At 68.8% G+C, this 113,801-nt stretch carries 102 protein-coding genes and 4 tRNA genes (2 of these 106 cut by a window edge); 35 read left to right on the top strand and 71 right to left on the bottom strand.

Going from position 1 to position 113,801, the window contains the following annotated elements:
* From nagZ to KOD61_RS04965, 5 genes are all read right to left on the bottom strand, one after another.
* Positions 1-689, bottom strand: the 5' portion of a protein-coding gene (nagZ, locus tag KOD61_RS04985; RefSeq protein WP_215219938.1) for a beta-N-acetylhexosaminidase. 307 nt of this gene lie to the left of the window's left edge; 689 of the gene's 996 nt are visible here — the first part of the coding sequence; the start codon lies at positions 687-689; its stop codon lies off the left edge, out of view.
* 85 nt (positions 690-774) lie between these two features.
* A complete protein-coding gene (locus KOD61_RS04980; protein WP_215219937.1) occupies positions 775-1,296 on the bottom strand; it encodes a CYTH domain-containing protein in 522 nt (173 codons plus the stop codon).
* Between the two features lies 1 nt (position 1,297).
* The gene (gene rlmD, locus KOD61_RS04975) at positions 1,298-2,653 is read right to left on the bottom strand and encodes a 23S rRNA (uracil(1939)-C(5))-methyltransferase RlmD (protein ID WP_407074569.1); all 1,356 of its coding nucleotides are present in this window, start codon (positions 2,651-2,653) and stop codon (positions 1,298-1,300) included.
* Positions 2,654-2,734: 81 nt separating this feature from the next.
* Positions 2,735-3,352, bottom strand: a complete 618-nt coding sequence (locus KOD61_RS04970; RefSeq protein ID WP_215219935.1) for a DUF1318 domain-containing protein — start codon at positions 3,350-3,352, stop codon at positions 2,735-2,737.
* Positions 3,353-3,384: 32 nt separating this feature from the next.
* On the bottom strand, positions 3,385-5,403 hold the full coding sequence (locus tag KOD61_RS04965) for a YdbH domain-containing protein (RefSeq protein ID WP_215219934.1): 2,019 nt from the start codon (positions 5,401-5,403) through the stop codon (positions 3,385-3,387).
* Between the two features lie 111 nt (positions 5,404-5,514).
* Between KOD61_RS04965 and KOD61_RS04960 the strand changes: the two genes are divergently transcribed.
* Entirely contained in the window at positions 5,515-6,219 is a 705-nt protein-coding gene (locus KOD61_RS04960; protein WP_215219933.1) for a response regulator, read from the top strand.
* Positions 6,220-6,223: 4 nt separating this feature from the next.
* On the opposite strand, the gene recO is transcribed toward KOD61_RS04960, so the two are convergent.
* The 9 genes from recO to rpoE form a co-directional block, all read right to left on the bottom strand.
* Entirely contained in the window at positions 6,224-6,973 is a 750-nt protein-coding gene (gene recO, locus KOD61_RS04955) for a DNA repair protein RecO (protein ID WP_215219932.1), read from the bottom strand.
* A 15-nt stretch (positions 6,974-6,988) separates the two neighbouring features.
* Positions 6,989-7,894, bottom strand: a complete 906-nt coding sequence (era, locus tag KOD61_RS04950; protein ID WP_215219931.1) for a GTPase Era — start codon at positions 7,892-7,894, stop codon at positions 6,989-6,991.
* A 20-nt stretch (positions 7,895-7,914) separates the two neighbouring features.
* Entirely contained in the window at positions 7,915-8,574 is a 660-nt protein-coding gene (rnc, locus tag KOD61_RS04945; RefSeq protein ID WP_215219930.1) for a ribonuclease III, read from the bottom strand.
* A 3-nt stretch (positions 8,575-8,577) separates the two neighbouring features.
* Complete coding sequence (locus KOD61_RS04940) at positions 8,578-8,952, bottom strand: DUF4845 domain-containing protein (RefSeq protein ID WP_215219929.1); 375 nt, start codon at positions 8,950-8,952, stop codon at positions 8,578-8,580.
* Positions 8,953-9,005: 53 nt separating this feature from the next.
* The gene (gene lepB, locus KOD61_RS04935) at positions 9,006-9,791 is read right to left on the bottom strand and encodes a signal peptidase I (RefSeq protein ID WP_215219928.1); all 786 of its coding nucleotides are present in this window, start codon (positions 9,789-9,791) and stop codon (positions 9,006-9,008) included.
* Positions 9,792-9,801: 10 nt separating this feature from the next.
* On the bottom strand, positions 9,802-11,595 hold the full coding sequence (gene lepA / locus KOD61_RS04930) for a translation elongation factor 4 (RefSeq protein WP_215219927.1): 1,794 nt from the start codon (positions 11,593-11,595) through the stop codon (positions 9,802-9,804).
* 107 nt (positions 11,596-11,702) lie between these two features.
* Complete coding sequence (locus KOD61_RS04925; RefSeq protein ID WP_215219926.1) at positions 11,703-13,202, bottom strand: Do family serine endopeptidase; 1,500 nt, start codon at positions 13,200-13,202, stop codon at positions 11,703-11,705.
* An 85-nt stretch (positions 13,203-13,287) separates the two neighbouring features.
* Complete coding sequence (locus KOD61_RS04920) at positions 13,288-14,211, bottom strand: RseA family anti-sigma factor (protein WP_215219925.1); 924 nt, start codon at positions 14,209-14,211, stop codon at positions 13,288-13,290.
* An 11-nt stretch (positions 14,212-14,222) separates the two neighbouring features.
* Positions 14,223-14,843, bottom strand: a complete 621-nt coding sequence (rpoE, locus tag KOD61_RS04915; protein WP_215219924.1) for an RNA polymerase sigma factor RpoE — start codon at positions 14,841-14,843, stop codon at positions 14,223-14,225.
* 225 nt (positions 14,844-15,068) lie between these two features.
* Between rpoE and KOD61_RS04910 the strand changes: the two genes are divergently transcribed.
* Entirely contained in the window at positions 15,069-17,138 is a 2,070-nt protein-coding gene (locus KOD61_RS04910) for a 3-hydroxyacyl-CoA dehydrogenase NAD-binding domain-containing protein (protein ID WP_215219923.1), read from the top strand.
* A 53-nt stretch (positions 17,139-17,191) separates the two neighbouring features.
* Here KOD61_RS04910 and KOD61_RS04905 read toward each other — a convergent pair whose 3' ends face one another.
* From KOD61_RS04905 to KOD61_RS04845, 13 genes are all read right to left on the bottom strand, one after another.
* The gene (locus KOD61_RS04905; protein WP_215219922.1) at positions 17,192-17,545 is read right to left on the bottom strand and encodes a PilZ domain-containing protein; all 354 of its coding nucleotides are present in this window, start codon (positions 17,543-17,545) and stop codon (positions 17,192-17,194) included.
* Positions 17,542-18,591, bottom strand: coding sequence for a DNA polymerase III subunit delta' (locus tag KOD61_RS04900; protein ID WP_215219921.1), 1,050 nt, complete (start codon positions 18,589-18,591; stop codon positions 17,542-17,544). The genes KOD61_RS04905 and KOD61_RS04900 overlap by 4 nt, the downstream gene beginning before the upstream one ends.
* Entirely contained in the window at positions 18,588-19,238 is a 651-nt protein-coding gene (gene tmk, locus KOD61_RS04895) for a dTMP kinase (RefSeq protein WP_407074568.1), read from the bottom strand. The genes KOD61_RS04900 and tmk overlap by 4 nt, the downstream gene beginning before the upstream one ends.
* Complete coding sequence (gene mltG / locus KOD61_RS04890) at positions 19,235-20,287, bottom strand: endolytic transglycosylase MltG (RefSeq protein WP_251370665.1); 1,053 nt, start codon at positions 20,285-20,287, stop codon at positions 19,235-19,237. Before mltG ends, tmk begins: the two co-directional genes overlap by 4 nt.
* Positions 20,284-21,144 carry an aminodeoxychorismate lyase gene (gene pabC, locus KOD61_RS04885; RefSeq protein WP_215219920.1) on the bottom strand — a complete coding sequence of 287 codons (861 nt, stop codon included), beginning with the start codon at positions 21,142-21,144 and terminating at the stop codon, positions 20,284-20,286. Before pabC ends, mltG begins: the two co-directional genes overlap by 4 nt.
* Before the next feature lie 3 nt (positions 21,145-21,147).
* On the bottom strand, positions 21,148-22,518 hold the full coding sequence (locus KOD61_RS04880; RefSeq protein WP_215219919.1) for an aminodeoxychorismate synthase component I: 1,371 nt from the start codon (positions 22,516-22,518) through the stop codon (positions 21,148-21,150).
* Positions 22,519-22,619: 101 nt separating this feature from the next.
* Entirely contained in the window at positions 22,620-23,873 is a 1,254-nt protein-coding gene (gene fabF / locus KOD61_RS04875; protein WP_215219918.1) for a beta-ketoacyl-ACP synthase II, read from the bottom strand.
* A gap of 193 nt (positions 23,874-24,066) precedes the next feature.
* Positions 24,067-24,306 carry an acyl carrier protein gene (gene acpP / locus KOD61_RS04870; protein ID WP_036111977.1) on the bottom strand — a complete coding sequence of 80 codons (240 nt, stop codon included), beginning with the start codon at positions 24,304-24,306 and terminating at the stop codon, positions 24,067-24,069.
* 125 nt (positions 24,307-24,431) lie between these two features.
* Positions 24,432-25,178, bottom strand: coding sequence for a 3-oxoacyl-ACP reductase FabG (fabG, locus tag KOD61_RS04865; RefSeq protein WP_215219917.1), 747 nt, complete (start codon positions 25,176-25,178; stop codon positions 24,432-24,434).
* 102 nt (positions 25,179-25,280) lie between these two features.
* Positions 25,281-26,165: an ACP S-malonyltransferase gene (gene fabD, locus KOD61_RS04860; RefSeq protein ID WP_251370692.1), complete on the bottom strand. Its 885-nt coding sequence runs from the start codon at positions 26,163-26,165 to the stop codon at positions 25,281-25,283.
* 236 nt (positions 26,166-26,401) lie between these two features.
* Positions 26,402-27,382 carry a beta-ketoacyl-ACP synthase III gene (locus KOD61_RS04855; protein WP_215219915.1) on the bottom strand — a complete coding sequence of 327 codons (981 nt, stop codon included), beginning with the start codon at positions 27,380-27,382 and terminating at the stop codon, positions 26,402-26,404.
* A 168-nt stretch (positions 27,383-27,550) separates the two neighbouring features.
* Positions 27,551-27,745: a 50S ribosomal protein L32 gene (gene rpmF, locus KOD61_RS04850; protein WP_215219914.1), complete on the bottom strand. Its 195-nt coding sequence runs from the start codon at positions 27,743-27,745 to the stop codon at positions 27,551-27,553.
* Between the two features lie 51 nt (positions 27,746-27,796).
* A complete protein-coding gene (locus tag KOD61_RS04845; RefSeq protein ID WP_215219913.1) occupies positions 27,797-28,333 on the bottom strand; it encodes a YceD family protein in 537 nt (178 codons plus the stop codon).
* 174 nt (positions 28,334-28,507) lie between these two features.
* Here KOD61_RS04845 and KOD61_RS04840 point away from each other — a divergent pair, with 174 nt between their 5' ends.
* Both KOD61_RS04840 and KOD61_RS04835 read left to right on the top strand, forming a co-directional pair.
* Positions 28,508-28,879, top strand: a complete 372-nt coding sequence (locus KOD61_RS04840; protein WP_215219912.1) for a hypothetical protein — start codon at positions 28,508-28,510, stop codon at positions 28,877-28,879.
* Complete coding sequence (locus tag KOD61_RS04835) at positions 28,879-29,451, top strand: Maf family protein (RefSeq protein ID WP_215219911.1); 573 nt, start codon at positions 28,879-28,881, stop codon at positions 29,449-29,451. The genes KOD61_RS04840 and KOD61_RS04835 overlap by 1 nt, the downstream gene beginning before the upstream one ends.
* Before the next feature lie 24 nt (positions 29,452-29,475).
* Here the strand turns inward: KOD61_RS04835 and KOD61_RS04830 are convergent, their stop codons facing one another.
* Positions 29,476-31,377: an ArnT family glycosyltransferase gene (locus tag KOD61_RS04830; RefSeq protein ID WP_215219910.1), complete on the bottom strand. Its 1,902-nt coding sequence runs from the start codon at positions 31,375-31,377 to the stop codon at positions 29,476-29,478.
* A gap of 123 nt (positions 31,378-31,500) precedes the next feature.
* Here KOD61_RS04830 and KOD61_RS04825 point away from each other — a divergent pair, with 123 nt between their 5' ends.
* Genes KOD61_RS04825 through KOD61_RS04810 form a run of 4 tightly spaced genes read left to right on the top strand, consistent with a single transcriptional unit; the run spans position 31,501 to position 35,933 of the window.
* Positions 31,501-32,466 carry an AAA family ATPase gene (locus tag KOD61_RS04825; RefSeq protein WP_215219909.1) on the top strand — a complete coding sequence of 322 codons (966 nt, stop codon included), beginning with the start codon at positions 31,501-31,503 and terminating at the stop codon, positions 32,464-32,466.
* 2 nt (positions 32,467-32,468) lie between these two features.
* A complete protein-coding gene (locus tag KOD61_RS04820; RefSeq protein ID WP_215219908.1) occupies positions 32,469-33,434 on the top strand; it encodes a DUF58 domain-containing protein in 966 nt (321 codons plus the stop codon).
* Positions 33,427-35,385 carry a transglutaminase family protein gene (locus tag KOD61_RS04815; protein WP_215219907.1) on the top strand — a complete coding sequence of 653 codons (1,959 nt, stop codon included), beginning with the start codon at positions 33,427-33,429 and terminating at the stop codon, positions 35,383-35,385. The genes KOD61_RS04820 and KOD61_RS04815 overlap by 8 nt, the downstream gene beginning before the upstream one ends.
* Positions 35,386-35,420: 35 nt before the next feature.
* Positions 35,421-35,933 carry a Slp family lipoprotein gene (locus KOD61_RS04810; protein WP_251370663.1) on the top strand — a complete coding sequence of 171 codons (513 nt, stop codon included), beginning with the start codon at positions 35,421-35,423 and terminating at the stop codon, positions 35,931-35,933.
* A 64-nt stretch (positions 35,934-35,997) separates the two neighbouring features.
* On the opposite strand, the gene leuS is transcribed toward KOD61_RS04810, so the two are convergent.
* Positions 35,998-38,763 (bottom strand): leucine--tRNA ligase, encoded by a 2,766-nt coding sequence (leuS, locus tag KOD61_RS04805; protein WP_215219906.1) that lies wholly within the window; start codon positions 38,761-38,763, stop codon positions 35,998-36,000.
* A 199-nt stretch (positions 38,764-38,962) separates the two neighbouring features.
* Between leuS and KOD61_RS04800 the strand changes: the two genes are divergently transcribed.
* The 8 genes from KOD61_RS04800 to KOD61_RS04765 all read left to right on the top strand — a co-directional run bounded on the left by KOD61_RS04800 (position 38,963) and on the right by KOD61_RS04765 (position 48,670).
* Positions 38,963-40,291, top strand: coding sequence for a metal-dependent hydrolase family protein (locus tag KOD61_RS04800; RefSeq protein WP_215219905.1), 1,329 nt, complete (start codon positions 38,963-38,965; stop codon positions 40,289-40,291).
* Positions 40,292-40,375: 84 nt separating this feature from the next.
* On the top strand, positions 40,376-41,242 hold the full coding sequence (gene trxA, locus KOD61_RS04795; RefSeq protein ID WP_215219904.1) for a thioredoxin: 867 nt from the start codon (positions 40,376-40,378) through the stop codon (positions 41,240-41,242).
* Positions 41,243-41,324: 82 nt separating this feature from the next.
* Positions 41,325-41,789, top strand: coding sequence for a DUF4442 domain-containing protein (locus KOD61_RS04790; RefSeq protein WP_215219903.1), 465 nt, complete (start codon positions 41,325-41,327; stop codon positions 41,787-41,789).
* A gap of 132 nt (positions 41,790-41,921) precedes the next feature.
* Complete coding sequence (locus KOD61_RS04785; RefSeq protein ID WP_215219902.1) at positions 41,922-43,934, top strand: bifunctional serine/threonine-protein kinase/formylglycine-generating enzyme family protein; 2,013 nt, start codon at positions 41,922-41,924, stop codon at positions 43,932-43,934.
* 22 nt (positions 43,935-43,956) lie between these two features.
* Positions 43,957-44,628: a DUF502 domain-containing protein gene (locus KOD61_RS04780; RefSeq protein WP_215219901.1), complete on the top strand. Its 672-nt coding sequence runs from the start codon at positions 43,957-43,959 to the stop codon at positions 44,626-44,628.
* Positions 44,629-44,813: 185 nt separating this feature from the next.
* Entirely contained in the window at positions 44,814-46,634 is a 1,821-nt protein-coding gene (locus tag KOD61_RS04775; RefSeq protein ID WP_251370662.1) for a DUF885 domain-containing protein, read from the top strand.
* A gap of 144 nt (positions 46,635-46,778) precedes the next feature.
* The gene (locus tag KOD61_RS04770) at positions 46,779-48,293 is read left to right on the top strand and encodes an acetyl-CoA hydrolase/transferase family protein (protein WP_215219899.1); all 1,515 of its coding nucleotides are present in this window, start codon (positions 46,779-46,781) and stop codon (positions 48,291-48,293) included.
* Positions 48,294-48,313: 20 nt separating this feature from the next.
* Positions 48,314-48,670: a beta-lactamase hydrolase domain-containing protein gene (locus KOD61_RS04765; protein WP_251370661.1), complete on the top strand. Its 357-nt coding sequence runs from the start codon at positions 48,314-48,316 to the stop codon at positions 48,668-48,670.
* A gap of 72 nt (positions 48,671-48,742) precedes the next feature.
* Here KOD61_RS04765 and KOD61_RS04760 read toward each other — a convergent pair whose 3' ends face one another.
* The 3 genes from KOD61_RS04760 to KOD61_RS04750 all read right to left on the bottom strand — a co-directional run bounded on the left by KOD61_RS04760 (position 48,743) and on the right by KOD61_RS04750 (position 54,949).
* Positions 48,743-50,089 carry a DEAD/DEAH box helicase gene (locus tag KOD61_RS04760; RefSeq protein ID WP_215219898.1) on the bottom strand — a complete coding sequence of 449 codons (1,347 nt, stop codon included), beginning with the start codon at positions 50,087-50,089 and terminating at the stop codon, positions 48,743-48,745.
* A gap of 327 nt (positions 50,090-50,416) precedes the next feature.
* The gene (locus KOD61_RS04755) at positions 50,417-54,025 is read right to left on the bottom strand and encodes an ABC transporter permease/M1 family aminopeptidase (RefSeq protein WP_215219897.1); all 3,609 of its coding nucleotides are present in this window, start codon (positions 54,023-54,025) and stop codon (positions 50,417-50,419) included.
* A 12-nt stretch (positions 54,026-54,037) separates the two neighbouring features.
* A complete protein-coding gene (locus tag KOD61_RS04750; RefSeq protein ID WP_215219896.1) occupies positions 54,038-54,949 on the bottom strand; it encodes an ABC transporter ATP-binding protein in 912 nt (303 codons plus the stop codon).
* Between the two features lie 266 nt (positions 54,950-55,215).
* Between KOD61_RS04750 and KOD61_RS04745 the strand changes: the two genes are divergently transcribed.
* Positions 55,216-57,300 (top strand): M13 family metallopeptidase, encoded by a 2,085-nt coding sequence (locus KOD61_RS04745; protein WP_215220292.1) that lies wholly within the window; start codon positions 55,216-55,218, stop codon positions 57,298-57,300.
* A 123-nt stretch (positions 57,301-57,423) separates the two neighbouring features.
* Here the strand turns inward: KOD61_RS04745 and KOD61_RS04740 are convergent, their stop codons facing one another.
* Complete coding sequence (locus KOD61_RS04740) at positions 57,424-58,080, bottom strand: rhomboid family intramembrane serine protease (protein WP_215219895.1); 657 nt, start codon at positions 58,078-58,080, stop codon at positions 57,424-57,426.
* A gap of 66 nt (positions 58,081-58,146) precedes the next feature.
* The gene (locus tag KOD61_RS04735; protein ID WP_251370660.1) at positions 58,147-58,479 is read right to left on the bottom strand and encodes an MGMT family protein; all 333 of its coding nucleotides are present in this window, start codon (positions 58,477-58,479) and stop codon (positions 58,147-58,149) included.
* 40 nt (positions 58,480-58,519) lie between these two features.
* Between KOD61_RS04735 and KOD61_RS04730 the strand changes: the two genes are divergently transcribed.
* Positions 58,520-58,930 carry a hypothetical protein gene (locus KOD61_RS04730; protein WP_215219894.1) on the top strand — a complete coding sequence of 137 codons (411 nt, stop codon included), beginning with the start codon at positions 58,520-58,522 and terminating at the stop codon, positions 58,928-58,930.
* A gap of 34 nt (positions 58,931-58,964) precedes the next feature.
* On the opposite strand, the gene KOD61_RS04725 is transcribed toward KOD61_RS04730, so the two are convergent.
* Together KOD61_RS04725 and KOD61_RS04720 are read right to left on the bottom strand one after the other, a co-directional pair.
* Positions 58,965-60,092 (bottom strand): inorganic phosphate transporter, encoded by a 1,128-nt coding sequence (locus KOD61_RS04725; RefSeq protein ID WP_215219893.1) that lies wholly within the window; start codon positions 60,090-60,092, stop codon positions 58,965-58,967.
* Between the two features lie 9 nt (positions 60,093-60,101).
* Positions 60,102-60,728 carry a DUF47 domain-containing protein gene (locus tag KOD61_RS04720; protein WP_215219892.1) on the bottom strand — a complete coding sequence of 209 codons (627 nt, stop codon included), beginning with the start codon at positions 60,726-60,728 and terminating at the stop codon, positions 60,102-60,104.
* Positions 60,729-61,015: 287 nt separating this feature from the next.
* Here KOD61_RS04720 and KOD61_RS04715 point away from each other — a divergent pair, with 287 nt between their 5' ends.
* Both KOD61_RS04715 and KOD61_RS04710 read left to right on the top strand, forming a co-directional pair.
* The gene (locus tag KOD61_RS04715; protein WP_215219891.1) at positions 61,016-62,362 is read left to right on the top strand and encodes a hemolysin family protein; all 1,347 of its coding nucleotides are present in this window, start codon (positions 61,016-61,018) and stop codon (positions 62,360-62,362) included.
* Positions 62,346-62,987 carry an exopolysaccharide biosynthesis protein gene (locus KOD61_RS04710; RefSeq protein ID WP_215219890.1) on the top strand — a complete coding sequence of 214 codons (642 nt, stop codon included), beginning with the start codon at positions 62,346-62,348 and terminating at the stop codon, positions 62,985-62,987. The genes KOD61_RS04715 and KOD61_RS04710 overlap by 17 nt, the downstream gene beginning before the upstream one ends.
* 20 nt (positions 62,988-63,007) lie before the next feature.
* On the opposite strand, the gene KOD61_RS04705 is transcribed toward KOD61_RS04710, so the two are convergent.
* The 3 genes from KOD61_RS04705 to KOD61_RS04695 form a co-directional block, all read right to left on the bottom strand.
* The gene (locus KOD61_RS04705) at positions 63,008-65,227 is read right to left on the bottom strand and encodes a putative bifunctional diguanylate cyclase/phosphodiesterase (protein WP_215219889.1); all 2,220 of its coding nucleotides are present in this window, start codon (positions 65,225-65,227) and stop codon (positions 63,008-63,010) included.
* A complete protein-coding gene (locus tag KOD61_RS04700; protein ID WP_215219888.1) occupies positions 65,224-66,141 on the bottom strand; it encodes a phosphate/phosphite/phosphonate ABC transporter substrate-binding protein in 918 nt (305 codons plus the stop codon). The genes KOD61_RS04705 and KOD61_RS04700 overlap by 4 nt, the downstream gene beginning before the upstream one ends.
* 88 nt (positions 66,142-66,229) lie before the next feature.
* Positions 66,230-67,033: an RNA methyltransferase gene (locus tag KOD61_RS04695; protein ID WP_215219887.1), complete on the bottom strand. Its 804-nt coding sequence runs from the start codon at positions 67,031-67,033 to the stop codon at positions 66,230-66,232.
* A 105-nt stretch (positions 67,034-67,138) separates the two neighbouring features.
* Between KOD61_RS04695 and KOD61_RS04690 the strand changes: the two genes are divergently transcribed.
* Positions 67,139-67,966 carry an inositol monophosphatase family protein gene (locus KOD61_RS04690; RefSeq protein ID WP_215219886.1) on the top strand — a complete coding sequence of 276 codons (828 nt, stop codon included), beginning with the start codon at positions 67,139-67,141 and terminating at the stop codon, positions 67,964-67,966.
* A gap of 75 nt (positions 67,967-68,041) precedes the next feature.
* Here the strand turns inward: KOD61_RS04690 and secF are convergent, their stop codons facing one another.
* The 5 genes from secF to queA form a co-directional block, all read right to left on the bottom strand.
* Positions 68,042-69,010 (bottom strand): protein translocase subunit SecF, encoded by a 969-nt coding sequence (gene secF / locus KOD61_RS04685; RefSeq protein ID WP_215219885.1) that lies wholly within the window; start codon positions 69,008-69,010, stop codon positions 68,042-68,044.
* A gap of 12 nt (positions 69,011-69,022) precedes the next feature.
* Positions 69,023-70,888 (bottom strand): protein translocase subunit SecD, encoded by a 1,866-nt coding sequence (gene secD, locus KOD61_RS04680; RefSeq protein WP_215219884.1) that lies wholly within the window; start codon positions 70,886-70,888, stop codon positions 69,023-69,025.
* 56 nt (positions 70,889-70,944) lie between these two features.
* Complete coding sequence (yajC, locus tag KOD61_RS04675) at positions 70,945-71,280, bottom strand: preprotein translocase subunit YajC (RefSeq protein WP_215219883.1); 336 nt, start codon at positions 71,278-71,280, stop codon at positions 70,945-70,947.
* An 83-nt stretch (positions 71,281-71,363) separates the two neighbouring features.
* Entirely contained in the window at positions 71,364-72,482 is a 1,119-nt protein-coding gene (gene tgt / locus KOD61_RS04670; RefSeq protein WP_215219882.1) for a tRNA guanosine(34) transglycosylase Tgt, read from the bottom strand.
* Positions 72,479-73,531 (bottom strand): tRNA preQ1(34) S-adenosylmethionine ribosyltransferase-isomerase QueA, encoded by a 1,053-nt coding sequence (queA, locus tag KOD61_RS04665; protein ID WP_215219881.1) that lies wholly within the window; start codon positions 73,529-73,531, stop codon positions 72,479-72,481. The genes tgt and queA overlap by 4 nt, the downstream gene beginning before the upstream one ends.
* A gap of 211 nt (positions 73,532-73,742) precedes the next feature.
* Between queA and KOD61_RS04660 the strand changes: the two genes are divergently transcribed.
* Both KOD61_RS04660 and KOD61_RS04655 read left to right on the top strand, forming a co-directional pair.
* Positions 73,743-75,269, top strand: a complete 1,527-nt coding sequence (locus KOD61_RS04660; RefSeq protein ID WP_215219880.1) for an aminotransferase class III-fold pyridoxal phosphate-dependent enzyme — start codon at positions 73,743-73,745, stop codon at positions 75,267-75,269.
* A gap of 174 nt (positions 75,270-75,443) precedes the next feature.
* Entirely contained in the window at positions 75,444-76,943 is a 1,500-nt protein-coding gene (locus tag KOD61_RS04655) for a catalase (RefSeq protein WP_215219879.1), read from the top strand.
* Positions 76,944-76,990: 47 nt separating this feature from the next.
* Here the strand turns inward: KOD61_RS04655 and KOD61_RS04650 are convergent, their stop codons facing one another.
* From KOD61_RS04650 to rsmD, 7 genes are all read right to left on the bottom strand, one after another.
* Positions 76,991-77,728: a TMEM43 family protein gene (locus KOD61_RS04650; protein ID WP_215219878.1), complete on the bottom strand. Its 738-nt coding sequence runs from the start codon at positions 77,726-77,728 to the stop codon at positions 76,991-76,993.
* A complete protein-coding gene (locus KOD61_RS04645) occupies positions 77,725-78,615 on the bottom strand; it encodes an MBL fold metallo-hydrolase (RefSeq protein WP_215219877.1) in 891 nt (296 codons plus the stop codon). Before KOD61_RS04645 ends, KOD61_RS04650 begins: the two co-directional genes overlap by 4 nt.
* Before the next feature lie 84 nt (positions 78,616-78,699).
* A complete protein-coding gene (gene ggt / locus KOD61_RS04640) occupies positions 78,700-80,436 on the bottom strand; it encodes a gamma-glutamyltransferase (protein WP_215219876.1) in 1,737 nt (578 codons plus the stop codon).
* 16 nt (positions 80,437-80,452) lie between these two features.
* Positions 80,453-80,704: a YfhL family 4Fe-4S dicluster ferredoxin gene (locus tag KOD61_RS04635; protein WP_215219875.1), complete on the bottom strand. Its 252-nt coding sequence runs from the start codon at positions 80,702-80,704 to the stop codon at positions 80,453-80,455.
* 57 nt (positions 80,705-80,761) lie between these two features.
* Entirely contained in the window at positions 80,762-81,265 is a 504-nt protein-coding gene (locus KOD61_RS04630) for a hypothetical protein (RefSeq protein WP_215219874.1), read from the bottom strand.
* A gap of 86 nt (positions 81,266-81,351) precedes the next feature.
* Positions 81,352-81,855 carry a pantetheine-phosphate adenylyltransferase gene (gene coaD / locus KOD61_RS04625; protein ID WP_215219873.1) on the bottom strand — a complete coding sequence of 168 codons (504 nt, stop codon included), beginning with the start codon at positions 81,853-81,855 and terminating at the stop codon, positions 81,352-81,354.
* Positions 81,852-82,529, bottom strand: coding sequence for a 16S rRNA (guanine(966)-N(2))-methyltransferase RsmD (rsmD, locus tag KOD61_RS04620; RefSeq protein ID WP_215219872.1), 678 nt, complete (start codon positions 82,527-82,529; stop codon positions 81,852-81,854). The genes coaD and rsmD overlap by 4 nt, the downstream gene beginning before the upstream one ends.
* Before the next feature lie 67 nt (positions 82,530-82,596).
* On the opposite strand from rsmD, the gene ftsY reads away from it, so the two are divergent.
* The 4 genes from ftsY to KOD61_RS04600 all read left to right on the top strand — a co-directional run bounded on the left by ftsY (position 82,597) and on the right by KOD61_RS04600 (position 86,615).
* Positions 82,597-83,928: a signal recognition particle-docking protein FtsY gene (gene ftsY, locus KOD61_RS04615; protein WP_215219871.1), complete on the top strand. Its 1,332-nt coding sequence runs from the start codon at positions 82,597-82,599 to the stop codon at positions 83,926-83,928.
* A 90-nt stretch (positions 83,929-84,018) separates the two neighbouring features.
* Positions 84,019-85,212: an AsmA family protein gene (locus KOD61_RS04610; RefSeq protein WP_215219870.1), complete on the top strand. Its 1,194-nt coding sequence runs from the start codon at positions 84,019-84,021 to the stop codon at positions 85,210-85,212.
* Positions 85,205-86,317, top strand: coding sequence for an A/G-specific adenine glycosylase (gene mutY, locus KOD61_RS04605; protein ID WP_215219869.1), 1,113 nt, complete (start codon positions 85,205-85,207; stop codon positions 86,315-86,317). The genes KOD61_RS04610 and mutY overlap by 8 nt, the downstream gene beginning before the upstream one ends.
* A gap of 25 nt (positions 86,318-86,342) precedes the next feature.
* Positions 86,343-86,615 (top strand): oxidative damage protection protein, encoded by a 273-nt coding sequence (locus KOD61_RS04600; protein WP_215219868.1) that lies wholly within the window; start codon positions 86,343-86,345, stop codon positions 86,613-86,615.
* Here KOD61_RS04600 and KOD61_RS04595 read toward each other — a convergent pair.
* Positions 86,594-87,064 (bottom strand): DUF6491 family protein, encoded by a 471-nt coding sequence (locus KOD61_RS04595; RefSeq protein ID WP_215219867.1) that lies wholly within the window; start codon positions 87,062-87,064, stop codon positions 86,594-86,596. The genes KOD61_RS04600 and KOD61_RS04595 overlap by 22 nt on opposite strands.
* Positions 87,065-87,224: 160 nt before the next feature.
* On the opposite strand from KOD61_RS04595, the gene KOD61_RS04590 reads away from it, so the two are divergent.
* From KOD61_RS04590 to dxs, 6 genes are all read left to right on the top strand, one after another.
* A tRNA-Phe gene (locus KOD61_RS04590) sits at positions 87,225-87,300 on the top strand.
* Between the two features lie 129 nt (positions 87,301-87,429).
* Positions 87,430-87,915 (top strand): hypothetical protein, encoded by a 486-nt coding sequence (locus tag KOD61_RS04585; protein ID WP_215219866.1) that lies wholly within the window; start codon positions 87,430-87,432, stop codon positions 87,913-87,915.
* Positions 87,916-87,991: 76 nt separating this feature from the next.
* Positions 87,992-89,782, top strand: a complete 1,791-nt coding sequence (locus KOD61_RS04580; protein WP_215219865.1) for an acyl-CoA dehydrogenase C-terminal domain-containing protein — start codon at positions 87,992-87,994, stop codon at positions 89,780-89,782.
* A gap of 118 nt (positions 89,783-89,900) precedes the next feature.
* Positions 89,901-90,524, top strand: coding sequence for an HNH endonuclease (locus KOD61_RS04575; protein ID WP_251370690.1), 624 nt, complete (start codon positions 89,901-89,903; stop codon positions 90,522-90,524).
* Between the two features lie 120 nt (positions 90,525-90,644).
* The gene (locus tag KOD61_RS04570; RefSeq protein WP_215219864.1) at positions 90,645-91,718 is read left to right on the top strand and encodes a hypothetical protein; all 1,074 of its coding nucleotides are present in this window, start codon (positions 90,645-90,647) and stop codon (positions 91,716-91,718) included.
* A gap of 85 nt (positions 91,719-91,803) precedes the next feature.
* Positions 91,804-93,720 carry a 1-deoxy-D-xylulose-5-phosphate synthase gene (dxs, locus tag KOD61_RS04565; protein ID WP_215219863.1) on the top strand — a complete coding sequence of 639 codons (1,917 nt, stop codon included), beginning with the start codon at positions 91,804-91,806 and terminating at the stop codon, positions 93,718-93,720.
* 72 nt (positions 93,721-93,792) lie between these two features.
* On the opposite strand, the gene KOD61_RS04560 is transcribed toward dxs, so the two are convergent.
* From KOD61_RS04560 to uvrB, 11 genes are all read right to left on the bottom strand, one after another.
* A tRNA-Pro gene (locus KOD61_RS04560) sits at positions 93,793-93,869 on the bottom strand.
* Positions 93,870-93,940: 71 nt separating this feature from the next.
* Positions 93,941-94,297 (bottom strand): MerR family transcriptional regulator, encoded by a 357-nt coding sequence (locus tag KOD61_RS04555; RefSeq protein WP_215219862.1) that lies wholly within the window; start codon positions 94,295-94,297, stop codon positions 93,941-93,943.
* Positions 94,290-94,595 carry an integration host factor subunit alpha gene (locus tag KOD61_RS04550; protein ID WP_215219861.1) on the bottom strand — a complete coding sequence of 102 codons (306 nt, stop codon included), beginning with the start codon at positions 94,593-94,595 and terminating at the stop codon, positions 94,290-94,292. The genes KOD61_RS04555 and KOD61_RS04550 overlap by 8 nt, the downstream gene beginning before the upstream one ends.
* 30 nt (positions 94,596-94,625) lie before the next feature.
* Positions 94,626-97,016 carry a phenylalanine--tRNA ligase subunit beta gene (gene pheT / locus KOD61_RS04545; RefSeq protein WP_215219860.1) on the bottom strand — a complete coding sequence of 797 codons (2,391 nt, stop codon included), beginning with the start codon at positions 97,014-97,016 and terminating at the stop codon, positions 94,626-94,628.
* Positions 97,017-97,040: 24 nt separating this feature from the next.
* Positions 97,041-98,051: a phenylalanine--tRNA ligase subunit alpha gene (pheS, locus tag KOD61_RS04540; RefSeq protein ID WP_215219859.1), complete on the bottom strand. Its 1,011-nt coding sequence runs from the start codon at positions 98,049-98,051 to the stop codon at positions 97,041-97,043.
* A 220-nt stretch (positions 98,052-98,271) separates the two neighbouring features.
* The gene (gene rplT, locus KOD61_RS04535) at positions 98,272-98,631 is read right to left on the bottom strand and encodes a 50S ribosomal protein L20 (protein WP_215219858.1); all 360 of its coding nucleotides are present in this window, start codon (positions 98,629-98,631) and stop codon (positions 98,272-98,274) included.
* A 13-nt stretch (positions 98,632-98,644) separates the two neighbouring features.
* Entirely contained in the window at positions 98,645-98,842 is a 198-nt protein-coding gene (gene rpmI / locus KOD61_RS04530) for a 50S ribosomal protein L35 (RefSeq protein WP_036207173.1), read from the bottom strand.
* Between the two features lie 247 nt (positions 98,843-99,089).
* Positions 99,090-99,614, bottom strand: a complete 525-nt coding sequence (gene infC / locus KOD61_RS04525) for a translation initiation factor IF-3 (protein WP_251370689.1) — start codon at positions 99,612-99,614, stop codon at positions 99,090-99,092.
* Positions 99,615-99,680: 66 nt separating this feature from the next.
* The gene (gene thrS, locus KOD61_RS04520; protein ID WP_215219857.1) at positions 99,681-101,582 is read right to left on the bottom strand and encodes a threonine--tRNA ligase; all 1,902 of its coding nucleotides are present in this window, start codon (positions 101,580-101,582) and stop codon (positions 99,681-99,683) included.
* Between the two features lie 294 nt (positions 101,583-101,876).
* Positions 101,877-101,951: transfer RNA gene (locus KOD61_RS04515), tRNA-Val, on the bottom strand.
* 83 nt (positions 101,952-102,034) lie between these two features.
* Positions 102,035-104,110, bottom strand: a complete 2,076-nt coding sequence (gene uvrB / locus KOD61_RS04510) for an excinuclease ABC subunit UvrB (protein ID WP_215219856.1) — start codon at positions 104,108-104,110, stop codon at positions 102,035-102,037.
* A gap of 154 nt (positions 104,111-104,264) precedes the next feature.
* On the opposite strand from uvrB, the gene KOD61_RS04505 reads away from it, so the two are divergent.
* A complete protein-coding gene (locus tag KOD61_RS04505) occupies positions 104,265-104,813 on the top strand; it encodes a GspH/FimT family pseudopilin (protein WP_215220288.1) in 549 nt (182 codons plus the stop codon).
* A 49-nt stretch (positions 104,814-104,862) separates the two neighbouring features.
* Here KOD61_RS04505 and KOD61_RS04500 read toward each other — a convergent pair.
* The 7 genes from KOD61_RS04500 to KOD61_RS04470 form a co-directional block, all read right to left on the bottom strand.
* A tRNA-Asn gene (locus tag KOD61_RS04500) sits at positions 104,863-104,939 on the bottom strand.
* A gap of 53 nt (positions 104,940-104,992) precedes the next feature.
* The gene (locus tag KOD61_RS04495) at positions 104,993-105,421 is read right to left on the bottom strand and encodes a type IV pilin protein (protein ID WP_215219855.1); all 429 of its coding nucleotides are present in this window, start codon (positions 105,419-105,421) and stop codon (positions 104,993-104,995) included.
* Between the two features lie 5 nt (positions 105,422-105,426).
* Positions 105,427-108,771 (bottom strand): pilus assembly protein, encoded by a 3,345-nt coding sequence (locus tag KOD61_RS04490; protein ID WP_251370659.1) that lies wholly within the window; start codon positions 108,769-108,771, stop codon positions 105,427-105,429.
* Positions 108,772-108,782: 11 nt separating this feature from the next.
* Complete coding sequence (locus KOD61_RS04485; RefSeq protein ID WP_215219854.1) at positions 108,783-109,322, bottom strand: pilus assembly PilX family protein; 540 nt, start codon at positions 109,320-109,322, stop codon at positions 108,783-108,785.
* Positions 109,319-110,293 carry a PilW family protein gene (locus tag KOD61_RS04480; RefSeq protein WP_215219853.1) on the bottom strand — a complete coding sequence of 325 codons (975 nt, stop codon included), beginning with the start codon at positions 110,291-110,293 and terminating at the stop codon, positions 109,319-109,321. The genes KOD61_RS04485 and KOD61_RS04480 overlap by 4 nt, the downstream gene beginning before the upstream one ends.
* Positions 110,290-110,790: a type IV pilus modification protein PilV gene (gene pilV, locus KOD61_RS04475; protein ID WP_215219852.1), complete on the bottom strand. Its 501-nt coding sequence runs from the start codon at positions 110,788-110,790 to the stop codon at positions 110,290-110,292. Before pilV ends, KOD61_RS04480 begins: the two co-directional genes overlap by 4 nt.
* On the bottom strand, positions 110,787-111,344 hold the full coding sequence (locus KOD61_RS04470) for a GspH/FimT family pseudopilin (protein ID WP_215219851.1): 558 nt from the start codon (positions 111,342-111,344) through the stop codon (positions 110,787-110,789). The genes pilV and KOD61_RS04470 overlap by 4 nt, the downstream gene beginning before the upstream one ends.
* 139 nt (positions 111,345-111,483) lie before the next feature.
* On the opposite strand from KOD61_RS04470, the gene KOD61_RS04465 reads away from it, so the two are divergent.
* Positions 111,484-112,503, top strand: coding sequence for a sensor histidine kinase (locus tag KOD61_RS04465; protein ID WP_215219850.1), 1,020 nt, complete (start codon positions 111,484-111,486; stop codon positions 112,501-112,503).
* Between the two features lie 13 nt (positions 112,504-112,516).
* On the opposite strand, the gene ppnN is transcribed toward KOD61_RS04465, so the two are convergent.
* Positions 112,517-113,801 carry the 3' portion of a nucleotide 5'-monophosphate nucleosidase PpnN gene (ppnN, locus tag KOD61_RS04460; protein ID WP_215219849.1) on the bottom strand. 98 nt of this gene lie beyond the right edge of the window, so the window shows 1,285 of its 1,383 coding nt (coding positions 99-1,383); its start codon lies beyond the right edge, outside the window — the gene reads right to left on this strand; its stop codon occupies positions 112,517-112,519.

Here is a 113,801-nt window from a genome sequence, read left to right as displayed (position 1 = left end):
ATCCAGCGCTTCGAGTAGCCGGCCGGTTCGGGGGCGACTTCGGGATACACCACGTGCGCCATCATCACCGCGTCGGCGTTCGCCTCGATGCCGGCGACGAACGGGACCAGGTCGAGCGCGCGGATCTCATCCAGCGGGCGCGGGTCGACCGCGTCGTCGAAATGAGTGTCCTCGAGCACCGAGCCGTGGCCCGGGAAGTGCTTGAGCGTCGCGGCCATGCCGGCCGCGTGCATGCCGCGGACGTAGGCGCGGGTGAACTCGGCCACCACCTGCGGGTCCTCCGAGAACGCGCGGTCGCCGATCGCACGGTTGCCGCGGCCCAGGTCGACTACCGGCGCGAAGCTCAGGTCGACGCCGCTGGCGCGGATCTCGCTGGCCATCAGCCAGGCGTGCTGTTCGCCGAGCTCGAGCGCCTTCGCGGGGTCCTGTGCGTAATGCCGCCCGAAACCCTCCAGTGGCGGGAGCGCGCTGTACCCCTCGCGGAAGCGCTGGACACGGCCGCCCTCCTGGTCGACGCAGACCAGTTGCGGTCGCGGCGCGGCTTCCCGTATCGCCTGCGACAACTCGGCGACCTGTGCCTTCGAGGCGAAATTTCGGGTGAACAGGATCACGCCGGCGCAGGCGTCGTGCTGCAGCCAGTCGCGCTCCTGCGCGGTGAGTTCGGTGCCGGCGACGCCGATCACGAGCATGGGGGACTCCCGGGTGTGGACGCGCGAAAACGGACGGGCATTGTCGCGCAGATGGTGCTCGGGTGTTGTGGTCGGCGGGTACCGGCTAGCGGTGCTGCTCGGCCGCCGTCCACCGGGCGTAGGGCCGGGTCGCCAGCGCGAGGTTGTAGTAGCGCGGCTCGTCCGTGACCTCCCGGCCCAACCAGGCCGGTCGCGAGAACGGCTCGTCGGCCCGGCAGAGTTCGATCTCGGCGACCACCAGCCCCGCGTTGTCGCCGAGGAACTCGTCCACCTCCCACAGGTGGCCGTCGTGGTGCACGTAGTGCCGTCGCTTGTCCACCAGTCCACCCACGGACAGGGCCAGCAGCGCGCGGGCGTCGTCGACCGGGATCGCGTAGTCGAACTCCTGCCGGGTGTGGCCGAGCTCGCGTGACTTGAGGTTGAGGAAGGCGGCATCCCCGGCGATCCGTACCCGCACCGAGGCCTTCATCGCCCCCGCACTGCCGTCCGGCAGGTTCAACGCGGCCAGATCGTTGAGGTAGCCCTGCGCCATCGGCACCACCTTGTGCGCGGCGGCGCGCCACGCGTCACCGACGACCAGGAACTTGCGTTCGATCTCGATGGCCATGTCAGCGCGGCTCGAACATCGCGATCGATTCCACGTGCGCGGTGTGCGGGAACATGTCCATCACGCCGGCGGCCTTGAGCTTCCAGCCCTTCTCGTTGACCAGGTAGCCGGCGTCGCGCGCCAGCGATGCCGGGTGGCAGCTCACGTAGACGATGCGCGTGAACTGCTTGAGCGGCAGCTGCGTCAACACGAAATCGGCGCCCGAACGCGGCGGATCGAGCAGCAGGCGGTCGAACCCCTCGCGCATCCACGGCTGGTCGCTGAGGTCCTTGCCGAGGTCGGCCGCATGGAACTGCACGTTGCCGATGCCGTTGTGGGCGGAGTTCGCGCGGGCGCGCGCCACCAGCCCCGCTTCGCCCTCCACGCCCACCACCTCGCGCACCGAGCGCGCCAGCGGCAGCGTGAAGTTGCCCAGGCCGCAGAACAGGTCGAGCACGCGGTCGTCCGGGGCGGCATCGAGCAGGTCGAGCGCGAGTCGGATCATCCGCCCGTTGAGGCCGGCGTTGACCTGGATGAAGTCCAGCGGCTTGAACAGGAACTCGATGCCCCAGTCCGGCAGGGTGAAGGCCAGGCGCGGCGCCTCCGGCCACAGCGGATGGACACTGTCGACCCCGCCGGGCTGCAGGAAGATCGCAAACCCGTGCTCCTGCCCGAACGCGACCAGCGCGGAGCGGTCGTCGTCCGACAGCGGCGCCAGGTGCCGGATGGTCAGGGCCACACCGCTGAACTGCGCGTCGGGGTCGCCGGCGATGAACTCGATCTGCGGGATCTCGCGCCGCGCCTGCAAGCCGTCGACCAGCCGGCCAAGCGCCTCGACCTTGGTGCCGATCTGCGGGATGACGGTGTGGCAGACCGCGATGTCGGCGACGAACCGCGGGTCGGACTCGCGGAACCCGACCAGGGTCTTGTCCTTCTTCTCGACCCGGCGGACCGAGAACCGGCCCTTGCGCCGGTAGCCCCAGGCCGCGTCGACCAGCGGCGGCAGCACCGTGCCGGGTTTGACGTGGCCGATGCGCTCGAGGTTCTCCAGCAGCACGCGCTGCTTGGCCAGGATCTGCTGGCCTTCGTCGTAATGCTGGAGGGCGCAGCCACCGCAGGTACCGAAGTGCCCGCAACGCGGGTCGACGCGCTCGGGCGCGGCGTGCAGCACCTCGACCGTGCGGGCCTCGTCGTAGCTGCGGTGGCGTGCGGTCTGCACCGCCATCACCCGCTCGCCGGGCAACGCGCCGGCGACGAAGACGGCCTTGCCGGCCTCCCCCGGGACCGTCGAGGGACGGCGGGCCACGCCCCGCCCGTCGTGGGTCAGGTCGGTGACTTCGGCTTCAAACGGGGTCTTGTCGATGCGGGCCACGGGCACTGCTGGGTTGCGGGGGGCGCGTATTGTCGCAGAGCCCGCTGCCGCGGGTCGCCGGAACGGGTCCGGCGACCATGTCGCGTGCTACTTCTGCTTCCAGCTGCCGCCGCTCTGGTACCACCAGCCGCTGCGGGCACTGGCCACCCACTGCCGAGCGAAGACCTCGCGGATCTGGCCTTCCCACTCCGGATGGCCGTTGGCGACGGCGACTTCGCGGTAGACCGCCTTGCGGTCGCGGTTGTCGTCGGCCACGGCCTGCTGGATCTTCACCCGGTCCTTGAGCGGCAACTTGGACGCGTCGCGCACGACGATCGTGCCGTCGCCGGCAAAGCCGAGCGCGCCGGCGTCGAAGCCCGCGCGCAGGGTCGAATCGAACCGGGCGGCCATCCGCGACTGGATCGCCTGGATCGCCGGGGTGCGGATGCTGATGTCGGGCGACTGCGCGTGCGCGCTGCCGATGCCCATCAGCGCGTATACGTCGACGCGGGAGGCCAACTGCCGCAGTGACACCGGCTCGAGGAAGGCACTCGGCCCGCCGTTGTCATCCTCGACCGGCGTGGACGGTTGCGGCTCCTCGCCGATGACCTTCTCGACGAACTGCCGCGCGGCTTCCTTCGCCTCCGCCGCCGGGAAATAGACGTTGATCGTGACGCAGGCCGTGACCATCACGGCGGCGACCGGAATACCCATCCAACGGCGCATGCGATTCTCCTGTTGCGATTCTGAAGGTGCCGTCACTCGACCACCGGCTTGACGTCGCCGGTGCCGACCGCCGCAAGCCGCTCGACCAGCGTCGGCCAGTCGACCCGGCGGTTGTAGCCGACCACGGTCAGCCGTGGCAGGCCCGAGCCCTGGACGATAATAAAGCCCTCGCCCACTGAACCCAGTCCGTCCATCGTGCACACCTCGTCGACCAGGGTGCAGCCGATGCCGATGCGCGAGTACCCGAAATCGTCGAAGAACCCGATCAGCTGCGCCTGCAGGCTGCCGACGAACGAGCTGTTGCCGACGCTGGTCAGGTCCTGCACGGCGCGCTGGCTGATGCGCTGGCGTACGCCGGGATGGCGATCGGTGCGCAGCCGGGCGTTGAACGCCACCGGTCGCCAGTCCACCAGGCGCAGGTCGGCGATCCGCCCGTCGAGCTTGCCGCTGATGCTGCCGAAATCGAACGCGCCGGTAAGCGCCATCAGGTCGATGTCCTCGAAACCGACGTCCGCCGACAGCGTGGGCAGTACGCCGAATGGCCGCTCCATCGACAGCTGGCCGACCGAGACCTCCCCTCCGAACAGCTGCATCGACAGGCCACCATCGAACTCGACCCGCTCGTCCGCATAGCGCGCCTCGGGAATGGTGCCGCTGAGTTCGCCGGTGAAGGCTGGCCAACCGAGCGCGGCGGACAGTTCGGCCACATCCAGGCCGTCGAGCGCGAGGCCGAACCGCAGGTCGGTCGCCTGCGTCCCTGACGGCGGACGCAGGTCCATATGGCTGATGCGCAGCGTGCCACCCAGCAAGTGGACCTCGACCGGTGAAGCCAGCGCCAGCCTGCCCTGCGCGCTGCGGAACGGCAGGTGCGCCGCCCCGAACGCCAGGCCGTGCATCGCGCCACCGTCCCATCGCAGGACGCTGTCGACCGGCGAGGTGGCGGAGAACCGGACATCACCATCCACGCCGCGGAAGGCGAACCGTCCGCGCGCGTCCTCGAAGCTGGACTGGTGCAGTGCCAGGTGCGCCTGCTGCAGCGCGCCGCCGGCCAGTTGCACGTGCGCATCGGCCGCGCCCTGCAGTGCAAGGTCGGCAAGCCCGGCGACACCCAGCCAGCCGCTGAGGTAGCCGTCGGCGAGCGCGGCGAGTGCCGGGCTGTGCAGACGCACGTCAAGCGCGCGCAGTGTCGCGTCCACGCCGAGCGCCGCGCTTCCTTCCGCCTTCAGGATCCCGGGGTCATGCCACGCGATGGCCGGCAACTGCCAGCCCTGTTGGCCTTGGACCGCCTCGATCCTCACGTCCACCGACCGCTCCTGCAGCGACACGTAGGTGGTGCCCAGCAGCAATTCGCCGCCCAGCAGCTGGCCGTCCACGGTGAACCGGTCCCGCTCGTCCAGGGCAGCGTCGATCGCGAGCCGCGCACCGAGGTTCTCGCCGGCGATGCGCCCGTCGGGCGTGTCGAAGCCGGCCGCACGGATCGCCACCGGGCCGGAGATGCGCAGGGGCTCGCCTGTCGGCGCGGACACCGCCAGCGCCGCGTCCGCGCGGCCACCGGTGATGCGTCCGCTGCTCCATGCCTGGGCCAGCAGTGCCTTTGTCCACGCCAGTGGGATGTCGACGAGGTTGATCCGGGTGAGGTCGGGCGTTGCCGCGTCCCGGTGCAGCTCGACCCGGCTACGATCGCGCGACAACGCTGCTTCGACCCCACCCGCCTCGAAGGCCACCGCCAGCCGCATCGGCGCCCCGCCACCGTGCACGAGGCCGTCGCAGCGCCAGTCGTTCCCGTCGCGCTGCAACGGGCATTGCCAGTCAAGTTGGTGGAAGTCGTAACCCAGTGACGGCGACTGCACGCGTTCGGCGCGCAAACGCAGCTGACCGTGATCCGCACCCTTCGCCCACGCAAGGTCGACCCGCACGCCGTGCATGGTGGCCACCGCGGAGTCGACCCGTTCGATGTGCGCCGTCGCCGAGCGCGCTGCCGCCGCGGCGGGCCACGACAGCCCCACCAGGCAGGCGCATGCGATCAGCAGCGGTAGTATCGGCCGGAACATCGCGGCAGCATACCGAGGGCCGCAACCACCGCCGATGAAGCGCCGGCCGCCGCCGGACACATTGTCCAAACCGCCGTTGCCACACGAGGGACCGTCGTGAACGACGCCGCCATGCCCCGCGTCCTGCTGGTCGAGGACGACCCGACCTCCCGCGCCTTCCTGGCCGCCGCGATCAAGGCACTCCCCGCCCGTGTCGACGAGGTCGACAACGTGGCCGCGGCGGTCGCCCGCGCCACCGCGACCCGTCACGACCTCTGGCTGGTCGACGCCCACCTTCCCGACGGCACCGGGCATGCGGTGTTGCGCGCACTTCGTGGTCTCCACCCGGATACGGTTGCACTTGCGCACACCGCGTCATCCCAACCCGACGTGGCGGCGTCGTTGCGCGCCGCGGGGTTTGCGGACGTACTGGTCAAGCCGTTGTCAGCGACGACGCTGCAATCCGCCGTCCGCGCTCGCCTTGAGGTGCGACCCGGAGACGTGCCCAAACGCCCGCTCTGGGACGACGCCACTGCGGCCACCGCATTGAACGGCAACACCGCCCACGTGCAGGCGCTGCGCACTCTTTTCGCGGATGACCTGAAGCAGTTGCGCGAGCGGGTACGGAACGCTGCCGCGCGCGAGGACCACCCCGGGATCGAAAGCGAACTGCACAAGTTGCTGGCCAGCTGCGGGTTCGTCGGCGCAGTGCGGCTCGGCGACGCGGCCGCCGCGCTGCGGCGGGCGCCGGGCGACGCCGAACAGCTTGCAGCGTTCGAGCGAATCGCCGACGAGACCGCCGCGGCGTTCGCGTGGAGAACCCCGGCGTCCCGGTGACCTACTAGTCCGGTGTATCAAATGGCTTGGCCCGCCCCCCGGCCGGCAACCCACCCAGCATCTCCCACGATTTCAGGCCACGCGGGCCGAGATGGTGGGCGAGCACGCCCCGCATCACCCGCCGGAGGCCGGGCAGGTCGTCATTGGCCGGGATCCGGTCGGCCGCCAGGTCCAGCAGTCCGCGGCCGGTGGCCGCGCCACTGCGATCGGCCTGGCCGCGATCGCTGAGCAACCGGCGCGGGCCGTGTTCGGGATCGACCCGGTAACGCGCCGCAGGGTCGAGCGGCTCGCCATCACCGTCGCGGGTCCAGTCGAAGCCGAAACCCAGGGCGTCGAGCAGGTCGCGCTCGAACCGGCGCAGCGTCCAGCCCAGCGGTTCGCCGGAACGCAGGCGCTCCCGGGTCATCGCATAGGCGCCGAACAGCTGCGGCTGTGCTTCACCGCGCGGGGTGAGGCGCAGCGTGAGCTCGCTCAGGTAGAACCCGCTCAGCATCGCGTCGCCGACCAGCCTCGGCGCCGCATCGGTGGCTTCGGCCGACCGCAACTGTGCCAGCTCACCGGTCTGCACCGCATCCAGTCGGATTGATTGCAACGGTTGCAACGCTGCCCGCAGCGGGTGCCGCTTCGGGCCTTTCACCCCGCGTGCGATGAGCCCGAGACGCCCGTGGTTGAGGCTGAGGACCTCCACCAGCAGGCTGGTCTCACGCCAAGGCCGCGCATGCAGTACGAAGGCGGGCTCGGCGGTGATGCGCATCGCCTGCGGCCGGGGTCAGTCGTGGTAGCCGAACGCCCGCAGCGCGGCCTCGTCGTCCGACCAGCCTTCGCGTACGCGCACCCAGGTTTCAAGGAACACCTTGGCGCCAAACAACTGTTCCATCTGCTGGCGCGCCCGCGCGCCGATCTCACGCAAGCGCTCGCCGCCCTTGCCGATGACGATCGCCTTCTGGCCGTCACGCTCGACCCAGATCACCGCGCCGATGCGCAGCAGCGCGCCGTCCACCACGAAGCGCTCGATCTCGACCGTGGTGGCGTACGGCAGCTCTTCGCCGAGCTGCCGCATCAGTTGCTCGCGCACCAGCTCACCGGCCAGGAACCGCTGGCTCTTGTCGGTGATCTCGTCCTCCGCGTAGAGCGGTGGCTGCTCGGGCAACATCGCGAGCACGTCCTTGACCAGCGGCTCGAGCCCCTTGCGCTTGAGCGCGGAGATCGGATGCACGGCAGCGAACTCGCGGCCTTCACTGATCTGCGCGAGGTACGGCAGCAGCGCGGTCTTGTCCTTGAGCCGGTCGACCTGGTTGACCACCAGCACCACCGGCACCTTGGCCTGGTGCAGGGCCTGGTAGGCAAAGGCGTCGGCCTCGTCCCACTGGCCGGCGCGCACGACCAGCAAGGCCACGTCGACGCCCTCCAGCGCGCCACGGGCGGCACGGTTCATCCAGCGATGCATGGCGGTCGCGGTCGACTTGCCCTGGTCGCGATGCAGCCCGGGGGTGTCGACCAGCAGGATCTGGCCCTGCTCGAAGGTCGCGATGCCCAGCAGGCGATGGCGGGTGGTCTGCGGCCGTGGCGAGACGATGCTGACCTTGGCGCCGACCAGCGCGTTGGTCAGGGTGGACTTGCCGACGTTGGGCCGGCCGATGACGGCGACGTGGCCGCTGCGGTGGGGGGTATCCATCGGGGGATTGTAATGCCCGGTCAGGCCGCTTCGAGTGCGGACAGCGCAGCTTCGGCGGCGGCCTGTTCGGCGCCCCGGCGGGAACCACCCTCGCCTTCGGTCACCAGTGCCGGCTGGACCAGGGTGCAGCTGACCCGGAAGGTCTTGGCGTGGTCCTCGCCCGACTCGGCCACCAGCTGGTACACCGGCAGCGGCTTCTGGCGACCCTGCAGCCATTCCTGCAGGCGGGTCTTGGCGTCCTTGCCGACCTTGTGCGGCGGCGGCAGGGCGTCCATCGCCGCCTCGAACCACGGCATCACAACGGTCCGGCAGGCCTCGAAACCCGCGTCGAGGTAGACCGCGGCCACCACCGCTTCGAGCGCGTCGGCCAGGATCGAGTCACGCCGATGGCCACCGGACTTCATTTCCCCGGGACCGAGCGTCAGCAACGCCCCGAGGTCAAGCTGGCGGGCGATCGGCGCCAGTGCCGACTCGCGCACCAGCTCGGCGCGCGCGCGGGTCAGGGCTCCTTCGTCGGCCCGGGGCCAGCGCGCGTACAGCGCCTCGGCGACGAACAGGTTGACCAGTGCGTCACCGAGGAATTCCAGCCGCTCGTTGTGCGGTGCCCCCGCGCTCCGGTGTGTCAGCGCCTGCGCCAGCAGCTCGGGCCTGACGAAGGGGTGGGAGATCCGCAGCGTCACCGGTCACCTAGCGCCGCGGCGCAACTCCTGCTCGGTGTTGAACTTGCCGACCACGTCCAGGTTGGCGATCAGCGGCTTGCGCACTTCGTAGTCCACCGTCATCAGGTAGCCGGCGTCCTTGCGGGCGATCTTCACGTTCGCGGGCTTCACGTTCTCGGCGTAGCTGATGTACAGGCGGCGGAAGAACAGGTCCTGGATCTGGGCCGGGGACTTCTGGGTGATTTCCGGCTCCTCCGACAGCCCCGCAAGCGCCTGCTTGACCGCGTAGTACTCCGAATACATCGGGATGACCTTCATCCCGGTGTAGATGAACACGCCGGCCACCGCCAGCACGATGATGAACCCGATAAGGGTCATGCCACCTTGGGTACGCTTCATCCGGTCTTCCCCTGAGTTCGATTCCCGCTGCGGATGATGCCGCAAACGGGGTGTTACTGGATGCTCTCGCCGATCCGGGAGAAATCGACCCCACCGTCGAGATGCATCCAGATCAGGAACGCCTTGCCGCGCAGGTTCTGCTCCGGCAGGAAGCCCCAGTATCGGCTGTCCTCGCTGTTGTCGCGGTTGTCACCCATCACGAAATAGTGACCGGCCGGGACGACCCACTCGCCCTGCCCCGGGTCGAGGAACGGCAGCGAGCTGCGCTCGAGCACGCGGTGCGGGCGGCCGGGCAGCTGCTCGACCAGTTCTTCGGCACCGGTCATCTCGATGCCGCTGTCGATCCCCTGGTAGGTCCCGAGCGACTCGTACCCCACCGGCACGCCGTTGACGTGAACCTGGTTGTCAAAATAGGCGACCCGGTCGCCGGGCAGGCCGATCACGCGCTTGATCCAGTCCTGGTCGGGATGGTGCGGCGGACGGAAGACGACGACGTCGCCGCGCGCGGGCGCGCCGATGTCGACGAACTTGTCGTTGGTGATCGGCATGCGCAGGCCGTAGGCGAACTTGTTGACCAGGATGAAGTCGCCGGTCAGCAGGGTCGGCATCATCGAATTGGACGGAATGCGGAACGGTTCGGCGATGAAGCTGCGCAGGACCAGCACTACCAGCAGGACGGGGAAGAACGCCTTGGAATAGTCGACGTACCACGGTTCGCCGTCATCATCGAGCAGCCCCTGGCTGGCGGTGCGGCGCTTGGCCAGCACCAGCCTGTCGAGCAGCCAGACCACCCCGGTGACGAGGGTGAGCACCACCAGGGCGATTTCAAACCAGCGCATGCGGCTTCCTTTACTTGTTGTCGACCTGCAGGACCGCGAGGAAGGCTTCCTGCGGGATCTCGACGCTTCCGACCTGCTTCATCCGCTTCTTGCCGGCCTTCTGCTTTTCGAGCAGCTTCTTCTTGCGCGAAATGTCGCCACCGTAGCACTTGGCCAACACGTTCTTGCGCATCGCCTTGACCGTGGAGCGGGCGATGATCTGCGAGCCGATCGCGGCCTGGATGGCGACGTCGAACATCTGCCGCGGGATCAGCTCGCGCATCTTCTCGGCGATCTCGCGGCCACGCCGGTCGGCGTGCGCGCGGTGGGTGATCATGCTGAGCGCATCCACCTTGTCGCCGTTGATCAAGGTGTCCACCCGCACGAACGGCCCTTCCTGGAAGCGCAGGAACTGGTAGTCGAGCGAGGCGTAGCCGCGGCTGACCGACTTGAGCCGGTCGAAGAAGTCCATTACCACCTCGGCCATCGGCAGCTCGTAGCTGATCTGCACCTGCTGGCCCATGTACGTGATGCCGATCTGGTTGCCGCGCTTCTCCTCGCAGAGGGTGATCACGTTGCCCACGTAATCGGGCGGCGTGAGGATGTTGGCGCGGATGATCGGCTCGCGGATCTCCTCGATCAGGTTGCTCTGCGGCAGCTTGGCGGGGTTGTCCAGCGCCACCACGCTGCCGTCGGTCTTCAGGACCTCGTACACCACGGTCGGCGCGGTGCTGATCAGGTTGAGGTCGTACTCACGCTCCAGCCGCTCCTGCACGATCTCCATGTGGAGCATGCCCAGGAAGCCGCAGCGGAAACCGAAGCCCATCGCCTCCGAGCTTTCCGGCTCGAACCGCAACGCGGCATCGTTGAGGCGCAGCTTCTCCAGCGCTTCGCGCAGGTCGGGGTAGTCCTCGGCATCGACCGGGAAGAGGCCGGCGAACACGCGCGGCTGCATCTCCTGGAAGCCGGGCAGCGGCTTGGCCGCCGGGTCGCCGGCAAGGGTCAGCGTGTCGCCGACCGGCGCGCCGTGGACATCCTTGATGCTGGCGTTGATCCAGCCCACCTCGCCCGCGCCGAGCTTGGCCAGCTCCTTGCGCTTGGGGGTGAACACACCGACGTTGTCGACCTGGTGGGTGCGGCCGGTGGACATCACCAGGATCTTGTCGCCGGGCTTGATCTCGCCCTGCATGACGCGCACCAGGCTGACCACGCCCAGGTAGTTGTCGAACCAGGAGTCGATGATCAGCGCCTGCAGCTTGTCGGTGTCACGCGGCTGCGGCGGCGGGATGCGGGTGACGATGGCCTCCAGCACCTCTTCGATGTTCAGGCCGGTCTTGGCGCTGACGGCCACCGCGTCGCTCGCGTCGATGCCGATCACGGCTTCGATCTCGGCCTTGGCCCGCTCGATGTCGGCGGTTGGCAGGTCGATCTTGTTGAGCACCGGTACCACTTCCAGCCCCTGCTCCACCGCGGTGTAGCAGTTGGCGACCGACTGCGCCTCCACGCCCTGGGCGGCGTCGACCACCAGCAGCGCGCCTTCGCAGGCGGCCAGCGAACGGCTCACCTCGTAACTGAAGTCGACGTGGCCGGGGGTATCGATGAAGTTGAGGAAGTACGTCTTCCCGTCGCGCGCGGTGTAGGGCACCGAGACGGACTGCGACTTGATGGTGATGCCGCGCTCGCGCTCGATCGGGTTGGAGTCGAGCACCTGGGCTTCCATCTCGCGCGTCGTCAGGCCACCGCACAAATGGATGATGCGGTCAGCCAGGGTCGACTTGCCGTGGTCGACGTGGGCGATGATGGAGAAATTGCGGATCTGCTGCATGCGGGCTACGGCGGGCTCGGGCCGGGAAAGTTAACGCGCGATTATCGCATACCGGCGCACCGGTCCCGGGCGTGCGGCACCGGCCGTCGAGACCTCGCCGGCGCCGTTCAGCCCGCCGGTGCGGTCACCGCCACGAACTGGGTGGTGCCGCCGCGCGATACCAGCAGCATCACCGTTTCCCCGTCCTTCACCCCGGCCAGCGCCCGGTTGAAGTCGGCGGCACTGGCGACGCTGTCGCGACCGACCTGCAGCACCACGTCGCCGGGGCGTAGGCCGCTCTCGCGCGTCACCCGCGGATCGACCTGCTCCAGCAGCACGCCTTCGCGCGCCTCGATGCCGAGCCGCTGGCGGGTCGCGGTATCCAGGTCGCGCGCGGTGATGCCAAGCGCGTTGGTACCCGCGGGCGCGGTCGCAGCACCGCCGCTGCCGCCCTGGGCGCCGCGTGCCGCCGTGCCGCCCTGTGCACTCTCGGCACCCACCACCAAGTCCAACGACACCTCCTTGCCGTCCCGCAGGACTTGCACGGTCGCCTTGCTGCCGGGCGCCACCGCGCCGACGATCGGCGGCAGGTCGCTGGCGTCGTTGATGCGGGTGCCGTTGAACGCGCGGATCACGTCCATGCGGCGGATGCCGGCCTTCTCGGCGGCGCTGCCGGGCTGCACGTTGGAGACGATCGCACCACGGCTGTCCGACAGCCCCATCGCACGCGCCATGTCCGGGCTGACCGGCTGGATGTTGACGCCGAGCATGCCCCGGCGCACCTCGCCGGTCTCCTTGATCTGCTCGACCGCGTTCATCGCCAGGTCGATCGGGATCGCGAAGCTGACGCCCATGTAGCCGCCGGAATTGCTGAAGATCTGCGAATTGATGCCGACCACCTCGCCGGAGGTGTTGAGCAGCGGCCCGCCGGAGTTGCCGCGGTTGATCGCGACGTCGGTCTGGATGAAGGGGACGTACTGCTGCCCGGCATACGGGTTGGAGCGGCCGACCGCGCTGACGATGCCGGCGGTCACCGAGTGGTCCAGCCCGAACGGCGAGCCGATCGCCACCACCCACTGGCCGGGCTGGAGGCCGCTGGACTGGCCGGCGCGCAGCCAGCGCAGGTTGTCGGCGTCGATCTTCAGCAGCGCGACGTCGTACTGCTCGTCGCTGCCCACGACCTCGGCGCTGAACTCGCGACGGTCAGACGTCGTCACCGTGACCTTGTCCGCACCGCTGATGACGTGGTGGTTGGTCAGGACGTAGCCGTCGTCGGAAATGATGAACCCGCTGCCCAGCGACGTACCACCGCCACCCGGGCCGTCGGGCATGCCCGGCATCGGCATGCCGAACTGCCGGAAGAACTCCTCGAAGCCGGGTGGCATCTGCGAGCGCGGATTGCGCTGGGCGGGTGCTATCTCGGCGCTGATGTTGACCACCGCCGGGCCGACGCGCTCGACCAGGCGGGTGAAGTCCGGCAGCCCGGTCACGATCGGGGCCGCGGTCGGCGGGGTCACCGCCTGCGAGGCTGCCGCGGCGACGGTCGGTGACTGCTGCGCCGTGCAGGCGGCCGGCAGCGCGGCGGCGAGGACGCCCAGCAGGGCAATGGAGCGGATCGGTCGGTTCATGGAATCGGCCTCATTGATGGCTAGTGAACTTCATGCCTGCGCCGGAAGGACGGCGCCAGCGAGCGGATCGTCGACCCGGGCGGGGTCAGTTGCGCGGCCAGTCGGTGGCGGCGTCGCCGGCCACCAGGCCAGGGTCGAGCCGCTCGGGTTCGAACGGATAGAACGAGGGCGACGGTGCGTCGTCATCACCGAAACTGGCGGTGAAGGCGCCACCGCGGGGGTAATCGGGCAGCGCCGCCCGCGGCCACGGCCGGGTCTGGATTTCGCCCTGCGGCAGGAACGGCCGGAGTGCGTCGGTCGTGGACTCGACTGGCTCCATCGACGCGACGGTCAGCGGCGCATCGACCGTGCCCGGCATATCGGACCGGGACTGTGAGGCGACCGCTGCGGCGGCGGCGCTGGAGCGTACCCGCCGCTCGGCGGCGGCGCGGCGTGGCGTCTCGGCCGCCGCCACCGCGGCGCCGGCCAGTGCAATCGAGGCGGGAACCGATGGCGTGGACGGACGGGTCGGCAATCCCCGCTCCGTGCCCTGCTCCGCTGCGTCATTGCCGGACGCAAGCATCGGGGAAGCAGCGGAATCCTGCGTCCCGATGGCGGCTGCGTTGTCGACTGCCGCCGGCGTGACTGTCGCGACACCGGCATCGGGCGACGGCACGGTCGACGGACGAGGCACAAGCAGCGCGGCCAGCGCGACGGAAGCCGCCAGCGCCGCGCCGCCGATCCACCGGCGCCGGTACCCGGCCTGGGCGCTCCTGCCACCCGCCACGGCCCCCACCGGGGATACCTGCAGCGCACCCGCGACCCGGTCGGCGAAACCGGCCGGCGCCATCGCGTCGGCCCGGCCGCGCAACACGTCGCCAGCGAGCTGCCAGCGACCACAGGCCTCGCGCCACTCGTGGTCGTGCTCCAGGCGCTTCAACGCGAACCGCGCGGCATCGTCACGCAGCTCACCGTCGAACAGCGCACTGAGCGATTCGCGGCCGTTGTCGTGATGCGGATGGTTGGACATCAAGGGCTCCGTTACCGGGTGTTGTCCCCGGGCTGGTTGGCTTCGCCTTCCAGCAGGGGACGCAATTCGTTGTCGATGGCCTCGCGTGCCCGGAAGATCCGGGAGCGCACGGTGCCGATCGGGCAGGCCATCCGTTGCGCGATCTCCTCGTAGCTCAGCCCCTCGGCTTCGCGCATGGTGATCGCCTCGCGCAGCTCCTCGGGCAGCCCTTCGACCACGCGCATCACCGTTTGTTCCACCTGGTGGCGCATGAGTTCCCGCTCGGGGGTGTCGTTGTCTCGCAGCCGCGTGGCCGTGTCGAACTGTTCGGCGTCGCCGACTTCGATGTCGTCGGTCGGCGGGCGGCGGTTCTGCGCAACAAGATGGTTCTTGGCGGTGTTCACGGCGATCCGGTGCAGCCACGTATAGAACTGGGCGTCGCCGCGGAAGTTCGGCAGCGCCCGGTAGGCGCGCACGAAGGTGTCCTGGGCCACGTCCTGGCATTCGCTCCAGTCAGCCACGTAGCGACCGATCAACCCGATGATGCGGTGCTGGTACTTGCGTACCAGTGCATCGAACGCGGTGCTGTCGCCTCGCTGCGCACGCCTGACCAGTGCTTCGTCCAACTCCTGGTCCAACCTGTTATCGGCCATTTCGCGCGCCGGCACTCCTGTCAGCTCGGCCACGGCCGAACAATGGGACAACCCTGTCGGGGAAAAGTTCACGCTGCAAGGATTGGGGCGCCGGCCACTGCCCGCAACCGCCAGGGGTCACGCCGCCGCGGGGGCGTGGAAGGCGTTGGCGTCACGCCATTTGACGCCTGTCTAACAACCTCGGGATGATAGCGGCTTGACCCATACCTGAACGGATGGTGCCGCATGGCCTCCCCCGACACCGCCCTGCCGACCCTCGACGGCCTTCGATTGACCCACTGGCGCGCCCAGGCCCGTCCCGACGGCGTCATGGTGGTCGCACTGGACCGCGCGGGCGAATCCGTCAACGCACTGTCGCAGGACGTGCTGATCGAACTCGACAGCGTGCTCGAGCGCCTGGCGATCGACCCGCCCAAGGGCGTCGTGTTCTGCTCGGCGAAGGACAGCGGCTTCATCGCCGGGGCAGACATCAAGGAATTCCAGGGCTTCGACGCCACCGGCAATGTCGGTGGCGCGCTGCAGCGGGGGCAGCAGGTGTTCCAGCGCCTGGCCGAGCTGCCCTGCCCCACGGTCGCCGCGATCCACGGGTTCTGCATGGGCGGCGGCACCGAGCTGGCGCTGGCCTGCGACTATCGCGTCGCCAGCAAGGACGGCTCGACCCGTATCGGCCTGCCGGAAGTGAAGCTGGGCATCTATCCGGGTTGGGGCGGCAGCGTCCGCCTGCCGCGCCTGGTCGGCGCCCCCGCGGCGCTCGACATGATGCTGACCGGCCGCACGCTGTCGGCGAATGCCGCGCGTGCAAACGGGCTGGTCGACAAAGTGGTCGACAAGGCGGTGCTGGTCGACAGCGCAGCGGCGCTCGCGCTCAAGGGGCGGCAGCGCCCGTTCAAGCAGCGCTTCATGGGTTGGGCGACCAACACCTGGCTGGCGCGGCAGGTGATCGCGCCGATGACGCTCAAGCAGGTGTCGCGCAAGGCCCGCAAGGAGCACTACCCGGCGCCATACGCGCTCATCAACACGTGGAAGAACACCGGCGGTGGCACCGCACGCAAGCTGGCCGCCGAACGCAAGTCGGTTGCCAGGCTGGCGTCGACCCCGACCGCGCGCAACCTGATCCGGGTTTTCTTCCTGCAGGAGCGCCTCAAGGACACTGCCGGGCGTGACCACGGCATCAGCCGCGTGCATGTCATCGGTGCGGGTGTGATGGGCGGTGACATCGCCGCGTGGTCGGCCTACAAGGGCTTCGAAGTAACGCTCAACGACCGTGAGCAGCGCTTCATTGACACCGCGATGAACCGCGCCGGTGAGTTGTTCGCGAAGAAGGTGAAGGACGAGGGCAAGCGCCCGGCGGTCGCGGCGCGGCTGAAGAGCGACCTGGCCGGCGAAGGCGCGGCGAGCGCGGACCTGGTGATCGAGGCGATCATCGAGCGCGCCGACGCCAAGCGCGACCTGTACGCGAGCGTCGAGCCGCGGATGAAGCCCGATGCGCTGCTGACGAGCAACACCTCGTCGATCCCACTGACCGAGCTGCGCGAAGGCGTGCAGCGTCCTGGCCAGTTTGCCGGCCTGCACTACTTCAACCCGGTGGCGCTGATGCCGCTGGTGGAAATCGTCCGCCACGACGCCATGAGCGCCGACACCGAGGCGCGACTGGCGGCGTTCTGCAAGGCGATCGGCAAGTTGCCGGTGCCGGTCGCCGGCACCCCGGGGTTCCTGGTCAACCGGGTGCTGTTCCCGTACATGCTCGAAGCGGTGACCGCCCATTCCGAGGGCGTCCCCGGCAAGGCGATCGACCAGGCAGCGGTGAAGTTCGGCATGCCGATGGGCCCGATCGAACTGGTCGACACCGTCGGCCTGGATGTCGCCGCCGGCGTGGGCGCCGAACTGTCGCCCTTCCTCGGACTGCCGGTACCTGCGGCGCTGGCTGGCGGCGCCGAGCCCGGCAAGCGCGGCAAGAAGGACGGCCAGGGTCTTTACAAGTGGGAAGACGGCAAGGCGGTCAAGCCCGAACTGCCGGAAAACTACAAGGCGCCCGACGACCTGCAGGACCGGCTGGTGCTACCGCTGCTCAACGAGGCGGTCGCCTGCCTGCACGACGGCGTGGTGGCCGATGCCGACCTGTTGGATGCCGGCGTGATCTTCGGCACCGGATTCGCACCGTTCCGCGGCGGCCCGATCCAGTACATCCGCGAGACCGGCGCCGATGCGCTGCTCGAGCGCCTCAAGCAGCTGCAGGCCCGTCACGGCGACCGCTTCGCACCGCGCCCGGGCTGGGATTCGCCGAAGCTGCGCTGAGCCTGCTGGCGACGGCGCCCGCGCCGTCGGTCGTCATCCGCGGGATGACGCCATCACATCGTGTGGGTCGGCCGCTCTGAATTGAGCAGGCCGGCCAGCAGCGCCTCGATCTTTCCCTTGACCGACTCGCCCTCGGCGCCATCGCCGAACTGCACGCCGATGCCGGCCGGCCGGTTGCCCTGCGCGCCCGCCGGCGTCACCCAGACCACCTTGCCCGCCACCGGCAGGCGCTCGCTGGACTCGGGCAGGGTCAGCAGCAGGAACACCTCGTCGCCGAGGAAGTAGCGCTTGGGCGTCGGCACGAAGATGCCGCCGTGCTTGATATACGGCATGTAGGCGTTGTACAGCGACGCCTTGTCCTTCACTGCCAGCGACAGGATGCCCTGGCGGGCGCCACCTGCGTTCATGCGTCGATCCCCTGCCTCGTTGGTGCGTGTTTCGGTTCGGCCGCGCGCCAGGCCAGCAGCAGTTCGACGACCACCAGGTCGGCGCGCGCCGTCGTGCGCAGCAGGTCGCGTGCGCGGTTGGCGCGGTCGAACCAGGCCGCCAGACTGCGCGCGCGCAACGGGTCGGTCAAGCCATTGGCGGCGGCCTCGACCGCAAGGTCTGCGGCAAAACGCAACCGCAGGTCGGCGTGTTCGTCGGCAACCCAGCGCTGCGCCGTCGCGACCACGGCAAGCTTGCCGGTCGCGACGGCAGCGAGGTCGGCGCCGACCTCTCGGCGAAGCTCGAGTTCGCCGCCCGACAGCCACGCGTGCGCGAGCCCGGGGTGACCGCGCGCTGCGTCGAGCGCTTCGGCGGCCAACCCGGCCGGGTGGCCCTGCTGCTGCAGCCAGCCAAGCGACTCGGCGCGCGGCGGGAGCCGGAACTCGAAGGTCTGGCAACGACTGCGGATGGTGGCGGGCAAGCGGTTCGGATGGGCGGTCACCAGCCACAGGTACCGACCGGCAACCGGCTCCTCCAACGTTTTCAGCAGCGCGTTGCCGGCGGCCTCGTTCATCGCGTCGACCGGCTCGATGACCGCCACCTGCGCGCCGCCGTACTGGGGGGTCTTGCCCAGCCGCTCCGACAGCCCACGGATCTGTTCGACGGTGATCTGGGTCAATTGCCGGGCGGGCGACGGCGTCTGGCGCCAGGCGTACCCCACGAAGATCGCGTCGGGATGTGCGGGATGGCCATTGGGATGGGCCAGCAACTTGTCCGGGCGCTCCTCCAGCGGGTCACGCTGCGAGCGTGACAGGTAGAGACGGCAGCCGCGGCACTCGCCGCACGGCGCCTCGCCCGGCGCGCGGCCGGTGCACAGCGCCTGTTGTGCCAGCCGCTCGACCACGGCCCGCTTGCCCAGCCCGGCCGGGCCGGTAAACAGCAACGCGTGTCCCAGCCGGCCGGCGTCCAGCGCCGTCGACACCTGGGCGAAGATGCGTTGTTGCCAGGGCGCGAAAGCGGTGTTCACCGCAACGCCTCGCGGTAGGCGCGCAGCAGCGCCACGGCCTGCGTGGCGACCGTTCCGGCGGGCTGGCGCGCATCGACGACGCGGATCCGGTCGGGCTCGGCCTGAGCACGCCCCAGGTAGGCCTCGCGCACGCTTTCGAAGAATTCGTCCGCCTCCGATTCGATCCGGTCCACCCCGCCGCGTCCGCGCGCGCGCTCGAGCCCCACCGCCACCGGCACGTCGAGCAGCAATGTCAGCCCCGGGGTGATGCCGACGACGTTGCGCTCGAGTTCGGCGATGAAGCGCGGGTCACCCCCGCGAGCGGCCCCCTGGTAGGCGAAGCTGGCGTCGGTGAAACGGTCGCTGATCACCCATGCGCCACGGGCAAGCGCGGGCTCGATGGTGCCGCGTACGTGCTGGGCGCGCGCAGCGAACATCAGCAGCAGTTCGGTCTCCGGCGCCGGTGCCTCATGCCCCGCCGCACCGGCAGGCTCAAGCAGGAGTCCGCGGATGCGTTCGGCCAGCGGCGTGCCGCCGGGTTCGCGGGTGCAAACCACCTCCTCCCCGGCGGCCACCAGCGCGTCGCGCAGGGCTTCGAGGACGGTCGACTTGCCCGCCCCCTCGCCGCCTTCCAGCGTCACCAGCCTTGGCCGTACCTGCAAGGTCACTGCGCGTCCCGGGCGTTCTGGCGGTAGTTACGCAGGTACTTGCGCACGTTGGCCTGGTGCTCGGCCAACGTGTCGGCGAACAGGTGGCGACCACTGCCGTCACCGACCGCGACGAAATACAGCGCGGTGCCGTCCGCCGGGTTGGCGACCGCCTCGAGCGCATCCACGCCGGGCATCGCGATCGGGGTCGGCGGCAGGCCGGCGCGGGTGTAGGTGTTGTAGGGCGTGTCGGTGGTCAGATGGCTGCGCCGGATGTTGCCGTCGTAGTCCTTGCCGATGCCGTAGATCACGGTCGGGTCGGTCTGCAGGCGCATGCCGATCTTCAGCCGCCGCTCGAACAATCCGGCGATCTGCGGCCGCTCGGAAGCGATGCCGGTTTCCTTCTCGACGATGGAAGCCAGGATCAGCATCTCGTAAGGGGTCTTCAGCTGCGTGTCCGGATCGCGCTTCTCCCACGCAGCGGCCAGCGCGTGCGCCGAGGCGTCGTAGGCCCGGCGCAGCAGGTCGAGGTCGGAGTCACCGCGGGTGTAGAGGTAGGTTTCCGGCAGGAAGCGTCCCTCGGGATGCTCACCGGCATGGCCCAGGGCTTCCATCAGCGCGGCGTCGTCGAGTTCGCCCGTTTCGTGCTCCAGCGGCTCAGCGGCAGCCAGCGCGGCGCGCAGCTCACGGATGTTCCAGCCTTCGACGATGGTGAAGCGATGCTGGATGGTGTCGCCTCGTCGCATCGCCAGCAGCAACTCGCGCGGGGTGGTGCCTGGGTCGAGCGCGTACTCGCCCACGTGCAGGCTGGACGCCGCACCGAGCTGGCGCGCCAGCAACCGCCATTCGGTCGCCTCGCCCTCGCGCACACCCGCCTCGCGCAACTTGGCCAGCACCACCGGCAGCGAGTCGCCGCGCTCGACCACGATGCTGTCGCCCTTCTCGAGCCCGCCCAGGGGCGCGTCGGCGAATGCGGTGTAGTGCTGCCAGGCCCACCAGCCGGCCGCGGCGGCCGAGACCAGCACCAGCAGGAAGAACAGGCCGAAATGGCTCTTGCGGCTACGACTCACGGCATCTCCGATGCAATCGATGCGAATGCGGGGTGGGCCCGGGCGAGGTCGCGCTGCCACCCAAGCACCTCCGGATGGAGCGGCCAGCGGCGCTCACCGAGCCGCGCGACCGGCAGGATACCGCGCACCGCATTGGTGAGGACGACGGCGTCGGCGGTTTCCACCTCAGCCGGCGCCAGCTCGCGCTGTTCGATCGGGTAATGGTCGAGCAGCCACTGGCGGGTGACGCCGGCCACGCCACAACGTTCGACCGGTGGCGTCGACCAGTGTCCGTCCCGCAACACAAAGAGGTTTGCGGCCGTCGCGCACACCACGTCGCCCGCCATGCTGCACATGAGTCCCTCATCGGCGTCGGCGTCGGAGGCGTCCGGTCTATCCCACTCCGCGCGGGCCAGCACCTGCTCAAGCCGGTTGCCGTGTTTGAGTCCTGCCAGTGCCGGCTGGACGGCCAGCCGGGTGTCGCACCAGCGCAGCGAAATTCCGGCTGGGGCGCAAGGCCGCGGGAGCGGGTGCCGGGACAGGATCCACGTCGGCTCCATCCCGGCCACCGGCGCATAACCACGCCCGCCGCTGCCCCGGGTCAGCTGCAATCGCAGCACCGCGTCCGCACCGTCGAGCAGCCCCCTCGCCTGCCCATGGACCTCGCTCTCCGGCGGCAAGGCGATGCCCAGTCGCCCGCTGCCATGCCGCAGGCGCGCCCAGTGCGCGTCCCACCATGGCACCTCGCCACGGTGCGCGCGCATGGTCTCGAACAGGCTGTCGCCGTAGGCCAACCCGCGGTCGCCTGGCGGGACGGAGCCGCTGCCGCCGGGGCCGAACACCCGCCACGCCGACCCGTTGTCCACCATGCGTGCCATCGGCTATTCCACCCCAAGCGCGCGAAGCATTCCGCGCGCCTTGGCGCGTGTCTCGTCGAGTTCGCGCTGCGGGTCGGAGTCAGCCACGATCCCGGCGCCGGTACGGAACCGCAGCGTGCTTCCCCCCGACGCGTCGTCCTCGACTTCCGCGCTGCGGATCAGGATGTTGAGGTCGAGGTCGCCGTCGCGGTTAAGCCAGCCGAACGCCCCCGTATAGCTGCCGCGCCCGACGCCCTCCAGCTCGGCGATGACCTGCATGCACCGGACCTTGGGGCATCCGGTGATGGTGCCGCCCGGGAACGTCGCGGCGATCAGCTGCCCAGGGGTCACGTCGTCGCGCAGCCGGCCACGCACGTTGCTGACGATGTGGTGCACGTGCGCGTAACTCTCGACGGTCATCAGCTCGTCGACCTCGACGCTGCCAGGTACACAGACGCGCCCGAGGTCATTGCGCTCGAGGTCGATCAGCATCACGTGCTCGGCACGTTCCTTCGGGTGGCCGACCAGTTCGCCGATGCGAGCGCTGTCGTCGTCGCCCGGCGTGCGCGGCCGGGTGCCGGCGATCGGGCGGGTCTCCACCACGTCGCCGCGAACGGAAACCAGCCGCTCGGGCGACGCACTGACGACCGCCCAACCCTCGGCACCGCCAGAGAACAGTCCGGCGAATGGTGCCGGGTTGTTCTCGCGCAGGCGCTGGAACAACGCAGCGGGCGGTAGCGGCTGCTCGAAACACGCCTGCCACCCGCGCGACAGGTTGGCCTGGAATACGTCGCCCGCGGCGAGGTACTGCAGCACCCGCTCGACGCCCCCGGTGTAGCGCGAAGGCGGGTCCTCTGTGAGGGTCGACGGCGGCTGCCACGGCGGCAGCGGGTCGACGCCGGCCGCCGCCGCGTCGCGCTCGATCGTGTCCAGCAGCGCCGCGTGGCCGGGCTCGGCCACGGCGATGCACTCGCCGGTGGTGTGGTCACGCAGCACCGCAGCCGGACAACGGACCGCGAGCGCGACCGGCAGCACGCCGTCGGCAACCGGCAGCCGCAACACCGTCTCGACCTGCGCGGCCAGTTCGTATCCCAGCAGCAGTGCCCACCCGCCCCGGAATGGCCAGCGCGGTTCGTCACGTACCGTCCGCTCGGCGCTCCACGCGCGGTCGAGCGCGTCCAGGAAGCTGCCCTCGACCGGCGTGTCGTGCCGGTCACGCGTCAGTCCGTCGTGCCCGAGCCGAAGTTCGTCGCCATCGGCAACCAGCAGCAGGTCCCAGCGGCCCTGCGCGGTCCCGTGCGCGCTCGATTCGAGCAGCAGCCGGTAGCGCACCGGTGCCTGGCGCTGGAGGGCCAGCAGGTCGACGGGGTCCAGGATCGGACGGGTCAGCAGCATGCGTGTCGGTCGTCCACGGGTCGCGGGTGCACTATCGGAAGGCGCCGCGCCGGAACGTGCACCCGCGCCTGGGGCCGCCCCCCAGGCGCGTCGTCCGCCGGTCAGAGACGGCGGAACACCAAGGTGCCGTTGGTGCCGCCGAAGCCGAAGCCATTGGAGACCGCGACGTCGACCTGCGCCTCGCGGGCCACGTTGGGCACGTAGTCGAGGTCGCAACCATCACCGGCTTCCTCCAGGTTGATCGTCGGCGGGATGACGCCGTGGTGCAGCGCAAGCACCGAGAAGATGGCCTCGGCACCGCCGGCCGCGCCGAGCAGGTGGCCGGTCATCGACTTGGTCGAGCTGACCATCGTCCGGTACGCGTGGTCGCCCAGCGCGCGCTTGATCGCCAGCGTCTCGGCGAGGTCGCCCAGCGGCGTGGAAGTGCCGTGCGCGTTGAGGTAGCCGATCTGGTCGGGATTGATTCCGGCGTCGTTGAACGCCATCGTCATGCAGCGTGCCGGGCCTTCGCCGTTCTCGCTGGGGGCGGTCATGTGGAACGCGTCGGAGCTGGCGCCGAAACCGGCCAGCTCGCAGTAGATGCGGGCGCCACGGGCCTTGGCCCGCTCGTACTCCTCGAGGACGAGGATGCCGGCACCGTCGCCAAGCACGAAGCCGTCGCGCTCCTTGTCCCACGGACGCGACGCCGCGGCCGGGTCATCGTTGCGGGTCGACATCGCCTTCATCGCGCAGAAGCCGCCCATGGATGTCGGCGACGAACCCCGCTCGGCGCCACCGGCGATCATCACGTCGGCGTCGCCGTACTGGATCATCCGCATCGCCATGCCGATCGAATGGTTCGAGGTCGCGCACGCCGAAACGGCGGAGAAATTGGGGCCTTTGATGCCGGTCAGCAGCGAGACCTGGCCCGGCAGCATGTTGATGATCGTGCTGGGAACGTAGAACGGCGAGATCTTGCGCGGACCACCCTCGTTGAACTTGATGGTCTGCTCCTCGATGCCGAGGATGCCGCCGATGCCCGACCCGATCAGCGCGCCGATGCGCTCGGCGTTGGAGTCGTCGACCACCAACCCGGCGTCTTCCATCGCCATCATCGACGCGGCGACGCCGTAGTGGATGAAGGGATCCATCTTGCGGGCGTCCTTGGCCGACACCCAGCGGGTGACGTCGAAGTCGCGCACCTGGCCGGCGATCCGGGTCGTGAACGCCGACGCATCGAAGTGCGTCACCGGGCCGATGCCGGAGCGACCGTTGACGATGCCGTCCCAGCTGCTGGCCAGGTCATTGCCCAGCGGCGAAACGATGCCGAGGCCGGTGACCACCACGCGTCGGTTGAAGGCAGGACGATTGGACATGGATGACTCCACTTGCTGGCGCCTCCGGCCACCGACCGGATCGCACGCCTGTTTGGTTCGACGGGTTTGGACCGCGGCACTGCCTGCGATGCCGGAAAGACACAGGGCCGCACGATGCGGCCCCGGTCTGTAGCGCGGAGCGACCGCCGCTCCGGTTACCCGGATCGGCCGCGGTCATGCTCCATCGGCAGGATTACGACTTGACGTGCGCCTTGACGTAATCGATCGCCTGCTGGACCGAAGTGATCTTTTCGGCTTCCTCGTCCGGGATCTCGCACTCGAACTCTTCCTCGAGCGCCATCACCAGCTCGACGGTGTCGAGCGAATCGGCACCCAGGTCGTCGACGAACGAAGCGTTGTTGGTGACCTCGTCTTCCTTCACGCCCAGCTGCTCAACCACGATCTTCTTGACGCGCTCTTCGATGCTGCTCATTGCTGTTACTCCTCCCGGACGGGATATTCGATGGAATAGTGTAGTGGAATCGGGCGACTTGCGAGTATCCGCAAAAGTCCTTTCGCCTCAGTTGCTTGTGTCCCGTGAAAGCCCCTTGCGGGACCTCACGCCATGTACATGCCGCCGTTGACGTGCAGGGTCTCGCCGGTGATGTAGGCCGCCGACGGCCCTGCCAGGAATGCCACCGCGCGGGCGATGTCGGCCGGCTCGCCAAAGCGCCCGAGCGCGATCTGGCCGAGCATCGCGTCCTTGGCGTCTTCGGGCAGCGAGCGGGTCATGTCGGTGTCGATGAAGCCCGGTGCGACCACGTTGACGGTGACGCCACGCGATCCGATCTCCTTGGCCAACGACTTGCTGAAGGCGATGATCCCGGCCTTCGCCGCGGCATAGTTGGCCTGGCCCGCGTTGCCGGTGACGCCGATGACCGAGGCGATGTTGATGATGCGGCCCTTGCGCGCCTTCATCATCGAGCGCATGACCGCCTTGGACGTGCGGAAGACACTGGTGAGATTCGTGTCGATGATCGCCTGCCAGTCCTCGTCCTTCATCCGCATCAGCAGGTTGTCGCGGGTGATGCCGGCGTTGTTGACCAGGATGGAGATCGCACCGAACTCCTTGCCGATGCCGTCGATCAGCGCCTCGATCGAGGCCGGGTCCGCGACGTCGAGCACGCGGCCATGGCCCCCGTGGGCGGCCATCCGTTCGCCGATCGCCGCCGCGCCGGACTCGGACGTGGCGGTGCCGACGACGGTCGCACCCAGCGCGGCGAGTTCGTCGGCGATCGCGGCGCCGATGCCACGGCTGGCACCGGTCACGAGGGCGATTTCGCCGGTCAGGGGTAGATTGCTCATGGGTTCACTTCCTGCATTCATGGGAGCGGCCCGGGGCCGCGTTCGGAGGCCTGGCTACCGGCCATTCGACAGGGCCTCGAAGGCCACGCGCGGCTTGCCATGTCACTGCCAGGCGGCCAGCGCGGCGTCGAAGTCCGAGGGTGTGCCCAGCGCGCGCGCGTCGACCGACTTGTCGATGCGCTTGACCAGCCCGGCGAGCACCTTGCCCGGGCCGCACTCGGCGATGCGCGCGGCGCCGTTCGCGACCAGCGTCTGGACGCAACCGGTCCACTGCACCGGCAGGTACAACTGGCGCACCAGGGCATCGCGGATCGCGTCGGCATCCGCCTGTACCTGCCCGTCCACGTTCTGCACCACGGCCAGCGCCGGCGCGGACCATTGGACGCCGACCATCGCTTCGGCCAGCCGATCGGACGCTTCGCGCATCAGCGGCGTATGCGACGGGACGCTGACGGCCAGTTTCACCACCTTGCGCACGCCGCGCTCGGCCAGCATCACCAGCGCCCGGTCGACCGCCGCGCAGTGGCCGCCGATGACGATCTGACCGGGTGAGTTGTAGTTGGCCGGGACGACCACCTCGCGGCTCGAAGCCGACTCGCAGACTTCCGCCACCAGCGCGTCATCCGTGCCGAGCACCGCCGCCATCGCGCCGGTACCAGCGGGCGCGGCGTCCTGCATCAGCTGCCCACGCAGCCGGACCAGGCGCGCGGCGTCGCCCAGCGACAGCACGCCGGCCGCGACCAGCGCGCTGTACTCGCCCAGGCTGTGTCCCGCGAGCTGCGCGGGGCGCGGGCCGGCCTGGGCGGCCCAAGCACGCCACACGGCAACACCCGCGGCCAGCAGGGCCGGCTGGGTGAACTCGGTCTGGTTGAGGCGGTCCTCGGGGCCGGACCGGGCGAGTGTCCACAGGTCGGTGCCTGCGCCCTCGCTCGCCTCGGCGAACGTCTCGACGACCGTCGGATGGGCCTGCGCGAGCTCGGCCAGCATGCCGATCGACTGCGACCCCTGTCCGGGGAACACGAAAGCGAGTTGGTGGTCCGTACCTGGTCCGGTCACGCAGCGGCTCCCAGCAAAAACAGCCCGACATGATACGAGCGATTGTGCCGGGTCGTCTGTACCGGCGCGTACAGTGCCGACCGCGGTGGGTGTGCGGGTTTTCCCTTCCCCAAATGAAAACGCCCCCGGCGATGCGGGGGCGTCCATTGCTTCGGGCGGCGCGATGGTCAGTAGCGCATCAGCGCCGAGCCCCAGGTGAAGCCGCCGCCGAAGGCCTCGAGCAGCACCAGCTGGCCACGCTTCACCCGGCCGGACCGCACCGCTTCGTCCAGTGCCAGCGGCACCGAACCCGACGATGTATTGCCGTGGCGATCGACGGTCACGATGACCCGCTCCATCGGCATGTCCAGCCGCTTGGCAGTCGCCTCGATGATGCGCAGGTTGGCCTGGTGCGGGATCAGCCAGTCGATCTCATGGCGGTCGAGCGAATTCGCCGCGAGCGCCTCCTCGACCACCGAATCGAGCGCCTTGACCGCGTGCTTGAAGACCTCGTTGCCGGTCATCAGGACCTTGACGCCGGCATTGTGCTCTCCCGGCTTGAACCCGACCGACACGCCGACCGGGTTCCACAGCAGCTCCTTCTTGCCGCCGTCGGCATGCATGTGCGTGCTGAGGATCCCGGTGTCGCTGTCGGCCTTGAGCACCACCGCGCCGGCGCCGTCACCGAACAGCACGCACGTGCCGCGGTCGTTCCAGTCGAGCATGCGGGTGAGGGTTTCCGCGCCGACCACCAGCACCGTCCTGGCGCTGCCGGAGCGGATGAACTTGTCGGCCACCGTCAGCGCGTAGATGAAGCCCGAACATGCCGCGTTGACGTCGAACGCGGGGCAGCCGTTGGCACCGAGCCGGTGCTGCAGCAGGCACGCGGTCGACGGGAAGATCAGGTCGGGGGTGGTTGTGCCGAGCACGATCAGGTCGAGCTCGGACGCCTCGACGCCGGCCGCCTCCATCGCCCGCACCGCGGCGTGGTAGGCCAGGTCTCCGGTGGTCTCGCCTTCGGCGGCCACGTGGCGCTCGCGGATGCCGGTACGCGCGGCGATCCATTCATCACTGGTGTCGACGATCTTCGACAGGTCGTCGTTGGTCAGCACCTTTTCCGGCAGGTAGCTGCCGGTACCCGCAATGCGGGCATAAATACGTTCAGTCATCACCACTCCCGCGGCGAACACGCCGTTGCACGGACGCCAGCACGCTGGCGATGGAGCTCGCCGCAGCCGGGGCACTCAGTGCGACGACCTTGCCGCGGTCACCGTCGAACACTCGACGGCAACCGCGCACGCGGGAGCGCCCGCGTGTCGCGGCGGGCGCGTCGAAGCTTACTCTTCGTCGGCGATCTTCGACTGGGTGTCGATCACCTTCTTGCCACGGTAGTAGCCGTCGGCGGTGACGTGGTGGCGGATGTGGGTCTCGCCGGTGGTCGGGTCGGTCGCCAGTTGCTTGCTGGACAGCGAATCGTGGGCGCGGCGCATGCCACGCTTGGACGGGGAGACGCGGGACTTCTGGACAGCCATGGTGTTACTCCAGGGAAAACCGAGAAAACTTCGATTGCGGGGCCCGCCGGACTACTCCGCCGGGCCGGACTTGTTCTTCAGTGACGACAACGCCGCGAACGGGTTGACGCATTCCAGCTCGTCGGCGTCCGGAGCCCAGTTGCGCTCCATCGCCTCGGTGCCGGGCTTCACCGGCACCACCGGCACGGCGAGGATCAACTCGTCCTCGACCAGCTCGACCGGATTCAGCATGCCGTCGGCCGACACCAGCAACGCCTCGTAACCCGGTGGCAACGCCGCCTCGTCGGCTTCGTCGCGTATCAGACCCAGGCGCTGGTCGATGTCGACCGGGAACACGAAGCGCTCAAGGCTGCGCTGGCATTGCAGCGGCAACCCGGTGCGGACCTTGAGTTCCACGTACGGCACCTGCAGCTCGTCGGTACCGAAGTCGAGTGAGAACGCCACCTCACCTTCGGCATCGACCAGGCTGTCGCGGATACGCGACAGCGACGCCAGGGGCACCTGGCCCTCGACGCCACGCCGCGCCGCGACCATGCGCCAGGCATCCAGGACTTCGGGCACCGGCACTTTGGGCGCGTCAGCAGACATAAGCCGCGGAATATTAAGGATCACCCCCCCTGCTGTCAAACGCTGCAAGCCCCTGCGGGCCCGTCTGGACAGGTGTCTGGGAGCACCCGGGGACTGGCGCCCGGCGCCCGATTTGCCGCCCGACGGCGCCGCACGGCAGACTGAACGCGTTTGCAGCCCCTGGCCGAAAACCGCGTGAATGCTCCCGCAACCCTCATCGCCCTGATCGCGATCGCCGCCGCCCTGCTGGTGGCGGTGGGCGCATGGCGCCGCCAGCTGGGCCGGCGCCAGCGCGCGATGCGCGAACTGCTCGATTCGGCCGATGCGCTGGAAGCACGGCTGCGGACCGCCCGATCCGAGATCGAGGCGGTCGCCGGGGAGCATATCGACGACCCGGTGCAGGAGGCGATGCGCGAGATGCTCCGCCAGCGGCTGTGGCTGCGCGAGCACGGCGATCGCGCAAGCCTGGCCGAGCTGGTGCAGGTCCGTGACTCGATCGACCAGGCCCGTGGCCGGATCGAGACCCAGCTGGTCCGGATCGAGCGCGCCCGCGCGCCGGTGGCCTGATGTCGGCGCGGCTCGTCCTGGCGTCCACCTCGCCGTATCGACGCGAGCTGCTGGCGCGCCTCGGCGTCGCCTTCGACATGGCCCGGCCGGACGTCGACGAGACCCCGGCACCGGGCGAGTCTCCCGCCGACCTTGCCCGCCGGCTCGCCATCGCCAAGGCGACCGCGGTTGCCGCCGGGCGCGTCGCCTGGGTGATCGGATCCGACCAGGTTGCATCGCTCGACGGCCAACCACTCGGCAAGCCCGGCAACCGCGAACGCGCGATCGGGCAGCTGCAGGCGATGTCGGGCCGCGCGGTCGCGTTCCATACCGGTGTCTGCGTCACCAACGGCGACCAGCCCCGGTTTGCGCTGGATACCACGGTGGTACGGTTCCGCACGCTCGAGGCCGGCGAGATCGCGCGCTATGTCGACCGCGAGCTGCCGTTCGACTGCGCCGGCAGCTTCAAGTCCGAGGGCCTCGGCATCACCCTGTTCGAGGCAATCGAGACCCGCGACCCGACCGCGCTGGTCGGGTTGCCACTGATCGAGACGGCGCGGCTGCTGCGCGACGCCGGATTTACCCTGCCCTGACCGGTCCGGGCGACGTCGACCTGCTCAGCGCAGGTTGACCGGCTGCTCCGGCCAGGCCTCCACGCTGCCATCGGCCCCGTGCAGCCTCAGGCCGAGCCAGTGCACCCCCGGCGCCAGGCCTCCTGCGTCCACGCTCGCCTCGAAGCCCACCCGCGGATGGTTGGGGTCGGTCGAATGGCCCCAGAACGCCTTGGTCCCAGGACTGTTCAGGCCATAGCGGGCGGTGGCGATGACCCGGCCATCCAGGGTGACCTCGACCCGCTCCAGACCGGTGCCGTCCTTGAAGGCCCAGCCCCGTACGTCGAACCGGCGGTTGACGGCAGCACCGGACACCGGCGCATCGATCCAGGCCATCCCCGGCGTCGTGCATTCGGCGCCCACCGCGTGCGGCGGCTCCATCCGGAACAGCAGGAACCGCTGGCGCCCGTGGTCGACGTTGACCTCCCGCGCCGCGGGCAGCGGCCCGACCATGGCGCACAGGCCGTGGTAGCGCGCGAGCAGATCCTTGTAGGGCACGTCGCTGGGGCTGGTCACCAGCAGCACCGGGTCGTCGCCCCAGTCCTCCGCACCCCGCGTCCACAGGCCCCAGAGCCGCAGTTGCGGTGCGCGGCCGTGCTTGCGGTTGAGTGAATGGTCGAGCACGGCGATCCGCGGCTCGCCCAGCGCGAAACCGAGTTCGGCCCCGAGCTTGAAGCTGCCAGCGACGATGCGGGTGCCGTCGGGCATCTCCGCACGCTCGAGCTTGACCGCGTCGGCCAGCTCGTCCCAGCCGGCGAAGTTGGACGGGTACCACTTCTGCGCTGCCGTGCGCGCGCGCAGTTCGGGGATCGACACTGCGGTGTAATAGCCCAGCATCGCCACCAGCCCGACGCCGGCCAGCGCCCAGGTGGCGCGACGCAACCACGTCGGCCACGCCGCCAGCAGTGCCGGCAGCAACGGCAGCAGTGCCAGGTAGCCCGGCAGCGGCCAGTGGAAGCTCACCCGCTCGGTATCGGCGAAGAACCCCAGCGCGAAGAACCCCAGCACCACCAGCCCACCCAGCAGCGCGAAGTAGCGCGAAGACGGATGGGCGCTGCGGTTGCCGCGCCAGCCGGCCGCCAGCAGGGCGGCGAACAGCAGCGGCGTGACCAGCAGCGCCTGGATCGCGATGAACCACAGGCCCTCGATATGGAACGCCCACGGGTGGCGGTCCACCAGCTGGAAGCGAAGGCCGGCGTCGGCGTTGTCGAAGTTCCAGGCCACCAGCGGTGCCCAGGCGGCCGCACCGATCGCGATCGCCGTCCAGGTACGCATGTCACGCAACACCCGTCGGCCGTCCGGCAGCAGCAGCAATGCAATCAGGCCGACCCCGATCACCGCGATGAACCGGTAATGGCTCAGCGCGCCGATCGACAGCCCCAGCGCAAGCTCGAGCGCGGCGGCGGCCGTGACCTGCCGCAGCAGCTTCGCGCCGGCGTCGACGCACAGCAGCGTCGCCACCGCCATCGCCGCATCGGGCAATGCCAGCAGGCCGAGCGTGCCCGACAGCGGCAACAACAGAGCGAAGCTGCCGGCCTTCCAGCCGTACTCCCGGCCGTACTCGCGCGCGGTGATGCGCATCACCAGCACCGGCACCAGCGCGGCCAGCAGCAGGAACGGCAACCGCAGACCGAGCGCGGTATCACCGCCGAGCGTCACCCCCAGCCGCGCGAGCCACGCGGTCATGCCGGGCAGGTCCGAATAGGCAGGCGCGAGGTGTTGCCCCTCCAGCCAGTAGAACGCCTCGTCGACGAACAGTGGGAGCCGTGCGGCCACCAGCAGCTTGAGCGCGAACACACCCGCGAACAGCGCCCAGAACACGGTTCGTGCGCGGCTCCGGTCGGGATGTGGCGCTTGGACGGCAGGCGTGTCGCGCGATGGGTGCAACGGGGCGGGAACTTGCCGCATCAACGAATGACCTCGGTAGACTCGGGCGCAATTGGCGGGCGCCGTGCGGCGCCGTCAGCGGTTGACCCGCGACGGCGAGAGGGGTTCAGGGAGCGCCGCGCCGGCACCACTTGGAGAGCACCCATGGCGACATCCCCTGCGGTACCCCGCGACTCGGCGAGCATCCTACCCGAGCACCTGCGTGGTGCCCTTGACCGGGCGCAGACACAGGTCAATACGCTGGTCCTGGGCAAGGCGCACGAGGTGCGGCTGGCGTTCGTCGCGCTGCTGTCGGACGGCCACCTGCTGATCGAGGACCTGCCCGGGCTCGGCAAGACCACCCTCGCCCATGCGCTGGCGGCGACGCTGGGGCTTGAGTTCCAGCGCGTGCAGTTCACCTCGGACCTGCTGCCGGCCGACGTGGTCGGTGTCTCGGTGTTCGACCCGCAGGCGCGCCGCTTCGAGTTCCACCCCGGCCCGGTGTTCACCCAGGTGCTGCTGGCCGACGAGATCAACCGCGCCCCGCCGCGCACGCAGAGTGCACTGCTGGAAGCGATGGCCGAGCACCAGGTGACGGTCGACGGCACCAGCCACGCACTACCGGCGCCGTTCTTCGTCATCGCCACCCAGAACCCGGTCGACCTCTCGGGCACCTACCCGTTGCCGGACTCGCAGCTGGACCGGTTCCTGCTGCGGCTGGCGCTGGGCTACCCGGCCGAGGACGCCGAGCGCGCCCTGCTCGCCGGCGAGGACCGTCGCGCGCTGATCGCACAGGTGCGCCCGCTGTTGACCGTGGACGACGTGCTGGCCGCGCGCGACGCGGTGAAGTCGGTGCATGCCAGCGACTCGCTCATCGCCTACGTGCAGGCACTGCTGACGCGCAGCCGCCGCCACCCTGGCGTAAGGGTCGGGCTTTCACCGCGCGCGGGGCTCGCGTTGCTGCGCGCGGCACGTGCCTACGCGTTGCTGCTGGGCCGCGCCCACGTTCGGCCCGACGACGTGCAGGCGCTGTTCTCCGCGGTTGCCGCGCACCGGCTGGTCGCCGAAGCGGACGCCGGCAGCGACGCGGCCCTGGCCAAGGCAATCCTGCACGCGGTGCCGGTGGACTGAGGATGGCCGGCACTCTGCGGCGACGGTTGCACGACTGGGCGCTGGTGTGGACCCGTCCGCGCGAACCCGAGGCCCTGCCCGCCTGCTTCGACCGGCGCCGGGTGTACGTACTGCCGACCCGCTTCGGGCTGTTCTACGCGGTGCTGCTGCTGGCGATGCTCTTGGGTGCGCTCAACTACAACAACAACCCGGCGTTGCTGCTCGGGTTGCTGCTGGCCGGTGCCGGGCTCGCCAGCCTGGTCGCCGCCCAGTTGCAGCTCACCGGCCTGGCGGTGGTCGCGCTCGACGCCGAGCCGGTGCCGGCCGGTGACGAGCTGACGGTCCGCCTGCACGCACAGGCCAACGACCGCCGGCGCCGACGTGGCCTCGCCGTCGCGCTCGAATCGACGGAAGGCGTCCCGGGCTTGTTGAACCTCGAGCAGGGCCGCGGCGAATCGCATGTCGCGCTTCCCACCAGCGAACGCGGGTGGCTCGACCTGCCGCGGTTGCGCGTGTCGACCACCCGGCCGCTCGGGCTCGCCACCGCGTGGGCGTACGTGTGGCCGCAGGCACCGGCGCTGGTCTATCCACGGCCGGAACCGGACGGCCCGCCGCTGCCGACCGGCTCGGGTGACCGGGTGCAGACCCGCCTGCATCCCAGTGGCGAGGACGTGCACCACCTGCGCAACTACCGTCGCGGCGATTCGCGCCGGGCGATCGCGTGGAAGTCGTCGGCCCGTCGCGACAGCTTGCTGGTGCGCGAGTACGAGCAGCCGCTCGGGGCCGACATCGTGCTCGACTGGAGCACGCTCGGGCGCATGCCGCAGGAAGCAAAGGTGTCGCGCCTCGCACGCTGGGTGGACGAGGCCGAGCGCGACGGCCGCCGTTACCGGCTGATGCTGCCCGGCCAGCCATCGCTCGGGCCCGACCAGGGCCCCGCCCACCGCCACGCCTGCCTGCGCGCACTGGCGCTGCTGCCGCATGTCTGAGCCCACCCGCAACACCGCGCTAGACCACGGCAGCCGGCGCTGGGCCCTCGCGGCGGCCGCGGCCTGCCTGCTGCCGTTGCTGCTGCAGTTGCCGGGCCAGTTGGCGCTGGTCATCGCGGGCGCGGCCGTCCTGGTCGCGGTGGCGTCGTGGCGGAAGCCGTTGCACGGACTGTTGCGGTTGCTCCTGGCGCTCGGCTTGCTGGGCGCGGTGGTGTCGATGGCGGGTTTCAACCTGGGGCGGGACACCGGCTGCGCGGTACTGGCGGCGATGCTGGCGATCAAGCCGGCGGAGACCTACAGCCTGCGCGATGCGCGCAGCCTGATCGGGTTCGCGCTGTTCGCGCCGTTCGGCACGTTCCTGCTCGACCAGGGCCCCCTGGCCCTGGAGCTCGGGCTGGTGGGTGCGGTGCTCGCGCTCTGTGCGCTGCAGCGCCTGGCGGACCTGGAATCCGGCGACGCCGTCGCGACCGGCGCGGCGCGGCGCTTCGCCGGCATCGGCCGGTTGCTGGCGATCGGCCTGCCGCTGGCGCTGGCGGCATTCTGGCTCTTCCCGCGGCTCGGGTCGCCGTTGTGGGGCGTGCCCGAGCGCACGATGGCGCGCACCGGATTGTCGGGCGAGATGAGCCCGGGCCAGTGGATCGACCTCATCGCCGACGACACCCCGGCGTTGCGCGTGCGCTTCTTCGGCGAGACGCCACCGACCTCGCAGATGTACTGGCGCGGCCCGGTGATGTGGGATTTCGACGGCCGCACCTGGTCACGGTCGCCCTGGTTGGCCAACCTGCCCCCGGCCGACGTCCGCCACGGCGATGTGCGCTGGGACTACGAAGTGGAAGTGGAGCCGACCGACCGGCGCCAGTTCGTGTCGCTCGAACTGCCGGTCGACGTTCCCGACGGTGTCCGGCTCAACCACGGCCACGAGATCCACGCCCCGCGCCCGTTGAACGCGCTGACGCGCTGGCGCATGCAGTCCTCGCCGCCGGTGGCGTACGAACCGGACCTGCGGCCGGGATTGCGCCGCATCGCGCTGTCGCTACCGGACGGCTACAACCCACGCACCCTGCAGCTGGCGCGGCAATGGCGGGCCGAGGCCGGACCGGACGACGGCGCGATCGTCCGCCGCGCGCTCGACTGGATCACCGCCGAATTCGCCTACACGCTGACCACCCCGCTGCCGGGCCGGCACGCAGTGGACGAGTTCCTGTTCGACCAGCAGGCCGGCTTCTGCGAGCACTACAGCTCGGCCTTCGTGGTGCTGATGCGTGGCGCCGGCATCCCGGCCCGCGTCGTCACCGGCTACGTCGGCGGCTACCGCAATCCGGTCGGCGACTATTGGTTGGTGCGCCGCTCCGATGCCCACGCCTGGGCCGAGGTCTGGCTCGAAGGCCGGGGCTGGGTCCGGGTCGACCCCACCGCAGCGGTCGCACCCGAACGGATCTACGACACCCTCGACGACCGCCGGCCCGGTGCCGGCCTGCTGGGCGACGTGTTCGGCGGCGGCACGCTGTTCGACTACACCGACTGGTTGCGCCGCGGCTGGAACGACTTCGTGCTTGGCTTCGATGCCGACCGGCAGGCGCGGATGCTCAGGCCGCTCGGCATCGACCGCCTCGACGGCGTCCGGCTGGGCCTGCTGTTCACCGTCGCCGCGCTACTGGCACTGCTTTGGATGATCTGGCTGAGCCGCCGCGGCGAGCGCCAGCCGGACCCGGTGCTGCGTGCCTGGCATGCGCTCGACCGACGCTACCGGCGGCTAGGCTTGGGGCGCGAGCCGCACGAATCCGCGCTGGACTGGGCCGAGCGGGTCCGCCAGGCGCGCCCGTCCGACGACGGCACGCTGTTGGGACTCAGCCAACGTTTCAGCGATTGGCGCTACGCTGCCAGCCAGCCGGGGGCTGCCCAGGCGCGCCGATCGCTGATCCGCGAGCTGCGTGCCCACCGCCCGCACTGACCGGTCCGGTGACCCGGACCCCAACGGAGCACACGATGAATAGCCTGATCCGCCCCACATCGAACCCGCTGCGCCTGGCCATGCTTGCGCTGGCCGCCGCGCTGCTGGCCGCCTGCGCCAGCCAGCCCAAGCCCCTGCAGGGCGAGTTCGCCCAGATCAGTCCACGCGACGCCATCGGCACCGACCGCACCGGTGCCGCGGTCCGCTGGGGCGGCCGCATCGTCGATGTCGAGCCACAGCCCAACCGCACCTGTTTCGAGATGATCTCCACCCGTCTCAACGCCTACGGCCGGCCGTACTGGGCGACCGACGACGTTGGCGGACGCTTCATCGCCTGCCGCGAGGGCTTCTACGACCCGGCGTTGTTCGAGAAGAACCGCGAAGTGACCTTCACCGGTCGCATCGACGGATACGAGAACCGCCGCATCGGCGAGTACGACTACCGCTTCCCGCGGGTGGCGGCCGACGTGGTCTACCTGTGGCCGGTGCGCGAGCGCGTGGACGTGGTCACGCGGCCGGCACCGTGGCCCTGGTGGGGCTGGTGGTGAGCTAGCGCACGAAAGCAAAACGCCCGGCTGGTCCGGGCGTTTTGCATGGTGCCGACGGTGAGGGTTACCCGGCGACGATGTTGACGATCTTGCCGGGCACCACGATCACCTTGCGCACCGCCAGGCCATCGAGGAACTTGGCGACGTTCGGCTCGGCCAGTGCGAGCCGCTCGGCCTCGGCCTTGTCCACGTTCACCGGCACCTCGATGGTGCCGCGCAACTTGCCGTTGACCTGCACCGCCAGCGTCACCGCGTCGCGCGCGAGCGCGGCCGGGTCGGCGACCGGGAACGGCACGTCCTCCAGCAGCGTTTCCGGGTGGCCCAGCGCCTGCCACAGCGCGTGGCTGACATGCGGGGTCACCGGGTTGAGCAGCAGCACCATCGCTTCCAGCGCCTCGTGCCGGACCGCGCGGCCCTGGTCGCTCATGTCGTCGAACTTCGCGACGTGGTTGAGCAGTTCCATCAGCGAGGCGATCGCGGTGTTGAACGCGTGGCGGCGTCCGTAGTCGTCGCCGACCTTCTGGATGGTCTCGTGCAACTGCCGGCGCAGCGTCTTCTGGGCGGCGTCCAGCGTTGCCGGATCGACCATCGGGTGGTCCGGCTGGACCGCGTGGGTGGTCACCTCGCGCCAGAAACGACGCAGGAACCGCGCCATGCCGTCCACGCCCGACTCGTGCCACTCCAGCGACTGCTCGGGCGGCGCGGCGAACATCGAGAACAGCCGCACGGTGTCGGCGCCGTACCGGCCGATCATCAACTGCGGGTCGACGCCGTTGTTCTTGGACTTGGACATCTTCTCGGTGCCGCCGATCACCACCGGCTGGCCGTCGGACTTCAGCGTCGCGCCGGTGATGCGGCCCTTCTCGTCGCGGGCGATCTCGACGTCGGCGGGGTTGATCCAGTCCTTCGTGCCCCCTTCGCCGTCACGGTAGAACGTGTCGGCGATGACCATGCCCTGGGTCAGCAGGTTGCGCGCCGGTTCGTCGCTCGACACCAGCCCTTGGTCGCGCAGGAGCTTGTGATAGAAGCGGAAGTACAGCAGGTGCAGGATCGCGTGCTCGATGCCGCCGATGTACTGGTCGACCGGCAGCCAGTGGTCGGCGCGGGCGTCGACCTGGGTCCCGGCGCCGGGCGAGGTGTAGCGCGCGTAGTACCAGCTGGACTCCATGAAGGTGTCGAAGGTGTCGGTCTCGCGCTCGGCGGCCGCGCCGCAGGTGGGGCAGGTGGTCCTGCGCCACTCCGGATCGGCCTTGATCGGCGATCCGGTGCCCATGAACTCGACGTCCTCGGGCAGCACCACCGGCAACTGCTCTTCCGGCACCGGCACGGCGCCGCAGGCATCGCAGTAGATCACCGGGATCGGGCAGCCCCAGTAGCGCTGGCGGCTGACGCCCCAGTCGCGCAGGCGGAAGTTGACCTTGCGCGCGCCCCGCCCTTCGGACTCGAAGCGCTGCGCCAGCGCGTCAAACGCCTGCTGGAAGTCCAGCCCGTCCAGCTCGCCGGAGTTCACCAGCCAGCCCCGATCGGTGTACGCGCCCTCCTCCTCGATGCGCCGCTGGAACTCCTGCACCACCTGTACGGCGGCGCCGGTGTCGTAGCTGTCGGTCGGCCGGGATTCGCCGAGCGCCGCGCCCATCGGGTCGGCGTGATTGCCGAGATCGCTACCGATTTCCCGCAGCGCATCGCGGACCGCGTCCGGCACGATCACCGTACGCACCGGCAGGCGGTAGCGGTTGGCGAACTCCCAGTCGCGCTGGTCGTGGCCAGGCACCGCCATCACCGCGCCGGTGCCGTAACCCATCAGCACGAAGTTGGCGACATAGACCGGGATCTCCTCGCCACTGAGCGGATGCACCGCGCGCAGGCCGGTGTCCATGCCGCGCTTTTCCTGCGTTTCCAGCTCGGCCTCGGTGACCCCGCCCTTCTTCAGGTCGGCGATGAAGTCCGCGAGTTCCTGGTTGTGCTGCGCCGCGCGCACCGCCAGCGGATGCTCGGCGGCGATCGACACGAAGGTCACGCCCATCAGCGTGTCGGGACGCGTGGTGTAGACGGTCAGCGGTGCCTGCGCGGCGCCATCGGCATCGCGCACGTCGAATCGGATCTCGAGCCCTTCCGAGCGCCCGATCCAGTTGCGCTGCATGGTCTTGACCGCGTCCGGCCAGCCCTCGAGCGTGTCCAGGCCGTCCAGCAGTTCCTGGGCATACCCGGTGATGCGGAGGAACCACTGCGGGATCTCGCGTTTCTCCACCAGCGCGCCGGTGCGCCAGCCGCGGCCGTCGATCACCTGCTCGTTGGCCAGCACGGTCTGGTCGACCGGGTCCCAGTTGACCACCGAGTTCTTCCGGTAGGCCAGGCCCTGCTTCATCAGCCGCACGAACATGCGCTGTTCGTGCACGTAGTACGACGGCTGGCAGGTGGCGAACTCGCGCGACCAGTCGATCGCATAGCCCATCGCCTGCAGCTGGGCCTTCATGTGGGCGATGTTGGCGTAGGTCCATTTCGCCGGCGCGGTGCGGTGCTTGATCGCGGCGTTCTCGGCCGGCAGCCCGAATGCGTCCCAGCCCATCGGCTGCAGCACGTTGTGGCCGGTCATCCGCTTGTAGCGACTGATCACGTCGCTGATCGTGTAGTTGCGCACGTGGCCCATGTGCAGCGCCCCGGACGGGTACGGCAGCATCGACAGGCAGTAGTACTTCGGCTTGGGCGACGATTCGTCCACTTCGAACGCCCGGGTGGCGTTCCAGAAGCCCTGCGCGGCGGCCTCAACGGCTTGCGGGTCGAACGCCCGCGGATCGGTCTGGCTGGGGGCGGCGGAAGCTTCGGTGGGCACGGCGCGGGCACTTGGTCGAGGGGACCGGCAAGCCTACCGCAGGGCCTGCGGACCCGCCACGGCGGTCCTGGTCGCCCTGCTGCGGGATTTCCTGCGGCGCGACTACTGTCGGCGCCCAGGCAGGGCGCGCGACCGGGCGCGGTTCCGCGTGGCATCCGCCCCGCCGCTATGATCGGGCGTCACCACAAGGGCCCCACGCATGCGCGCACTGTTGCTGTTCGTGTTCCTCGCCCCGCTCACGGCACCGGTTGCCGCGCAGTCGCCCGCCACCGCCGTCCACTGCGGCCGGCTGTTCGACAGCCGCAGCGGCAAGGTGCTCGGCCCGCACACGGTGCTGGTGCGCGACGGCCGGATCGCGCAGGTCACCAGCGGCGGGCACGCCGACGTGGCGGGCGTACCGTCGATCGACCTGTCCGGCCACACCTGCACGCCCGGGTGGACCGACCTGCATGTGCACCTGGCCAGCCAGTCCAGTCCGGACAGCTACTCCGAAGGCTTCCGCCTGGACGAGGTCGACTACGCCTTCCGTGCCGTGGGCTACGCGAAACAGACGCTGCTGGCCGGCTTCACCAGCGTGCGCGACCTGGGTGGCGAAGTGGCGCCGCACCTGCGAGATGCGATCAACCAGGGCCTGGTCGCCGGCCCGCGCATCTGGGCGGCGGGCAAGTCGATCGCGACCACCGGCGGCCACGCCGACCCCACCAACGGCTACAACTCCACGCTCTCGCACCTGCTCGGCCCACCCGGCCCGACCGAGGGGGTCATCAACTCGGTCGACGACGCGCGCCAGGCGGTGCGCCAGCGCTACAAGGAAGGCAGCGACGTCATCAAGATCACCGCCACCGGCGGCGTGCTGTCGTACGCGAAATCCGGCGACGCCCCGCAGTTCACCGTCGACGAGGTCGCGGCGATCGTGGCGACCGCCCACGACTACGGCTACCGGGTAGCCGCCCACGCGCACGGCGAGGAAGGCATGCGCCGCGCGGTCGAGGCCGGCGTCACCAGCATCGAGCACGGCACCTACATGAGCGACGAGGTGATGGCGCTGATGAAGCGGAAGGGCACCTGGTACATCCCGACGGTGTACGCGGGCCGATTCGTGGCCGACAAGGCCAAGGTCGACGGCTACTTCCCCGAGGTCGTCCGGCCCAAGGCCGCGCGCATCGGCGCCTTGATCCAGGACACGGCCGCTCGCGCCTACCGCGCCGGCGTGCCGATGGCGTTCGGCACCGACATGGGCGTGGGCCCACACGGCGACAACGCGCGCGAGTTCATCTACCTGGTCGAGGCCGGCATCCCGGCCGCCAAGGCCCTGCAGATGGCGACGATCGACGCCGCCCGGGTGCTCGGCATCGACGACCAGGGCCGGATCGCGCCGGGCCAGCGCGCCGACATCGTCGCCGTGCCGGGCAACCCGGTCGACGACATCCAGGCGGTGCTCGCGGTCGAGTTCGTCATGAAGGACGGCGTGGTCTACCGGCAACCGGGCGCCGCGGTGCCGGGCGAGACCGACCGCGCCGGCCACTGAGGGCCGGGTTGCACGGGTGCGCGCGGGTTGGCTTGGAATGGCCGACCTCCGGCACCATGTCCGGTCGAGTCCAGAGGAGCCGCCATGACTGCCACCGCCACCCCGCACGTTTTCGACGCCACCACCGAAGCCTTCGAAGACGACGTCCTGCAGAAATCGATGGCGACGCCGGTGCTGGTCGACTTCTGGGCCGAGTGGTGCGGGCCGTGCAAGCAGCTCGGCCCGGTGCTGGAGAAGCTTGCGGCGGAATACAACGGCGCGTTCGTGCTGGCCAAGGTCGATGTCGACAAGGAGCAGCAGCTGGCCGCGGCCTTCCAGGTCCGGTCGATCCCTACCGTGTTCCTGGTCAAGGACGGCCAGCCGCTCGACGGGTTCCCCGGCGTGCTGCCTGAAGGCCAGATCCGCGAGTTCCTGCGCCACCACGGGATCGAACCGGCGGCAGCGGCCGGGGAGGCCGCCGAGGTGCCTGCGGCGCCGCTGGACCCGGAGGCGGAGGTTGCACGCCTGCGCGGCGAGGTGGCGCTGGCCCCGGACAACGACGAACTCAAGCTCGACCTCGCGGTCGCGCTGCTGCAGACCGGTGCGACCGCGGAAGCCGAGCCGCTGCTGGATGGCCTGCCCGCCAACCTGGCCACCGACGACCGCGCCCGCCGTGCGCGCGCCAGCCTCGGATTTGCCGCCCTGCTGAAGGAAGCGCCGCCGGTCGAGGCGCTACGGCAGTCGGTGGCCGCCGACCCCGGCGACCTCCGCGCGCGCCACCTGCTGGGCGCGCACGCGCTGGTGGCCGGCCGCAGCGAGGCCGCGCTGGAGCAGTTCATCGAGATGCTGCGGCACGACCGCGACTTCGACGGCGGGCTGCCGCGCAAGGCGCTGATCGACGCGTTCCAGGTGATCGACGACGCCGAGCTGGTCGGACGCTACCGCCGGAAGATGGCTTCGGTCCTCTTCTGACGGCGTCGGAATGCGGGGCGGCCTTGACTGTACGCGGCCGTATGGCACGCTGTCGCCCCCACGTCGTATCCCCCTGCGTTGCATGAAAGCCAACCTGTTCCGCCACGGCATCAACCTGTGGCCGCCGTTCCTCGCCAGTGGCATCCACGTCACCCGGCTCGATGACGACTACCGCCATGCGCGGGTCGAGTTGCGCATGCGCCCGTGGAACCGCAACTACGTGCGCACCCACTTCGGCGGCAGCCTGTTCGCGATGACCGATCCGTTCTGGATGCTGCTGGTGATGCAGTCCATCGGCCGCGACCACCTGGTGTGGGACCGCGCCGGCACGATCGACTTCCTCAAGCCCGGGCGCGGCACCGTGCACGCGTGCTTCGACCTCGATGACGACGTGCTGGCACAGCTGCGCGCCGACAGCGCGGGTGGCGACAAGGTGCTGCGCTGGTTCGAGACCGACGTGGTCGACGGCGACGGCGACGTGGTCGCGCGCGTGCGCAAGCAGTTGTACGTGCGCCTGAAGAAAGACCGGCGCTCCGGCCGCGACTGACCAATCGCGTCAGCGGGCGGCGTGCGCGGGCGCAAGCTGCCAAACCACGTGGCGCAAGCCACGGAACCGTACGCCGGCGATACAACCGGCCGTCGGGCGGCGGTATGCTCGGCTCCGCCACAGGGGGCCGCGATGCCAAATCCGCCGACCATCGATGCCAACGCACCACCCTTGCCCGTGATCAAGGGTTACCGCCTGCTGCGCGTGGTCAACCACGGCGGCATGTCGACGGTGTACCTGGCCGAGCAGACCGCGCTCGGCCGCGAGGTCGCGATCAAGGTGATGGCCAGCCAGGCGCTGTCGGACGAAGTCAGCCGCCGGCGGTTCGAGAACGAAGTGCGCACCATTGCCCGGCTCGAGCATCCGCACGTGGTCCGCATCCACGAGTTGGGCCGCACGGCCGATGGCCTGCCTTACTACGCCATGCCCTACATGGCCCGCGGCCACCTGGGCCAGCGCAGCTTCCAGCTGGAAGGCGGCGGCGTCGACGAGGCGCGCGTCATCGAAATCCTGCGCGCGCTGTTGTCCGCACTGCGCTACGCCCACGCCCACGGCGTCGTGCACCGCGACGTCAAGGCCGAGAACGTGCTGTTCGACGACACCGAGTCGCCGCTGCTGGCCGACTTCGGCATCGCGCTGCGGCGCGGCTTCGGCCCGCGCGTCACCGCCGCCGGCCTGGCCGTCGGAAGCACCGCCTACATGGCGCCCGAGCAGGCCCGCGGCGAGGATGTGGATGGCCGCGCCGACCTGTACAGCCTCGGCGTGCTGGCGTGGGAAATGCTGTCGGGCCACCTGCCCTACCAGGCCGGCGATGCGCTCTCGATGGCCGTCATGCACGCGCAGGACCCGATCCCCAGGCTCCCCGCGCACCTTCGCCACTGGCAGCGCTTCATGAACCGCGCGCTGGCCAAGCTGCCCGGCGAACGCTTCCAGGACGTGGACGCGATGTCGGACATGCTGACCCTCGTCGAGCGCCGGCGCAGCTGGCCGCGGGTGACGCTGTGGCGCGAGCGCGCGCTGCGACAGCTGCAGGTGGTACCGCGGCCGATGTTGGCCGGCATGGCAGCGATCGGCTTCGTCGGCCTGCTGTCGTTGTGGCTGGCGCGCGACGGCGACGACAGCCTGCTGCGTGCCGGCACGCCCGCCGGGAACGTGACCGAAACCGCGGACCCGATCGCCTCGATGATGCGGCCGCTGCCGGAAGCCCCGGTGCAGGTCGCACTGGAGGATGCACGCCGGCAACTGACCGAGCGCAACCTCACCGCGCCCGAGGGCAACAACGCCTACGACAGCGTCGTCCGGGCGTGGCGGACGGACGCCGACAACGACGAGGTCCGTCGCGTTGCCGGGGAGCTCTCTGCCGCGCTTGGCGCCGAGCTGGTCGACAACATCAAGCGCCAGCGCGACACCCGCGCACTGGACTACCAGGAACACCTGCGCCGGCTAGAACAGGACACCGACGGCGCCCTGCCGGCGCTGTCGCAGACGCTGGTCGAAAACCTGGACACGGCCCTAGCCAACAGGATGAAGGCCGCAGAGCGCGACTTCGACCGCACCGCCGCCGCGGCCGTGGTCGAGCTGGCCGGTGCGCTTGGCGCGCCCGAGCCCACCCGCGCGCAACTGCAGGCGCGTACCGATGCGATCCCCGAACGTGGCCAGGCACTCCCGGATGACCCTTCCGGCGCCGTGCTCGGCACCGACGGGGTGGCGATCAGCCGCAAGCCGGTGAGCCGCGACGAGTACGCCCGCTTCGCCACTCTTACCGGCCGCGAGGCTGCCCGCTGCCGCGAGCGGGCATCGCTGCTGCGCGTGCTTGCACCTCGTGACTGGCGCAACCCGGGCTTCGGCCAGGGCGACAACGAGCCCGTGGTCTGCGTCTCGCTCGCCGATGCGCAGGCCTACGCCGAGTGGTACAGCCGCCAGACCGGCCACGACTACCGACTGCCGAGTACCGCCGAATCCCGCCAGATGGCGCCGGAGATCAGTGGTCGCGACCTTGCCCTGTGGCTGCGCGACTGCGGCAGCAGCTGCCGCGAGCGCAAGGTGATCGGCTCGTCCTGGCGCAACACGGCTGCCAAGGCACGCACGCTGGACGCAAGCCGCGGCTACGACGATGTCGGCTTCCGGTTGGTGCGGGAGCTGTAGCGCTGCCACGTACAATCGCGCGATGCGCAAGCCCCCCACCCTGCAACGCCTCTTCCTCACCGGCCTGCTGACCCTACTGCCGCTGTGGCTGACGTGGGTGGTCGCCAAGTTCGTCTTCGTCCTGCTGTCCGACACCAGCCGCCCGATCACCGGCCCGCTGCTGGCGCGCCTGGCCACCGACTACCCGCACATCGCCGGCTGGCTCGCCCAGCCGTGGGTGCAGACCGTGATCGCGCTGGCGGCCACGTTGCTGGTCATCCTGCTGTCGGGCGTGATGGCGCACCGGGTGTTCGGCCAGCGCCTGCTGCGGTGGGTGGAATCGCTGATTGGCCGCATCCCGTTCGCCAGCACGATCTACGGCAGCGCGCGGCAATTGCTGGACATCCTGCAGACCAAGCCCGACGGCACCCAGCGGGTGGTGCTGATCGACTTCCCGCACAAGGAGATGAAGTCGATTGGTTTCGTCACGCGGGTCCTGCGCGAACAAGGCACCGGCCGCGAACTCGCCGCGGTGTACGTGCCCACCACGCCCAACCCGACCTCGGGCTACCTGGAAATCGTTCCGGTCGAGAAGATCACCCCGACCGACTGGACCGTCGACCAGGCGATGAGCTTCATCATTTCCGGCGGCGCGGTCTCGCCCGAATCGATCCCGTTCACTCCTCCCGCCCAGCAGCGGCCGGACACGCATTGATGCCCGGTTGTTACTGACAGCCCAACCGCATCCAGCCTTTGCGAAGCCGGCCGTGTGCCGGCTTCGTTGCGTCACCGGGTGCGCATCTGTGACCTGGTCGTGGCTTCAGTGACCTTTGGCCCATGCCGCGCGGCACCATCGCAGCGAGCCTCGGGGGCTGTCTTCCCGCCCGTCCGGAGAACCCGATGAAGCCGTCCCTCACCCGCTCCCTGCTTGCCCTCGGCCTGGCTGCCGCGATGGCCGCATGCAGTCCCACCGCCGCCGGGGACTCGAGCCAGGCCACCACCTCGGCAGAAGTCGCGGGGGACAAGGCGGCCCGGCTGGACGCGCTCTACGCGACCTACTGGGAGGAAATGCTCGAGCTCAACCCGCTGGCCGCCACCTTCCAGGGCGACCCGCGCTACAACGACCGCCTGCCGAACTTCCTGTCGGAGGAGTACCGCGACCGCTCCCACGAGTTCACCGCCGGGTGGCTGGAGAAGGTCGAGGCCATCGGCGCCGACGGCCTGGAAGGCCAGGACCTGCTGAGCTACCAGATCTTCGTGCGCAACGCGAAGGACGAGCTGGCCAGCGAGCAGTTCCCGTCGTGGATGCAGCCGGTCAACCAGTTCTACAACATCGCCTCCACCGTGGTTCAGCTGGGCTCGGGCACCGGCGCGCAACCGTTCAAGACCGTCGCGGATTACGACAATTGGAGCAAGCGTGCGTCGCAGGTGCCGGTGCTGTTCGACCAGGCCATCGCGAACATGAAGCAGGGCGTGGAAGCCGGCGTGGTGCAACCGCGCGCGCTGATGGAGAAGGTGCTGCCGCAGCTGGATGCGCTGATCAAGGAGGACGCGGCCGACACGCTGTTCTGGAAGCCGGTCAGCGACATGCCCGAATCGTTTTCCGCCGAGGACAAGGCGCGCATCACCGCGGACTACCGCACGCTCATCGAGCAGCAGTTGATGCCGGCCTACCGCGAGCTGCGCGAGTACATCGCCAACGACTACATGCCGCATGCGCGCGACACCGCCGGCATGGCCGCGCTGCCCAACGGCGAGGCGTGGTACGCGTTCCGCGCCAAGAACTCGACCACCACCGACCTCAGCCCGGCGCAGATCCACCAGATCGGCCTGGACGAGGTGAAACGCATCCACGGCGAGATCCGCAAGGTCATGGCCGAGGTCGGCTTCAAGGGCTCGCTGCAGGACTTCTTCGCGTTCATGCAGAACGACCCGCAATTCTCGTTCGAATCCGAGAATGCGCTTCTGGCGCACTACCGCGGCCTCGAGGACAAGATCAACCAGAAGATCCCCGAGCTGTTTTCGCTGACCCCGAAGGCACCGTTCGAGATCCGCCCGGTCGAGGCCTTCCGCGCGCAGTCCGCCGCGGGCGGTTCGTACATGCGGCCCAGCGAGGACGGCAGCCGTCCGGGCATCTTCTACGTCAACACCTACGACCTGCCGACCCGCAAGACCTGGGACGCCGAAGACCTGTTCCTGCATGAGGCGATCCCGGGCCACCACTTCCAGCTCGCCCTGCAGCAGGAGCTGACCGGACTGCCGACCTTCCGCCGCTTCGGCGGCGAGACCGCCTTCACCGAGGGCTGGGGCCTGTACGCGGAGTCGCTCGGCAAGGACCTGGGCGTCTACACCGACCCGTACAGCTATTTCGGCTACCTGCAGAACGAGCTGTGGCGCGCCATCCGGCTGGTGGTGGACACCGGGCTGCACAGCAAGGGCTGGACCCGTGAGCAGGTGATTGCCTACATGCTGGAGAACTCGGCCGAGTCCGAGACCCAGGCCACCGCCGAGGCCGAGCGTTACATGGCCATCCCGGGGCAGGCGCTGGCATACAAGATCGGCGAGCTGAAGATCCAGGAGATGCGCGACAAGGCCGAGGCGGCGCTGGGCGACGACTTCGACGTACGCGCGTTCCACGCCGAGGTGCTCAAGGACGGTTCGGTCCCGCTGGACGTGCTTGAGGACAAGATCAACCGCTGGATCGCCGCCCAGCAGGCCTGACCTGCAAGCATCGGTGCACGACATGGGGCCGGCCGCAATGCCGGCCCCGTGCTGTTTTGCCGGAATCGTCCGTTCCAGCGGCGGAACGGCCCGCCCGCGCGGCGCGGCCTAGAATCGGGAGATTCGAGCCACACGGGACCCTTCATGAACGACCGCATCCTCGACCCGCGCCTGCGCGACCGCGTGATGACCGCCGGGGAAGCGGCGCAGCTGATCCAGCCGGGCATGACCGTGGCGATGAGCGGATTCACCGGCGCCGGCTACCCGAAGGCCGTGCCGCAGGCGCTGGCCGCACGCATGGAACAGTCCGCCGGCGAGGGCCGCCCGTTCCGGATCAAGGTGCTGACCGGCGCCTCCACCGCGCCCGAGCTGGACGGCGCGCTGGCGAAGGTCGAGGGCATGGAGCTGCGGCTGCCCTACCAGTCCGACCCCAACGTGCGCGAGCGGATCAACGCCGGCACGCTCAACTACATCGACATCCACCTCAGCCACGTCGCCCAGCACACCTGGTTCGGCTTTTTCGGCGATATCGACGTCGCGGTGATCGAGGTGGCCGGCATCCGCGAGGACGGGCTGCTGATCCCGTCGTCCTCGGTGGGCAACAACAAGACCTGGCTGGAGCAGGCCGACAAGGTGATCCTCGAGGTCAACCGCTGGCAGCCAGCCGCGCTGGAGGGGATGCACGACATCTACTACGGCACCGCCCTGCCGCCCGGCCGCAAGCCCATCCCGCTGGTGAAGCCGGACGACCGCATCGGCGAGCCGTACCTGCGGGTCGAGCCGGCCCGGATCATCGCGGTGGTGGAAACCGACGCGCCCGATCGCAATTCCGCCTTCAGCCCGCCAGACGAAGCCTCTCGGCAGATCGCCCGGCACCTGCTCGACTTCCTCGACCACGAGGTCCAGCGTGGCCGCCTGACCGACCGCCTGCTTCCCCTGCAATCCGGCGTCGGCAACATCGCCAACGCCGTGCTCGCCGGCCTGTCGGAGGGCGGCTACAAGGGCCTGGCGGCCTACACCGAGGTGATCCAGGACGGCATGCTGGGGCTGCTGAAGAACGGCACGCTGAGGATGGCGTCGGCCACGTCGTTCTCGCTCAGCCCTGCCGGCATCGAGGAGTTCAACGCCAACGTGGGGTTCTACCGCGAGCGGATCCTGCTGCGGCCGCAGGAAATATCCAACCACCCCGAGCTGATTCGACGGCTGGGCTGCATCGCGATGAACGGCATGATCGAGGCGGACATCTACGGCAACGTCAATTCGACCCATATCGCCGGCAGCCGGATCATGAACGGGATCGGCGGCAGCGGCGACTTCGCCCGCAACGGCTATCTCTCGGTATTCATGTCGCCCAGCACCGCCAAGGGCGGGAAGATCTCCGGCATCGTGCCGATGGCCAGCCACGTCGACCATACCGAGCACGACACGATGGTCATCGTCACCGAACAGGGCCTGGCCGACCTGCGCGGGCTGGCACCCAAGCAGCGCGCCAGGCTCATCATCGAGCGCTGCGCGCACCCGGACTACCGGCCGATGCTGCAGGACTACTTCGACCGCGCCTGCGCGAACAGCTACGGCAAGCACACCCCGCACCTGCTCGGCGAGGCGCTGTCGTGGCACCAGCGGTTTGTCGACACCGGATCCATGCGCGGCGCCTGAAGGTCCTTCCAAGGCGGCGATTGGCGCGCATCAGCCGTCGACACCCAGCTCGCCCCGATGACGAGACGCCGGGTTTCGATGAGGCCGGCCTGGTACGCGCGGCCGGGATGGCCTACGCCAACCTGCCCATCCGGGGTCCGGCAGACCTGACCCGCGCAAACGTGGCTGCGTTCGACGCGCTGCTGCGGGATATCGACGCCCCCGTACTGGTGCACTGCGCCAGCGGCAACCGCGTCGGCGCCATGGCTGCGCTGCGGGCAGCCTGGGTTGAGGGGCACACGGTGGAGAAGGCCGTCGAAATCGGCCGCGCGTGGGGCATGAAAGGCCTCGAGAGCGCGGTGCGTGAGCGGCTCGCCTCGGAGCCGGGCGCGGGCTGACGCCACCCACCCCGCCACGAAAAAAGGCCGGCATCTCTGCCGGCCTTTTTCATTCCTGTTGGAGCGCCGCGGTCAGGCTGCGCCACCACCGGCGCCACGGCGCGGACCACGACCCTGGCCGCTGCCGCGCTGTTTCGGGCCCGCATGGGCGTGGCCCTGGCGGGCGGCACCGGCGGCCGGCTTGCCGTGGCCGCGGTTGCCCGCGTTGCGGCCGGCCGGGCGCGGACCGCGGTTGCCCGCGTTCTGGCGCGGGTTCGGCAGTGCCACGTCCAAGCGCAATGGACGGCTCGGCTCGTAGCCCGCGACCGTCACCAGCTCGACGTCGTTCTTGAGGATCTTCTGGATCTGCCGCAGCAGCCCGCCCTCGTCGTGCGAGACCAGCGACAGCGCCTCGCCGCTCGCGCCGTTGCGGCCCGTACGGCCGATCCGGTGCACGTAGTCCTCGGCCACCATCGGCAAGTCGAAGTTGATCACCAGCGGCAGGTCCGGGATGTCCAGGCCGCGGGCGGCGACGTCGGTCGCCACCAGCACCCGGGCCTTGTTGGCCTTGAACAGGTTCAGGGCCTTCTGGCGCTGGGCCTGGCTCTTGTTGCCGTGGATCGCGACCGACTTCAGGCCGGCGGCCTCGAGTTGCTCGGACAGGCGGTTGCAGCCGTGTTTGGTGCGGCCGAACACCAGCACCTGGTCACCCGGACGCTTGGCGATGATGTCGATCAGCAGGTCGCGCTTGCGGCCGCTGTCCACCGGGTGGGCGATGTGGGCGATGGTGTCGGCAATGGTGTTGTTGGCCGCCACCTGCACCTGCTTGGGGTCGCGCATGAACTGCAGCGCGAGCTGCTTGAGCTGGGCCTCGAAGGTGGCCGAGAACAGCAGCGTCTGGCGCTGGGCCGGCACCTTGCCGAGGATGCGCTTGATCGCCGGCAGGAAGCCCATGTCGAGCATGCGGTCGGCCTCGTCCAGCACCAGGATCTCGATGCCGTCGAGCTTGGCGGTGCCGCGCTCGAGGTGGTCGATCAGCCGGCCCGGGGTGGCCACCAGTACGTCCACGCCACGACGCAGCATGTCGACCTGCGGGCCCATGCCGGCGCCGCCGAAGATCGTGCCGAAGTTCAGGCGCAGGTGCTTGCCGTAGGAGCGGATGTTGTCGTTGACCTGAACCGCCAGCTCGCGGGTCGGCACCAGTACGAGCGCGCGCGGCTTGCGCGAACCGTTGGCGGCGGTCTGCTTGGACAGGTGGTTGAGCAGCGGCAGGCCGAACGCGGCGGTCTTGCCGGTACCGGTCTGGGCGCCGCCCAGCAGGTCGTGGCCGGCCAGCACGAGCGGGATGGCCTGGGTCTGGATCGGGGTGGGCGTCGTGTAGCCCTGTTCGGAAAGCGCGCGCAGCAACGCGGGCGCCAGCCCGAGCGATTCAAAAGTCATGTCTGGAACTCCGAGTGGTAAGAACCGCACATGCGTGCGGCAAGACCCGGAGCGTTCCCTAACCGCGCTGCGAGCATTTTCTGTTTGTGACGGCACCGGATGCTCCGGACCGTGTCGGCGCGACGAAAGACGTGCGGGATAGTCGCACCGGACCACGCCTTTCGGGGCGGGGGGTCTTGGCCGGATGGCCAACCCGTGCGAGGGCATACCTGGGAAACGTGCCCCTTGCGGGGTAGGCAGCCGTGCGCTGAACGGGGCGGATGTTACGGGAAAGGCGCAGGCGGCGCCATCGCGGCCCGCACCGCCCGTTCAGTTTTTCGCACGGACCTAGAGGGTCACCCGTCTTCGGTTATCCGCGGAGACGCGGTCGATCAGTTTGTTGAACGGATCGAAGCCGGCCTCGTACGGCGGCTTGTCGACCACCACCGTCACCTTCGGCGACTCGGAGGTGATGTGGTGCCGCTCCAGGTACAACACTTCCTCGTCGGCCTCGTCGCCCGACGGCCCACGGGCAAACACCCCCACTTCGACCCAGTCGTCGAGCACGGCGGGCGTCTCCCTGCCCTCGCCGTCGGCATACAGCTTGGCGGCGTGCAGGTCGAGGGTGACTTCGTACTTGCCGTCATCGCGCTTGACCGCCGTCGCGCCCTGCACGCGGTTGTCGTAGAAGCTGATCTTCTCGAACAGGTCGGTGATCAGCTGCTCGTGCTTCGGACCGGCCTCGGCGCGGATGTACTCGAGCAGCTCGGCCGATGTGGTGAACGGCGCCTGCTGGTAGGCCTTGTCGGCGATGAACTTCGACAGCGCGCGGTTGAGTGCGCCCTCCCCGATCTCCTCGCGCAGGCGGTAGAACACCAGCGAACCCTTGCGGTAGTGGATGTAGGGCTGGTTCTCGACGCGGTAGAGCGGCAGCTCCTCGATGTTCTCGCCCGCGCGACCCGACAGGTACCGGTCCAGTTCGTACTTGAGGAAGCGGCGCATCTTCTCGCGCCCGTATTCCTTCTCCATCACCATCAGCGCCGAGTACTGCGACAACGACTCGCTGAGCACAGTCGATCCCTGGACGTCGGCGCCAATGACCTGGTGGGCCCACCACTGGTGCGCGATCTCGTGCGCGGTGACGTAGAACACGTAATCGATCGCGTCCTCGTCGCGCAGGTCGGCAATGAAACCGATCGACTCCGAATAGGGGATCGTGCCGGCAAAGGCCTGGGCAAAACTGCCGTAGCCCGGGAACTCCAGGATCCGCACCTGCTCGTGCTGGTAGGGACTGAAGTTGGCCTCGTAGTACGCCAGCGACTTCTGTACCGACTCGATCATGCGGTCGACATTGAACGGGTGCGCAGGATCGTAATAGACCTCGATCGGCAGCTCGTCAGGGGTGCCCGGCTTGTACGCGCCCTTGCGCACTTCCCACTCCGCCGACAGGGTGGCGTGGAAGTTCAGCATCGGCCGCTGCATCGCGTAGTCGAAGCACCGGCGTCCGTCGCGTTCGTACTCGCGCTCCAGCACGCCCGGCGCCAGCGCGATCTGTTCCGGGGCGGTGCAAACGGTCGTGCTGAAGTCGATCCAGTGCGCGTCGTCGCTGATGTAGGTGTTGGCGCGCGCGGCCTCGTCCTCGAGCGCGGCCATGCGAGGCAGCTCCTCCATGCCGCGCTTGCGCCGCTCGTTGCGGTCACTGATCTGGCTGCCGGCCGAATAGCCGAAGCGGGGCAGCAGCTCCTCGGAGTTGAAGAACGTGCCGTTGTCGACCAGCCGGGTCCAGCCCTGGTCGTTGGCGAAACCCTGGCGCGCGTAGCTGACGGCGAAGTCCATCTGCCGGGTATCGCCGGGCTGCATCGGCGTGCCCAGCCTGTAGATGCGGTAGCCGAGCTGCTCGTCGTTGCTGGTGATGGCCGCCTCGCCGAACCCCAGCCGGTCCAGGCCGCTGTCGGGGTACCACTGGACGTGGAGGTCGGTGATCGGCTCGTCGTGCGGGTTGGTCACGGTGTACTGGCCGCGGACTTGCACGCGCTGCTCGTGCGGGTACAGGTCCACCTCGGTCCTCACGGCGGTGATGCGAGGCTGCGGCAGCCCGTCGTACTGGCGGTAGAGCGTCTCGTAACGCTGCTGGCGGTCGAGCGCGTCGTCGCCTGCCAGGTACTCGTTGCGGACATTGGTGTTCCAGAAGATGAAACCGCCGAGCGCGGCGAACAGTGCCAGGCTCGCAGCCAGGGCCCAGGCGTTTCCGCCGGCCAGCCGCTGCCGCGCCAGCCGCAGCCGATCGCGCCGGCTCGGCGCCACGCCGCGCACCCAGAACGCCGCCGAGACAAGCAGCAGGGCCAGCAGGCACGCGCCCCAGTACGACTGGAACCACAGCCGCCCCGCCAGGAAGTGGCCGTAGCCGTTCATGTCCGAGTACGGCGCAACCGGTGCGGAAGCGTAGCTGTAGAGGTTGTGGTCGAAATCGAGGAACCCCAGCGTGCCTTGCAGCACCAGCCATGCGATCAGCAGGCCGTAGCCGATGAACTTGTTGTTGCTCAGCACCTGCAGCACCAGCGCAAGCCCGCCCATCAACACGAACGGCACCGAGCCCAGCACGATCTCCTGAACGTACAGGGCCGGCTCGATTGCAGTGAATCCCTTGAACAGCTGGAACCCGACCGCGGCAAGCGCGCCGATCGCCTGGAACGCCAACACCACGGCCGCCAGCGCTGACATCTTGGCGGCCAGTGGCACCCAGTTCGGTACGGGCATCGCGTCGGTGACCTCACCGAGCCGCGCCCCGCGCTCCTTCCAAACCAGTTCGCCGGCGTAGAACATCACCACGAAGATCAGCATGAAGCTGTAGCTGTTCTGCAGCGAGGTGTTCATCAGCGACGTCACCGGGTACACGCGTGTGCCGAACATGGTGTCGGCAAGGCTGGCGCTCGCAATGAAGTTGGCCACCGCGAACAGCAGCATCACCAGGAACGGCACGCTGCGGAACACGCCCACGGTGTCGAACCACCACTGCCGCACGAACTGCGTCCACGCGACGGTCGCGCCCGTTGCCGGCGTGACCCGGGGCGGCGCGGATACCTGCGGACGCGCGAACGCGGGCGCGGCCTGCGGCGTGCGCCGGCCGAACCGGCCCAGCGACCATCCGCGCCCCGTCCCCGCACGCTGCGGCTTGAACAGCGCGAACGCCGCCGCGACCAGTGCCACCGACAGCGCCACCCACAGCACCCGGTTGGCCAGCAGGTAGCCGGTCAGCTCCGGCAGCTCGCGGTTGATCTGGTCGGCCGACCAGTAGCGCGTGGTCCGGTCCAGCGCGGTCATGCCCAGCGGGTCGACCAGGGTCGCGAGCCAGACGTTGTCGAGGTCGCCGGTCAGCACGCCCGCCACGGAATTGAGGATGAAGAACCCGATCACCCCGAGGTACACCACCAGCACGCTTCGGGTGGTCACCGCCAGCAACGCCAACAGGGCGCCGCTGAACAGCAGGTTGGGGATCACGATCACGGCGAAGCCCCAGGCGTAGGGCACCAGGGAGAACGGACCGAGTCGCTCAGGGTCCACCCACGGCATCGTGGGCCCGACCATCAGGCCAACTGCAACCACCAGGTAGATCACCATGCAAGCGGCCACCGCCGCCAGGAATCGCCCGAGCAGGAAGTCCCGCTTGCGCATCGGGCTGGAGAAGAAGAGGTCTGCGGTGCCGAGTTCGAAGTCGCGCAGCAGCGCGCCGCTGATGAAGCTGACGATCACCAGCAAGCCGAGGATGGTGAACATGCCCAGGAATCGAACGATCACCGTCGGTGCATTGCGGTCGACGTTTCCGACCGCGTTGCCGACGACCACCGCATCGGAGCTGGACGCGCCGAACGCGAACAGGCCGAACATCAGCGCCATCAGCCACAGCAAGGGCGCGCGCAGTTGCTGCCGCAGTTCGAAGCGGAAGAATTCAAACGTCATGCCAGTGCCCCCTCAGGCCGCGACGGCGTGGGGGGCAAGGGCCGCCTGCTGGCGCAGGCGCTGGAAGTACACGTCTTCGAGGTCCGGCGCGACCTGCTCGAAACCCTCCTCCGGGCGTTCGGGCGCGAACACGTGGATCACCGGGTTGCCTGCCACCAGCCGGGTCGACAGGACGGTGTGGCGGTGCTCGTAGTCGCCAAGCGTGGCCTTGGCCACCTGCTTGCGCCAGACCTGGTTGGCCAGTGCGTCGATCGCGTCGGACGGGCGGCCGGTCAGCAGCACCTGGCCCTTGTTCATGATGGCCATCGTCGGGCACAGGTCGGTCACGTCCTCGACGATATGGGTCGACAGGATCACCGCGACGTTCTCGCCGATCTCGGCCAGCAGGTTGAGGAACCGGTTGCGCTCCTCCGGATCGAGGCCAGCGGTGGGTTCGTCGACGATCACCAGCCGCGGGTTGCCCAGCAGCGCCTGGGCGATGCCGAAGCGCTGGCGCATGCCACCGGAGAACGTCCCAAGGTTGCGCTTGCGTGCGTCCCAGAGGTTGACCTGCTGCAACAGGCCATCGACCACCTCGCGGCGCAGCTTGCGCGCGGTCAGACCCTTGAGGACGGCGAAGTGCTCGAGCAGGTCGAGCGCGCTCACCTTCGGGTAGACACCGAAATCCTGCGGCAGGTAGCCGAGCTGGCGTCGCACCGCGTCCTTGTCCCGAAGCACGTCGATCACCGCCCCGCCCTCGCCTTCCAGCGTGGCGCTGCCGCTGTCGGCCTCCTGCAACGTCGCCAGCGTGCGCATCAGCGACGACTTGCCGGCGCCGTTGGGGCCGAGCAGGCCGAACATGCCGCGCGGCACGTCGAGGCTGACACCGTCGAGCGCGCGCACGCCGTTGGAGTAGGTCTTGGAAAGGTCGCGGATGGTAAGCATGTCGTCCCTGTCTGGTTACCGCCGATCGCGGCCAGGCTGATCGTAGGGACAGCGGCAGGCCGCCAGAATGGGCAAAAGTCATCCGTGACCAACGACGCAGTGCCATCCGGCACAGGCGGCGAGCCTGTCCATTCAGCATCCCGGCATGACCTTCGACACCCGCCGACCGGTCCGGGCAGGTTTAACGTCGTCCGGTCCCGGCATCCGTCCGGGCCGTCTTCCCCATGCCTTTCCGGCCGGAGCCACACGTGAACAAACCGCAAGTCCTGCTGCTGTCCCTTGCCATCGCCACCGTCGTCGCCGCCTGCTCCAACCAGGACGCCGCTCCAGCCGCCAACGGCGCCGATGCCGCGCCGGCCGCCGACACCAACGCGCTGACCCTCGACGAGAGCAACCTGCCGCCGGTCAACCGCTTCAGCGCCGACCAGCTCGACACCACCAAGAACGCCTGCACGGACTTCGGCGGCTACGTCAACGGCAAGTGGCTCGCCGCCAACGAGATCCCGGGCGACCGCACCAGCTGGGGTGCGTTCGAGATGCTCGACGAGCGCTCCACCGCGGTGCAGCGCCAGCTGGCCGAGCAGGCCGCCGCCAACGACGGCGCCACCGGCGTGCAGGACATCGTCGGTGACTTCTGGGCGACCGGCATGAACGCCGAGCAGATCAACGCCCAGGGCATCAAGCCGATCCAGGACCGCCTCGACGCGATCGCCGCGCTCGACAGCCACGAAGCCGTCGCCGATTACCTGCGCACCAGCGCCGCCAAGGGCGAGAACTTCCTGTTCGGCTTCGGCCCCGAAGCCGACTTCAAGAACTCCGAGATGAACATCGCCTACGCGATGCAGGGCGGCCTGGGCCTGCCCGACCGCGGCTACTACTTCGACGCCGACAAGAAGGACAAGCTCGAGGCGTACCAGGCGCACGTCGCCAAGGTGCTCGAACTGTCGGGCATGCCGGCCGCCGAAGCGACCGACCGGGCGGCCGACGTGGTCGCGTTCGAGACCCGCCTGGCCAAGGTATCCAAGTCCAGCGAGGAGATGTCGCGCGATGTCTCGCTGTTCTACAACCCGGTCACTCCGGCCGAGGCCGACAAGCTGACCCCGAACTTCACCTGGACGAAGTTCTTCGAGTCGCAGGGCCTGCAGGCGCCGGAGATGTTCTCGCTGGCGATCCCGGCCTTCCACCAGGAAGTCAGCACCATGCTGGGCGAAGTGCCGGTCGAGGACTGGCAGGCGTACCTGCGCTTCCACACCGTCGACGGCGCGTCGCCGTACCTGTCTGACGCGTTCGTGCAGGAAAACTTCAACTTCTACAACAAGACCATGCGTGGCCAGAAGGAGCTGAAGGAGCGCGCCAAGCGCGTGCTCGACACGATCGAGGGCAATGTCGGCGAGGCGCTCGGCCAGATGTACGTCAAGGTCGCCTTCTCGCCCGAGTCCAAGGCGCGGATGGAAACGCTGGTCACCAACCTCAGCGAGGCACTGAAGGTCCACCTCGAAGGCCTGGAGTGGATGGGCGACGAAACCAAGAAGCAGGCGATGGAGAAGTGGGCCAGCTTCACCCCGAAGATCGGCTACCCCGACAAGTGGCGCGAGTGGACCGGCCTGGAGACCGGCCGCGACAGCTACATCGGCAACGTGCTGGCGGCCAACGAGTTCAACTACAAGTGGAACCTCGGCAAGATCGGCAAGCCGGTCGACAAGACCGAATGGGGCATGAGCCCGCAGACGGTCAACGCCTACTACAACCCGCTGGCCAACGAGATCGTGTTCCCGGCCGCGATCCTGCAGCCGCCGTTCTTCGACCCGGAAGCGGGTGACGCGATGAACTACGGCGGCATCGGCGCGGTGATCGGCCACGAGATGATCCACGGCTACGACGACCAGGGCAGCCGGTTCGACGCCAAGGGCAACTTCGAGAACTGGTGGACCGAGGCCGACGCCAAGGGCTTCTCCGGCCTGACCGACCAGCTGGTCGCGCAGTTCGACGCCTACGAGGCGATGCCGGGCAAGAAGGTCAACGGCAAGCTGACCCTGGGCGAGAACATCGCCGACCTGGGCGGCCTGGCGATCGCCTACGACGCCATGAAGAAGGCGACCGAAGGCACCGAGGATCCGATGACCGACGGCATGACCCGCGACCAGCGCTTCTTCGCCAACTGGGCGACGGTGTGGCGTCGCAACTTCACCGACCAGGAGCTGGAGGTCCGCCTGACCACCGACCCGCACGCACCGGCCAACTTCCGCGCGATCGGTGCCCCGTCCAACCTGCCGCAGTTCGCCGCGGCGTTCGACTGCAAGGCCGGCGACGCAATGGTGCGCGGCGACGGCGACCGGGTCGTGATCTGGTAAGTCCCGCCAGGCGCCCGGTCATCCGGCCGGGCGCCGAACGCGGTCGCTTACGCCTGCAACATGGAAGAAGGCCCGGGCATGTCCCGGGCCTTCTTTTTTCAGGTACGTGCGCTGTGGATCCGGTCAGCGGACGATGCGCGGCCGCGGCGGTCCGCGCCGGCCGAACGGGGGCTGCCCACGCCAGTAACGGATCAGCAACCAGCCGAACAGCATCCCGCCCAGGTGAGCGAAGTGGGCCACGCCAGGCTGCCAACCGGTGAACCCGAGCAGCAACTCGGCAAGGCCGTAGACGATCACCAGCGTGCGCGCCTTCATCGGGATCGGCGGGATCAGCAGCATCACGCGCTGGTGCGGGAACAGCATGCCGTAGGCCAGCAGCAGCCCGAACACGCCACCCGACGCACCCACGGTGGGGTACGCCGGCCCGCCCTCCGCCATGGTCCAAGCGCCGACCGCCAGCTGGCACACCGCAGCGCCGACGATGCACACCAGGAAGTACGTCAGGAAGCGCTTTTCGCCCCACGTGTGCTCAAGCGGGGCACCGAACATCAGCAGCGCCAGCATGTTGAACAGCAGGTGGGTGATGTCGCCATGCATGAAGCCGTACGTCAGCAACTGCCACGGCAGGAATTCGGTCGGCGCATAGGGGCTGTCGCCAGCACCCAGTGGCCACAGCATGAAAGGCGCAAGCGCCAGCTCGCCCAGCAACATTTGCAGCACGAACACCAGTCCGTTGGCGATCAGCAGGCCCTTGGTCACGGGCGGCAGGTTGGAGAACATCGGAGCTCCTTGGATTCGCGCGCATGGTAGCCGGTCGCGCGTGAAGCGCTGCCGGGGACGCGGGCCTCAGTCGACCCCACCCCAGAGCTGCTGGTCGAGCGTGGCCGCCGCACGCTGGCCGCGGACCCGGCCACCCTCCACCCACACCCCCTCGGCGCGCAGGCGCGCGCTCTGTTCGGTGAACGCGTCGGAGTCAGGGGGAAAGGCGATCCGGCCGTCCGACCGGAGCACCCGGTGCCATGGCAAGGCGGGGTCGTCGTTGCCGCTCAGCAGCCGGGCCACCATCCGGGCGCGGCCCGGCAGGCCCGCGCGCCGCGCGACCTCGCCATAGCCGGCGACCCGACCGCGCGGGATGGCGCGGATCGCGGCCAGGATGCGTGCGGTGGCGTCGTTCTCCATCGGGGGAGCATGATAGGCGTCCCGCACCGGAGGCGCGCGCATGCCCAGTTTCAACCAGATCCGCCAGATGCTGGCCGAGGCCGGCTTCCGCTTGTCGGTCCAGGAAGAAGGCGTGGTCTGCATCGAGCTTTCGCTGGAACAGGGAACCCGCCACCAGGCGATCTTCCTGTCCGAACTCGAGGACGACGACGGGCGCCCGTACCTGCGCGTCAGCACCGCGGTGTCGCCGACCACCGGGCTGGATGCGCGCCGCGCGCTGGTGTTCAACTGGCAGAGCCGGGTCGGCTACCTCGCGATCGGCGACCTGGACGGGGTGCCGTACCTGCAGCTGTGCGAGAACCGTCCGTTTGAAGGGCTGGACGCCGCCGAAGTGCACCGCTTGGTGCTGGAAATCGGCGGGCTGGGCGACCGGATGGAGCGCGCGCTGTCGGCGGACGGCGACCTGCTGTAAGCCGGTTTCCGCCGTCCTGCGACGCCCGGCCGGGTTACACCCAGCCGAGCGCGTGCAACAGGCGGAACAGGCCGTAGGCGATGCCGCCGGCCATCGGGATCGTCAGGATCCAAGCCCAGATCATCTTCTCGACGACCGTCCACTTGATGGCGTTCAGTCGTTTGGCCGTGCCCACGCCCATGATCGCCGACGAGATGTTGTGCGTGGTCGACACCGGGATACCCAGCGACGAAGCCGCCAGGATCACCGAGGCGGCGCTGGTCTCGGCCGCGAAGCCGTGGATCGGGTGCAGCTTGACCAGCTTGTGGCCCAGCGTCTTGATGATGCGCCAGCCACCCGCGGCGGTGCCGGCCGCCATCACCAGCGCGCAGCTGACCTTGATCCAGGTATCGATGTCGCCGTCGGCCAGCGCCGCGTCGGACGGGTGCAGGAACGCGAGCCAGTCGGGCAGGTTGTCCAGCGTGCCGGCGGACTGCGCGCCGACCAGCGCCAACGCGATGATGCCCATGGTCTTCTGCGCGTCGTTCATGCCGTGGGCGAAGCCCATGCCCGCGGCGCTGACGATCTGCGCCTTGCCGAACAGGCCGTTGACCCAGCGCGGGCGCGCCGCGCGCGCCAGCACGCCGCCGCTGCGCGCCATCATCGAGATGATGAAGAACAGCACCCCCATCACCAGGAAGCCGGCCGCGAAGCCGAGCACGGGCGAGCTCACCATCGGCACCACGACCTTCCACAGCACGCCGGCGCTCTTGTAGACCGGTTCGGCCGGCTCGGACCAGATGATCGCGTCGAAATCATTCGAGGCCGCCGCCAGCGCCGCACCCAGCAGGCCACCGATGAGCGCGTGCGAGGAGGACGAGGGCAACCCCCACCACCAGGTGATGAGGTTCCAGACGATGCCGCCCATCAGCGCGCACAGGATCAGCTGGGATCCCACCTCCACAACGCCGGCGTCGATCAGCCCGGACGCGATGGTCTTGGCGACGGCGGTACCTGCCAGCGCGCCCACCAGGTTCATGCTCGCCGCCAGGCCCACCGCCTGCATCGGCGACAGCACCTTGGTGGCCACCACGGTGGCGATGGAGTTGGCGGTGTCGTGGAAGCCGTTGATGTACTCGAAGATCAGCGCGACGAGTACGACGGAGATGACCAGCGTGAGCATCGGAAGCCCTTACGAGTTCTTCAGGACGATTTCGTAGGCGACCACGCCGGCCTCGCGGCAGCGGTCGATCGCCTTTTCCAGGATTTCGAAGAACTCCTTGAGCAGGAACATCTGCAGCGGGTCGAGCTTGCCCGAGTAGATGTCCCGGTACAGCTCCAGCATCAGCCGGTCGGCCTCGTTCTCCAGCGCGCGCAGCTCGTCGCTGAGCGCCTTCATCTGGTCCAGCTTCATCTTCGGCAGCGCGCGGATCATCTTGACCACGACGCTGGCAGCCTGCTCCAGCATCGCCGCGCGCGGCGCGAAGTCGATGTGCTCCAGGTGCTGCAGCGCCATCGAGTAGCGGTCGGCGAACTTCTCGATCTGCTTGGGGATCTTGTACAGCGCCGAACCGAGCGCCTCGATGTCCTCGCGCTCGATCGGGGTGATGAAGCTGTCCACCAGCGCCTGGCTGATCTTGTCGGAGGCCTCGCGCTCGCGCTGGCGGGCGAGCTTGAACGCGTCCAGCGCGGGCTGGCGGTCGGTTCCCCGCAGCATTTCGTGCAGGGCCCTGGACGCGTCGTGGGCGGCCACCGCGGCCTCCTCGAGCAGCGTGTAGAACTGGTTACCTTGGCCGAACATGGTTTGCAGGGAAAACATCGGGATGACCTCGTCGTGCCGTGTCGGTACCGGACAGCAGGATTGGAAATGGAGGGGGATGGCATGGCCTACGGCGCACGCTGCCGGCGCGATTATGACGGTTTGGTGACGGATTCGCTCACCCGGGCTTCATCCGGGCGCTGGCGGGCCAGCTGATAACATCGGCCGGCGCCGCTTCCGGCGCGCCTGTTCCCCCGCCCCTCAATGGACGACGACCCAAGACCTCCGCCTGCCGGTTCCGCGCGGCACCCGCACTGCCCCACTCCGTCCCGGTCAGGAGCCGCCCCGTGCTCGAGCTGCTGATCGTCCTGGCCCTGATCGTCCTCAACGCGTTCTTCGCGATGTCGGAGATGGCGCTGGTGACCTCCCGCAAGCTGCGCCTCAAGCAGCTCGCCGAGGACACCACCGCGCCCAGCCGCGCGGCGCAGAAGGCGCTGGTGCTGGCCGAACACCCCGACAAGATGCTCTCCACCGTGCAGGTCGGCATCACCCTGATCGGCGTGTTGACCGGCCTGTTCGGTGGCGAGGCGATCGGCCTGATCATCTCCGGCTGGTTGCTCGGCGTGTGGCCTGCGGCCACCGAGTACGCACAGCCGATAGGCATCGGTACCGCGGTGGCGCTGATCACCGCCGCCCAGGTGATCTTCGGCGAACTGGTGCCCAAGCGGCTGGCGATCACCAATCCCGAGCGCATCGCCTGCGCGGTGGCGATCCCGCTGTCCGCACTGGCCTCCGCGGCCACTCCGATCGTCCTCGCACTGGGCGCGATCAACCGCGCCGTCCTGCGCCTGCTGGGCATCCGGGACGACGCGCGCACGGCGATCAGCGAAGAGGAGATCCGCATGCTGGTGAGCGAAAGCCACGAGCAGGGCGTGATCGACGCCGACGAGCGCAAGATGGTCAACCGCGTGCTTGGGCTGGGCGACCGGACCACCGACAGCCTGATGACCCCACGCACCCGCATCACCTGGCTGGACGCCGACGCGCCGCTCATCGACAACCTGGCGGTCATGCGCAGTTCGCCGTTCTCGCGCTTCCCGGTGTTGCGCGGCAGCGACCAGGACGTGGTCGGCGTGGTCGAGGCCAAGTCGCTGCTGCGCGCGCTGGCGCCGGGCGAGCCGATCGACCTGTTCGGCGACATGCGCGAGGCGCTGTTCGTGTCCGAGTCGACCCACGCAATGAAGCTGCTGGAGATCTTCCGCGAAGAGCAGCAGTCGCTCGCGCTTGTGGTCGACGAGTACGGCGACGTGACCGGCGTGGTTACGGTCAACGACGTGATGAGCGCGGTGATCGGCCGGGTGCAGTCCGGCGCGTCGGGGTCCGAGGGCTTCGAGGAGAGCGACTCGCCCGTGGTGGAACGCGCCGACGGCTCCTGGTTCATCGACGGCTCGCTGCACGTGGAGGACCTGCGCGAACTGCTGGGCGACAACGTCCCGGGGCAGGACGAACACGATTTCCACACCGCCGCCGGCATGGTGATCGCCCACTTCGGGCGCATCCCCAACGTCGGTGAGATGTTCTCGTGGCCGGGCTGGCGGATCGAAGTGGCCGACCTCGACGGTCCGCGCATCGACAAGCTGCTGCTGTACCGCGACGCTCCCGAAGACTCGAACGACGATGAAACCACCGGGTAGGTACGACCGCGAAACCCTCGCCGAAGCGGGCACCCGGTCCCTGCTCGACGCCTTCGCGGTCGGCAACCCCGACGAGGTGCTGCAGCTGGGCGACGTGTTCGCCGGCCTGGGCAAGCGGTCGTTCGGCATGCTGCTGTTCGTGACCACCCTGCCCGCCTTCATCCCGATCCCGGGCGTAGGCGGAGCCGTCAGCGGGCCGCTGGTGGTCCTGGTGGGTCTGCAGTTGCTGTTCGGGCTACGCAAGCCGTGGCTGCCGAAGTTCATCGCCCGTCGTGGGCCGCATCGTCACCTGATGGTGCGGTTCCGCAACCGCCTGTCACCGTGGCTTGCGCGGCTGGAACGCGTGGTCCGGCCGCGCGCCAGCGCCATGCTCGACTACCGCCCGGCCAGCGCGGTGACCGGGATGATGCTGATCCTGCTCGGCCTGCTGCTTTCGCTGCCGATCCCCTTCACCAACTTCGTGTTCGGTGGCCTGCTGCTGCTGTTCGCGTTTGCGTTGCTCGAGCGCGACGGCCGGTTGATGGCGATCGCCTGGATTGCCGGGGCGGCCGCCGTGGCGGTGTTCGGGGTGCTCTCCGGGCAGCTGGCGGCGATGGCGGCGCGCTGGGTCGACCTGCTGATCTGACAACGCGCACGCCGCCGTGCTCAGCCGCGGTCGAGCATCTTGTCCAGGGGCGAGCGCGGGGCCGGTGCCGGCAACGGCCGGTCGGCACGCAACTGCGCCATGAACGCCTCCAGCGGCATCGGCTGGCCCAGCCAGAAGCCCTGCGCCTGGTCGCAACCGCGCTCGCGCAGGAGCCCGTACTGGCCCTCCTTTTCGACGCCTTCGGCCACCACCGTGATGCCAAGCGAATGGGCCATCGCGATGATCGCCGTGGTCAGGGCGAGGTCGTCGGGGTCGCGCAGGATGTCGGCGACGAAGCTGCGGTCGATCTTCACCCCGTCCACCGGCACCCGGCGCAGGTGGCTCAACCCCGAGAATCCGGTGCCGAAGTCGTCCAGCCAGACCTTCACCCCCGTCTCGCGCAGGCGCGTCAGCAGCTTGTTGGCGAGGATCTCGTCGCCGATCACGGCGGTCTCGGTCAGCTCGATGTGCAGACGGGCGGGCTCCAGCCCGCTGTCGGCCAGGCAGGCGGCGACGACCTGCGGCAGGTCGCCGCTGCGCAGCTGGCGCGGGGACACGTTGACCGACACGAACAGCGGCGGGTCGCCCGCATGCGCCTGCGGCCACTGGATCGCATCGCGGCAGGCGGCACGCAGCACCTTGGGCCCGATCGACTCGATCAGTCCGCTCTGCTCGGCCACGTCGATGAACACCGACGGCGCGATCATGCCCAGCTCCGGGTGGCGCCAGCGCAGGAGGGCCTCGGCACCCACCATCCGTCCGTCCGACAGCCGGTGGATCGGCTGGTAGGCCAGGCTCAGCTCGCCACGGCCCCAGGCCTCGCGCAACTCCTGCTCCAGGTGCACGCGCCGCTCGACCGCCTGGTCCATGGCGCGGCTGTAGAAGCGGTAGCAGTTCTTGCCGGCCACCTTGGCCTGGTACATCGCGATGTCGCCGTTCTTCATCAGCGACGTAGCGCTTTCGGCATCGTCCGGGAACAGGCTGATGCCGATCGACGTACCCAGGAACACCTGCCGCCCCTGCAGCGACAGCGGCGCCCCGAGGGCGGTGACCAGCGCCTCCGCCAAACGCGCGGCCACGGCCCGGGCATGGCCGGCCTGGCCGGCGGCCGGATCGCTCTCGACGAGGATCACGAACTCGTCGCCGCCGAACCGCGCCAGCATCGCGCCGTCGCCGCCGAGCCGGTCGACCACCATGCGGATGCGCTGTGCGAACTGCAGCAGCACCTCGTCGCCGACGTCGTGGCCAAGGGTGTCGTTGATGCGCTTGAAGTCGTCGATATCGGCAAACAGCAGCGCCAGCTCGCGGCTGCCACCGTGCAGGCTCAGCAGGTGGTGGTCCAGCGCCTCGCGGAACGCAAGCCGGTTGGCCAGGCCCGTCAACGCGTCGGTGTAGGCCATCCGGCGGATATCGCGGTCATGCCGGACCACGCTCTCGCGCATCCGGCCAAACGCACGCATCAGATCGCCCAGCTCGTCGGACCGCACGCGGGACGGCAACCGCCGGTCATCGCTCGCGCCCGGTTCGAACTGCCCCGCCTCGATCTCGCGCGCGGCATCGGCCAGGGCGCGGATCGGCTGCACCAGCGTGCGGCGGACCATCCACGAAACGGCGGCCCCGAGCACCAGCAACGCGAAGCCGAACGAAACCAGCCAGGCGAGGTTGCGCCGTCCGAGGTCGGCGAGGCGTCCGCGCAGGTCGCCGATGGCGCCCTCCTGCGCCGCCTGGATGGCGCCCAGGTCATAACCGACCCGGATGCCGCCGATGCGCTCGCTGCCGATCGTCACCGGCGTGGACACGTCCATGATCGACTCGCCGAACTGTGCGTGGACACTACGGGCGTTCATCGCCTCGTAGGCAAAGGCGTCGGCCATCGGCTCGCCATAGCCGCGGATCTCGTCGGTGCCGTCGTGCAGCACCTGGCCATTGGCGTCGAACACCAGCACGTAGCGCGTGTCGGGCTGCCGCAGCGTGGTCTGGACCAGCGCGCCGATAGCGTCGAGATCGAAGTAGTACATCGGGTTGGCGAGCGACTCGGCCAGCTGCGCCACCGTGCCCTCACCCCGCCGCTGCAGACTCTCGCTGGCCATCGTGCCCATCGCGTCGCGGCTGAGGTCTTCCACCTCGTCCTGCATGCGGTGCTGGCGGTGCAGCAGCATCCCGACCAGCACAGTGACGCCCAGCAGCGCGCCGGCCATGACCAGCAGGAACTGTGCATGCAGGCCGGGACGCAGCTTCATTCGACCTCCGCCCGCACCCGCGCCACGCCGGTCTGCATCCGCCTCAACGCCTGTTCGGACGCGGGGTCGATCGGCAGGAAGCGCGTGGTCTGGAAGAACCGCAGCATCGCCTCCCGCGCGGCCGGGTCGGCGGCGGCTTCGACCAGCACCTGCTGCAGCCGGGCGCGCACCCGGGGGTCCATGTCGTGGCGCACCAGCTCGACCGCGCGCGGGTAGTCGTCGGTCCGGCCGATGACCACCAGGTCTGTCTTGAAGGCGGGCGGCATGCGCCTGGGGTTGATCCAGTCGAGGTTGCTCATCACCCCCGCATCGACCAGCTCCTTGTGCACCCAGGTGGCGATGTTGAGCTCGGAGCGCGCGAACACGTAGCCCACCGCTGCGGTCTCGATCCGGTCAACCGGCGAGAGCAGGATCTCCAGCTCGATGCCGTTGGCCAGCAGCTCGCCGGCGGGCGCGAAATAGGCACTGGTGGACGACGGGCGCTGGAAGGCGATCCGGCGACCGCGCAGGTCCTCGAGGGTATCGATGCCGCTGTCGCGGCGGGCGAAGAACACGCTGTGGTAGTGGCTGGTGCCGTCTCTCTCGGTCACCAGCAACGGCTCGGCGCCGGCGCGCTCGCGCAGCAGCATGCCGGTGCCGGCGGTCTCGGTGACCCAATCGACCCGGCCACGCCGCAGGTAGCTGGCCATCTGCTGGGAATCGCGCGCCATCAGGATGCGGCCTTCGCGGATGCCGACGTCGGCCATCCGCGGAACCACGTAATCCAGCAGCGGCTCGAGCTGTTCGTAGTGCGTATGCGGGTCGTCGCTTATGCGCCCGAGCACCAGCACGCCATCGTCCGCGGCGGACGCCGGCCCAACGCACGAAAATGCGGCGAGCAGCAGGAAAGCCAGGCTGCACAGGCGGACGGTCAAGACGGAACCCCAGGGACGCCCCTGACAAAGGGCACCGCGGCAGACTAATTCAAACGCAGGTCCGCCGATACTGCCCCGTCCGGACAGCTCAGCTGCGCCGGGCCAGCATCGCCATCCGCTGTGCGTCGGACAGGATGCCGCGCAGCAGCCGCACCTCGCGCTCGTCCATGTCAGCCCGCAGGAACAGGCGCCGCAGCTTGCGCATCGCCGATTCAGGCGCGCGCCCCTTGTGGAAGTCGATCTCGTCGAGGGTTTCGGCCAGTTGGCCGAACAATCCCTCCAGTTGCGCGTGCGAGGCCGGCGGGTCGCGCGGCTCGGTGGGCGGAGCCGGGGCTGCACCGGCCAGCAGCGCCAGGCGCAATTCGTAGGCCAGTACCTGGACGGCGGCGGCAAGGTTGAGCGAGCTGTAGTCCGGATTGGCGGGGATGTGGACGGCCGCGTGGCACAGCTGCAGCTCCTCGTTTTCCAGTCCCGTGCGCTCGCGCCCGAACACCAGCGCCACCTCCGCGCCGCCGGTCGCGGTGGCGACCGCGCGGGTCGCGGCGTCGCGCGGCAGCAGTTCCTCCAGCGCGACCCGCCGGCTGCGGGCCGTACAACCCAGGACCAGCCGGCAGTCGGCGACCGCCTCGGCCAAGGTGTCGTGCCGGGCAGCGCCTTCCAGCACATCGTCCGCGCCAGCTGCCAGCGCCGATGACTCGGCATTGGGCGACTTTTCGGGGGCGACCAGGACCAGCCGCGCCAGTCCCATGGTCTTGAGCGCGCGGGCGGCCGAGCCGATGTTGCCGGGGTGCTGGGTGCCGACCAGCACGATCCGCAGCCGGAGTGCGGCATCCGGGCCGCGGGTTGCTCGGGCGGGCGCTCCGGCCTCGTACGGGGTCGCTTCGGTGTTCATCGGGCAATGGTAAACTGCGCGGCCGGCCACGACTCCGTCGTGCCATCGCCGGCCCGCTCTTTCCCCCCGCCAGCCCTTCCCCCACCTCCCTCGAGGCCGTTCGCCATGCAGAAACCCGCCGTCACCCTCATGGTCAAGGCCGCTCGCGCCGCCGGCAACGTGCTGCTGCGGCACATGTACAAGCTCGATGCGCTGAACGTGGTGGAGAAGGACCGCATGGACTTCGCCAGCGAAGTCGATGGCCTGGCCGAGAAGGAGATCATCAAGGAATTCCGCCGCTCAACCCCCGATTACGCGATCCTCGGCGAGGAAGGCGGTTCGGTGAAGTCCAAGGTCGGCAGCCGGTTCACCTGGGTGATAGACCCGCTGGATGGCACCAGCAACTACCTCCGTGGCATCCCGCACTTCTGCGTGTCCATCGCGCTTGTCGAGAACGGCGAACCGGTCCATGGCGTGATCTTCGACCCGTTGCGCAACGAGCTCTTCACCAGCAGCCGCGGCAGCGGCACCACCCTCAATGACAAGCGCGTGCGCGTGGCCGACCGCAAGGACCTGGACGGCGCGATGGTGCTGACCGGCTTCCCGCCGCGCGAGCGCAAGCGCGCAAGCGCACAGCTCAAGTGTGTCGACACGCTGCTGGTCGAGATCGAGGACATCCGCCGCACCGGCTCGGCCGCCCTCGACCTGGCCTACGTCGCCTGCGGCCGCGCGGACGCGTACTTCGAAGCCGGCGTGAAGCCGTGGGACATCGCCGCCGGCGCCCTGATGGTGCGCGAGGCCGGTGGCAAGGTCTCCGACTTCCGTGGCCGCACGACCGGCCCGATGGATGCGCGCGGCGTCGATGGCCGTCCGTTGCTGGCGGGCAACATCAAAGTGGCCGAGCTGCTGCAGCAGCGGATCGTCAACACCGGCTACGCCAGCGCCTTCGACTGAGACCTGGCGACACCCGCCCATGAAAAAGGCCGCGTTGGACGCGGCCTTTTTCGTACCTGTGAACCTGCAGGCCGGTCAGGGACGACGCGCAAGCGCCGCCTCGTCCTTGGCCTTGGGCAGAAGGTCCTGCTTGGTGACCTTGAGGAAGCCCAGCGTCAGCAACGGCGAGGCGATCAGGATCGAGGACAGGGTGCCGACGACCACGCCGATCATCTGCGCCTCGGCCATGCCCTTGAGCGAACCGCCGCCGTAGAGGTACAGCGCCAGCACCGCCAGGAACGCCACGAACGAGGTGATAACCGTGCGCGACAGGGTCTGGTTGATCGATGCGTTGATGATCGCGTCCGGGTCGGCCCGCATCGAGCGGAAGTTGTCGCGGATGCGGTCGAACACCACGATGGTGTCGTTGATCGAGAAGCCCAGCACGGCCAGCACGCCGGCCAGCACCGTCAGGTCGAACTCGTGCCCGGTCAGCGAGAACCAGCCCAGCACGATGGTTACGTCCTGCAGCGAGGTGATCACCGCCGCGATCGCGAACTTCTTCTCGAACCGGAACGAGATGTAGATCAGGAAGCCGACGACGACGAAGATCACCGCCCAGATGCCGTTGAGCGCGAGGTCGCGACCGACCTGCGGGCCAACGAAGTCGCTGCGCACCACAGTGCCCGGGTTGTCGGGGGTCGACACCGCGCGGGTGATCTGCGCGGCGGCCTCCGCGTTGGCGGCGATGTTGTCCTCGCCATCCTCCACGCCGTCGAGTTGCATGCGCACGAGCAGATCGTTGCCTGACCCGAACGAGATCACCTGCGCGTCGCCGAAACCGGCCTCGGCCAGGCGGCCGCGGGCGTCCTCGATGTCGACGGGCTGGGCGAAACGCAGCTCGGTCACCGTGCCACCGGTGAAGTCCAGCGCGAAGTTGAAGCCGCGGGTGGCGATCGACCCGAGCGACACGAGGGTCAGCGCGATCGCCACGGCGAACGCCACCCACTTCACCCGGAGGAAGTTGATCCGCGGTTCGGCCGGGAAAATGGTCAAAGGTTTCATGTTCGGTTCCCGTCAGATCGCGATGGACTTGAGTTTCTTGCGCCAGCCGTAGATCAGCGTGGCCATCGCGCGCGACCCGGACACCGCGGTGTACATCGAGGTGATGATGCCGACGATCAGCGACACCGCGAAGCCCTTGACCGGGCCGGTGCCGAACGCGAACAGCGCTACACCGGCCAGAATCGCGGTGAGGTTGGCGTCCATGATCGTGCCGGTGGCCTTCTCGTAGCCGGTCGCGATCGCGGTCTTGGGCGGCATGCCCGCGCGCAACTCCTCGCGTATGCGCTCGTTGATCAGCACGTTGGCGTCGACCGACAGCGCCACCGTCAATGCGATACCGGCCAGGCCCGGCAAGGTCAGGGTGGCGCCGAACAGCGACATCACCGCGACCAGCATCAGGATGTTGAGCAGCAGCGCGGCGCAGGTGATCAGGCCGAACATGCGGTAGTACACGAGGAAGAACAGCAGCGCGAACGCGAAGGCGAAGACCACCGCGGTCAGGCCGCGCTCGATGTTCTCCTTGCCCAGGCTCGGGCCGACCACGCGCTCTTCGACGAAGTCCATCGGCGCGGCAAGCGAACCCGAGCGCAGCAGCAGCGCCAGGTCGGCCGCTTCCTTGGCGCTGTCCAGGCCGGTGGTCTGGAACTCCTTGCTGAAGACGCCGTTGATGGTGGCGACCGAGATCACCTCCTCGCTGACGCGGGTGGTCCGGACTTCCTCGCCGTTGACCATCCGCACCTCGGGGATGCGCTCGATGTACACCACCGCCATCGGCTTTCCGACGTTCTGGCTGGTGAAGTCGAACATCCGCTGGCCGCCCGAGGCGTCCAGGCGCACCGACACCGACGGCGTGCCAGTCTGCGGGTCCATGCCGGAGGTGGCGCCGATCAGCTGGTCACCCGAGGCGATCACGCGCTTGTTGAGCAGGATCGGGATCGGCTTGCCGTCCGGGCCCAGCTCCTTGCGGTAGTACACCTTGGCCTGCGGCGGCACGTTGCCGGTGGCGACGGCGTCATAGGCGTTGCCTTCCAGCGCCGCGCGGTATTCGAGGGTGGCGGTCGCGCCGATCAGGCGCTTGGCCTCGGCGGTGTCCTGCACGCCGGCCAATTCGACCACGATGCGGTCACTGCCCTGCCGCTGGATCAGCGGCTCGGACACACCCAGCGCGTTGATGCGGTTGCGCAGGGTGCCGAGGTTCTGCTCCAGCGCGGCGGTCGCCATGCGTTGCAACTCGGCATCCGGGATCGAGAGCGTGATCACGCGACCCTCGGCGTCCATCGCGAGCGCCGGTTGGCTGGTCGCGATCTGCTGGCGCGCCTTGTCCACGTCGGAAGCGTTCGCGAGGGTGATCACGATGCGGTTGTCGGGGCGGCGCGAGACCGACTCGTAGCGGATGCGCGCATCACGCAGTACCACCCGCGCATCCTCGACGATCGCGGTGAGGTGCTTGTCGAGCGCGGCGGCCTGGTCGACCTGCATCAGGAAGTGCACGCCGCCCTGCAGGTCCAGGCCGAGCGACATGCCCTGCGCGCCAAGCGCGGTCAGCCAGTCGGGAACGGTGGAGGCGAGGTTGAGCGCGGACACGTAGTCGCTGCCCAGTACCTGCTCCAGCGCGTCGGATGCCTTGGTCTGCGCATCGGGGCTGGGCAGCCGGACCAGCACGTTGTCCCCACCCAGCTCGACCGACTTGACCGGCACGCCGGCCGATTCGAGGGTCGTCTCGATGCGCTCGACGAGCGCGGCATCGACCGGGGCACCGCGGCTGGCGGTGACCTGGACGGAGGGATCCTTCTGGTACAGGTTGGGCAACGCGTACAGCGTGCTCAACAGAATGGCGAGCACCAGTACGACGTATTTCCAGCGCGCATAAGTCAGCATCGATTGCCCCTGCGGCAGCTCCCCGGCCGCCGTGCGTCAAATGGTTTGGAGACGGCTCAGGCCGACTTCAAGGTGCCCTTGGGCAGGACGTTGCCGATCGCGCCCTTTTGCACGCGGATGCGCACGTTGTCGGCGATCTCTACCGTGAGGAAGTTGTCGCCCAGGTCGACCACGGTGCCGGCGATGCCGCCGTTGGTCAGCACTTCGTCGCCGCGCGACAGCTTCTCGAGCATGGCCTTGTGCTCCTTGGCGCGCTTCATCTGCGGGCGGATCATCAGGAAGTACATCACGCCGATCAGCAGGATCGGGAACAGCAGCGACATGCCGAAGCCGCCCGGCTGGGCCGCGGTCTGCGCATGGGCGGGGGCAATCAGGAGGTCGAGCAGGTTCATGTCGGTTTCCGGAGGGGCTGAAAATAGCCGGGGATTATGCCACGGGGCGCGTCCGGCCCCTTTGCCGGCGCTGGCGCGGCCGCTCAGCCGGCCGCGCGGGCCTTGGCCGCATGGAAGGACTCGCGGAAGGCGGCGAAGGTTCCCCGCGCGATGGCCTCGCGCATGTCGGCCATCAACCGCTGGTAGTGGCGCAGGTTGTGCAGCGTGCCCAGCATCGGCCCCAGCATCTCGTTGCAGCGGTCCAGGTGGCGCAGGTAGCTGCGGCTGAACCCGCCCGCGCAGGCGTGGCAGTCGCAGCCTTCCTCGATCGGGCGGAGGTCTTTCTCGTACCTGGCGTTGCGGATGCGCACGACGCCGTCGCGGGTGAAGAAATGGCCGTTGCGCGCATTGCGGGTCGGCATCACGCAATCGAACATGTCGACCCCGCGCGCGACGGCCTCGACGAGGTCTTCGGGTCGCCCGACGCCCATCAGGTAACGCGGCCGGTCGGCCGGCAACTGAGGGGTGGTGTGCTCGAGCATCGCGTTTCGCTCGGCCTCGGGCTCGCCTACGGCCAGCCCGCCAATCGCGTAGCCGTCGAACCCGATGTCCTTCAGCGCGTCGGCCGAACGGGTCCGCAGTTCACGGTGCACGCCGCCCTGGACGATGCCGAACAGCGCCGCGTCGTTGCCCTCGTGGGCACGCCGCGAGCGTGCGGCCCAGCGCAGGCTCAGTTCCATGGAGGCACGCGCGACCTCCTCCGTCGCCGGATACGGGGTGCACTCGTCGAAGATCATCACGATGTCAGACCCGAGCACCTTCTGGATACGCATGCTCTCCTCGGGGCCGAGGAACACCCGGCTGCCGTCGGTCGGCGCGGCGAAGGTGACGCCTTCCTCGGTGATCCTGCGCTTGTGCGCCAGCGAGAACACCTGGAAGCCGCCGGAGTCGGTCAGGATCGGGCGGTCCCAGCGCTCGAAGCCGTGCAGCCCGCCGTGCGCCTCGATCACCTCAAGCCCCGGCCGCAGGTACAGGTGGAACGTGTTGCCGAGGATGATCTCGGCGCCCAGTTGCTCCACCTGGGTAGGCAGCACGCCCTTGACCGACCCGTAGGTGCCGACCGGCATGAACGCGGGCGTCTCGACCGTGCCCCGCGGGAAGGTCAGCCGGCCGCGGCGGGCGGCACCGTCGGTGCACAGCAACTGGAACGACATCCGGCTCATGCGGCCGGCTCCGGGAACAGCAGCATGGCGTCACCGTAGGAGAAGAACCGGTAGCCGGCGGCGATGGCGTGGTCGTACGCGGCAAAGACCCGGTCCTTGCCGGCGAACGCGGAAACCATCATCAGCAGCGTGCTTTCCGGAAGGTGGAAATTGGTGACCATCGCGTCGACCGAGCGGATCCGGTAACCGGGGAGGATGAAAAGCCGGCTTTCCCCCTCGAACGGCCGCAGCTCCCCGTCGGGATTGGCGTCGGTGGGCTGCATCGCCGACTCCAGCGCCCGCACGACGGTGGTGCCGACGGCGATGACGCGGCCGCCGGCCGCACGGGTACGGCGCACCTGCTCGACCAGCGCCGCGCCGACGTTGATCCACTCGCTGTGCATCACGTGCTCGGACAGGTCGTCGACCCGGACAGGCTGGAACGTACCGGCCCCGACATGCAGCGTGACGTGGCCTGATTGCACACCACGCGCGGCCAGGGCGTCCAGCAACGGCTGGTCGAAATGCAGTCCCGCGGTCGGCGCGGCGACCGCACCGGCCTGTCGCGCGAACACGGTCTGGTAGCGCTCGGCGTCGTCCGCGCCAGGTTCGCGCTGGATGTAGGGCGGCAACGGCAGCCGGCCGGCGTGCTCCAGCCAGGCCTCCAGGCCCTCGGCCACGTGGAAGCGCAGGTGGAAGAACTCGCCGTCCCGGCCCAGTACTTCGGCCTCGCCGCCGGCGTCCAGCGCGATCCGCGCACCGGGCTTGGGCGTCTTGCTGACGCCCAGCTGGGCACGCGCCTCGCCATCGCCGAGCAGCCGCTCGACCAGGATCTCGACGCGGCCGCCGGTCTGTTTGCTGCCGAACAGGCGTGCCGGGATCACCCGGGTGTCGTTGAACACCAGCAGGTCACCCGGCGCCAACAGGGCCGGCAGCTCATGGAACACATGGTCGGCGAAGGGGGCAGGCGCGGGCGGTACGACCAGCAGGCGGCTGGCGGACCGCCGGGCCAGCGGTGCCTGGGCGATCAGGGCCGGCGGCAGCTCGTAGCGGAAATCGGATTTCTTCAAGGTGGGGCTTCTTGCTGGGTCGATACACGTCGGCGCTGGCGCGACGGAACGGCACAGTGTACGGGCGCCGGGGGTTATCCCGGCATTGGCCGCGTGATAGAATCACGCAACTGATTGATTAGAAACAGGAAACGCTGGATCGCAGGATTTTTCGCGGGCTGTTGCCGCGCATTTTTGTTTGCGGCGTTTCCGAACAAGGAGGCCCCACCCGATGTCCAGCACTGCCCACGACAACGCCTTCGCGGCCAAGCTCGCGCCCCTGCGCGCCCACGCCGGCGAACGCCGTACGGTCGGCCTAGACGACGCCACCCTCGCCCGCTTTTCCGGGAATGCCGAACTGGCCGAAGCGGTCGATGCCGCCGTCGCCGAGTACGGACGGATCAAGGCCGGTGACCTGGGCCCGGATGTTGCCGACCTGCTGGATCTCGACGAGCGCGCGCAGGCCGAGGCCATCCAGGCCGCCTACGTCAACTTCTACCAGGACGATGCGGTTAACCCGTACGTCGCCCTCGCCGCCCGCGGCCCGTGGATCGTGACGTTGAAGGGCGCCGTGCTGCACGACTCCGGTGGCTACGGGATGCTCGGATTCGGCCATGCGCCGGCGCAGGTGATCGAGGCGATGGCGCGGCCGCAGGCGATGGCCAACATCATGACCCCGAGCGTCTCGCAGATGAGGTTCGCGCGGATGCTGCGCGAGGCGATCGGGATCGGCCGGGACTGCCCGTACAGCCACTTCCTGTGCCTCAACTCGGGCTCGGAGTCGGTCACTCTTGCCGCACGCATCGCCGACACCAACGCCAAGACCATGACCGACGAAGGCGGCCGCCACGCCGGTCGCAGCATCAAGCGGGTGGTGGTCAAGGGCGGTTTCCACGGCCGTACCGACCGTCCGGCGCTGTACTCCGACTCCACCCGCAAGACCTACCTGCAGCACCTGGCCAGCTACCGCGGCGAAGACAGCGTGATCGCGATCGAGCCGTATGACATCGATGCACTGCGCAAGGTCTTTGCCGATGCCGACGCGAACGGCTGGTTCATCGAGGCGATGTTCCTGGAGCCGGTGATGGGCGAAGGCGACCCGGGCCGCAGCGTCCCGGTCGAGTTCTACAACGCGGCCCGCAAGCTGACCAAGGACCACGGCTCGCTGCTGCTGGTCGACTCGATCCAGGCCGGTCTGCGCGCCAACGGCGTGCTGTCGATCATCGACTACCCCGGCTTCGAGAACGCCGAGGCGCCGGACATGGAGACCTACTCCAAGGCACTCAACGCCGGCCAGTATCCGCTGTCGGTGCTTGCCGTCGGCGAGCGCGCGTCCAAGACCTACCGCAAGGGTCTGTACGGCAACACCATGACCACCAACCCGCGCGCGCTCGACACCGCATGCGCGGTGCTGTCGATGGTGACCCCGGACGTGCGGGAGAACATCCGCGCGCGCGGCGCGGAAGCGATCGAGAAGCTCGAGAAGCTCAAGGGCGAGCTCGGCGGCCTGATCACCAAGGTCCAGGGCACCGGGCTGCTGTTCTCGTGCGAGCTGTCGTCGGAATTCAAGTGCTACGGGGCGGGATCGACCGAGGAGTGGCTGCGCGAGCACGGCATCGGCGTGATCCACGGCGGCACCAACTCGCTGCGTTTCACCCCGACCTTTACCATGACCAGCGAAGAGCTGGACCTCCTGGTCGGGATGGTGGGCCGGGCCCTGAAGGAAGGCCCGCGCGCCAGCCAGGCCGCAGCCGCCTGACCGGACAGAGCTATGCGACAGGAAAAAGGCCGGGCAGTGTCCCGGCTTTTTTCATGGTGGGGGTCGGACAGGCGGCGCCTATCGATCCAATCCATCAGATCGAATGGAAGTCTTCGATAGAACGGGCCAATCTGGGGCCGGTGCGATCCCCCGCACCGCAACCAGGAGCCTCCGATGAGCAGTGACGACCCCAAGCGGCCCACAGGTTCAACCACCGGCAGCGGCGCCCCGGCGGCGAGCGATCGTAACTCGCTGACCATCGGACCCGACGGCCCCATCCTGCTGCACGACGTGCACTTCCTCGAGCAGATGGCGCACTTCAACCGCGAGAAGGTGCCCGAGCGCCAGCCGCACGCGAAGGGCGCCGGTGCCTTCGGCGTGTTCGAGACTACTGCCGATGTGTCGAGGTACACCAAGGCGGCGCTGTTCCAGCCGGGCGCGAAGACCGGGATGCTGGCGCGCTTCTCCACCGTCGCCGGCGAACAGGGCAGCCCGGACACCTGGCGCGACGTCCGCGGGTTCTCGCTGAAGTTCTATACCGACGAGGGCAATTACGACCTGGTCGGCAACAACACCCCGGTCTTCTTCGTGCGCGACCCGATGAAGTTCCCGCACTTCATCCGCAGCCAGAAGCGACTGCCCGACTCCGGCCTGCGCGACAACCACATGCAGTGGGACTTCTGGACGAACAATCCGGAGACCGCGCACCAGGTCACCTACCTCATGGGCATCCGCGGGCTGCCGCGCACCTGGCGCCATATGAACGGCTATGGCTCGCACACCTACATGTGGATCAACGCCGCCGGTGAGAGGTTCTGGGTCAAGTACCACTTCCATACCGAGCAGGGCATGGCGTTCTTCAGCAATGCCGAAGCCGCCGAGATGGCCGGTCGGGATGCCGACTTCCACCGCGGTGACCTGTTCAACGCGATCGCACGTGGCGACCACCCGAGCTGGAAGCTGTCGGTGCAGGTGATGCCGTACGCGGACGCGAAGGCGTACCGCTTCAACCCGTTCGACCTGACCAAGGTCTGGCCGCACGCGGACTACCCGCTGATCCCGGTCGGCCGGATGACGCTCAACCGCAACCCTGAAAACTTCTTCGCCCAGATCGAGCAAGCTGCGTTCTCGCCCGGCAACACGGTGCCGGGCATCGGCCTGTCGCCTGACAAGATGCTGCTGGGCCGGGCATTCGCCTACGCCGACGCACAGCGCAACCGGATCGGCACCAACTTCCACCAGTTACCGGTCAACCAGCCCAAGTGCCCGGTCAACACCTACATGTTCGACGGCCAGATGGCCTACCACCACAGTGGCAACGCGCCGGTGCACGCCACCAACAGCGGTGGCCGACCGTGGGCCGATCAAACGGGTGCGGTGGCGGACGGCTGGGAGGCCGACGGCGAGATGGTGCGCAGCGCATACACCCTGCACGCGGAGGACGACGACTTCGGCCAGCCCGGCACGCTGGTGCGCGAGGTGTTCGGCGATGCGGACCGCGACGCGCTGGTGGACCAGGTGTCCGGCAGCCTGCTGGGTGGCGTGCGCAGTCCGGTACTGGAGCGCGCATTCGAATACTGGAAGAACATCGACCCCGGGGTCGGCCAGCGGATCGAGGACAAGGTGCGCAAAGGGAGCGCGCCGATGCCAGCCGAGGGCATGGGCGAAGGCTGAAGCCAGGCGCCGCCGCCGGGCCTGGGTCCCGGCGGTCCCGCGTGCGTCTACCGCCGTCGGCGAGTCAGCCAGCCGGTCACCGCGAGCAACACCGCAACGCCACCCAGCACCCACGGCCACAGGGGTCGCTCGTCATCGCTCGGGACCGGCGCGATCGGCAGCGCGGTACCCGCCGACACTGGCGAGGCCGAGCTAGGCGTCGCGCGCGGGGCCAGCTGCCATACCCCGTCGACGAGCTTCACCCGTCCGGCCAGCGGCGGCAGCGCCAGTTCGCGCCAGGTCACCCGCAGGTCGCCGACCTGCGGATCAAGCGGGTTCTCCGAACTGGTCAGGCCGTCCCCATCGGGCTGGAACGTGGCGGACAGATTCCCCGGCAGGCGCGAGAAGTTCGGCCGGAAGTCCTGCCAGCGGCCCAGCACCTTCAACACGGTCACGTCGATCGGCCTGCCGTCCAAGGTCGCCTCCTGCGTCCACACGCGCCGGCTTTCCAGCGGGATCGACGGCGGGTTCTCGTGGCCGGGGGCGAAGTCCGACGAGTCGACCAGGGCCGCTTTCCAGGCCTGCTCGTAGCGGTCATGGCCGGTACGCAGCCACTGGTACATCTCGACCCGACGATCGAGCCCGAAGCGATGCGTGCCGACACCGAACTCGCGGTCCACCAGTTCGCCGCCGGGGGACAGCACGCCCTCGGGCGCGGCAGTGCCGGGCACCTGCGCGGAACCCGCACCCGACGCCAGCAGCCACGCCGCGAGCATGCCCGCCGTGACCACCGCGATCCGCTTCATGCAGCCAGCGACCTCGCCCGCAGCTCCGTGACTTCATGCTCGGTGGCATACCGCCCACGTTCGTCACGGGTCACGCCGGCCAGCGCGCACTCCGGGTCATGGGTGAAGAACAGATGGACATTTCGGGCGAGCTTGTCGGCCAGGAACGCCTGTTTCTCGTCGATCAGCAGCTCGGCGTTGCGGTCGTAGCCCATCGTGATCGGCACGTGTACCCACGGGCGGCCCGGGATCAGGTCCGCGCAGAACACCACGCCGCCATGGGCCTGTCCGTCGACCCGCTCCGGCCCGACGATCTCCGCCAGCATCAGGCCCGGCGTATGGCCGTCGCTGAAGTGGAAACGCACGGTCTGGCCGAGCGTTCCGGAGTACTCGTCGTCGACCAGTTCGAGCCGGCCGGTGGCCTCCAGCAACCCCGGCAGCTCGGGGATGAAGCTGGCGCGGTCGCGCGCGTGCGGCGCGACCGCCCGTTGCCAGTGCTCACGCCCGACCAAGTAGCTGGCGTTCGGAAACACCAGCCGCGGCGGCTCGCCTTCCCGGTATGGCGCGAGCAGCCCGCCGGCATGGTCGAAGTGCAGGTGCGACAGCACGACCACGTCGATGTCCTCGGGCGCGAAACCGGCGTCGGCCAGCGATTCGAGCAGCACGTGGCGGTCCTCGACGACGCCATACCGCTCGCGCAGTTTTGGCTCGAAGAATGCACCGATGCCCGCTTCGAACAGCACCGTCCTGCCGGCGAGCGGCGTGGCCAGCAACGCCCGGCAGGCCAGCGCGATGCGGTTGGCATCGTCGGGTGCTGCCCACCGGCTCCACATCGCGCGCGGCGCATTGCCGAACATCGCACCGCCGTCCAGCTTCTGGCTGTTGCCCATGAGCGACCAGAGTTTCATCGCCGACTCCCGTTGACCCGCAGCCGCTGCTGCAACCCCTGCATGATCGGCGATCGGGCCAGCCAATGAAACCGGAAGATCGCCTCAGGGCGAGGTGGCGGGCTCCGGCAACACCTCGGCCTTGCCGACCGGGTTGCGCGGATCGGTACCACCGCTCAGCTCACCGGTGCGCTTGTCCCAGGCAACGGTCTGCAGGTTGCCCCAGGTGTCCTCGCCCGCGTTGACGGTATGCCCCATCGCCTCGAGCGCCTTGACCGTACCGGGCGACAGCGCATCGGGCTCGGCCGAGACCACGTCCGGCATCCACTGGTGGTGGTAGCGCGGCAGCGCCGCGACCTGTTGCGCATCCAGCCCCGCGTCGTAGCCGAGGATCCCGACCAGCACCTCGGTGATGATCCGGCTGCCGCCCGGCGCGCCGAGGATCGCGACCTTGTCGTCGGACTCGATGATGCTCGGCGTCATCGAGCTCAACATGCGCTTGCCCGGCTCCACCGCGTTCGCCTCGAACCCCATCACACCGAACGCATTGGGCGTGCCGGGCTTGAGCGCGAAATCGTCCATCTCGTTGTTGAGCAGCACGCCGGTCCCCGGTGCAACCAGGCCTGAGCCGTACAGCAGGTTGACGGTCTGGGTCGCCGACACCCGGTTGCCGTCGCCGTCGATGATTGAGAAGTGGGTGGTCTCGTCGTCCTCGAGCGGCACCGGCTGGCCGGACAGCAGGTCGCTTGGGGTGGCCCGGTCGGGGTGGATGGTGGCGCGCAGGCCGGCGGCATAGGCCGGGTCGGTCAACAGCGCCAGCGGCATTTCGACGAAGTCCGGGTCGCCCAGGTAGATCGTCCGGTCGCGGTAGGCGCGGCGCATTGCTTCGACGACCAGGTGGATGCGGTCGGGCTCCTCCATCGCGGCCAGGTCCCAGCCGCCCAGGATCTGCAGCATCTGCGCCAGCGCGACCCCACCCGATGACGGCGGCGGCGCGGTGACCACGTGCCAGCCGCGGTACTCGAACTCGATCGGCTCGCGCTCGCGGACCTCGTAACCGGCCAGTTCCCCGGCGGTCCAGCGGCCACCCTCCTCGGCCACCGAGGCGAGCAACGCCTGGCCGACCTCGCCCCGGTAGAACCCGTCGGCCCCGTCCCGCGCGATCAGCTCGAGCGTACGGGCCAGGTCCGGCTGGCGCAGCACCTCGCCCACCTGCGGCGGGTCGCCATCGGCCAGGAACACCTCGCGCGTGCCGCGGTAGCGCTCCATCACCTGGCTGCGGCGCGCATAGCCGCGCTCGAGCCGCTCGTAGACCGGAAAGCCCTCGCGCGCGATCCGGATTGCCGGCGCAAGGGTGGTAGACAGCGGCAGCTCGCCGTACTCGCGCGCAACGTGCACCAGTGCCGCCGGCAGGCCGGGGATGCCGGCCGACCACGGACCGTTGGTGGCGCGGTCGCGGTCCAGCTCGCCGTCCTCGTCCAGGAAGGCCGCCGGCGTTGCAGACGCCGGCGCGGTCTCGCGTGCATCGACGAACACGTCGCGCCCGCTGGCGGCATCGTGCAGCAGGAAGAATCCACCGCCGCCCAGCCCGGAGCTGATCGGCTCGACCACCGACAGCGTGGACGACACCGCCACCGCCGCATCGAAGGCGTTGCCGCCCGCGCGGATCATCTCCATGCCGGCTTCGGTGGCGAGCGAATGGGCGCTGGCGATCGCGGCGCCCGGAGGCGTGGGCGCGACAGCAGTCGGCGCTTCGGCGCGTGCCGGCGCGGTGGCCGCGCATCCGGCCAGCAGGCCGACGAGGAAGCCGGCGGTCAGTACCGGTCGCAGTGCCTTGTGCATCGCTCGCTCCTGGTTGTCACGGGCCCTGTTGCAGGCGAAGCAGCTTGGCCAGCAGTTGCTCGTGCGATTCTGGGATGTCCGGGTCGGGGTCGATGCACTCGACAGGACAGACGACCACGCATTGTGGCTCGTCGAAATGCCCGACGCATTCGGTGCACCGGGCCGGGTCGATCACGTAGATGGTTTCGCCCTGCGTGATCGCCTGGTTCGGACAGGCCGGTTCACAGACGTCGCAATTGACGCAGAGCTCGTTGATCTTGAGGGACATGGGGGACGAGGCGGCAGCAGGTCCGCGCCCACCGGGTGGCAGGCGCGGACCCGTGCATCACTTGGCCTCGACGAACTGGTAGTTCACGCCGGCCGGCTCGACCGCGGCGCGCACCCGGTCGTTGTCGGCGGCATCACCGATGAAGAGCAGCTTGACGCCCTTCATCGAACCCGGGTCCACCTTGCCGAATGCGCCGACCACGATGTCGGCCATCATCGCCGACTCCGGCGAACCGAACGCGACCAGGTTGCCCTCGACGATGCCGCGTTGCATCGCGATCTCGATGTCCTCGGCCAGGCGCTCGCGGGCGCCCTCGAAGCCTTCGGACTCCGACGACGGCAGGTAGTACAGGTACGGGTTGTTGTTGATGTCGCCCATGTTGCGGGTGACGACGTCGGACAGGTAGACGCCCCACGCCTGCTCGTCATTGTTGTCGGCCGGGCGCTCGACGGCCGGCTTGGCCTCGGCGACGGTCTCGGTGGAAGCCTCGTCCTTCTGGCAGGCGGCCAGCACGGGCAGCGACAGGAGGGCAAGCAGCAAAAGGCGGGTGGTGGTCTTCATCGGTGATCCCCTGGTTGGGTCGAAAAACTGGGTGGGTCAAAGAACGGGATGGATCAAACGTGTTCAGTACCGGGAAAGCGGAACACTCACGGCTGGGTGCGCCGCCACTGTGCCTGCAACGCATCGGCCACCGCGGGCGGGACGAAACCGGACACATCCCCGCCGAGGCGGGAAATCTCGCGCACCAGCGACGACGAGATGAATCCGTACTGCTCGGCCGGGGTGAGGAACAGCGTCTCGACCTCCGGGATCAGGTGGCGGTTCATGCTGGCCAGCTGGAACTCGTACTCGAAATCCGAGACGGCACGCAGGCCACGCATCAGCACGCCGGCGCCGACGTCTGAGACGAAGTGGGCCAGCAGCGAATCGAACCCGCGCACCTCGACGTGCGGATGGTGGCCGACCGCCTCACGGGCCAGTTCCACGCGCAGTTCCAGCGGCAGCGCTGGGCGCTTGGCGGGACTCTCGGCGACGCCGATGATCAGCCGGTCGAACAGCTGCGCGGCGCGATCGACCAGGTCGATATGGCCATTGGTAATGGGGTCGAAGGTGCCGGGATAGACGGCGATTCGTTTGGAAGCCAGGGTCATTCGTCGGCGACTTGTGTGGGGCGGCCATCCGGGGCTGCCGCGTCGCCGTGCAGTGTATCAGCGGCGTCGCCGCCGGGCGCCGCAAGCCGCCGGTAGAGGGCGTAGCGGACCTCGCGCGTGCGCCCTTCCCGATGCAGGCCCCAGCCGGCCGGGATCGCCACGCGGGCGTCGGCCGGCGCCTCGACGTAGAGCCAGCCATCGGCGGCGACCACCGGCACCAGCGCCGCCAGTACGGCGTCCCAGGCATCGGCGGCGAACGGCGGGTCGACGAACGCGATGTCGAAGCCATGGCGCGGCTGCCCCGCCAGCCAGGCGACCGCATCAGCCTGCACCACGGTGGCGGCCTCGCCTCCCGGCAGGCGCCGGGTGGCCTCCAGCAGCGTGCGCGCCTGGGTGTCGTCGCGCTCGACCAGGACCGCGGACCCGGCGCCGCGCGACAGCGCCTCCAGCCCGAGCGCACCGCTGCCGGCGAACAGGTCGAGCACGCGGGCGCCGGGGACGGCGGCGACAAGCCAGTTGAACAGCGTCTCGCGGACCCGGTCGGACGTCGGGCGCAGCCCTTCGATATCGGCCACCGGCAACTTGGTGCCACGCCAGCGACCGCCGATGACGCGCACCTGCCCGGGCGTGGCACGGTTGGCCCCGTCGCCGGGCTTTCGCTGGGGTTTTTTCATCGGGATGGATTCCAGGCCGGTGCTAGCATGTAGGGTCATTGTCCAACATGTCCCGGGCCGCCACTCGATGGTCAGCTTTTTCCGCCGCAAGAAGCCCGAAACGCCTTCCGGCAGCGAATCGGCACGGCGCTACAGCGCCGAGGAACTGGCCGCCGCATTCCCGACGGCGCCTGCTGGCGGGGCCGTCCCTGCCCCGGTCGAGCGGCCGATCCCGCCGCCGGCAGAAGCACCACCGCCCGCTCCGGCGCCGGATGTCGTCGAAGCCGAGCCTGGTGCCGAACCTGTGCCCCCCGAGGCACACGCGGCACCTTCCAGTCCGGCCGCGATCGACGCTGTCGCCGAGCGCGGAACCGAGTCGGTTACCGAACCCGCGGCCCCTGTCGCAGTGGTTGCGGAACCGCGACCATCCAAACCAACACCCGCCGCCGAGTCGTCCGCCGACATTCCCGGCGTGCCGGCCACGGCCGTCGCGGCGCCGGCCGGCAAGCGCGGCTGGCGCGACCGCCTGCGCGGCAGCGCGTTCGCCCGCAGTTTCGGCGGGCTGTTCTACACCAACCCGAAACTCGACGAGGACCTGCTCGACCAGATCGAGACGGCGCTGATCACGGCCGACGTCGGGGTCGCCGCGACCACCGAGCTGGTGGCTGCGCTGCGCAAGCGCATGAACGCGCGCGAGTTCATCGACGCACACGCGCTGCTGCTGGCGCTGCGCGAACAACTGCTCGCCCTGCTCCGGCCGGTGGCCGTCCCGCTGCGGATCGAGCGCGCGGACAAGCCGTTCGTGCTGCTCACCGTCGGCGTCAATGGCGTCGGCAAGACCACCACAATCGGCAAGCTGGCCAAGCGCTTCAAGGACGAGGGCCGGCCGTTGATGCTCGCGGCGGGCGACACTTTCCGCGCCGCCGCGGTGGCGCAGCTGCAGGCCTGGGGCGAACGCAACGGCGTGGCCGTCATCGCGCAGGGACAGAACGCCGACGCGGCATCGGTGGCGTTCGACGCACTGCAGGCGGCGACCGCACGCAACATCGAGGTACTGATCGCCGACACCGCGGGCCGCCTGCACACCCAGCAGGGGTTGATGGCCGAGCTGGGCAAGATCAAGCGCGTGCTGCAGAAGATCGATCCTGACGCGCCGCAGGAGGTGCTGATGGTGATAGACGGCACCACCGGGCAGAACGCGCTGTCGCAACTGCGCCAGTTCCACGCCGCCGTCGGCGTAACCGGGCTGGTCGTTACCAAGCTCGACGGCACCGCCAAGGGCGGCGTCGTGTTCGCGCTGGCGCGCGAGTTCGGCATCCCGATCCGGTTTGCCGGCATTGGCGAGCGGCCCGAGGACCTGCGCGTGTTCGACGCCGAGGCCTTCGTCGACGCGCTGCTGCCGGAGACGCTCGGCGCCTAGCCGGGCCGGCGGGTGGATACCGCACCGGCACCGCGCAGCCCGCCGGCCGGCCGGGGACGGCGGCTTTGGCTCGCGCTTGCAGCGGCCCTGGTGCTGCTCGTGCTTGCCGTCGCATGGCTCGCCCAGCCGCCGCGTGTCGCGGGGCTGATCCTTGACCGCGCCGGCGCCGCGCTCGGGCTCGAGATCACCGCCGGCGGAGTAAGCGAGTACAGCCTGCGAGGTACGCCGACCCTGGTGGTGCGCGACCTGGTCGCGCGCCAGCCGGGCGCTGCGTGGCCGGTCCTGCGCGCCGGGCGCGTGTACCTGTCGCTGCCATGGTCGACGCTGCGCAGCCGCGGCGCGGACCTGACGGTCGAACGCGTCGAGCTGGATGCTCCTCGGCTCGACCTGGGTGCATTGCAGCGATGGCGCGCCAGCCGCCCGCCTTCAGGCGAGGTGCGCATCCCGACCCTGACCGGTGGCCTGCATGTCGTACGCGGCGAGGTCATCGGCGCCGGCTGGTCGGTCGATGGTATCGCGATTTCGATGCCGTCCCTGCACCCCGACCGCGCGGTCGCCGGACGCGTGGCCGGCCGCTTCCGCAACGGCGGGACCACGATGCCCTTCGACCTGCAGGTCGCGCTGACCGAAGTGTCGATGGCCGCTTCGCTAGGCGCGTCGGGCATCGCCACCGTGGTCACCCCCGAGTGGCGGATGCCAATGCGCCCGACGTTCTCCGGCCGGCTGCACGGGGGTGACGACGGGATCGGCCTTGATCGTTTCCTGCTGGGTGCCAGCGCCCGGCACCTGTCCGCGGACCGCGAGCTTGCGTTCTATTTGGGGCTGGCCGGACCGCTGCGCTACCTCGACGGCGTGTTCTTGATCGATCCGCTCGGGGTCGCGTTGCGGGGCGCCGGGCTGGTGCCGCGCATGGACGCTGCTGGCCGCTTCGAATGGCAGGACGGAATGACGTTGAATCTCGAAGGCACCCTCGCCCGCTGGCCGGACGCGTGGCCGTCGCTGCCGGCTCCGCTCGACGCATCTGACGCACCGCTGGCGTTCGCGCTCGACCACACCGGACCAGCCAACCTGTCCGGACCGACCCGCCTGCGGTTGTTGCGCGGCGCAAGCACGTTCGATGCGCGGTTCCACTTGCCGGACGTGCTCGCGTGGAGCAGCCAGCTCGACAGCGGGAACCCGCTTCCGCCGCTCGACGGTTCCTTCGCGACGCCGACCCTGGAGATCCCCGGAGCGACGCTGCACGGCGTCGAGATCGAATTCCGTGACGCACCGGTCGATGACTGACTCACCCGCACTCCCGCACCCGGAACCGGACCCGCCGCCGGAAGCCGTGGTCGTCGACGGCAACGCACGCGGCTTCTCGACACGGCTGCTCGACTGGTTCGACCACAGCGGCCGCCACGACCTGCCATGGCAGCACCCGCGCACGCCGTATCGGGTCTGGCTGTCGGAAATTATGTTGCAGCAGACCCAGGTCCGAACCGCCGCTCCGTACTTCGAACGCTTTGTCGCCGCCCTGCCCGACCTGCCGGCGCTGGCCGAAGCCGAGCTCGAACAGGTGCTGGCGCTCTGGTCGGGCCTGGGCTATTACGCCCGCGCCCGCAACCTGCACGCCGCCGCCCGGCATTGCATGGCACTGCACGACGGCGAGCTGCCGCGCGACATCGACGCGCTGGTCGCGCTGCCGGGCATCGGCCGCAGCACCGCGGCGGCGATCCTCGCGCAGGCCTGGGGCGACCGGCACGCCATCCTCGACGGCAACGTCAAGCGGGTGCTCGCGCGCTACCACGGCGTCGCCGGCTGGCCGGGGGCGCCGGCGGTCGAACGATCGTTGTGGGCGTTCGCCGAAACCCACCTGCCTGACACGCGTCTGGCCGACTACACGCAGGCTCAGATGGACCTCGGTGCCACCCTGTGCACGCGCACCGCGCCGGCCTGCGTGCTGTGCCCGCTGCAGGCCGAATGCATCGCACGCATCGAGGGGCGCACGGCGGAGCTGCCCACCTCAAAACCCGGCAAGCCGCTGCCGCAACGTCATGCCTGCGTGCTGTGGCTGGAGGACGCCGACGGCCGCGTGTTGCTGCAGCAGCGCCCGCCGACCGGCATCTGGTCGTCACTCTGGACGCTGCCGCAAGCCGACGACGAAGTCGCTGCCCGCGCCTGGTTCAAACATCACTGCGACGGCGACTTCGCGCGCGGCATCGGCAAACCACCGATCTCCCACGTCTTCAGCCATTTCAAGCTGGAACTGCAGCCGCGCTATTGGCGCGATGTCGCCCTGTACCCGCAGGTCCGCGACAATGGCGACCTGCGCTGGGTCGCGCGGGCACAACTGGGCGCGCTTGGCATCCCCGCGCCCATTCGCCGCCTGCTCGAAGCCGGCGCCTGATTCCACCCCACTTTCGAGGTCCGCCATGCCCCGCGCCGTCTATTGCGAATACGAGAAACGCGAAACCGAGGGCCTCGATTTCGCACCCTGGCCCGGTCCTGCCGGCAAGCGCGTCTACGCACACATCGGCAAGGGCGCATGGTCGGCATGGCTGGCGCACCAGACCATGCTGATCAACGAGAACCGCCTGTCACCGATGAACCCCGCGCACCGCGAGTTCCTCGAAGCCGAGATGATCAAGTTCCTGTTCGGCGGCGACGCCGAGAAGCCGGCCGGCTACGTCCCGCCGGAGGCCTGAAGCCCGGCGCGGGTCGCGTCTTCCGCCCGCCTCAGCGCGGCGACGTCGACCGGCTGGATCGTCTGGATCCGGCAGGGGATCCGGGTGGTCTGGTCCAGCACCACGACGTTGTCGAGCCCGGCGAACACGCTCCCGGTCTGGTCGCTCAGCGAGATCGCGCGCCCCACGTCCAGCCGCGGGCAGGCGCTAGCAAGCCGCAGCAGGTAGGCCTCGCTCGGCCGGGTCCACACGAGGAGCGCATCGTCGCCCACCGGCTCCCAGCTGTGCAGCGTGCCGTGGTAGTTGAACTTGTTGACCGGCTCGCCGGCATGGTCGAGGTAGAGCTGGTGCCGCTGGGTCTCCGACAGCGTCGGCCCGGAGGCGCAACCGGCCAGCATCACGATTGCCAGGACGGCGGTTGCAAGAAGCGTCGATGGGCGCAGCGCAGCGCCGACGGTTTGGATCGTCATGGCTCACTCCCGTTGGGTGGACGGTGGTGTCCTCCCCATGATGCGCTGGGCGGCAACACGACGGCGACGTTGCCGTGCACGTGATTCAGCGTCCAGCAGCTTGCCAGTTCCCCCCGCGCACCCGTATCATGCCGCTCCTCGCACGGCCCGACCGTGTAGTGGCCGGGTAGCTCAGTTGGTAGAGCAGGGGATTGAAAATCCCCGTGTCGGGGGTTCGATTCCCTCCCCGGCCACCATTTATCTGGTGGCACGAACGCAAGCCCTGCAAGGCATCCGCCGAGCGGGGTTTTCTGTTTTCTGGGCCAGGGCATCACCCACCATTCGCCGTAGTATCCTCGGGCTTCCACTCGACGGGAGCGTGCGGCATGGCGGGCAGGACCTGGGGACGTTGGATCGCTGCGGGACTGGTGGTCGCGCTGGTTGGCGCCTGTGCAAGCGGTCCAGTGCGCCGGGTGTCCGACCCTTCGGCCCGCATCCAGCAGCTCACCGTGCGCGCCGACGGCAACTGGTCGGTGGACCTGCGGCTGGAGAACTTCAGCAGCATCCCGATGCGCTTCGACGCCGTCAGCCTCGGGCTGGAGGTCGATGGGCACGACGCCGGCACCCTCGCCGCCCAACCCGGCATCACGGTTGGTCCCGAATCGGCGGACGTCGCCGAAATCATCTTCGTCCCATCGGCTGCCGCGAAGTTCGCGGTGGCGCAGTCGCTGGCCGGGGGCACCAGCCTGTCCTATGCGCTTGACGGTTCGATGACCGCCACGCCGGACGAGGAAAACCAGCGCGTGTTCAAGGACATTTCCCGTCGCAGTGCCCTGAGCCCGGCTCCCGGATTGCCGGGTGTGATGCGCTGAGCAACCGCGCCGACAGACACCTTTCCACCGCCCGGTGGCTCTCACCGAGCGACAGACGACATCCAGTGAGGCATCGATGAGCAAGTACAAGGCTCCCCTGCGGGACATGCGGTTCGCACTCCACGACGTGCTCGGTCTCGAGCATGCCCTGCCCGCCCTCGGCCATGACGAGGTCGGCCGCGAACTGGTCGACGCCGTGCTCGAGGAAGCCGCCCGCTTCGCCGAGACGGTGCTTGCGCCGCTCAACGAGGTCGGCGACCGCGAGGGGTGCACCCACGACAAGGCCACCGGTGATGTCACCACGCCGAGCGGGTTCAAGGAGGCCTACGCGCAGTACGTCGACGCCGGGTGGCCGGGGCTGACGGCGCCGGCCGAATTCGGCGGCCAGGGGCTGCCCCACGTGACCGGATTCGTGCAGAAGGAAATGGTCGACAGCGCCAACCTGGCGTGGGGCAACTTCCCGCTGCTAGGACATGGCGCCACCGAGGCGCTGCGCCAGCACGGCGAGGACTGGCAGCGGGAGGTCTTCCTCAAGCCGCTGGTCGATGGCCGCTGGACCGGCACCATGTGCCTGACCGAGCCGCATTGCGGCACGGACCTGGGGCTGCTCAAGACCCGCGCCGAACCCGGCCCCGACGGCACCTACGCGATCACCGGCACCAAGATCTTCATCACTGCCGGCGAGCACGACATGGCGCCCAACATCATCCACCTGGTGCTGGCGCGCCTTCCGGACGCGCCGTCGGGAAGCCGCGGCATCTCGCTGTTCGTGGTGCCCAAGTTCAAGGTGGACCGCGAGGGCAACGTCGGCGCGCGCAATGCGCTGGTGTGCGGCTCGCTCGAGCACAAGATGGGCATCCACGGTTCGGCGACGTGCGTGATGAACTTCGACGGCGCCGAGGGCTACCTCGTCGGCCAGCCCCACAAGGGCATGTCACACATGTTCACCATGATGAATGCCGCGCGCCTGGCGGTCGGCCTGCAGGGACTGGGGCTTTCCGAGCGCGCGCTGCAGAACGCCCTCGCCTATTCGCGCGACCGGCTGCAGTCGCGCTCGCTGTCGGGGCCGAAGCTGCCGGAGAAGCCGGCCGACCCGATCATCGTCCACCCGGACGTGCGCCGGATGCTGCTGACCTGCAAGGCCCTGGTCGAGGGCGGTCGCGTGATGGCCTACCACGCCGGCCTGATGGTCGACACCGCCGAGGGCGCCAGCGACGCAGGCGAACGCGAGCGCGCCGAGGCGCTGGTCGAGTTCATGACCCCGATCGTCAAGGGCTGTTTGACCGAGTGGGGCATCGAGTGCACCTACCACGCACTGCAATGCTTCGGCGGCCACGGCTACATCGCCGAGCACGGCATGGAGCAACTGGCCCGGGACGCGCGCATCACCACGCTCTATGAGGGCACCACCGGCATCCAGGCGCTGGACCTGGTGGGCCGCAAGATCCTCAAGCTGCAGGGCGCCGGCCTCAAGGCCTTCGGCGCGATGGTCGCCGGCTTCTGCCGCGAGCAGTCCGCCAACCCCGCCGTTGCCGGGCTGGTCGGCCCGCTGGCGGACAAGGCGCGCGAATGGGAAGAACTGACCGTCTCCGTTGCCAAGGCGGCCGCGGCCAACCCGGAGGAGGTCGGCGCCGCCTCGTACGACTACCTGATGTATTCGGGCTACGTCACGCTCGCCTACTGGTGGGCGCGCAGCGTGGCCGCCGCCGAGGCGTCCGACCAGCCCGAAGCGTTCAAGGCCGGCAAGCGCGAGACCGCCCGGTTCTATTTCGAGCGTGTGCTGCCTCGCACGCTCGCGCATGCCGCAGCGATCCGCAGCGGCGCCGGGTCGCTCATGTCGCTCGACGCGGACCACTTCGACGGCTGAGTCCTAACCCCGTCGAAAGGGGCAGACAATCCGTAACGGATCGGGTATATGCTCGGTCCCCGTGGAGAACGAAAGAGCGCCGCTACGCCTCGTCAACTCCGGCCCCGCGGCGGGAAACATCCCGCCCGGACCGGATGCCCCGGCGGTCGGCCCGCGTGGCGGCATCGAACGCCTCAATTCGGTGAGGTTGCTCGCGCTGGACGCCCACGGGCGTGTCCTCGACTGGATGAACTGGCAGCAGGCCGCCTGCCTCTACGCACGCGATGCGGTCGCCTGGACACTCGGCGATCCCTGCCTGCAGGTCCATGGCGGCACCAACCGGCTCAGCGGCGAGCAGAGCCTGCTGGACCTGCACCCGATCGTCGCCGCGCGCGGCCATGCCCGGGCCCACGCGCTGGACCCGACACCGGCACTCACCAACACGGCGCTGTTTGCCCGCGACGCCCACCTGTGTCTGTACTGCGGCCGCGAATGCCACCGGCCGCAGCTGACCCGCGACCACGTCCTGCCGGTCTCCAAAGGAGGCCGCGACGTCTGGGAGAACGTCGTCGCCGCGTGTTTCCACTGCAACTCGCGCAAGGGCAACCGCACCCCCCAACAGGCCGGCATGCCGTTGCTGGCGGTGCCCTACCGGCCCAGCTGGGTCGAACACCTGATCCTCTCCAACCGCAACATCCTGGCCGACCAGATGGCATTCCTGAAAAGCCACCTGCCGAAGAAGCACGCGCGCTCGGTCAACTGACCCGCCGCGGCCAATTGCGCCTCACCGTGCCGCCACGCGCCGGCTTTCGACGCTGGGCGCGCATTGACGCTCGCGGTCGCCTCCGCAACACTCCGGTCACCTGTATCAATGGATTCGACGATGTCCCTGACTTTCGGCCTGACCGGTATGGACCCGGCCACGGAAACCTCGCTGAAAGCAGCGTTCACCGAAGCCAACGCCCGCCTCGGTGGTAGCTGGCAGTTGCTGCCCGAGACCCAGGCCGACTACATCGTGGTCGACATGGACAGCATGTACGGTCCGATGAGCTGGCTGCGCCTGCATGCGGCCGGCAAGACCGTGATCGGCCTGACATCGGCACCACGCACGCAGGCCGACCACCGCCTCGGACAGCCCTTCGACGCCGGCTCGCTGGCGCAACTGCTGGCTGAGCTGGCGCCCAGCGTGGTGGCCGCCTCGCCCGCCGGCCTGACGCCGGCGCCCCAGCCACAGGATCAGCTGCCGGAAGAACAGCCCGCGGTGGCAGCCGCCGACTCCGAGCCGCTGTCGGTCGCCGCGACCGAGGAAGTCGGTGTCGCGCCGCGCGAGCCGGCCAGCGTCGCCGTCGCCCAGGTGGTGCCGGCTGCCCCGACCATGCAACCCCACGTGCCGGCCGTTGAAATTGAACCCACGCGCCTGGCCGAATGGCTGGCATCGGGCCGCATCACGGGCAAGGTGCAGCTCGAGCGCGACGGCACCACGCTGCTGATCGACACCGACGCGCGCCGCTACCACGGCCCGTCAGCACTCAAGCCACTGGTTGCGCACGTCACCGGGCCGCTCGCTGCAGCCGACTTTGTCGCGACGCCCGACTGGGACGCCCGGGCCGCGGCGCATGGCGAATCGCAACCGCTCACCCGCCTGCTGTGGCTGGACGGGTTGCTGGCCGGCGGCGGCAAGCTGATGCCGGGCTTCGACCCGGACGCCCGCTACCAGATGCTCAAGTGGCCGCAGACCGAACGCGAGTACCCGAAGCATTTCCGCATCGCCACGGCGATGATGAAGGGGCCGGCGACGCTCTCGGAAATCGCCGCTGCCAGCGGCGTGCCGGAAGCCGACGTCACCGACTTCGTCAACGCCAGCCTCGCCACCGGCTTCGCCGATGTCGAGCGGCCGCCGGAACCCGAGCCCGAAGCACCGAAGTCGGGCCTGTTCGGCCGCCTGCGCGGCCGCTGAACCCCGGCGCCGGTCCGACCGGGTGAACCTTGCCCCACCTCCGGTGGGGCGGGACAATGGGCGACTGCCGTCCGACGCCGTATTGATGATCGATCCCCAACGCTACCCGCGCTTGTCGCGCATTTCGGTCCCGGCCGAGCTTCGCGCGTTTCCCGAAGAGGAATTGCCGGCGATCGCCGACGAGCTGCGCGCCTACCTGATCGAACAGGTCGCCCAGTCGGGCGGGCACTTCGGCGCCGGACTGGGCGTCATCGAGCTGACCGTCGCGCTGCACTGGCTGTACGAGACGCCGGTGGACCGCCTGGTCTGGGATGTCGGCCACCAGACGTACCCGCACAAGATCCTGACCGGTCGCCGCGACGCGATCCGCACGGTCAAGCAGAAGGACGGCGTCGCGCCGTTCCCCAAGCGCGAGGAGTCGGAGTACGACACCTTCGGCGTCGGCCACAGCTCCACCAGCATCTCGGCCGCGCTGGGCATGGCGATTGCACTGCAGCGCGCCGGTGACGACCGCAAGGTGGTCGCGGTGATCGGCGACGGTGCGATCACCGGCGGCATGGCGTTCGAAGCACTGGCGCACGGCGGCGGCATGGGCGACGAGCCCGGCGGCGTCGAACCGAACCTGCTGGTGATCCTCAACGACAACCAGATGTCGATTTCCGAGAACGTCGGCGGCGTCACCCGGATGCTCGGGCGGCTGTCAGGCAGCCGCACGCTCAATGCCCTGCGCGAGGGCGGCAAGAAGCTGCTCGGCGACAAGCACGGCGCGCCGGCGCGCTTCGTCAAACGCTGGGAAGAACAGTGGAAGGGGATGTTCGTCCCGTCCACGTTCTTCGAGGAACTCGGCTTCCACTACACCGGCCCGATCGATGGCCACGACCTGCCGGCACTGCTGGGCGCGCTGAAGACCCTCAAGCACCTCAAGGGTCCGCAGTTGCTCCACATCATCACCACCAAGGGCAAGGGCTACGAGCTCGCGGAAGGCGACCAGATCGGCTACCACGCCGTCAGCCCGTTCGACCCCAGCCAGGGCATGGTCAGCAAGCCGGGCGCCAAGAAGCCCACCTATACCGACGTGTTCGGCGACTGGCTGTGCGACATGGCCGCCGCCGACCCGCAACTGCTCGCCATCACCCCGGCGATGCGCGAGGGCTCGGGGCTGGTCCGCTACAGTCGCGAGTACCCGGAGCGCTATTTCGACGTGGCCATCGCCGAGCAGCACGCCGTGACGCTCGCGGCCGGCATGGCCTGCGAGGGTGCCAAGCCGGTGGTGGCGATCTATTCGACCTTCCTCCAGCGCGGCTACGACCAGCTGGTGCACGACGTCGCGATCCAGAACCTTGACGTGCTGTTCGCGATCGACCGCGGCGGCGTGGTCGGGCCCGACGGCGCCACCCACGCCGGCAACCTCGACCTCAGCTACCTGCGCTGCGTCCCGAACATGGTGGTCATGGCGCCAGCCGACGAGGATGAGTGCCGCACGATGCTCTCCACCGGCTTCCGCTACGCCGGCCCGGCCGCCGTGCGGTACCCGCGCGGCACCGGCCCGGGCGTGGCGCTGCGACCCGGGCTCGACACCTTGCCGATCGGCAAGGCCGAGGTGCGGCGCCGCGGCGGCCCGGTGGCGTTGCTCGCGTTCGGCGCGATGGTGGCCGCGGCCGAACAGGCCGGCGTCGCGCTCGGGCTGACCGTGGTCAACATGCGCTTCGTCAAGCCATTGGACCGCGCTCTGGTGCTGCAGTTGGCACGGGACCACGAGGGTTTCGTCACGATCGAGGACAACGTGGTTGCAGGCGGCGCCGGCAGCGGCGTGGCCGAGCTGCTCGCCGCGGAAGGGATCGTCCTGCCGATTCTGCACCTGGGCCTGCCCGACGAGTTCCAGCACCACGCCAGCCGCGAGCAACTTCTCGCCGAGGCCGGCCTGGACGCGGCGGGGATCCAGCGCGCGGTCGACGCCCGCTGGCCCGGGCTGGGCGCGCGTCCGGCAACCGGTACGGCCTGACAGCGGCCGCGAAACGTCCAATCCCCAAACAGAAAACGCCCGGCGCAAACGGGCGTTTTCTGTATCTCGAATTGGTCGGGACGGCCGGATTTGAACCGACGACCACCTGTCCCCCAGACAGGTGCGCTACCAGGCTGCGCTACGCCCCGAGTGTCTTGCATCCGCCAGCAGGCGGCCGGTGATTATAGCCGAGTTGCCTGCCACCGCCACGGCTTTCGCGTCAGCGACGCAGCAACTGCAGGACTTCTTCCAGCTCCATCCGGACCTGCCGGATGATCTGCGAGCTCAATGCGGATTCGTCCTTCGCCGCCTCGCCCTCCAGCCGCAGCCGGGCGCCGCCGATCGTGTAGCCCTGTTCGTACAGCAGCCCGCGGATCTGCCGCACCATCAGCACTTCATGCCGCTGGTAGTAACGGCGGTTGCCGCGGCGCTTGACGGGGTTAAGCGACGGGAACTCGGTTTCCCAGTAGCGCAGCACGTGCGGCTTGACGTCGCACAGCTCGCTGACCTCGCCGATGGTGAAATAGCGCTTGGCCGGGATCGGCGGAAGTTCGCGGTTGCTGCCGGGGTCAAGCATGGGTCACGCCCCCGCCATACGCTTCGACGCGTTCCTTGAGCTTCTGGCCGGGCTTGAAGGTCACGACGGTGCGTGCGGAAATCGGAATCTCCTCGCCGGTCTTCGGGTTGCGGCCCGGACGCTGGTTCTTGCGGCGCAGGTCGAAGTTGCCGAAGCCCGACAGCTTGACCTGGCGGCCGCTTTCGAGCGCCTGGCGCAGGCTGTCGAAAAACGCGTCGACGAATTCCTTCGCTTCGCGCTTGTTGAGGCCGACCTCGTCGAAGAGGCGCTCGGCCATTTCAGCCTTGGTCAATGCCATCGTGTGGTTCCTGCCCTGCCTGCCTAACCGTCAGCCGCGAATCGTGGCCGCGTGCGCCTGTTGCAACCGCGTGGTCACCGCGGCAACCGCCGCGTCCACGTCCTGGTCGGTCAGGGTGCGTGATTCTTCCTGCAGAATCAAGCCCATAGCGAGACTCTTGCATCCAGATTCCACGCCCTTGCCCTGGTAGACATCGAACAGCACGAGGTCGCGCAGGACCCTTCCGGCCGCTTCCCGGACGCTTGCCGACAAGGCCTGCCAAGTGACGTCCTGGGGCACCACGAAGGCGAGGTCGCGGCGGACCGAGGGGAACCGCGAGCGGGCGCCGGACTTCGGCAGCGGCCGGGTCACCAGCGGCTCGAGGTCGAGTTCGAACCCGACCACGTCGACATCGATTTCCAGCGCGCGCGCCAGCCGCGGATGGACTTGGCCGACCCAGCCCAGCCGCGTCGACTCGCCGTTGCTGTCGTGGCGGAACACGTCGGCTGAACGTCCCGGATGGGCCCAGTCGGGCGTTGAAGGACGGAACTCGAGCCGCGCACCGGACAGGGCCGCCAGACTCTCCAGGTCACCCTTCAGGTCATGGAAGCCGACCGGTCGGGAGGGCGCGCCCCACTGCTCGGCGCCGGCGTTGCCACAGGCGACGGCGGCGACACGGAGCGTATGCAACGGGGCGGCGCCGGCCTGGGCGGTGAACACGTTGCCGATCTCGAACATCCGCACGCGCGACTGTTGGCGCGCGGTATTGCGCCCCAGCGCCGACACCAGCCCCGGCAGCAGCGAAGTGCGCATGACGCCCAGCTCCGCGCTGAGCGGATTGGCGAGCGCGACGCTTTGCCCGGTTGCTCCCCACGCCTGCAGCAGACTGGCATCGACGAAGGCGTAGTTGATCGCTTCCAGGAAGTCCCGTGCCGCGAGCTGGCGGCGCACCACCCCGCCGTCGACGCGGGTCTCGCTCGGCGCGACCAGCCGCGCGGCACCCGACGGTAAGGTGGTCGGGATGGCGTCGTAGCCGTGGATCCGCGCAACCTCTTCGATCAGGTCCTCCTCGATCGCAAGATCGAAGCGGCGGCTTGGCGGCGTCACGCGCCAGCCCAGCGGATCCGATTCCACCGCCAGGCCCAGCGCCCCGAGGATGCGCGCCACCTCGCTGTCGGCAACGGCGAGGCCGAGCACCCGGGCAAGCCGGTCACGCCGCAGCAGGATCGGTCGCGGCGGCGCCAGATGCGCCTCGAGCGCGGCCTCGACCACCGGCCCGGGCACGCCGCCGGCCGCGTCGAGGATCAACCGGGTGGCGTACTCGAGCGCGATCCGGGGCAGCTCCGGGTCGACACCGCGTTCGAACCGGTGCGCGGCGTCGGTGTGCAGGCCGAGCTTGCGGCTGCGGCCGATGATCGCCTCGGGCGCAAAGTGCGCTGATTCGAGGAACACGTTGCGGCTGGCCTCGGTCACGCGGGTGTCGAAACCGCCCATCACCCCGGCCAGCGCGACCGGCCGGTCGGCGTCGGTGACGAGCAGGAAATCGCCATCCAGCGGGGCGTCGCGTCCATCGAGCAGCTTCAGGGATTCGCCCGCGCGTGCCCGACGTACACCCACCGGACCGGTCAACGTGTCGCGGTCGAACGCGTGCATCGGCTGGCCGAGTTCCAGCATCACGTACTGGGTCACGTCGACCAGCAGCGAGACCGGGCGGACGCCGCTGCGGCGCAGGCGCTCGGCAATGCGCCAAGGGGTCGGCGCGGACGCGTCGACGCCTTCGATCACGCGACCGCAATAGCGCGGGGCGTCGGCGCCGGCTTGCAGCTCGATCGGCAGGCTGGCCTGAGACACGGCCGGCACCGGCTCGACTTCGAACGAAGCGACTTCGCTGCCGGACGCGGCGGCGACGTCGTACGCGGTTCCGCGCACGCCGAAACAGTCGGCGCGATTGGGCGTCAGTTTGATCTCGATGCTGGCGTCGGGCAGGCCCAGCAGGGTAGCCATCGGCTGGCCGACCACCGCATCGGCGGGCAACTCGAGCAGGCCGGACGCATCGACGTCGGTCCCCAGCTCCTTCGCCGAGCACAGCATCCCGAACGACTCGACACCACGCAGCTTGGCCGGCGTGATCGCCATGCCACCGGGGAGCACCGCGCCGACCTTCGCGAGTGGGGCCTTGAGGCCGGCACGGGCGTTGGGCGCGCCGCAGACGATCTGCACGGTTTCGCCGCCACCCGCGTCGACCGTGCACACCTGCAGCCGGTCGGCCTCGGGGTGCTTCTCGGCACTCACGATCTCGGCCACCACCACCCCGTCCAGTGTCCCGCCGAGGTCGGTCACCTCTTCGACCTCCAGCCCGATCGCGGTCAACGTCGCGACCAGTTGCTCGCGGCTGGCGGTGGTGGGCACGTGCTGGCGCAGCCAGTTCTCGGAAAACTTCATGGTTTTCGTCCTTTCCCGGTGGCGTCAGGCGAACTGGCGCAGGAAGCGCACGTCGTTCTCGAAGAAGCTGCGCAGGTCGTCGACCCCGTAGCGCAGCATCGCGAAGCGCTCGACACCCAGCCCGAAGGCGTAGCCGGTGTACTTCTCCGGGTCGATGCCGACGTTGCGGAGTACGTTCGGGTGGACCATCCCGCAGCCCAGCACCTCCAGCCACCGTGTGGATCCGTCCGGCTGCTGCCAGGCGATGTCGACCTCGGCCGACGGCTCGGTGAAGGGGAAATAGCTCGGGCGGAAGCGCATCTCGAAATCGCGCTCGAAGAACGCACGAACGAACTCGGCCAAGGTGCCCTTGAGGTCGGCGAAGCTGGCGTGCTCGTCGACCAGCAGGCCTTCGACCTGGTGGAACATCGGCGTGTGGGTCTGGTCGCTGTCGCTGCGGTAGACCTTGCCTGCCGCGATCATCCGCAGCGGCGGTTGGCCGCCGGTTGCCAGCAGGTCCTGCATGTAGCGCACCTGCACGCCCGAGGTGTGGGTGCGCAGGAGCCGGCCGTCATCGAAGTAGAAGGTGTCGTGCATCGCCCGCGCCGGATGGTGTGGCGGGAAATTGAGTGCCTCGAAGTTGTGCCAGTCGTCCTCGATCTCGGGGCCGTCGGACAGCTCGAAGCCGAGGCGCCCGAAGATGTCGGTGATGCGCTCGAGCGTGCGGCTCACCGGATGCAGCCCGCCGCGGCCGGAGTCGATGCCCGGCAGGGTGACGTCGATGGTTTCGTCGGCGAGTCGGGCATCCAGCGCGGCGGACTCGAGCGCCTGTTTGCGCTCGCCCAGCGCCGCCGACACGGTGTCGCGCGCCTCGTTGATCGCGGCGCCGGCCGCCTTGCGCTCCTCCGCCGGCAGCTTGCCCAGCTGCTTGAGCTGGCCGGTGATGGTGCCGGACTTGCCGACCAGCGCGACCCGCAAGGCCTCGATGGCGGCCGGCGAGTCGGCGGCAGCGATGTCCGCCAGCGCCTGGCGGGTCAGGGTTTCGATCTCACTCATGCGCAATCCCGATGTCACCGAACCATTCCGTTTCAGGAGCGACATCGGTCGCGACCCGCCAAACGCTTGAGGCGATGTACAGGTCGCGACCGACGTCGCTTCTACAGGAAGCCCATTCCAAAAACGAACATGGGGAAGGACTTGCGCCCTTCCCCATGCGTTTACTGCCATGTACGTCCGCCTACAGGACCACCTGGGTCCCTGCCGGCGGGCGACACACTTACGCTGCGAGCGCGCCCTTGGCCTTCTCGGTCAGCGCGGCAAAACCCGCCGCGTCGTGCACGGCGATGTCCGCCAGCACCTTGCGGTCGAGGGTGATGCCGGCCTTCAGGAGACCATTCATAAAGCGGCTGTAGCTCATGCCGTTGGCGCGGGACGCCGCATTGATGCGGGTGATCCACAGCGAACGGAAATTGCGCTTCTTCTGCTTGCGGCCGATGTAGGCGTACTGCAACGCCTTGGTGACCGCCTGCTTGGCGACGCGGAAGACCTTGCGGCGGGCGTGGTAGTAGCCCTTGGCCTGCTTGAGGATCTTCTTGTGGCGACGACGCGCCTGCACACCACGTTTGACTCGTGCCATTTCTCAGTCCTCCTCAGGCGTACGGCAACATGCGGGTGATACGACCGGCATCCTCGGCGCGGACGTGGTTCGTCTGCCGCAGGTTGCGCTTCCGCTTGGTCGCCTTCTTGGTGAGGATGTGGCTACGGTTGGCGTGGCCGCACTTGAACTTGCCGGACGCGGTCTTGCGAAAACGCTTGGCCGCCCCGCGGTGGGTCTTGATCTTGGGCATTGCGAATGTCCTTACGGGTTCTTGTCACTGGCCTGGGCGGTGGCTCGCGCCACGCTTTCCGTCCTGCCCAACACCGGCTTGTAAGTCGTTGACCCGAAAGGGATCCGCGACAGGTCCTGGCTGCACTTCACTTCAAACACACAACAAACCCCGGCGAACCGGGCCGGCCATTATGCCGTCCGCCTGCCGGGGTTGCAAATACTTCTTCGAAATCAGTCGCTTCGGGCGCCAGCCCGGAGCGCGGACCTCAGACCTTCTTCTTGGGCGCGATCATCATGACCATCTGACGCCCTTCGAGCCTCGGGCGCGATTCGATCACGATGTCCTCGCCGAGGTCGGCCTCGATCCGGGCGGCCATCTCGCGGCCGAGCTCCTGATGGCTCATCTCGCGGCCACGGAAGCGAATGTTGACCTTGATCTTGTCCCCTTCCTCCAGGAACCCGCGCATCTTGCGCAGCTTGATCTGGTAGTCGCCCTCGTCGGTCACGGGGCGGAACTTGACCTCCTTGATCTCGACCTGCTTCTGCTTCTTCTTGGCCGCGTTGGCCTTCTTCTGCAGGTCGAACATGAACTTGCCGAAATCCATCACGCGGCAGACCGGCGGGTCGCCGTGCGGCTGGATTTCGACCAGGTCGAGTCCTTCTTCCTGGGCAAGGCTCAGGGCTTCGTCGCGCGAGAGCACGCCAACCATCTCGCCGTCGCTGCCGATCACGCGCACTTTCGGGACGCGGATCTCCTGGTTCTTGCGGTTCCGCTTGTCGGGGGTACTGATATTGCAATCTCCGGTATCAATCGTGCCGGCCGCATCGGTGCGGCCGGGTCTCTGGTGGACGCTGCCTCAGCCGGCGTCCTCGTCACGTAAACGCGCGGCGAACTCGGCGGTGGTCATCAACCCCAAATCCTCCCCCCCGCGGGTCCGCACCGCAACCATGCCGTTCTCCTTCTCGCGGTCCCCGACCACCAGCAGGTACGGCACGCGCTGCAGCGTGTGCTCGCGAATCTTATAGCCGATTTTCTCGTTGCGCAAATCGCTTTGGACCCGGAACCCTTGATTTGCAAGGGATTTCCGGACCTCCTCGACGTGGTCGGCCTGGGCATCGGTGATGTTCATCACGACCGCCTGGACCGGTGCCAGCCAGGCCGGGAACTGGCCTGCATGGTGCTCGATCAGGATGCCGATGAAACGCTCCATCGACCCCACGATTGCGCGGTGCAGCATGACCGGGTGGCGCTTCTGGCTGTGCTCGTCGACGTACTCGGCGCCCAAGCGGCCCGGCATCATGAAGTCGACCTGCATCGTGCCCAGCTGCCAGGTGCGGCCGATCGCGTCACGCAGGTGGTACTCGATCTTCGGGCCGTAGAACGCGCCCTCGCCGGGCAGCTCCTCCCATTCCACCCCGGCCGAATGCAGCGCCGAGCGCAGCGCGTCCTCGGCCTTGTCCCAGGTCGCGTCGTCGCCCAGGCGCGGTTCAGGACGCAGGGCGAGCTTGACCTGCACGTCGGTGAAGCCGAAATCGGCGTAGACCGCCATCGCCTGGCGGTGGAACGCGGTCACCTCGGACTCGATCTGCCCCTCGGTGCAGAACACGTGGCCGTCGTCCTGGGTGAACCCGCGCACGCGCAGGATGCCGTGGAGCGCACCCGACGGCTCGTTGCGGTGGCAGGCGCCGAACTCGCCATAACGGATCGGGAGGTCGCGATAGCTGTGCAGGCCGTGGTTGAACACCTGCACGTGGCCCGGGCAGTTCATCGGCTTCAGCGCGTAGGTACGCTTCTCCGACTCGGTAAAGAACATGTTTTCCTGGTAGTTGTCCCAGTGGCCGGACTTCTGCCACAGCGACACGTCGAGGATCTGCGGGCAGCGCACTTCGTCGTAACCGGAATCCCGGTACACCTTGCGCATGTACTGCTCGACCACCTGCCAGATCGACCAGCCCTTGGGGTGCCAGAAGATGAGCCCGGGCGCCTCTTCCTGCAGATGGAACAGGTCCTGCTGCCTGGCGATCCTGCGGTGGTCGCGCTTCTCGGCTTCCTCCAGCTGGAGCAGGTAGGCCTTGAGATCCTTGTCGTTGAGCCAGGCGGTGCCGTAGATGCGGCTGAGCATCTGGTTGTTGTGGTCACCGCGCCAGTAGGCGCCGGCGACCTTCATCAGCTTGAAGCTGCGCAGCTTGTCGGTACCGGGCACGTGCGGGCCGCGGCACAGGTCGGTGAATTCGCCCTGGCTGTAGAGCGACAGGTCCTGGTCGGCCGGGATCGACTCGATGATCTCGGCCTTGTAGTGCTCGCCGATGCCCTTGAAGAACGCAACCGCCTCGTCGCGCGACTTGACGCTGCGGCTGACCGGCTGCGCCTCTTTCACGATCTTCTGCATCTCGGCCTCGATGGCCGGCAGGTCCTCGGGCGTGAACGGGCGCTCGTAGGCGAAGTCGTAATAGAACCCGTTGTCGATGACCGGGCCGATGGTCACCTGCGCGCCCGGGAACAGGCGCTGCACGGCCTGGGCAAGCAAGTGCGCGGTGGAATGGCGCAGCACCTCGAGCGCGTCGGGGTGCCTGTCGGTAACGATCTCGAGCGCGGCGTCGTGGTCGATCCGGAAGCCGGTGTCGACCAGCTTGCCGTCAACCTTGCCGGCCAGCGCGGCCTTGGCCAGGCCGGGGCCGATCGAGCCGGCGACGTCGGCGACGGAAACGGGGTGGTCGAATTCGCGGCGGGAACCGTCGGGGAGCGTGATTGCAATCATGGGGATCAGGGTTCGGGCTTCTGTAGGAGCGGGCAAACAAAAAGCGCCACGAGGGCGCCTGCGGATGCGGAAGCCTCGGGGCGTGTCAGCGTTGGCCGGTGGTAGTGTCCATGTCGCACGCTCGGCCGGCGCGTCGGCGCGGGCCACCTCGGTCGGGGCGACCGGGCCGGCCGCACCCCGCAATAGTCCGGAACGGGGCGCGGCAAGTCAACGCCGGCAAGGTGGGCCGTTTGCTTGCACCGAAACGCGAAAACAAAAACGGCCGGGGCAGACCCGGCCGTTTTCGCAACGTTCTGGTGGGCGGTACAGGGTTCGAACCTGTGACCCCTACCATGTCAAGGTAGTGCTCTACCGCTGAGCTAACCGCCCTTCGCCTTGAACAACCCGGCGAGAGGGCGCGCAGTTTAGCCCGCGGCGGGACCGTCGGCAATAGCCGCGAGCACGCCGGCCCACTATGCGGCGAAACCCTGCTCCTTGAGCCGGTGCAACTCGTCGCGGACCGATGCCGCCTGCTCGAACTCCAGGTCGCGGGCGTGCTGGTACATCTGCTGCTCGAGCTTCCTGATGCGTGCGGCCAGCTGGCCGGGGCTGAGCGCCGCGTACTCTGCAGCCTCTTCCGCCGCCTTGCGGGCACGGTTACGCCCTTTCAGCGAGTCCGGATCGACCCGCGCACCCTCCATCACATCGACGACCGGGCGGCTCACCGACTGCGGCGTGATGCCGTGTTCGGTGTTGTATTCGACCTGCTTGGCGCGACGGCGGTCGGTCTCTTCGATCGCCCGCTTCATCGAGTCGGTCATCCGGTCGGCGTACAGGATCGCCTTGCCGCGGACATTGCGCGCGGCGCGGCCGATGGTCTGGATCAGCGAGCCGGTCGAACGCAGGAAGCCTTCCTTGTCGGCGTCGAGGATCGCCACCAACGACACCTCGGGCATGTCCAGGCCCTCGCGCAGCAGGTTGATGCCGACCAGCACGTCGAACTTGCCGAGCCGCAGGTCGCGGATGATCTCGACGCGCTCGACCGTGTCGATATCCGAGTGCAGGTAGCGCACCCGGACGCCATGCTCGCCGAGGTATTCGGTCAGGTTCTCGGCCATGCGCTTGGTGAGCGTGGTAATCAACACGCGGTCGCCCATCGCGGTGCGCTTGGTGATTTCACCGAGCACGTCGTCGACCTGGGTCGCGACGGGCCGGATCTCCACCTCGGGGTCGATCAGCCCGGTGGGCCGCACGACCAGCTCGGTGACCTCGCCTGCCGAGTGCTCCAGTTCGTACTTGCCCGGCGTGGCGGACACGAAGATCGCCCGGGGCGAGCGCCCCTCCCATTCCTCGAACTTCAGCGGCCGGTTGTCCAGCGCCGACGGCAACCGGAACCCGAACTCCACCAGCGTCTCCTTGCGCGAGCGGTCGCCCTTGTACATCGCACCGACCTGGGGGACGGTCACGTGCGACTCGTCGCAGACCAGCAGCGCGTCCGGCGGGAGGTAGTCGAACAGGCACGGCGGCGGCTCGCCGGGCATGTGGCCGGTCAGGTGGCGGCTGTAGTTCTCGACACCGTTGCAGTAGCCGACCTCGGCCAGCATCTCCAGGTCGAACTGGGTGCGCTGGGCCAGCCGCTGCGCCTCGACGAGCTTGTTCTGCGCATACAGCTGCTCCAGCCGCACCCGGAGCTCGTCCTTGATCGCATCGACGGCGTCGAGCACCGTGCGGCGCGTGGTCACGTAATGGGACTTGGGGTAGATCGTGTAGCGCTGGAGCTTGCGCAGCGTCTCGCCGGTGAGGGGGTCGAACGCGGTGACGTTCTCGATCTCGCCGTCGAACAGCTCGATCCGCACGGCTTCCATCTCCGACTCGGCCGGGTGCACGTCGATCACCTCGCCCCGGACGCGGTAGGTGCCGCGTCGCAGCTCGGTGTCGTTTCGCGAGTACTGCATCTCGGTCAGGCGCCGGATCAGCTCCCGCTGGTCGATCCGTTCGCCGCGGACCATATGCAGCACCATCCGGAAGTATTCGTTGGGATCGCCGAGCCCGTAGATCGCCGAGACGGTGCAGACGATGATGCAGTCGCGCCGCTCCAGCAGCGCCTTGGTCGCCGACAGGCGCATCTGCTCGATGTGCTCGTTCACCGAACTGTCCTTCTCGATGAAGGTGTCCGATGACGCCACGTAGGCCTCGGGCTGGTAGTAGTCGTAATAGCTGACGAAGTACTCGACCGCGTTGTGCGGGAAGAACTGCTTGAACTCGCCGTACAGTTGCGCCGCCAGGGTCTTGTTGGGCGCCATGACCAGGGTCGGCTTTTGCACCCGCTGGATCACGTTGGCGATCGTGTACGTCTTGCCGGACCCCGTGACCCCAAGCAGGGTCTGGTGGGCCAGGCCCGCCTCGAAGCCGGCCGACAGCTTCTCGATGGCCTGCGGCTGGTCGCCGGCAGGCTGGTAGGGCGAGACGAGCTGGAACACACCCTCGCGAGCCGGCGCGTCCGGCGACGGGCTGGTCGTGGCGGGGATGTCGATCGAAGAGTCGGTCATCGCTCGTGGTATGGGGGACGAAACGCCCAGTGTAGGACCTCGTCGGGATGGGGGCGGACACGGGGTTTCCCTACCCCGCCGATTACCGGGCGCCGACTGCGGTTCAGCTGCTGTCGCCTGACGATGGCGCCTTGCTTACGGATGGAGCGAGGCGATGGCGCACGAAGCGCACATACGTACCGGCGGGTACACCCTGGTCGAACTGATGGTGACGCTGGCGGTGCTCACGGTGACGCTGACGATTGGCGTGCCCGCGTTTGCGGGCGTCATCCAGCGCGCCCGGGAGGCGAACGCCTACCACCTGCTGACAGCCTCCCTGGCCGCCGCCCGGATCGCCGCGGTGAAGGACGGAACCGCCGTGTCCGTGTGCCCGAGCCCCGACGGCGCCCGCTGTCGGGGCGACGGGGTCTGGGAAGGTGGCTGGATCGTCTACAGCGACCCGGGCGACGAGGGCCAGCCGCGGGATGCCCGGGCGGTACTCCAGCACGTCGAGGGCATCGGCCCGGGATTGGCCCTGCGAAGCTCAAGTGGGCGCAAGCGGGTCCGGTTCACCCCGGACGGCTGGTCGTACGGCCGCAACCTGAGCGTGAGGCTGTGCGGGCTCGAGGGGAGCCGCCTGCTCGGGAAGGTGGTGGTGAACAATGCGGGGCGGCCGCGGAGCGAGCGCTATGGCGCGGGAGAACCCTGCCCTTACCTGCTCTGAGGCCCCATACGCAAAAGGCCCGCATCGCTGCGAGCCTTCTGGAAGAACCTGGCGCCCGAAGTTGGACTCGAACCAACGACCCCCTGATTAACAGTCAAGTGCTCTAACCAGCTGAGCTATTCGGGCGGGACGCGCATTGTAATGCGCCTGTGGTCCGGGTCAAGTCCGACGGGGTGGACTTACCAGCATTCGGAGGCCGATCCGGCCGTGCCGGTGATCCCGCGGGTCCCGGTCTGGTCCAGCGACAGGGTCCCGCACTTGGTGTCCTTGGTGGCCTGATGGTTCTGCGGGGTCGCCGTAATGCTGTAGGTCCGCGCCGCCGACGCTGCGAGCGCAATGGCGTAGTGCCCCTGCAGCTCGTTCTGGCAGTCGCTGGCCGGGAGCGCGGCGCCGACGTAGGTCAGGTTCGTGGTGTAGTAGCGCTCCATGAACTGCGCGCCCTCCAACGCACAACCGGCTGCCGCGTTTCGACGGCTCTTGATCATCGCGAAGTCGTAGCTGGCATACGCGATGCCCGCCAGGATTGCGATGATCGCCACCACGATCATCAGCTCGATGAGGGTAAAGCCCGCGACCGCGCGGCGCGGAGTGCGAAAACTCTTGATCATCTGATTCACTTCCTCAGGACTTCACGCCAGGAAACCCGGCCGGACGAGGAGTCCGGGTTGATGCGGACCGAGCCGGTACCGCCGGAGGAGCCGCCGGCGCTCAGCAGCTTGTCGATCAGCACGCTGTCAGTGTTCATGCCCACGCCGAGGTCGATCGAACCGACCGCCTTGCCGTTGATCTCGTCGTCGCTGAACGACCCGTCTCCATCGACATCGAAGAAGTGCTCGCCAACGCTGCCACCGGTGAACGCATTGATCGCGTTGATGTAACCACGGCCGCCCGGTGTGCAAGGGTCGCTGCTGGGAATGATGCTGGAGGTGATGAACACCGGGCCCACGACCTGCGCATCGCCGATGATCCGTTCACCCTCGGCGAGCTGGTTGGGCGGGGTCAACAGGTCCACCAGCCAACCGCGCTTTCCGGCGGGCATCGTGACACTGGAGGACTCGAACGCCCGGACCGGCTTGCCGGCGATCGACCCGCTTTCGGTGATCGTGCGCTCCACCAGCAGGCCGTTCGCACCATCGTTGGCTGCCCGAGTTCCGATCGAGTCTCCGTCGATGATGCCGTACATGCTCTGCACAGCCTTGCTCGAAAGGTCCTCGTTGGTCAGCAGACGGCCCGTTCCGAAGAACACCCAGCGCTTGTAGTTGACCGGATCGATGCCCAACGACACCGCACCACTGATCGGCTGGCGGTTGCCGCTGGCATCCGTCGCAATGAAGAGCGGAGCGAAATTGTCGCTGTTTGCGTTGTTGATCTTGTTGGCCTTGTTGCCCGCGACGCCCCACGCGGACGCCGCGTCAGCCTCGAGGCTGAACTTCCAGACGTTGCCCTGCTGGTCACCTGCATAAACCAGGTCGACAGTGCCATTGCCGTCAGAGTCCCAGCCACGCGGTCCGGAAAGGCCATTGTTGGTGGCCGTGCTGGTCTGCAACTTAGTGACCGCCCCGGTGTCGACATCGACAATCCATAGGACCGAGCGGTCATTGGTGCTGTTGACGCCGTTACCGAAAATGACGCTGACGGAACCGTTGTTGAGACGGGCAACGATCGGTTCGCCCATCACCAGGCCCATGTCCGCGTCACCCGCGATGTCGAACTTGACGTCGGTCGCGGTGAACGAGGCCGGATTGGTCACGTCCAGGGCAAAGACGCCCTTGCCGCCGTGACCCAGCGTGCCCGCGAGGATGTTCCTGCCGTTCGGATACGTAACCGTCCTGGTCATGTTGCGATCGGACACCGTGATCGGACCATCGACGAAATAGCGGTGCGTGTAGCTGCGAGCACTCAGCTCCTTGAGCTGGGCCATCTGCACCCCACGCGGCACGTACGCGAAGACTTCCGCGCCGGTCGCCCCGTTGAAGGCATGCAGCATGCCGTCATTGGCACCGACATAGAGCGTGTCGGCATCCTTTGAATAGAACGGCGAGCTGTGGATCACGTCACCCAGCAGATGCGGGCGGTTCCTGAGGTCGCCGCCATTGGCTTCCTCGCCCGAGTCGTCGCCACGCAGGTAGTCGGCGATGCTGAAACCCTCCGCGCTGGTACCCAGCGCAGTCGCCTGGGCCGCCGTCGGGAAGGGGCCGCGGGTACCGGCGGCGTCGGTCGTGACGATCCTCCGCAAAGCCCATGCAGGAAACTCCTCGGAGGCCTTCCAGACGGGGCTGTTCTCGTTCACACCGCTCGCGGTAACCGGGTAGGCGATGATGTCGCCGCTCCAGCTCTCGCTGATGTACTTGGCTTGGAACAGCTTGGTCTCGGTGCTGATGGACGTGCTGCTGGCCGAAACGTTGGACCGGGAGCCGACGCGCTCACCGATCGTGGCGAGGGCGCTTTCCAGTGCCTTTGCAAAGGCGCTGGGGTCGGTCGCGGCTACGAATTCGCCGTGACCGTTGACGGCCGCATGCAGGAGGTCGTCGATGCGTTCGTCGTTCTCGGTGTCGGTCGGATCGGGCCAGTCGGTCAGGTCGGCGCCGTTCCGGCTGACACCGCCCTTATCGATCACCTGCTTGACCGACGACTGGTCCACCGTGCCGGTCAGGCCGATCGAGATGCCGAAGGTGACCATGTGTTGCCAGAACGCAGGGTTGAGAGCCGAGGTGGGAACGATGTTGTTCAGATCGGTCCGGAGGTCGGTCTTCCAGTAGTGCATCGCAACGTCCGCCAGCGTCGTCGAGGCACTGCCCTTGTAGGGCGCAACGGGGTCGTAGGTGTAGGTCTTGCCGGGCGAGCCATCAGCGTTGGCCGGCGCGGAGATCTTCGTCCCGGCGCTGGCGTCCGCATTGCCGACGCCGGAAGTCCCTGAGTTCCAGTAACCGTCGGTGGTCAAGATCGAGAAGTTCTGCCGGCACTGGAACTGCTTGCCGGACGAGTCCTTCGTGCCGCCATAAGGACCGGTATCACCGGTCTGGCTGAAATAGTTGCCCGCGCGCTGCAGCGCCGGAAGCAGCGGGGTGCCGTTGTATCCGCGTGCTTCGAACAGCCGGCTGAACCAGGTCGTCCGGTTGTTGCCGCGAAACAGACCGTTGTCCGTCGCTACCGGAATGAGGAACTCCGCGTTGTCATATCCGTCCCCGTTGGGACCCCAGATGGTCGTGAAACCGACCCGGTATTTCTCCCCATCCAGGCCCGAAAAAGCTTCACTGGCACCAGCTTTCGCAGCCTTCATGCGGGTGCGGTGATATGAAAACCAGACCGCGTAGTTGCCGCGTTCGTCAGTGTCAGACCGGTTGGTTGGCGTTGTGGCAGTGTGATTGCCCCATTCCCAGTCACCGTCCCACTGTTGCACGAGCTCGGAACGTCGCGTGGTCCCACCAGTGCGTAACTGATACCGGTAATAGTTCCGCTGCGATGCGAGATAGGTGGCATCCGTGCTGGACGGGTCCTTTGGAACATAGAACGTCTGGGTGCCACCACACACTTCACGGTTTGCGCCGTTCCGGTCGACCCATTCGCAACTATCGCTACTCGCCAGGTTGATCGTCCCGCCGGAGGCGCGACTGAGATCTGCATATGCGGCGGCGTAAGTGGTACCACCGGTCAGACGATTTCCGTCGGCACCCTTCCAGGGCAGGTAGGTGGTCGCAGGGTTGTAGTAGACGGAGTTGTGGACGTATGTCCGGTCTTTCCAATCGCTGATCGAATCGCCCGGCATCGCATCGAACACCATCGAGCCGGAGTCGTCGAGGATGAACAGGATGTTCGGCGGGATCCCGTTTCCGGCTCCCGGTGGGGTCGAGGGCAGCGTCAGCCCAGCCGATGCGGGCAGGGCCACGAAGGTGGCGAGTGCGGCGACAAGCGGCGCGCTCCAGCGGGACGGATGTTGGCGTCGGGCATTGGTCTTCATGGGGGTCCTGCTCATGAGCCGGCGAAGCTCGCCTGGAGGATGACGGTGGCCCGTCCTTCCGCGGTGCTGCGCGCGGTGATGCGATAGCGGGGACGCATGCAGCTGGGATGGCGCGGAATCTCGCGATCGCACAGCGGCCAGCCGGGGGCCTCGTCCATGTACTCGACGAAGTACTGCGGGGTGCCGCCGAGCACGCTGACCTGGGTGGCGTCGACCCATCCATTGAAGTTGGGATCGTCCGCGCGCTCGGGCTTGTTCTCGGCCGGAACCGGCGTCGCGCAGAGGCCCTGGTTGCAGGTATCGGCCAGGGTCGGGAACGCCGCGAGCGTGCCGGGCTGCAGCAGCCGCGTCTCCGCCTCGCGCAGCGCCGCCTCGGCGGCCTGGAACCCGATACTGCGGTCATACATGTTTGCGCTCATGCGTTCTTCCATGAGCGTTCCGCGCAGGCTGGCGAGTCCGAGCAGGGTCATCACCAGCAGCAGGATCAACACCACGATAAGGGCGGCGCCGCGCTCTTGGCAGGGCGCGCCGGGGTTCGGGAATCGGCTCATGACGTACGGTTCCGGAGGTTGACGACGTGGGAAATGTCACGGGTCAGCTGGCCCCCGTCGGTACCGACGTTCTCGCGTCCCTGGACAGTGAGCGTGATGCGCACTGCGGTGACGTTTTGCCATGCCAGTCCGGCGGCCGCGTCGACGTAGTCGGGCGCGCCGTCGACCAGGAACTGGATCTGCATGTCCTGGATGCCCTCGGACACTTCCTCGCGCGCCGCGGTCACGCCCTTGTCCATCGTTTGCCGGTACAGCGAGCGTCCCCCGCGGCCGTTGTCCGCCACGAACCAGCGCGCGGCGTGCAGCTTCACCACTATCGACCTGGGACCGTACTCCTTGAACGTACCGTTGGTCGTGCACTCGACCGGCAAACCCAGACCCTTGGTGCAGTTACCGGGACCACTCTTCACATTGCCGGTGTTGTGGACGATCGTGACATTGGAAGAGTTGGCGCCCGTGGCCTGGAAAATCGAGGCTTGGCCATAGTCGCAGACCATCAGGATGTCGAAGTCCTCGATCCCGTGGTCGCTGGTGTTGACCTTGAACTGCGCGGAGTTCGTGGTGTGGGCGGTCACCGTTACACCACCGGAAGTGCCGGACATCAACTCGATGGCATCCGTCCCGGCGGCCGTTCCCGCAAGAGCGCCGTTGTCATAACCGACGATGCCCGCGGCCCAGTTCGCCCACCACGACGCCCCCGGGTTCTTGAGCACATTGGCGGTCGGCAGGTTGGATGCGCACGGGTTGCCAGCTGCTTCCCGGACCTCCCTCGCCATCAACTCGAAGGCGACCCGTCCATTCTCCTGCAGGCGGGCCAGGCTCTCGGTCGTGCGATAGGTCTGCTGGTTCGACACGAACACGCCGATGGCCCCGCCGACAACCAGCAATCCCAGCACCATCGAGATCATCAATTCGATGAGGCTGAGGCCAGCCTGGGGATGGCGCATGTGGACATCACGGATGGTCTTCATAGGCGGGTCACCGTCTGGATCTGCTGTTCTTCCGCACCTTCGGTGCCGCGCGTGTCGTCCCAGCGGACGGTGATGGTGCAGTTGCGGGACTGGCTGCCGGCGATGACGTCGCACTGGATCCGTCCGCAGGCATCCTCGCCCATGCTTTCCTCGATCGAGGCCAGCCAGCGCGCCTGGTCCGCCGCGACCAGCGAGCCCGGAGCGGCAGGCGGATCACAGACGAAGTCGGCGGTGTTGTAGGTACCTGCGCGCGCGACATCCAGGTTTGCCCGCATCGCATCGAGGATGCCGTAGCTCTGGATGACCGCCTGGCTGCGCTCGAGCGAACTCTGGCTGTTGCGCAACGCGGTGGCCTGCATCGCGGCAATGCCCAGCAGACCGATCGCCATGACCAGTACCGCGATCAGCACCTCGATGAGGCCAACGCCACGCGCGGCGCTACGCGGGGCGCGGGAGCGCGAAAACCGCCTGTGGCGGGCGGCCGGGAAAGTGATCATTGGCATGCTCCGCCACCGTTCTCGGGGTCCGTGGAAATCCGGCTGCCTGCGCCGATTGAAACCACCCGCACGTTTTGCGCCGGCGAGGTGGTGGGTATGCAGAAGCGATAGGACGTCGCGAGCAATGCGCCGTTCGGGGCGTCGCCGTCACGGCCGAAACCGTCCGAGCCGAAGACGACATCGAGGTCTCCCGAGAACTCCACCGAGGGGTTCGGGAAACCCGCACGGATCACCTCGCCAGCGTCGGCGGCCTTGTTCGCGTTGGCGTCGACGAACGCAACCAGTGAGCCGGCATTGCCATCGCACCCGCGGCACACATTGACCCGCCGATTGCTGCGCACGGCCTCCATGCGTGCCGACTGGAGCGTGGCGACCAGCTCGTTGGCCGCACTCGCCAGCCGATTGCTGTTGATGATCGAGGTGAAACTCGGCGTGGCGATGGCCAGCAGGATGGCCGCGACGGCCACCGTAACCATCAGTTCGACCAGCGTGAATCCGCCGGAAAGCCGCCGGCCGCTCGCAGGCATGCCAATACTGGAATCAATGGATTGCATTGCCCCTCCCCAGGGTGCTCCGGACGCCAAGTTAGCCAACCCGCCGATGTCTAGCCAGCCACCGCCGATGGATGGTGCGACAGACGGGACGAGCGGTGATGGGCAACGATCAGCCGCGATCGTGCATCATGCGGCGACTATGCGCGAGCACCCGCCCCACCCGCTTGACGCCCTCTGGCAGGCACCGGCGATCATCTGGGTCCTGCTGGCCGGCGAATGCCTCGCCGGCATCCTGGCCCTCGCCCCGGGCATGAGCGGCAGCCGCTGGATCTATTTCGGACTGGCCTCGCTGGTGGTGCAGTGGGTGGCGTTGCTTACGCTGGGCACGCTTTACCTGACGCGCAACCTGCTCACCGGGCTTCGGCCCCTCCGGCTGGCCTGGCTGGCCGTGGGCATGCTGCTGGCCAATACGTGGCTGGTGGCGTGGCTGGCGTGGTGGCTCATGGGTGACGCATGGCCCGTCGCCGCGGACGGCTGGCCGGCATTGGTTGCCCGTCTCACCGGCATCGCCCTCGCCGTCGGCTTCCTCGGCCTGGCCGCCTTCCAGAATCACTGGCGCGGGCGGCTGCATGCGGTGCGGGCCAAGCAGTCGGAGCTGCAGGCCCTGCAGGCCCGCATCCGCCCGCACTTCCTGTTCAACACGCTCAACACCGGGGCGGCGCTGGTGCACCAGCGGCCGGAGGAGGCGGAGCGGCTTCTGCTGGACTTGGCGGACCTGTTCCGGGCGGCGCTGGCCGGGCCGCGGCAGATCCTGCTGGAGGACGAGCTCTCCCTCGCCCGGCGCTATCTCGAGATCGAGGCGCTGCGCTTCGGCGAGCGGTTGCAGGTACGCTGGGAGCTGCCGCGGGTGCTGCCCGGGGTGACCGTGCCGGCGCTGTCGATCCAGCCGCTGGTCGAGAACGCGATCCGCCACGGCGCCGAGCGCATGGCACGCGGCGATGTGGAGGTGGCCGTCTCAACGACACCGGACACGGTCGTCGTGCGGATCAGCAACCCCCTTCCGGAGGCCGGCGGGACCGCCGTGCCGGGGCACCGGGTGGGACTCAACGCCTCGCAGGTGAGGATCGAGGCGCTGACCGGCGGGCGCGGCAGCGTCCGCACCGAGACAATCGGCGGACGCTACGTGGCGACGGTGCGGTTGCCGGTCGGGCCGGCCTGAGTCCCGGGACCGGCTACGCCACCACGCGGTAGCACGGCCGGTATTCTCCGGCGATCTTCATCCGGCGCTGTTCAACGAACGCCCGCAGCAACGCATCCAGCGACTGCATCATGTCGGTGTCGCCGTGGATCAGGAACGGGCCGTGCTGTTCGATCCGCCGCATGCCGTCTTCCTTGACGTTGCCGGCAACGATGCCGGAGAACGCGCGGCGCAGGTCAGCCGCCAGCTCGAACGGCTTGCGGCCGTGGTGCAGGTCCAGCGCCGCCATCGCCTCGTGGCTTGGCACGAAGGGCCGCTGGAATTCCAGCGGCACGTTGAGCGACCAGTTGAAGAAGAACGAGTCACGCTGGGCCAGCCGGTGCTCGCGCACCTTGCGCACGCCCGCCGCCATCCGCTTCGCGACCGCGGCGGGGTCGCCGATGATGATCTCGTAGCGCTCCGTCGCCGCATCGCCCAGCGTGAGCCGGATGAACCGGTCGATCTGCTCGAAGTACGGCGCCGACGAGGTCGGGCCGGTCAGGATGAGCGGGAACGGCACGCCAGCATTCTCCTCGCGCAGAAGGATGCCCAGCAGATACAGGATCTCCTCGGCCGTGCCGACGCCACCGGGGAACACCACGATGCCGTGGCCGAGTCGGACGAACGCCTCCAGGCGCTTTTCGATGTCCGGCATGATCACCAGGTGGTTGACGATCGGGTTGGGCGACTCGGCCGCGATGATGCCCGGCTCGGTCACGCCGATGTAGCGGCCACGGCGACGGCGCTGCTTGGCGTGGGCGATGGTCGCGCCCTTCATCGGCCCCTTCATCGCGCCCGGGCCGCAGCCGGTGCAGATGTCGAGTTCGCGCAGGCCGAGCTGGTAGCCGACCTCCTTGGTGTACATGTACTCCTCGCGGTTGATCGAGTGCCCGCCCCAGCAGACGACCAGATTCGGGTCGGAAGGCTGCAGCACGCGCGCGTTGCGCAGCAGGCCGAACACCGCGTCGGTGATGCCCTCGCTGGTGTCGAGGTCACGTCCGCCCTCCTCGTCCAGCTCGATCGCCCGGTAGGCCAGGTCGCGCACCGTCGCCGCCAGCAGCTCGGCGACGCCGCGGATGATGTCGCCGTCGACGAAGGCCATCGCCGGGGCCTTGTGCAGGTCGATCCGCACCCCGCGGTCGAGCTGGTGCACCTGGATGTCGAAGTCGGGATAGAGCTCCTGCGCCGCGCGCGGGTCGTCGGACTGGCTGCCGCTGGTGAGCACGGCCAGTGCGCAGCGGCGCAGCAGGTCGTGCATGCCACCGGCGGAGGCGTCCGCG

Source organism: Lysobacter luteus (assembly GCF_907164845.1).
Classification (GTDB): Bacteria; Pseudomonadota; Gammaproteobacteria; order Xanthomonadales; family Xanthomonadaceae; genus Novilysobacter; species Novilysobacter luteus.
Note: the sequence above shows the minus strand (reverse complement) of the source record. Positions and strands in the feature narration are given on the sequence as shown.

Excerpts from the sequence above, each read along its gene's own strand:
- KOD61_RS04750 (WP_215219896.1), bottom strand. The coding sequence starts at position 54,949 with ATGCTTACCATCCGCGACCTTTCCAAGACCTACTCCAACGGCGTGCGC.
- KOD61_RS04495 (WP_215219855.1), bottom strand. The coding sequence starts at position 105,421 with ATGATCAAGAGTTTTCGCACTCCGCGCCGCGCGGTCGCGGGCTTTACC.
- KOD61_RS04785 (WP_215219902.1), top strand. The coding sequence starts at position 41,922 with ATGCCAAATCCGCCGACCATCGATGCCAACGCACCACCCTTGCCCGTG.
- KOD61_RS04695 (WP_215219887.1), bottom strand. The coding sequence starts at position 67,033 with ATGAACACCGAAGCGACCCCGTACGAGGCCGGAGCGCCCGCCCGAGCA.
- yajC (WP_215219883.1), bottom strand. The coding sequence starts at position 71,280 with ATGAACCTGCTCGACCTCCTGATTGCCCCCGCCCATGCGCAGACCGCG.
- rplT (WP_215219858.1), bottom strand. The coding sequence starts at position 98,631 with ATGGCACGAGTCAAACGTGGTGTGCAGGCGCGTCGTCGCCACAAGAAG.
- KOD61_RS04505 (WP_215220288.1), top strand. The coding sequence starts at position 104,265 with ATGGCGCACGAAGCGCACATACGTACCGGCGGGTACACCCTGGTCGAA.
- KOD61_RS04550 (WP_215219861.1), bottom strand. The coding sequence starts at position 94,595 with ATGGCATTGACCAAGGCTGAAATGGCCGAGCGCCTCTTCGACGAGGTC.
- KOD61_RS04710 (WP_215219890.1), top strand. The coding sequence starts at position 62,346 with ATGAAACCACCGGGTAGGTACGACCGCGAAACCCTCGCCGAAGCGGGC.
- KOD61_RS04720 (WP_215219892.1), bottom strand. The coding sequence starts at position 60,728 with ATGTTTTCCCTGCAAACCATGTTCGGCCAAGGTAACCAGTTCTACACG.
- KOD61_RS04855 (WP_215219915.1), bottom strand. The coding sequence starts at position 27,382 with ATGACTGAACGTATTTATGCCCGCATTGCGGGTACCGGCAGCTACCTG.
- KOD61_RS04940 (WP_215219929.1), bottom strand. The coding sequence starts at position 8,952 with ATGAAGCGTACCCAAGGTGGCATGACCCTTATCGGGTTCATCATCGTG.
- KOD61_RS04920 (WP_215219925.1), bottom strand. The coding sequence starts at position 14,211 with ATGTCCAACCATCCGCATCACGACAACGGCCGCGAATCGCTCAGTGCG.
- KOD61_RS04800 (WP_215219905.1), top strand. The coding sequence starts at position 38,963 with ATGCGCGCACTGTTGCTGTTCGTGTTCCTCGCCCCGCTCACGGCACCG.
- KOD61_RS04755 (WP_215219897.1), bottom strand. The coding sequence starts at position 54,025 with ATGACGTTTGAATTCTTCCGCTTCGAACTGCGGCAGCAACTGCGCGCG.
- secF (WP_215219885.1), bottom strand. The coding sequence starts at position 69,010 with ATGAAACCTTTGACCATTTTCCCGGCCGAACCGCGGATCAACTTCCTC.
- KOD61_RS04825 (WP_215219909.1), top strand. The coding sequence starts at position 31,501 with ATGGCGACATCCCCTGCGGTACCCCGCGACTCGGCGAGCATCCTACCC.
- KOD61_RS04470 (WP_215219851.1), bottom strand. The coding sequence starts at position 111,344 with ATGCAATCCATTGATTCCAGTATTGGCATGCCTGCGAGCGGCCGGCGG.
- pabC (WP_215219920.1), bottom strand. The coding sequence starts at position 21,144 with ATGGCACGCATGGTGGACAACGGGTCGGCGTGGCGGGTGTTCGGCCCC.
- fabG (WP_215219917.1), bottom strand. The coding sequence starts at position 25,178 with ATGAGCAATCTACCCCTGACCGGCGAAATCGCCCTCGTGACCGGTGCC.
- coaD (WP_215219873.1), bottom strand. The coding sequence starts at position 81,855 with ATGACCCTGGCTTCCAAACGAATCGCCGTCTATCCCGGCACCTTCGAC.
- era (WP_215219931.1), bottom strand. The coding sequence starts at position 7,894 with ATGGATACCCCCCACCGCAGCGGCCACGTCGCCGTCATCGGCCGGCCC.
- KOD61_RS04735 (WP_251370660.1), bottom strand. The coding sequence starts at position 58,479 with ATGGAGAACGACGCCACCGCACGCATCCTGGCCGCGATCCGCGCCATC.
- KOD61_RS04845 (WP_215219913.1), bottom strand. The coding sequence starts at position 28,333 with ATGTCTGCTGACGCGCCCAAAGTGCCGGTGCCCGAAGTCCTGGATGCC.
- KOD61_RS04760 (WP_215219898.1), bottom strand. The coding sequence starts at position 50,089 with ATGACTTTTGAATCGCTCGGGCTGGCGCCCGCGTTGCTGCGCGCGCTT.
- pilV (WP_215219852.1), bottom strand. The coding sequence starts at position 110,790 with ATGATCACTTTCCCGGCCGCCCGCCACAGGCGGTTTTCGCGCTCCCGC.
- KOD61_RS04910 (WP_215219923.1), top strand. The coding sequence starts at position 15,069 with ATGGCCTCCCCCGACACCGCCCTGCCGACCCTCGACGGCCTTCGATTG.
- KOD61_RS04645 (WP_215219877.1), bottom strand. The coding sequence starts at position 78,615 with ATGAAACTCTGGTCGCTCATGGGCAACAGCCAGAAGCTGGACGGCGGT.
- ggt (WP_215219876.1), bottom strand. The coding sequence starts at position 80,436 with ATGCACAAGGCACTGCGACCGGTACTGACCGCCGGCTTCCTCGTCGGC.
- lepA (WP_215219927.1), bottom strand. The coding sequence starts at position 11,595 with ATGCAGCAGATCCGCAATTTCTCCATCATCGCCCACGTCGACCACGGC.
- KOD61_RS04980 (WP_215219937.1), bottom strand. The coding sequence starts at position 1,296 with ATGGCCATCGAGATCGAACGCAAGTTCCTGGTCGTCGGTGACGCGTGG.
- KOD61_RS04925 (WP_215219926.1), bottom strand. The coding sequence starts at position 13,202 with ATGAACCGACCGATCCGCTCCATTGCCCTGCTGGGCGTCCTCGCCGCC.
- rsmD (WP_215219872.1), bottom strand. The coding sequence starts at position 82,529 with ATGAAAAAACCCCAGCGAAAGCCCGGCGACGGGGCCAACCGTGCCACG.
- KOD61_RS04655 (WP_215219879.1), top strand. The coding sequence starts at position 75,444 with ATGAGCAGTGACGACCCCAAGCGGCCCACAGGTTCAACCACCGGCAGC.
- thrS (WP_215219857.1), bottom strand. The coding sequence starts at position 101,582 with ATGATTGCAATCACGCTCCCCGACGGTTCCCGCCGCGAATTCGACCAC.
- KOD61_RS04650 (WP_215219878.1), bottom strand. The coding sequence starts at position 77,728 with ATGAAGCGGATCGCGGTGGTCACGGCGGGCATGCTCGCGGCGTGGCTG.
- KOD61_RS04490 (WP_251370659.1), bottom strand. The coding sequence starts at position 108,771 with ATGAAGACCAATGCCCGACGCCAACATCCGTCCCGCTGGAGCGCGCCG.
- KOD61_RS04635 (WP_215219875.1), bottom strand. The coding sequence starts at position 80,704 with ATGTCCCTCAAGATCAACGAGCTCTGCGTCAATTGCGACGTCTGTGAA.
- KOD61_RS04775 (WP_251370662.1), top strand. The coding sequence starts at position 44,814 with ATGAAGCCGTCCCTCACCCGCTCCCTGCTTGCCCTCGGCCTGGCTGCC.
- secD (WP_215219884.1), bottom strand. The coding sequence starts at position 70,888 with ATGCTGACTTATGCGCGCTGGAAATACGTCGTACTGGTGCTCGCCATT.
- KOD61_RS04880 (WP_215219919.1), bottom strand. The coding sequence starts at position 22,518 with ATGCTGCTGACCCGTCCGATCCTGGACCCCGTCGACCTGCTGGCCCTC.
- KOD61_RS04820 (WP_215219908.1), top strand. The coding sequence starts at position 32,469 with ATGGCCGGCACTCTGCGGCGACGGTTGCACGACTGGGCGCTGGTGTGG.
- KOD61_RS04960 (WP_215219933.1), top strand. The coding sequence starts at position 5,515 with ATGCCCCGCGTCCTGCTGGTCGAGGACGACCCGACCTCCCGCGCCTTC.
- KOD61_RS04835 (WP_215219911.1), top strand. The coding sequence starts at position 28,879 with ATGTCGGCGCGGCTCGTCCTGGCGTCCACCTCGCCGTATCGACGCGAG.
- KOD61_RS04630 (WP_215219874.1), bottom strand. The coding sequence starts at position 81,265 with ATGAAGACCACCACCCGCCTTTTGCTGCTTGCCCTCCTGTCGCTGCCC.
- uvrB (WP_215219856.1), bottom strand. The coding sequence starts at position 104,110 with ATGACCGACTCTTCGATCGACATCCCCGCCACGACCAGCCCGTCGCCG.
- KOD61_RS04780 (WP_215219901.1), top strand. The coding sequence starts at position 43,957 with ATGCGCAAGCCCCCCACCCTGCAACGCCTCTTCCTCACCGGCCTGCTG.
- tgt (WP_215219882.1), bottom strand. The coding sequence starts at position 72,482 with ATGAGCCGGATGTCGTTCCAGTTGCTGTGCACCGACGGTGCCGCCCGC.
- KOD61_RS04580 (WP_215219865.1), top strand. The coding sequence starts at position 87,992 with ATGAGCAAGTACAAGGCTCCCCTGCGGGACATGCGGTTCGCACTCCAC.
- KOD61_RS04740 (WP_215219895.1), bottom strand. The coding sequence starts at position 58,080 with ATGTTCTCCAACCTGCCGCCCGTGACCAAGGGCCTGCTGATCGCCAAC.
- KOD61_RS04595 (WP_215219867.1), bottom strand. The coding sequence starts at position 87,064 with ATGACGATCCAAACCGTCGGCGCTGCGCTGCGCCCATCGACGCTTCTT.
- KOD61_RS04905 (WP_215219922.1), bottom strand. The coding sequence starts at position 17,545 with ATGAACGCAGGTGGCGCCCGCCAGGGCATCCTGTCGCTGGCAGTGAAG.
- KOD61_RS04600 (WP_215219868.1), top strand. The coding sequence starts at position 86,343 with ATGCCCCGCGCCGTCTATTGCGAATACGAGAAACGCGAAACCGAGGGC.
- KOD61_RS04465 (WP_215219850.1), top strand. The coding sequence starts at position 111,484 with ATGCGCGAGCACCCGCCCCACCCGCTTGACGCCCTCTGGCAGGCACCG.
- KOD61_RS04815 (WP_215219907.1), top strand. The coding sequence starts at position 33,427 with ATGTCTGAGCCCACCCGCAACACCGCGCTAGACCACGGCAGCCGGCGC.
- recO (WP_215219932.1), bottom strand. The coding sequence starts at position 6,973 with ATGCGCATCACCGCCGAGCCCGCCTTCGTACTGCATGCGCGGCCTTGG.
- KOD61_RS04570 (WP_215219864.1), top strand. The coding sequence starts at position 90,645 with ATGTCCCTGACTTTCGGCCTGACCGGTATGGACCCGGCCACGGAAACC.
- KOD61_RS04480 (WP_215219853.1), bottom strand. The coding sequence starts at position 110,293 with ATGAAGACCATCCGTGATGTCCACATGCGCCATCCCCAGGCTGGCCTC.
- lepB (WP_215219928.1), bottom strand. The coding sequence starts at position 9,791 with ATGCGCTGGTTTGAAATCGCCCTGGTGGTGCTCACCCTCGTCACCGGG.
- ftsY (WP_215219871.1), top strand. The coding sequence starts at position 82,597 with ATGGTCAGCTTTTTCCGCCGCAAGAAGCCCGAAACGCCTTCCGGCAGC.
- KOD61_RS04790 (WP_215219903.1), top strand. The coding sequence starts at position 41,325 with ATGAAAGCCAACCTGTTCCGCCACGGCATCAACCTGTGGCCGCCGTTC.
- pheT (WP_215219860.1), bottom strand. The coding sequence starts at position 97,016 with ATGAAGTTTTCCGAGAACTGGCTGCGCCAGCACGTGCCCACCACCGCC.
- KOD61_RS04965 (WP_215219934.1), bottom strand. The coding sequence starts at position 5,403 with ATGTTCCGGCCGATACTACCGCTGCTGATCGCATGCGCCTGCCTGGTG.
- KOD61_RS04705 (WP_215219889.1), bottom strand. The coding sequence starts at position 65,227 with ATGAAGCTGCGTCCCGGCCTGCATGCACAGTTCCTGCTGGTCATGGCC.
- acpP (WP_036111977.1), bottom strand. The coding sequence starts at position 24,306 with ATGAGCAGCATCGAAGAGCGCGTCAAGAAGATCGTGGTTGAGCAGCTG.
- KOD61_RS04970 (WP_215219935.1), bottom strand. The coding sequence starts at position 3,352 with ATGCGCCGTTGGATGGGTATTCCGGTCGCCGCCGTGATGGTCACGGCC.
- trxA (WP_215219904.1), top strand. The coding sequence starts at position 40,376 with ATGACTGCCACCGCCACCCCGCACGTTTTCGACGCCACCACCGAAGCC.
- rpoE (WP_215219924.1), bottom strand. The coding sequence starts at position 14,843 with ATGGCCGATAACAGGTTGGACCAGGAGTTGGACGAAGCACTGGTCAGG.
- KOD61_RS04730 (WP_215219894.1), top strand. The coding sequence starts at position 58,520 with ATGCCCAGTTTCAACCAGATCCGCCAGATGCTGGCCGAGGCCGGCTTC.
- KOD61_RS04585 (WP_215219866.1), top strand. The coding sequence starts at position 87,430 with ATGGCGGGCAGGACCTGGGGACGTTGGATCGCTGCGGGACTGGTGGTC.
- KOD61_RS04770 (WP_215219899.1), top strand. The coding sequence starts at position 46,779 with ATGAACGACCGCATCCTCGACCCGCGCCTGCGCGACCGCGTGATGACC.
- KOD61_RS04485 (WP_215219854.1), bottom strand. The coding sequence starts at position 109,322 with ATGAGCCGATTCCCGAACCCCGGCGCGCCCTGCCAAGAGCGCGGCGCC.
- KOD61_RS04555 (WP_215219862.1), bottom strand. The coding sequence starts at position 94,297 with ATGCTTGACCCCGGCAGCAACCGCGAACTTCCGCCGATCCCGGCCAAG.
- dxs (WP_215219863.1), top strand. The coding sequence starts at position 91,804 with ATGATCGATCCCCAACGCTACCCGCGCTTGTCGCGCATTTCGGTCCCG.
- KOD61_RS04830 (WP_215219910.1), bottom strand. The coding sequence starts at position 31,377 with ATGCGGCAAGTTCCCGCCCCGTTGCACCCATCGCGCGACACGCCTGCC.
- KOD61_RS04810 (WP_251370663.1), top strand. The coding sequence starts at position 35,421 with ATGAATAGCCTGATCCGCCCCACATCGAACCCGCTGCGCCTGGCCATG.
- rpmI (WP_036207173.1), bottom strand. The coding sequence starts at position 98,842 with ATGCCCAAGATCAAGACCCACCGCGGGGCGGCCAAGCGTTTTCGCAAG.
- KOD61_RS04725 (WP_215219893.1), bottom strand. The coding sequence starts at position 60,092 with ATGCTCACGCTGGTCATCTCCGTCGTACTCGTCGCGCTGATCTTCGAG.
- fabF (WP_215219918.1), bottom strand. The coding sequence starts at position 23,873 with ATGTCCAATCGTCCTGCCTTCAACCGACGCGTGGTGGTCACCGGCCTC.
- KOD61_RS04690 (WP_215219886.1), top strand. The coding sequence starts at position 67,139 with ATGCAGAAACCCGCCGTCACCCTCATGGTCAAGGCCGCTCGCGCCGCC.
- mutY (WP_215219869.1), top strand. The coding sequence starts at position 85,205 with ATGACTGACTCACCCGCACTCCCGCACCCGGAACCGGACCCGCCGCCG.
- KOD61_RS04660 (WP_215219880.1), top strand. The coding sequence starts at position 73,743 with ATGTCCAGCACTGCCCACGACAACGCCTTCGCGGCCAAGCTCGCGCCC.
- fabD (WP_251370692.1), bottom strand. The coding sequence starts at position 26,165 with ATGCTGGCCGAGCTCGCGCAGGCCCATCCGACGGTCGTCGAGACGTTC.
- pheS (WP_215219859.1), bottom strand. The coding sequence starts at position 98,051 with ATGAGTGAGATCGAAACCCTGACCCGCCAGGCGCTGGCGGACATCGCT.
- rpmF (WP_215219914.1), bottom strand. The coding sequence starts at position 27,745 with ATGGCTGTCCAGAAGTCCCGCGTCTCCCCGTCCAAGCGTGGCATGCGC.